This is a genomic window from Bacillus cereus group sp. MYBK195-1 (assembly GCF_051916605.1).
GTDB classification, from domain to species: Bacteria; Bacillota; Bacilli; order Bacillales; family Bacillaceae_G; genus Bacillus_A; species Bacillus_A cereus.
Window position 1 is genome coordinate 687,338 of sequence record NZ_JBQAGZ010000001.1, and the last position, 113,471, is coordinate 800,808.

A 113,471-nucleotide genomic window follows, 5' to 3' on the forward strand; every position below is an offset into this window, starting at 1 on the left:
AGGATAAAAATACGAAATAATGATTATTTAGAAAAACTGTTATATAAGTCAGATGACATACAAGTGATACAAATAGCAGAAATGGACTTTTATTCAGAACTTTTAAAATTCAACAAAAGTAAGCGTTTTATAAAAAACAAGCTATAATGAGGGCAGATTATAATTTATGATAAGTCACATGTATTTTAGTCATTATCGTAACAAGTGAAGTTGACTAAATCATGAGAGAGTAACACGAGAATTATAATAGGAAAGATATTACTATTATTTGTCATAAGTCTTTTTCACTTTTTAGCTAAACGATATGATTAGCGAGTGTATCTATTGCAAGTTCCTTAGTAGAAGCTTTTTATTAATAAGGTGGTGGAGATTTAATTGGTACACCACTCTTTAAAAGAGTTCAGAACATCAGCAGGTAGTCTAGGCGGAATAGCGGGTGCAAATTTAGTTGCATTAGCAATGGTTATATCACTTGTTTATGCTATGCTTGTAATGGCTTCTGTGTTAAACTTTGGATTGCTACCAGACTTTATTGTGGATTATCTTGTATCATTTTTAAATGAAAATAATGCTAAGATTCTTATGTATTATGATAACTGGTATTATTTCAGGTTATATTGGATTACTTTTATTCAAAAACTATCCAATTCGTATAGCAGAACAAATTTGTGGTACAACTGGAAAAGCGACAGATGTAGCAGCTTAATAGAATAGTAGAATAAATTTTTTTCATAGAGGTTTAGGGGGAGTTATGATGAAGTATCGCTCAGTATTTGATATTATCGGTCCAGTTATGATTGGACCATCAAGTTCACATACAGCAGGCGCAGCAAGAATGGGGCAAGTTGCTCGCCAGCTGTTTCGTCATGAACCAGAAAGAGTAAGCATTTCGTTATATGGATCATTTGCAAAGACGTATCGTGGGCATGGTACGGATGTAGCGCTAATAGGTGGGATATTAGGATTTGAAACAGATGACTTACGTATTCCAGAGGCGCTAGAAATAGCAAAAGAGCGCGAAATTGAAGTGGAATTCATTGAAGAAGATGCCAATGCACCTCACCCAAATACAGCGAGAATTCGTTTGTATAAAGGTGAAGATGAAATTGAAGTTGTTGCTTGCTCAATTGGTGGCGGTAAAATTGAAGTTGTAGAATTAAACGGATTCGATCTTCAATTATCAGGCACGAGCCCAGCACTACTTATTGTAAATAACGATCGCTTCGGTGCTATTGCAGCGGTAGCTTCAATCCTTGCGAAACATGAGATTAACATTAGTACAATGAGTGTATCTCGTAAAGAAAAAGGAAGAAGAGCGCTTATGGTCATTGAAACAGATGAATTATTAGCAGATGAAGTAATTGAAGAAATAAAAGCGCAACAAAATATTTGTCAAGTAACTATTATGGAATAATTGCAGGGGGGACACACCATGTTTCGGAACGCAGCGGAACTAGTGGCGCAAGCTAAAGAACAAAATGTAAAAATCGCAGAAATTATGATTCAATGTGAAATGAAAACAAGAAGTATTTCACGTGAAGAAGTAATTGCTGGTATGGAAAAGAACTTGGTCGTGATGGAGCAAGCAGTAGAACGTGGTATTCGCGGCGTGAAATCACCAACTGGTTTAACTGGTGGAGATGCTGTAAAAGTTCAAGCGTATATGAAGAGTGGAAAAGGCTTATCTGGGGATACGATTTTGGATGCAGTAAGCAAAGCTGTTGCAACAAATGAAGTAAACGCAGCGATGGGAATTATTTGTGCAACACCAACAGCAGGGTCTGCTGGAACAGTGCCAGGTGTACTATTTGCACTAAGAGAAAAATTGCAGCCTACACGTGAAGAAATGATTGAATTCTTATTTACAGCAGGAGCTTTCGGTATGGTTGTTGCGAATAACGCTTGTATTTCTGGTGCGGCAGGAGGATGCCAAGCTGAAGTTGGTTCAGCAAGTGGAATGGCGGCTGCAGCTGCAGTTGAGATGGCTGGTGGAACACAAGATCAAGCAGCTACAGCGATGGCAATTTCATTAAAGAACATGCTTGGTTTAGTGTGTGATCCTGTTGCAGGACTTGTAGAAGTACCTTGTGTAAAACGTAATGCAGCAGGAGCTGCAAATGCGATGATCTCAGCAGATTTAGCATTAGCTGGTGTAACGAGTACAATTCCATGTGATGAAGTAATTGAGGCAATGTTTAGAATCGGACAAACGATGCCAGTAGCACTTCGTGAAACAGCAGAAGGTGGACTTGCAGCAACGCCGACTGGTCGTCGCCTGCAAGAAGAGATTTTTGGGAAGAACAATAACTAAGTGTAATTATAAAAAAAGGAGCTCAAATAAACTTGAGCTCCTTTTTCTATTTTTCTTTTGTTAGTTGTTCTAATGTTTTTCCAAGATTATGTGATCGTTTCGTTGCCTGTGTAATACAAGAAATAAGTGCTTGTTGAAATTTATGTTCTTGTAATACTTCAATACCTGCTTCGGTAGTTCCACCAGGAGAAGTAATTTCCTTTCGCAAAATAGAAGGGTGTTTGTCACTTGCTTTTAGCATTTCAGCAGCACCAATCATCGTTTGAAGAATAAGTGATTTTGCAACATCTTCTTTTAAACCAATTTTTGTTGCAGCTTCTTCCATAGCTTCCACTACGTAATAAATATAAGCAGGTCCACTTCCGGATAATGCAGTGACAGCATGCATATCTTCTTCCTCTACAACAGAGACGAGACCAATCGTTTCAAATAAAGATGTTGCAGTGCGAATATGTTCCGCTGTTGCATGTTTTGAAGGGGAGATAGCGGTAGCTGATTTTAAAATGGCTGCGGATGTATTTGGCATTGCACGAATAATTGGAACGTCTTTTTGAAGTAGTTTTCTAATTGAGTGAGTAGAAACACCTGCTAGTAATGAAATAATAAGCACGTTATTATTTATGTATTCTTTAAAAGGGGTAAGTGCCTCTGCAACATCCTTTGGTTTCATTGCTAGAAAAAGAATATTTGCATCAGTAAGTAATTCTTTTTTATTATGAGTACCTTTGACACCGTATTTTTTATGTAGCTCTTGTAATCTTGTCTCGTTAGAACGATTACTTACAGTAATTTGTTCACCTTTAACAACATTTGCATGTAACAAGCCACCAATAATAGCTTCGGCAATGGAGCCTGCACCGAGAAAGGAAATGTTTTGAATAGACATGATGTTCCTCCTTTAATTTTGGTTAGAAATTCTTATAAATGTACATACATTCGTTTTTTTATAGGAAACACCTCTTTTTATCTGAAAATAATGACAAATATATATAGAAGTTGTAAACTGAAGAAGTATTCATTTTTGAACCGGAAAGAGACAGGGGGGCTAAGCATGACGGCGATTCACCGAATGGAGATTCCTGTACCATTTGCAGTGGAAACTGTGAATGTGTTTTTAGTTGAGGGGGAGACATTAACATTAATTGATACAGGGACGAATACAGAAGAGGCAAGGAATGCGTTAGAAAGTCAATTAGGTGCATTAGGACATACGCTAGAAGATATTGAAACAGTAGTCATTACGCATCATCATGCAGATCATTGTGGACTTTTAAATATATTTTCTGAGAAGACGAATATTATTGGACATCCTTGGAATGAGCCTTGGATTACACAAAATCCAGAATTTTTAAAGCGGTATCATGAATTTTTTAGAGAGACGGCCTTACAGTTTGGTGTGCCAGCAGCATTTTTGAAAGACGAGTCGTTATTGACGACGAGGACACTTAAATATTCTTGTAATAGATCGTTAACGCATACTGTGAGAGAAGGAGATCGTATTGATTCTTTGCCTGGATTTATAGTACTTGAAACACCAGGTCATGCTTCTACTCATATTTCTTTATATAGAGAATCTGATGGAATATTAATTGGTGGAGATGCTCTCATCAGTCATATTTCTTCGAATCCAATACTAGAACCACCATATGAAGGGCAAACAGAACGGGCACGCCCATTACTACAATATAATCAAACATTACAGCGTTTAAGCGAAATGAATATTTCACGCATTTTATCAGGGCATGGGGAAGATGTTCTAAATGTGAAACAACTTATTGAAACGAGATTACAAAAGCAAGAAACACGTGCTTTTAAAGTGCTTGAGTTATTAAAGGAAAAACCAATGACAGCATTTGAAGTATGTGTAAAACTATTTCCGGTATTATATAAAGAACAATTACCACTTACTATTTCAGAAACGGTTGGACAATTGGACTATTTAGCATATAATCAACAAGTGATGATTGATGAGTCATCGCAACAATTGATTTATTATGCAAAGTAGGTGACAGCAATGACAGGACGTTTACAAAATAAAGTAATCGTCATTACAGGTGCTTCTAGTGGGATTGGTGAGCAAGTTGCAATGCAAGTTGCAGCACAGGGAGCGACTCCAGTATTAATGGCTCGAACAGAAGAGAAACTACAAGCGTTAGTAGACAAAATTAAAGAAACTTATAATACGCCTTGCTATTATTATGTATTAGATGTAAGTGAAGAGATGGAAGTACAGTCTGTTTTTTCAAAGGTATTACAAGAAGTGGGACGTATTGATATATTAGTAAACAATGCGGGATTTGGTATTTTTAAAACGTTTGAAGATGCGTCAATGGATGAAGTGAAAGATATGTTCCAAGTAAATGTATTTGGATTAGTAGCATGTACGAAAGCGGTACTACCTTATATGGTAAACAAGAACGAAGGACATATTATTAATATTGCTTCCCTTGCCGGAAAAATTGCAACTCCGAAATCAAGTGCGTATGCAGCAACGAAACATGCTGTATTAGGATTTACGAATAGTTTACGCATGGAATTAGCGAATACAGATATTTATGTTACAGCAATTAATCCAGGTCCGATAGATACAAACTTTTTTGAAATAGCGGATCAATCTGGTACATATGTAAAGAATATGGGACGTTACATGTTAAAACCAACATACGTAGCAGAACAAATCGTAAAGTCGATGCACACGAAAAAACGTGAAGTAAACTTACCGAAGTGGATGGGAATTGGCCCGAAACTTTATGCTTTATTCCCAGGTTTATTTGAACGTGTAGCAGGTAAATCATTAAGTAAAAAATAGGAGATTTCCACATGGAAATCTCCTATTTTTTATTGTTTTCCAGTCACATAATCATAAACAATATCCTCAATCTCCTCGTATAAATCAATTTCAATATTTGAATGAATCACCGTTTGAATATGTTTCACTAGCATTTCCTGATCTTCTTTTGATATTGGACTGCATTGATATTGCTGAAAACTTTTTATAATCATTTTCTCAATTAATTTTTCGTTCATATTTTTTCCCGCCTGTATGTACGTATGTATTGTTTTATTGTACTTGAAGTGAAATGAAAAAACTACCACGCACTACTTTTGTATAAAAATTCGGTTTTGTATATTGTTTTTCTAGTAAAATTAAGTTTTTTAAGTTTGTAAAATTTATAAATATTTAATTGACTCTATAAATATACAATATTATAATCATACTTAATTTAAAGAATCGATTTGAGGAGGAACTTATGAAAGTCGCAATTATTGGAGCCACTGGATATGGGGGCATTGAGTTAATTCGTTTATTAGAACAACATCCATATTTTTCTATAGCATCTCTTCATTCTTTTTCACAAGTTGGTGAGTGTATAACAAATGTATATCCGCATCTTCGAAATGTCCTCGTTCATACGTTACAAGAAATTGATGTGGAGACAATAGGGAAAGAAGCAGAAATCGTATTTCTAGCAACACCAGCAGGAGTATCGGCGGAGTTAACTCCCAAGTTATTAGCTGAAGGTTTAAAAGTAATTGACCTATCTGGAGACTTTCGTATGATAGATCCTTCGTCATATGAACTGTGGTATAAAAGGCCAGCAGCGAAAGAAGAAATTCTTAGAAAAGCAGTGTATGGGTTAAGTGAATGGAAAAGGACTGAGATTCAAAAGGCAAATTTAATTGCAAACCCAGGATGTTTTGCTACAGCCACATTGCTAGCGATAGCGCCGTTAGTACGTAGTAGCATGATTGAAGAAGATTCAATTATTATTGATGCGAAATCAGGGGTATCAGGAGCAGGTAAAACACCAACAACAATGACTCATTTTCCTGAGCTATACGATAACTTACACATCTATAAAGTAAACCAGCATCAGCACGTTCCAGAGATTGAGCAAATGCTTACAGAATGGAATAGTGAATTACAGCCAATTACATTTAGCACACATTTAATACCGATATCACGAGGAATCATGATTACACTTTATGCAAAAGTAAAACAAAAGATGGAAATAAAGCAACTTCAAAAATTGTATGAAGAAACGTATGAACAATCGCCTTTCATCCGAACTTGTACGCAAGGGAAATTTCCAAGTCCAAAAGAAGTGAGAGGCTCAAATTATTGTGATATTGGCATAGCTTACGATGAAAGAACAGAAAGAGTTACGGTCGTTTCTGTTATAGACAATATGATGAAAGGCGCGGCTGGGCAAGCGATTCAAAATGCAAACATAATAGCGGGACTAGAAGAGACAACAGGTTTACAACATATGCCGCTTTATCTATAAGGGGGACATGATGATTAAAGTAGCGTCTATTACAAAATTAGAAAATGGTTCAATTGTAACGCCGAAAGGCTTTTCGGCAATTGGTACTGCAAATGGTTTAAAAAAGGAGAAAAAGGATTTAGGGGCAATCGTTTGTGACGTACCAGCATCATGTGCCGCTGTGTATACAACGAATCAAATACAAGCAGCCCCTTTACAAGTAACGAAGGATAGTATAACGGCAGAAGGGAAGTTACAAGCAATTATCGTTAATAGTGGAAATGCAAATGCTTGTACTGGAATGCAAGGATTACAAGACGCATACGAGATGCGCGCATTAGGGGCGGAACATTTTGGGATGAAAGAAAATTACGTTGCAGTAGCTTCAACAGGTGTAATTGGTGTTCCACTGCCGATGGATATAATCCGAAAGGGAGTTGCAACTCTTATACCGACGAAGGAAGAAAGTGAAGCATATTCTTTTTCTGAAGCAATTTTAACGACGGATCTCATAACGAAAGAAACTTGCTATGAAATGATTATTGATGGGAAGAAAGTGGCGATTGCGGGTGTTGCAAAAGGTTCAGGGATGATTCATCCGAATATGGCAACGATGCTTAGTTTTATTACGACAGATGCTCATATAGAGCATGACGTATTGCAAACAGCATTATCACAAATAACGAATCATACATTTAATCAAATTACGGTGGATGGAGATACTTCTACGAATGATATGGTCATCGTTATGGCAAGTGGATTATCAGAAACAAGGCCGATAAATATGGAACATACAGATTGGGAAATTTTCGTATGTGCTTTACAGAAGGTATGTGAAGATTTAGCAAAGAAAATTGCGCAAGATGGTGAAGGCGCTACAAAGTTAATAGAAGTAAATGTGCTAGGAGCTCAAACGAATGAAGAGGCAAAAAAAATTGCAAAGCAAATAGTCGGTTCGAGTCTTGTGAAAACAGCAATACATGGTGAAGATCCAAACTGGGGGCGAATTATTAGCAGTATTGGACAAAGTGAAGTAGCTATTAATCCGAATACAATTGACATTACTCTTCAATCTATATTGGTATTAAAAAATAGTGAGCCTCAAACATTTTCTGAAGAAGAAATGAAAGAGAGATTACAAGAAGATGAAATAGTCATTAATGTGTACTTACACTTAGGAGAAGAGACAGGATCAGCTTGGGGCTGTGACTTAAGCTATGAATATGTGAAAATAAACGCTTGTTATCGTACATAAGGAGAGAGAAGATGAGCGAATATATTGTAGTGAAATGCGGCGGTAGTATGTTGAATCAATTAAAAGCTGTGTTTTTTGAATGTATAAAGAAATTGCAACAGAAGTATAAAGTAGTGATTGTTCATGGTGGTGGGCCAGAAATTGATGCCAAATTAAAAGATTGTAACATCAACGTAGAAAAAAGAGATGGATTACGCGTAACACCAAAAGAAGTTATGGATGTTGTTCAAATGGTGCTATGCGGAAGTACGAATAAAAAACTCGTAATGAATTTACAAAAGCATAATTTACTTGCGGTAGGTTGTTCAGGATGTGACGGCAATTTACTTCAAGTTCAACCTGTCAGTGAAGAGATAGGATATGTGGGGGAAGTAAGTTATGTAGAAACAGCCTTATTAAAAGGATTAATAAATATGGAGTATATTCCTGTTATTGCTCCAATCGGGGTAAATGGTAATGAAGTTTATAACATAAATGCGGACAATGCTGCAGCTGGGATTGCGGCTGCGTTAGGGGCAAAAGAGCTTATTTTTATTACGGATGTAGATGGAATATTACATGAAGGGAATTTGGTAAAGGAAACGGATGAATCTGAAATTGCTACTTTTATAGAAACAGGTGTTATTACAGGTGGGATGATTCCGAAAGTACAGGCGGCACTAGCATCATTAAAAATGGGAGTGCAAAAGATAAGTATTGTGAATGGTACAAAAGATTTTACTGAGGTTACGGGAGAGTGTATTGGAACGACGGTAACGAAAGGTGTGAGTATTGCATGACGAGTCATCTTTTTCAAACGTATGGCAGAAGAACTATTGAGTTTGTAAAGGGAACTGGAACGAAAGTTATTGATAATAACGGTAAGGAATATTTAGATTTCACATCAGGAATTGGCGTATGTAATTTAGGACATTGTCACCCTACTGTTCTCAAAGGTGTACAAGAGCAACTTGATGATATATGGCATATATCTAACCTGTTTACAAACAGCTTGCAAGAAGAAGTTGCGTCATTATTAACAGAAAATAGAGCATTAGATTATGTGTTTTTCTGTAATAGTGGGGCAGAGGCAAATGAAGCGGCTTTAAAGTTAGCACGTAAGCATACTGGAAAATCTCTCGTCGTAACATGCCAGCAGTCTTTTCACGGTAGAACATTTGGAACGATGAGTGCAACGGGCCAAGATAAGGTAAAAGAAGGATTTGGTCCATTACTTCCATCTTTTTTACATATCCCTTTTAACGATATTAAAGCATTAGAGGAAGTAATGAATGAAGAAGTTGCGGCGGTAATGGTAGAAGTTGTTCAAGGAGAGGGAGGAGTAATACCTGCTGATCTATCTTTTTTGAAAGAGATTGAAACATTATGTAATAAGTTCGGTTCCTTATTTATTATAGACGAAGTACAAACGGGGATAGGAAGAACTGGAACACTATTCGCTTATGAACAAGTGGGAATAGAGCCTGATATCGTTACCGTTGCAAAGGCGCTTGGGAATGGGATTCCTGTCGGAGCGATGATTGGCCGGAAAGAGCTCGGAGCGTCGTTTACTGCAGGATCACACGGTTCAACTTTTGGCGGGAATTACATCGCGATGGCTGCAGCGAAAGAAGTATTGCAAGTAAGTAAAAAACCATCGTTTTTAAAAGAAGTACAAGAAAAAGGCGAGTACGTATTAGAGAAGTTGCAAGAGGAATTACAGCATGTCGAATGTATTCAAAATATACGTGGTAAGGGGCTTATGATTGGGATTGAGTGTAAGCATGAAGTTGCAAGTTTTATAGAACAACTAGAAAACGAAGGACTTCTCGTATTACAAGCAGGTCCTAATGTGATAAGACTATTACCGCCACTCATTGTCACGAATGAAGAGTTAGAACAGGCAGTATATATAATAAAAAAAGTAGTTTGTACAAAAAACGTATCAATCATATAAGGGGGAAGTTTCATGTCAACTGTACAAGTACCGAAATTAAATACGAAAGATCTTTTAACACTAGAAGAATTAACGAAAGAAGAAATTATTTCTTTAATTGAGTTCGCTATATATTTAAAAAAGAATAAGCAAGAGCCTTTATTACAAGGCAAAATATTAGGGCTTATTTTTGATAAGCATTCAACTCGTACTCGTGTATCTTTTGAAGCGGGAATGGTACAACTCGGGGGACATGGTATGTTTTTAAGTGGGAAAGAGATGCAAATGGGAAGAGGAGAAAGCGTTTCAGATACTGCGAAAGTATTATCGCAGTATATTGACGGGATTATGATACGTACATTCTCACACGCGGATGTAGAAGAGCTTGCAAAAGAATCGAGTATTCCTGTTATTAACGGTTTAACGGATGATCATCATCCTTGTCAAGCATTGGCAGACCTTATGACGATATACGAAGAAACAAATACATTTAAAGGAATAAAATTGGCTTACGTAGGTGACGGCAATAATGTGTGTCATTCATTGTTGCTAGCGAGTGCAAAAGTTGGAATGCATATGACTGTTGCAACGCCTGTAGGATATGAACCGAATGAAGAGATTGTAAAAAAAGCGTTAGCAATTGCCAAGGAAACAGGAGCTGAAATTGAAGTTTTGCATAATCCTGAATTAGCGGTGAATGAAGCAGATTTCATTTATACTGACGTTTGGATGAGCATGGGGCAAGAGGGCGAAGAAGAGAAATATTCTTTATTTCAACCTTACCAAATCAATAACGAACTTGTTAAGCATGCGAAGCAAACATATCGTTTCTTACACTGTTTACCTGCCCATCGTGAAGAAGAAGTAACAGGAGAAATTATAGATGGACCGCAGTCTATCGTCTTTGAGCAAGCTGGTAATCGATTGCATGCTCAAAAAGCGTTATTAGTGAGTTTATTTAAAAATGTAGAAGAGCCTTCCTAAAAGGGAGGTTTTTTTATATTAAAATGTCATATGTATATTTAGTTAACCATTTCGATATCATTTATAATAAAAGAGAAAACTAAATTTGTTTTTCAGAGTGTGTAAGGACATACTACATATAAAAATATAGTTAAAGAGATGATGAGGGTGAAAACAACTAAGAAAACATATTCGTTTTTCCAGCGGATGTGGAGAATATTAAAGTTTCAATATTATAAGTTGCTTCGATCGCCAGAAGGCGCAAAGAAAGTATCGTTAGGGTTTGCTATAGGATTCGGCTTAGAAATGTTAGTCATTTATACGGCATCGCTCGTATATGTAATATTTTATCCAATCGTCAGGTTAGCAAAGGGATCTTTTCCTGCGGCAGTTATTGGCAATATTATTGGGAAAATATCGTTTCTCCCAGTATTTTTATTTCCGCTTGCGTATGCGCTAGGAAAAATGATTTATCCATTTCATGTACAGAAAATTCATCATGAACCATTTACGATATCGGACTTGTTTTCAAGTCACATTTTTACGATATTAAAGAGCTTATTACAAAGTGAAGTGTATGTATTAATTGGAATGACGATTTTAGGAGTTGTGTTTGGTCTCATTTCATATTTCGTTGTGCATTATTTATACGAAAAGAACCGTAAGTTACGTTTGAAGAAAAGGAAGAAACGAGTGAGAGAACCACTTGTACAATTATAAACAATGTCACATTCATTTTCTCCTTTGAATATGTTTAAGAAAAAGGAGGAGAGGATAATGTATTATTATTACGTACCTCAAGTATATCCATATGTAAATTATTATCCGGTTTATGATACGAGTAGACAATACGAATTATATCGGCAACAACAATTACAGCAATTATCACAAATACCACAATTACCAACACAACAGCCTACACAGGAAAAAAAACCATATTTAACAACATGGCCATATTCCAATGTATACTATGGTAATTATTACGAATCATAAAGCTGCTTCTATTTAGAAGCAGCTTTATACGTTTGTTTTCAAAATTAAATTTTGAATGGTTTGAAGAGAATGAATGAGCTTTTCGCGCTCTTCCTCAGATAATGTTTGGAAATTTTCTTTTAGTTTGTCTAAAATGAATTGCTGATACTGATTTACTAATAATTTCCCTTCAGCTGTTAGGGAAATTAAAATGACCCGTCGATCTTTTTCGCTATAATGACGCTCTATTAGTTCTTCTTGAATAAGTTTGTTTAATAGAGGTGTCATGTTAGGCCGTGAAATCGCTAGCCGCTTGCCGATTTCGGAAACTGCTAATGTGCCGTTTTCATGCAAAAGCAGTAATACTTGTGTATGTGATGGCGGCATATGTCTTTGAGAAGAAAATTCTCCAGGAAGCATAAATTTGCGATAAAAAAGAGGCACTAGCGAAAGAAGATGATCAACAATACGTTCCCACTCGCGTGATTCCATATAAAGGCCCCCTTCCACTATCATTGTAACAAAAAAGACATGTTATAAAAATAGAATTGTTTCATGGTCGCTTTAATATTTGTAGGATAACACTTGCTTTGTAAATGTATTGGCAATAATTGCATAGCCGTTATCATTTGGGTGTACTTGGTCAAATAATAACTCTTTTTTATCATTCGATATTAATTTGCGAATTGGTAAAACGATAGATGGTTGATTTGCTTTGGAAATGGAATAAACAGATTCATTCCAGCCATCTAAAAACATATCTGCATAACTTGCGATGGAGTCATCGAGTTGTAACGGGTTATAGAGTTCTGAGAGAATGAGTAAAGCGTCCGGATTTTGATCTCGAACTGTCTTTACAATACTTTTTATATCCGCTTCAAAATGGGCTTTTTCTTTATTTAACATTTTTATACCATCTATAACACCAACATCACGATTTAAACGAAATAAATTATTTCCTCCAATATTAATTGTAATTATATTTGCTGCTCTAATTTTTTCCTTTACATCTTCTGATTGAACTTTTTTAGCGAGACGATCTGTTGTAAGACCGTTTACCCCAAGGTTTTCTACTGTAATTGGTTTATGAATTTGTGCTTCTATTTGCTTAGAAGCTAATTCAGCAAATCCACCTTGTGTCGATCCATATCCTTTAGCGAGTGAATCACCTAATACAAGATGATAAAAAGATTCGTTTGTTTGCTTATCAATCCAATTTGGGGCAGATGTTTTTTCTGTTTTTTCTTCAGATTCATTTTGTTTTGTCTCGTCGTTCTTTTCAAAATAAGAATAAGAAATGATCAGAAGGAGGAGACAAATAATTGTTAAGATGACTTTTTTCATAAATTCATCCTCCTTGTAATTGGTAATTGTATCATATTCAGCAGTATTAGCAATGTAAGGGCATATTATATGTTTATGAAAAGTTTATAATAACTTTACAGAAAATTTGTTGAAGTTTGTCAAAAAATATTGACGATAGGAAAGAACTTTATATATGATAATGTCAGATAAGGTGAAACTTTAATGAGTGGGAGCTTTATTTCCTATTAATTAATAGTCTTCATCAATCGGGCGTTTAAGGGGACTACTCGTTAGCGCAGGGTGAAATGAAAATTGTGTCTCTAATAGAAGAAAAAAGGTATGTGGTTAGAGACAGATAGGGATTCATTTCATTATTTCTGGTAATTGTATAAGGGGGATTTTTTGTGAAAAAGTCAAAAAAAATGCTAGCTGGAGCAACTCTTGCGATTGGTGTTATAGCACCGCAAGTAATGCCAACAACAGCTCATGCAGATGAGAACACTGGGGAGAGTACAGTTAACTTACGAATTCTAGAAACATCAGATATTCACGTTAACTTAATGAATTACGATTATTATCAAACGAAAACAGATAATAAAGTAGGTCTCGTGCAAACTGCAACACTCGTTAATAAAGCACGTGAAGAAGCGAAAAACTCTGTCCTATTTGATGATGGGGATGCATTACAAGGGACACCGCTTGGAGATTATGTAGCAAATAAAATAAAAGATCCGAAGAATCCTGTGGATCCTAGTTATACACATCCATTATATCGTGTAATGAATTTAATGAAGTATGACGTCATCTCTCTTGGGAATCATGAATTTAACTACGGCTTAGACTATTTAAACAAAGTAATTAGTAAAACGGAATTCCCGGTTATTAACTCGAATGTTTATAAAGACGACCATGATAATAATGAAGCGAACGATGAAAATTATTTTAAACCATATCATATTTTAGAGAAAGAAGTAGTGGATGAAGCAGGCCAAAAACAAATAGTAAAAATTGGTGTAATAGGATTTGTCCCACCTCAAGTTATGAACTGGGATAAGGCAAATTTAGAAGGAAAAGTAAAAGCGAAAGATATTGTCAAAACAGCGAATAAATTAGTACCGAAACTGAAAAATGAGGAACATGCAGATATTGTCGTTGCACTAGCGCATTCAGGTGTTGATAAGAGTGGATACAACGAAGGAATGGAAAATGCATCATATCATTTAGCAACACAAGTTCCTGGCGTAGATGCAGTATTAATGGGACATTCACATACTGAAGTGAAGGATGTATTTAATGGTGTTCCAGTTGTAATGCCTGGTGTTTTTGGTAGTAACTTAGGTATTATTGATATGCAATTGAAAAAGGTAAACGGAAAATGGGAAGTACAAAAAGATCAATCTAAGCCACAACTTCGCCCGATTGCTAATAGTAAAGGTACCCCATTAGTAGAATCTGATCAAAAATTAGTTAATGAAATTAAAGATGAGCATCAAGCGACAATCGACTATGTAAATACACCTGTAGGTGAAACGAAAGCACCAATTAATAGTTATTTTTCATTAGTACAAGATGATCCTTCCGTACAAATTGTGACAAATGCGCAAAAATGGTATGTAGAACAAGAACTTAAAAAACCAGAGTACGAAAAGATTAAAGATATTCCGGTTTTATCTGCAGGCGCACCATTTAAAGCAGGTGGCCGAAACGGTGCTACATATTATACGGATATTCCAGCTGGAACGTTAGCAATTAAAAACGTTGCAGATTTATACGTGTATCCAAATACGTTATATGCTGTAAAAGTAAATGGGGCACAAGTGAAAGAATGGCTTGAAATGTCTGCAGGTCAGTTTAATACAATTGATCCAAAGAAAACAGAAGAACAGCCATTAGTAAATATAGGCTATCCTACATATAACTTCGATATTTTAGATGGCTTAAAATACGAAATTGATGTAACACAACCGGCGAAATACGATAAAGATGGAAAAGTTGTAAATGCAAATACGAATCGTATTGTAAATATGACATATGAAGGTAAGCCAGTAGCTGATGATCAAGAGTTCATCGTCGCTACAAATAACTATCGTGGAAGTAGTCAAACGTTCCCAGGTGTAAGTAAAGGGGAGGTTGTATACCAATCACAAGATGAAACACGTCAAATCATTGTGAAGTATATGCAAAAAATAAAAAATATTGATCCAGCAGCTGATCAAAATTGGACGTTTAAACCGATTGTTGCAGATAAATTACATACAACATTTGATTCTTCACCAAATGCACAAAAGTATATAAAGAAAGATGGGAACATATCATATGTTGGACCATCTGAAAATGAATTTGCTAAATATGCAATTGATATAACGAAGAAAAATGATGATAAAGAAACTGGTGAAGGAAATCCAACGACACCGCCAACAGGTGGGGGAGAAAATCCAACAACACCGCCAACAGGTAATGGAGAAAACCCAACACCACCAACAGAAGAAGGTAATAATGGTAATGAACCAAAACAAGATGGAAACAATACTGGATCTGGACAAACTACAACAGATGATCAAAATACAAAAGAAACAACAACAACTGTAAGTGAAAATAAAGAAGCTGAAAAAGATGAACGTGATTTACCGAAAACAGGTGCAAGTATTGCTTCTACAATTGGAGCGGGTCTTGCGTTTGTTGGAGCGGGATTACTTATGTTATTTAGAAGAAAGAAAGCGAATAGATAGTCGAGAAATATAAAAAGGATTACCGATTTGGTAATCCTTTTTGTTATATTATGAAACTGGTACTGCTTTTTCTTTTTTCCATGAAAGACCGAATCCAGTAAAGCCGACGATAATGGTTACGACTGGACATGCTAAACAGAAGATTGCGTATGGCAGGTAATCGAATGTTGGAACGCTAAGAACGTTTGTTAAGAATACGCCACTTACACCCCATGGTACGAGTGGATTAATTACTGTACCAGCATCTTCTAATACTCGTGATAAATTACGACGTTCTAAACCGACTTCATCGTATTTATTAGCAAATGCTTGTCCTGTTAAAACGATGGATAAGTACTGCTCACCGAGTAAGAAGTTTACACCAATTGCAGTTGAAGCAGTAGAAATAATTAAGCGTGTACTAGTTTTTACGAAGCTAGAGATAATATTCATCAGCTGCGCTATAATACCCATTCCTTGTAATAATCCTCCCATACAAAGAGCTAGAAAAATAAGAGCAATTGACATCATCATACTTTGCAGGCCACCGCGAGATAATAAGCTATCAATATCTTTGATACCAGTTTTAGAAACGTAACCGTCTTGCATAATTTTTATTAAATCAGCTAAAGAAGTGCTAGGTTTAAAAATAAAGAGAATAATAATCCCTACCACAATTCCTGCAAGTAATGTTGGAACTGCAGGTACCTTTTTAAATGCGAATAGGAACAGTAATAAAATAGGAATAAGTGTAACGATAGAAATCGTTGCATTTTTTTCTAATGTGTTAATAAATGCTGAGAAATCAACGTTTCCATCAGATCCGCTTCCTAAAATGAAAAATGCGATAAAAGCAATAATGAAAGCTGGCACTGTTGTCCAAAGCATGTTACGAATATGTTCAAATAAATCTACACCCGTTACAGCAGGCGCTAAGTTTGTTGTATCAGATAAAGGAGACATTTTATCTCCGAAGAATGCACCAGAAATAATTGCACCAGCAATAAGAGCTGGATCGTATCCAAGGGCAGTACCCATTCCCATAAAGGCAAGTCCTACAGTTGCAGCAGTTGTAAAAGCACTACCGATACTCGTTCCAACAATTGCACAAACAACAAAAACAGTTGGAACGAAAATTTTTGGAGATACAAGTTGGAAGCCGTATACCATTAAAGTCGGAATAGTTCCAGCTGCGATCCAAACGCTAATTAATACGCCTACAAGTAAGAAAATAAATATAGATGGAATACCAGCTGAAATACTACTAATCATCCCTTTCTCCATAGTAGACCAAGAGATTCTCTTCAAGAATCCAAATGCTAATAAAAGAACGATACCAAATAAAATTGGGATGTGTGGTGAAACTTCTAATTGAATAACACTAAAACCAATACAGAAAAAGATAAAAATTGTTAAAAGAACAGACTCAATTTTTGAAACCATTGTTTTCCCCTCCTAAGTAATATGAAATAGCTCTTTTTTATATAAAATTCGCCAATATTGTATATTTCCTTCTAAATTTTAGAATTTTGTGACAAATTACCGGTAATTGTTTGTTCTTCTATATGATACGGAAATAATTGGATAAAAAAACGTCCCTGCATATAATTATGCAGGGACGAAGAAATCGCGGTACCACCCTAGCTTGTGAAATGAATGTATCACAAAATAAAGGGTCATATGATATGCGTTTATAAAATAAAAAACGTCCCTGCAATATATGCAGGGACGAAAAATTCGCGGTACCACCCTAAATTGTGAAACAGTGTCGTTTCACCACTCTTTAGACATAACGGTCTATAACCGTCTTTCACTACTCCTCACGTTTCGTAAAAGAAGCTCCAGGGGGTAATTCATAATTCGCTCTGTACTGGTTCGCACCGACCACCAGCTCTCTGAAATCAGAAATCGAAATACTACTAAATCCTATCAACGCCGATTCATATGATGTTAGTTAAATTTTTATCATATTTTCATCTTACATGTCAATAAAAATATTAAATGTTTTTTTAGGGAAATAAAGGATAATTGTTTTTAATGCTGTAAAAATGTACGTTATAATGAATTTGAAAGGGGGAGGAAAGAGTGAAGAAAAAAATAATTCTTTTTACCACTTTATTAGTTATTGGAGGAAGTGCTGGAATTTACACAGCTTTTGCGGCTGAATCAGAGCAGCTGAAACAAAAGCAAATACAACAATCAGAAGTGAAGAAAGTAAAAGAAATAGAAGAGAAGAAATCAATGGAAAAAACAGCAGAGAAACTAGGAGTTTCTACAGAGGGAAAAACAAAAGAAGAGGTTACGAAAGAAGTAAATACCGCTAGGTTTGAGAAGCGTCATGATTTATTAATTGAGCACGCTAAGCAACTTGGAATTGATACAGAGTGGAAAAAAGATGAAGAAATTATTTTAGAAATTGGAAAGATACAGCATGGAAAGTAGAACAACTTATCGTATGATAAGTTGTTCTTTTTTAAGAACTATTTGATTTTAAAATAATTGACAGTCATTCAGATTTAATGTTAACTGTATTTATAAACAAGTTAACATTAGGGGTGACAATTGTGACAATAAATAGTAAAACGATTGAAAAATCATCTTATACATATGAAGAATTAGCAGAGAAAAATAAAGCTTACGTATGGCACCCATTTACACAAATGAAAGATTATTTAGAAGAAGATCCTGTCATTATTGAACGTGGAGAGGGAAGAAAGCTATACGATGTAAATGGTAATGAATATTGGGATGGTGTTTCATCTATATGGTTAAATGTTCACGGACATCAAGTACCGGAATTAGATGAAGCAATTCGTGAGCAATTAAATAAAATTGCTCATTCTACTATGTTAGGACTTGCTAACGTTCCATCTATTTTATTAGCAGAAAAAATTATTGAGGTTGTACCAGATGGATTGAAGAAGGTATTCTATTCTGATTCAGGTTCTACCGCTGTTGAAATTGCAATTAAGATGGCTTTCCAATATTGGCAGCATAAAGGGAAACGAAAGAAACAAAGATTCGTTACATTAAAAGAAGCATATCACGGTGATACAATTGGAGCTGTTTCGGTAGGAGCAATAGACTTGTTTCACCAAGTGTATAGTTCGCTCTTATTTGATGCGATTAAAATGCCGTATCCATATACATATCGTTCTCCTTACGGAAATAATAGGGAGGAAATTGTAAAAAGCCATTTAGAAGAAATGGAAGAATTGTTGAAAGAAAAGCATGAAGAAGTAGCTGCCATCATTGTGGAGCCATTAATGCAAGGTGCTGGCGGGATGATTACAATGCCAAAAGGATATTTAAAAGGACTGCGCGATTTATGTACTAAGTACAATGTATTATTTATTACAGATGAGGTAGCGACTGGATTTGGGCGTACAGGGAAAATGTTTGCGTGTGAACATGAAAATGTGACGCCAGACATTTTAACTGCTGGGAAAGGTTTAACAGGTGGATATTTACCAATTGCAGTTACGGTAACGACGGATGAAATATATAATGCCTTCTTAGGAGAATATGAAGAACAAAAAACATTTTTCCATGGACATAGCTACACAGGCAATCCGTTAGGGTGTGCCGTAGCAATCGCGAATTTAGAGCTATACGAAAAAACAAATTTAATAGAAGAAGTGGCACATAAAACGGATTATGTGGCAGCGCAATTAGAAAAGCTCTTTGCGTATAAACATGTAGGTGATATTCGTCAGTGCGGATTAATGGTTGGTATTGAGCTTGTGAAGAATAAGGAAACGAAAGAAGCGTTTGACTGGACAGAAAGAGTCGGTGTTCAAGTATGTAAACGCGCAAGAGAGCTGGGTATGATCTTGCGACCGCTCGGTAATACGATTGTATTTATGCCACCTCTTGCTTCTACAATTGAGGAGATTGATGATATGTTACGTATTTTGTATAAAGCAATCTCGGATGTTACGGAGGGAGAATAATGCGCGGTTTTTTTATAACAGCAACAGATACTGAAGTGGGGAAAACTGTCGTTGCCGGTGCATTAGCCGGTGTATTTAGAGAATTGGGATATAACATCGGAGTATATAAACCGTTGCAAAGTGGGCATGTTGCATCAAACCCTGAGGGAGATGCGGCAAGGTTAAAAGCATTATCAGGTGTGCCGACACAAGAAAATGAAATTTGCCCTTATTCTATTGAAGCACCACTTGCTCCGAGACTTGCCATGAAAAGAGCTGGAAGAGTAGTAAAGTTAAAAGAAATTACTGATTACTATAATGAACTATTAAAAGAGTTTAATAGCTTATTTGTAGAAGGGGCAGGTGGGCTTGCTGTCCCATATACAGAAGATGCTTTAGTAATTGATTTTGCAAAAGAATTACAGTTGCCTCTTATTGTAGTAGCTCGTCCTACATTAGGAACAGTAAATCATACAGTGTTAACGATTGCTTATGCAAAGGCGCATGGCTTAACCGTAGCGGGTGTCATTTTATCAGGTTGCAAAGAATGTGAAATGGAAAGAGTGCAAGAAAATAAAGAGATGATTGAAGAGCTGAGCGGGGTACCAGTTTTAGGATTATTACCATTCTTTGAAGGTGAGTTTACGAAAGAAGAAGTATTAGAATCTGCAAAAGAACATATTATGATTTCAAAATTAGAGGAGTTTATCCAAAATGAATCAAACGTGGCGGGCGCACCTTCAATGTAAATTACAACAATTACATGAGCAAGGGCAGTATCGTGATTTGCATGTAACAGAGAAGGCAGAAGAGACTTGGCTTATTCGAGATAAAAAAAGGATGTTAAATTTAGCGTCAAATAATTATTTAGGGTTAGCTGGAGATGAAAGGTTAAAAGAAGCTGCTATTGCCTGTACAAAAAGATATGGAACTGGAGCGACTGCCTCTCGTCTCGTTGTAGGAAATCATCCATTATATGAAGAGGTTGAGAGAAGCATATGTGACTGGAAAGGTACTGAAAGAGCTTTAATTGTAAATAGTGGGTATACGGCAAATATAGGTGCCATATCTTCTTTGGCCTCTCGGCACGATATTGTTTTTAGTGACAAGTTAAATCACGCAAGTATTGTTGATGGAATCATATTAAGCGGGGCAGAGCATAAAAGGTATCGTCATAATGATTTGGATCATTTAGAGAAGCTGTTGAAAATGGCTTCGCCTGAAAGCAGAAAATTAATCGTAACAGATACCGTTTTTAGTATGGATGGTGATACTGCGTATTTGAGAGATTTAGTACAGCTGAAAGAGAAATACGGGGCAATCATTATAGTCGATGAAGCACATGCGAGTGGAATATATGGAATCGGCGGAGCTGGGTTATCTCATATAGAAAAAAATCTTGCTCAAAAAATTGATATACATATGGGGACGTTTAGCAAGGCTTTAGGGTGTTATGGTGCGTATTTGACAGGTGATGAAATTTATATAGAGTATTTACAAAATATGATGAGAAGCTTTATTTTTACTACAGCTTTACCACCAAGTACGTTAGGAGCAGTGCAAAAAGCAATTGAAATTGTAAAAGAAGATAACGAAAGAAGAGAGAACCTTATAGCAAACGGAGAATACTTCAGAACTAAATTAAGGGATGCTGGTTTTGATATTGGGAATAGTTCAACTCATATTGTACCGATTGTAGTCGGTTCAAATGAACATGCTTTACGATTTAGTAAAAGGTTGCAAGAGGTAGGGATTGCGGCCATTGCAATTCGTCCGCCAACTGTGCCGGTTCATAGTTCTCGAATTCGCTTTGCAGTTACATCGCAACATACAATAGCTGATTTAAAATGGGCTATTGACCGAATTATTCACATTGCGAAAGAAGAGGAGATTTTCGTATGAACGAGCTAAAGATTATTTTTATCCCCGGATGGGGAATGGAAGAGAATATTTGGGATTTAGTACTTCCGTATTTTAAAGGATATCCTGTTGAATGCGTAGATTGGCGTAATGTGAAAGAACGAAGTGAATTTGCGGAACGAATTATAGATGTAGCGCATAACGACAACGTAATTTTAGTTGGATGGTCACTAGGAGCGTTAGCAGCAGTTGAAGCTTATAAAAAGATTCAGGCAAAAGGCATCGTATTAATTGGTGGGACTGCTAAATTTACAAATACGAGCGACTATAGTAATGGATGGAATGCTTTGCATGTAGAACGGCTGAAAAGGAATTTGGCGAGAAGGAGAGAGGATACGCTCAAGCGTTTTTATGAAAATATGTTTACGAAAGATGAGCTAAAAGGGAATAAAAACTTTGAAGACATTGTAGACCGTTTTAAAGGTGATTCTATTCAGTCTTTACAACTAGGTTTGGATTATTTAATAGAAACAGATATGAGAGAAGAACTAAAAGAAATTAAAGTACCTATACTACTTATTCACGGAGAACAGGATGTAATATGCCCATTGTCTGCGGCACGTAGTATGACGGAGAATAGCAGCAGCGAGCTGAAAGTAGTAAGTGAAGCAGGGCATGCATTATGTGTAACGAATTTTGAATATTGTGCAAATGAGATGATTCAATTTGTAGAGGGGATACGACATGATCAACAAAACGTTACTACAAAAACGGTTTAATGGGGCAGCCGTATCTTACGATCGATATGCAAATGTACAAAAAAAGATGGCACATTCATTACTTTCAATCTTAAAGGAACGATATAGTGAAACGGCATCAATACGTATTTTAGAACTGGGATGCGGGACGGGGTATGTAACAGAACAATTATCAAAGTTATTTCCGAAAGCACATATTACAGCAGTTGATTTTGCTGAAAGTATGATTGCGATTGCGCAAACTAAACAAAATGTAAAAAATGTAACGTTTCACTGTGAAGATATTGAGCAATTACGATTAGAAGAATCATATGATGTCATTATTTCAAATGCTACATTTCAATGGTTAAATAATTTACAACAAGTGTTAAGAAATTTATTTCAACATTTGTCTATAGATGGGATATTACTCTTTTCAACGTTTGGACATGAAACATTTCAAGAATTGCATGCTTCGTTCCAACGTGCGAAAGAAGAAAGAAATATAAAAAATGAAACATCGATTGGTCAACGTTTTTATTCAAAAGATCAGTTGCTTCATATATGTAAGATAGAAACAGGGGATGTGCATGTTTCTGAAACATGTTACATAGAGAGTTTTACAGAAGTTAAGGAGTTTCTGCATTCTATTCGAAAAGTAGGAGCAACTAATAGCAATGAAGGATCATATTGTCAAAGTCCCTCACTCTTTCGTGCGATGCTACGCATATACGAAAGAGACTTCACGGGAAATGAAGGGATAATGGCAACGTATCATGCTTTATTTATACACATAACAAAAGAGGGGAAGAGATGAAATGAAACAAGTACAAACAAAAAGGGATTGGAAAAAACTTGCATACGACGTAGTGGAAGAGAAAATGATTACGAAAGAAGATGCAATAGCGATATTAGAAGCTGATGATACAGAAGTTTTAGAAATTATGAATGCAGCTTACATTATTCGCCATCATCACTTTGGTAAGAAAGTAAAATTGAATATGATTATTAATACGAAATCTGGATTATGTCCTGAAGATTGTGGATATTGCTCACAGTCTATTATTTCAGAAGCACCGATTGATAAATATGCATGGTTAACGCAGGAGAAGATTGTAGAAGGGGCACATGAAGCAATACGCCGTAAAGCAGGTACATATTGTATTGTAGCGTCTGGTCGTCGTCCGACGGATAAAGAGGTAAATCACGTAATTGGAGCAGTTAAGGAAATTCGTGAAACGACAGACTTGAAGATTTGTTGTTGTTTAGGTTTCTTAAATGAAGATCAAGCAGGACGTTTAGCGGAAGCAGGCGTGCACCGTTATAATCACAACTTAAATACACATGCAAATAATTACGATAGTATTTGTTCAACTCATACGTATGATGATCGTGTTGATACAGTTCAAAAAGCAAAACAAGCTGGTATTTCACCATGCTCTGGAGCAATTTTTGGCATGGGAGAAACAATTGAAGAGCGTGCTGAAATTGCATTTGAATTACAACGTATAGATGCAGATTCTATCCCTTGTAATTTCCTTGTTGCTGTAAAGGGGACACCTCTTGAAGGGCAAAAAGAGTTAACGCCAGTAGAATGTTTAAAAGTACTTGCAATGATGCGTTTTGTAAACCCAACAAAAGAAATTCGTATTTCAGGAGGACGTGAAATCAATTTACGTTCTGTACAGCCAATCGGTTTATTTGCAGCAAATTCTATTTTTGTCGGGGACTACTTAACGACAGCTGGACAAGAGCCGACTGCGGACTGGGGTATGATTGCAGATTTAGGATTTGAGATTGAAGAATGTGCATTATAAGATAGATGAAAAAGCAAACTTGTAAAAGGGTTTGCTTTTTTTGTAAATAAAATGTAATAAATAGTTGTGAACGCTTGATATTATTGGTTTTTGAGCGAAAAAAAGAATTTTTGTGGACGAATTTTCCAAGCCCTAGTTGTACATAGTAAATATGTAATTTATATTGGGTTGGAGGATTTTACATGTACAAATACATATTAGCGATTATGACTTGTTTAATTTTAATAAAAGCAATAAGTTCTGATCCAGTTAAGGCTGCTGAAAATCCTGAACAAAAAGAGATGCAACAAAGAATCGAACAACACTTTCGAACGAAAGCTGAACATTTTGGATTGAAAACGGAAGGAAAAGATTTAAAGGAAGTTAGAAAAGAAATTACTATTATAGAAGAAGCGAAAAAAAGAGAGAATGTATGGAGAACAGCACAAGCTCTTCATATAAAAACAGAAGGAAAAACGATGAATGAATTAATAAAAGATGTACAAAAAAAGGTGAAAAAATAAAAAGAGGCCGCAGCCTCTTTTTTTTATGCCCATTGTTTTGATAAGTGAGCCATTTCAATTGCAGCAACAGCTGATTCATATCCTTTATTACCAGCTTTCGTACCTGCGCGTTCAATCGCTTGTTCAATTGTTTCTGTCGTTAATACGCCGAAAATAACTGGGATGTCCATTTGTAGTGATAAAGACGCAACACCTTTTGCTACCTCATTACAAACGTAATCGTAGTGTGTTGTAGCACCTCGGATTACAGTACCTAATGTAATAACAGCATCATACTTTCCGCTACTAGCCATCTTTTTAGCGATTAAAGGAATTTCAAATGCACCAGGAACCCAAGCAACATCAATATCACTTTCTTCTACACCGTGACGCTTTAATCCGTCTAAAGCTCCGCCAAGTAACTTACTTGTAATAAATTCGTTAAAACGTCCAACAACAACTCCAACTTTTAATCCTGTACCAACTAAATGACCTTCGAATACCATAATAAATCTCTCCTTTAATTATAAGTTTAGTAAGTGTCCTAATTTATTTACTTTCGTTTGTAAATACGATTTATTTTCTTCTTTTGCCGGCATTTGCAACGGTACACGCTCGACTACTTCTAAATCGTAACCTTGTAAGCCAGCAATTTTTCTTGGGTTATTCGTTAATAATCGTAAGCTTTGTAAACCTAAATCTTTTAATATTTGAGCACCGATACCGTAATCACGAAGATCAGCAGGGAAGCCGAGTTTTTCATTTGCTTCTACAGTATCGAATCCTTCTTCTTGTAATTTATAAGCGCGAAGCTTATTAAGAAGCCCAATGCCTCTTCCTTCTTGTCTCATATAAAGAAGAACACCTTTTCCTTCACGCTCAATTTGAGCAAGTGCTGCATGGAGTTGTGGTCCGCAATCGCAGCGATGTGAACCGAATACATCTCCTGTTAAGCATTCAGAATGAACACGTACAAGTACCGGTTCACCTGTTGAAATATCACCTTTTACAAGTGCGATATGTTCTTTCGTATCTAATGAGTTAGAATAGCCAATTGCGTGGAAAGTACCGAAATCTGTAGGTAATGTAATTTCCACTTCTCTCGTCACAAGTGTTTCATGATGGCGGCGATAAGCAATTAAATCTTCTATTGTAATCATTTTTATATCAAATTGTTTTGCACATTCTATTAAATCAGGTACACGTGCCATCGTGCCGTCCTCATTTATAATTTCGCAAATAACTCCAGCTGGTTCGGCACCGCATAGCTTTGCTAAATCAACAGCAGCTTCTGTATGACCTGCACGACGCAGGACACCGCCTTCTTTCGCAATTAATGGAAAGATATGTCCAGGTCGATTGAAATCAGCGCCTTTTGATGCGGGGTTTAACAATTCTTGTATCGTAGTTGCACGTTCGTGAGCGCTAATCCCTGTTGTTGTAGAAACATGGTCAATGCTCACTGTAAACGCAGTATGATGTGAATCTGTATTATGAGATACCATTGGTTCTAATTGTAGACGTTCTGCGTACCCTGCTGTAATCGGTACACAAACGAGACCACGGCCATGTGTAATCATAAAATTAATTGTTTCTGGTGTAATGTACTCTGCTAAAGCAATAAAATCGCCTTCATTTTCTCGGTTTTCATCATCACATACGATAACGACTTTACCTTGTTTTAAATCTTCTAGAGCTTCTTCAATACGATGAAACATTGTGCTTCCCCCTTATAGAAATCCGTTTTCTTGTAAAAAGCTTTCAGTCATTGAACCTACTCGTTTTGTAGGTTTAGTAATAAAGCGTTCGATATATTTACCAATCATGTCACACTCAATGTTTACGATATCTCCGGCATTTTTTTCTCCAATGACAGACTCGCTTACTGTGTGCGGGATGAGTGAAATCGTTATGGAAGATTCGTCTATATCAAATATCGTTAAACTCGTTCCATCAACAGCAATGGACCCTTTCTGCAAACAATAGCGCAGCAGTTCATCAGAAATTGCTATTTTGTAATAGACGGCATTGTAATGTTGTTTTTTATTTAAAATCGTTCCGATGCCATCAATATGTCCTGAAACGAAATGTCCACCGAATCGTCCATTTGCAGCCATTGCTCGCTCTAAATTTACTTTAGAGTGCGGTTTAAGCATGCGAAGTGATGTCGACTGCATCGTTTCAGGCATTGCATCAACTGTAAATGAAGTAGTTGTAAAGCTTGTTACAGTTAAGCAAATGCCGTTAACAGCGATACTATCACCTAAGTGAACATCTGATAAAATTTTGTTTGCATGAATCGTTAATTTCATCGCTTCTCCGCTTTGTTGCATGTTTGCTATCGTTCCTAATTCTTCTACAATTCCTGTAAACATTTCGTCACCTCGTTTCGGGCATTCGCAACGATTTTTATATCATCACCAATTTGTTTCATCTCTTGAATTTTCAAGGAAAGCGCATCTTGTAATTTTGAAAAACCATTTCCTCCAAATAAAGTAGGAGCATCTTTCCCACCAATTAATTTCGGACTTATATAGGTTACAATTTCATTAAAATTGTTTGTTTTTAAGAAACTTGCATGAATCGATTGGCCACCTTCAACGAATAGAGAAAGAATTTGTTTCTCTCCAAGAAAGGAAAGAAGGTCTTCGATTTCTATATACTTCGTTTCCATTTGGAATATAGCTATATTTTTAGATTCATAAGAAGATATCTTCTCTTTCTTTACATCCTTACCGACAATAATCCACGTCGGTGCTAAACCATCTGTTATGACATGAGAAGATGGTGGCGTTCGTAAATGGGTATCTAAAATAACGCGAATAGGATGTTTCCCACCATTTGGAATTCTTGTTGTTAAATGAGGATTATCAGCTATAACTGTATTCACTCCAACAAGAATTGCATCATGTGTATGGCGATATTGGTGAACATCAGCACGTGCTTGTTCACCTGTAATCCACTTACTTTCACCAGTTACAGTTGCTGTTTTTCCATCTAAGCTCATCGCTGTTTTGATTGTTACAAAAGGGCGTTTCGTTTTCATGTAGTGAAAAAAGTAGCGATTTAATAAAACTGCTTCTGCTTCAAGAACACCGGTAGTTACTTCAATTCTAGCTTCCTCTAATCTTCTTTTTCCGTTACCAGAAACGAGCGGATTACAATCGAGAGTAGCAATTACAACACGCTTAACTCCTCTTTCGATGAGCAATTCACAGCAAGGTGGTGTTTTTCCAAAGTGGCTACACGGTTCCAGTGTTACATAAACGGTAGCGTCTTTGGCGTTCTGACCAGCCATTTGAAGGGCATGAACTTCTGCGTGTTCTTCACCAGCTCGTAAATGAGCCCCTATACCAACGATGTTTCCATCTTTTACAACAACAGCACCAACCATAGGATTTGGACTTGTTTGTCCTGATGTTCCTTCTGCTAACTGCAGGGCAATCCTCATATATTCTTGATCTGTCATTTTCTTCACCTCTCCAAAAAAAATCAAAAAACCCCAAGGATTTAATATCCTTGGGGTTTGGGAGACGTGATTTCTAGAAATATAGTTTGAATACGAAAGCATAGGAAAGAAACCTAACGATAATTGATATTTCTGCATAAGGAAAAAACCTAGCAAAATATCGAATTTTTAAACGCTAGTTGTCTCTTTTTATTTCAGTATAAAAAATAAGTATAGAAAATTAAACATATATAAAGAATCAAAATGAATCTTTAAAAATATGCATACTGAAATAAAAGTGTATTCACTATATAAAAAACTAGAAACATATCCTTCTCCCATCCAGACTATACTGTCGGCCCTAGAGTTTCACTAGATCCACCGTTTTCGAGTTGAAAACGGGTCACGGACTTAGAAGTTTTCACTTCATCACCGCCGGTTGGGAATTTCACCCGACCCCGAAGGATGCTGTTTGCTCAAATTATAGCACAAAAAAAATAAAAGGCTAGTAAAAAATATTCGAATGTGAAGAATTGTGTGAAAATATATGCAGGCTGGAATGGAAATAAAAGTATTAGAAATGTTGTAAAGAGAAGGGATATAACGGAGTTCCTAAAAAGAAAAAACATGCACAAAAAAATGTGCATGTCACATGTAAAATTATTCTGCCTCTGGTGCTCTAACAACAGACTCGAATTTACCTTTATGCGAAGCGTCGCAATAAGGCATATTTTTTGATAAACCACAACGGCATAAAGAAAATGCCGGTTTTGCTGGGAATGCATTCCCTTGTGAGTCGACTAATTCCACGTCCCCTGTAACGCGAAAAGAGCCATTATCATTTACTTTAATTTGTACTTTTGCCAACGTTATCCCTCCTTCCCAAACGCTTAATTTCATCATATAATCAAGGGAAGTGCTTGGCAATATAAAGTGAAACTTTAATTAGTGGGGGAGGCATCCCCCACTAATTATTAGTTGACCAATCGGGCTTTTAGGGGCAGTTAATCTCCCACCTAACTTCTTTGTTTCAGCCGAATTTTGAGGTGGGAGTTTTACTACCCGCAAATAGCGGGGAAAAAAGAGCACTTTGTTTGAGAAAGAAGAGAGTGTTATAATAGTTTTCATAACTGACTAGAGTAAGGTGACGAGAGATGGATAAACAATTACATACATTACGAAACATTGCAAATGAGCGCACGTGGGCATCATTTTTGAATGATAATCATCCATATAGTTTGTTACATTGGTCCATTGCAGGTGTAGGGCAAGAGGCAAAGGATGTTTGGTTACTGCAAGATGAAGTAACATTTCAAACGACAGAATTCCCAACGTTAGATGATGCAATGCAATGGATTTCTGAAAATATGGAACAAGTTACAGACGTTTTAGCGCAATAAAAAACAGGCTTATGCAAGCCTGTTTTTTGTTTCTTTCACATATGTGTTTAAAAATTGATCGACGGCTGCTTCGTACTCTTCTTTATTTTCGTTATAAGAGCAAGCGTGTGCACCGTGTTCTGCAATATAAAGTTGCTTATTATTTTCTTTCGCTTCATATAATGCTTTTGTCATATCAGCTAAAATATAGTCGTCATCTTTACTATGAATAAAGAGAACGGGATTGTTAATGTTTTTTATACAATCGATTGGTGAAACTTCACGAATTGTATAACCGTCACGAACTTTCAAAAATGCGTTTGCTAAAGGTAATAAAGGCCATTTTGGTAAATGGAATTCAACCTTTAAACGGTGCTGTAATTGTCCGTGAAAATCAGAGAAAGGACAATCTGCAATATAGAAATCAGCACCATCTTCTACAAATCCTGCGTATTGAAGAAGTGTTGCAGCTCCCATAGATTCACCATGAATACCAAGTGTAATATTGGTGCCAAAACGGTTTTTTAGCCAGTCAACTACGGATTTTAAATCATGTTTTTCATAGTATCCATAGCTTGTTGTTTTTCCGCCAGTTTTACCATGACGACGATGATCGTAAATGAGGACGTTATATCCCCTTTTTAAGAATAAGTTTGCATATTTTACAGAGTTTATTTTATTTACAGTTACACCGTGGCAAAAAACCATAAACTTATTGGTGGAATGACCAGCAGGAATGTAATATCCGTGAAGGTCGTATCCAAATTGTGAAGGGATATGAATTTCTTCTTTATGAAGAGCATCAAAATCCTCTATACGAAAATGTTTTTTCGTTTCTCTTTCGAGTACTTCTTCCTCTGTTTTTTTCTTTAAGTACATCACTTTATTTGTAAAGAAAATCCCAAGCGCAGTTATTGCACCTAGTATAGTAAACAATGCTGCAAAAAAACGTTTCATACTTTACCTCATCCTCCAAATACCGTTACATGTGATACACTTATATTGTATCACAATGATATAAAAGGGGAGAAATAGGAAATGCTGCATATACAAAAAATTACGCCAGCGATGAAAGAAACAATCCGAATGTTCATGTGTGAGAATTGGGGAAGTTCATTGATGGTTTCACGTGGTAAGGGACATCAGTTAGAAGAGTTGCCAGGATTTGTTGCGCTCTCAGATGACAGAATAATCGGAATTATAACGTATGAAGTGACCGGAAATATGTGCGAAATTGTATCGCTAGATAGCTTTGAAGAAAGAAAAGGAATAGGGACGAAACTTGTGGATTGTGTATTACAAGTTGCAGAAGAAGAACGGTGCAGACAGGTTTGGCTTATTACAACTAATGATAATATGAATGCGTTACGATTTTACCAAAAACGTAATTTTGTAATGACTAATTTATATTTGAATGCGGTAGAGGAGGCACGAAAAATAAAGAAAGAAATTCCACGTATTGGATATGATAATATCCCAATTTTACATGAAATTCAGTTGGAGTATCGTTTAGTGAAGTGATGTAACAATTTTCAGAAATGTGAGTTATTAATCTTGACGGATAGTGTAATTTAGGTTACCGTAAAATTGTAATCTATTACCATATTAAGGGGTGACGATGTGGCAACTATACGTGATGTTGCAAAATTGGCAGGTGTTTCAGTCGCAACCGTTTCACGAGTTATTAATGAAAAAGGATACGTTCATGAGGACACAGTAAAACAAGTAAAGGAAGCAATTGAAGAATTACGTTATAGGCCAAACAGTGCAGCGAAGCCACTATTTAAAGAGAATTCAACGATAATTGCATTACTTGTAGATAATTTATGTAACCAATCAAACATCACTTTGCTACATTGTATTGAGGAAATAGCATATAAAGAAGGTTATCAAATCATTATTTGTAATATAGAGAATAAAGATAGATACATACATATGCTGAAGCAAAATAACATTGCAGGTGTTATTTTGACAAGAGCAGTTTTTAAAAGTGTAGGAGAAATTCCATTTCCGTTTGTTGTGATTGATGAGCAACAATTACATGGAAATTATTATGAAAGTGGACAGAGAGCTGTTTCTTTATTAAAAGAGAAAGGGTGTCACTTTCTTGCATATTTCGGTGAGGGAGAAGAAAGTGAAGAAATGGAAGATCATATAGCAGGGTTTTTAGACGCTGTTTGGGATGAAGGAATCTCTTATCGAGAAGAATGTGTACAAGGGTATACAAATAAACAATTTATTACATTATTGCAAAACAATCCATATATAGATGGAATTGTAGCCTCAAGTGATCAGATTGCTATTGAGTTAATTCGGTCAGCGAGATTTCTAAATATACATATACCAGATAAATTAAAAATTGTTGGACCGAATGGGAGCATAGAGTGTGAATGGATAGGTTCATCACTACCGACAATTGAAAGCTGTGTCAAAGATAACGGAAAAGTAGCTTTTCAACAATTAAAAGGAAAAATGAAAAAGTAAAAGGTGCGTTTTATACGCACCTTTTTATAATGTAATTGCGGCAATAAAGCCAAATATAAGTAACGGTATATTGTAATGTAGAAAAGTGGGTACACATGTATCCCATATATGATGGTGCTGACCATCAGCATTTAAACCGGATGTTGGTCCAAGGGTACTATCCGATGCTGGAGATCCTGCGTCACCTAGCGCTCCGGCTGTACCGATAATAGCAATTGTGGCCATTGGACTAAATCCAAGCTGAATGCAAAGAGGTACAAAAATGGTTGTTAAGATAGGGATGGTTGAAAAGGATGAACCAATTCCCATCGTAACGAGAAGTCCAATAACGAGCATAAGAAATGCAGCGAGTGGTTTGTTATTTCCAATTATATGTGCACTCGTTTGCACTAGAGATTCAACATGTCCTGTTTTTCGAAGAACAGCGCCGAATCCGGCGGCAGCAATCATAACAAAGCCAATAAAGGACATCATACGCATTCCGCTTGTTAATATCGCATCTGCTTCTTTAAGTGGTAGACTGCCACTAACTGATAAGACGATAATACCTGCTAAAGCACCGAAAATCATTGATTCTGTTGTTAATTGAACAGTTAATGTAGCAATGATAGATAATAACCCGAAAGTAATACTACGTTTTGTATAGGGAACGATTTCATTTTCGGTAGTATGAATTTGTTCTGTTTCATACGTACGAGGTTTTCGGTACGTAATGAATACTGCTACACATAATCCAATAATCATACCGATTGCTGGAATAGTCATTGCTTTTGGAATAAGTGTGACATCAAATGTAAGGCCGCTTTGCGCAGCGTTGGTTTGCAATACGTCATGATAAATTTTTCCGAACCCTGCAGGGATCCACATATAAGGAGTAATCAATCCAAATGTAATAATACATGTGACAAGTCTGCGATCCACTTTCAGCTCATTTAATACTTTTAAAAGTGCTGGAATTAAGATGGGGATGAAAGCAATGTGAACAGGAATCACATTTTGCGAGAAACAAGCCATCGTTAAGATAATGAATAAAATAAGTATTTTAGAATAAACTTGTTTTTTCGTGTCTTGTTCATTGCCAATCCATTTTAATGCAGTTTGAATCATAGCATCTGGAAGTCCTGTTTTGGAAAGGGAAATAGCGAAACCACCAAGCATTGCATAACTTAAAGCGATTGGAGCACTGTTTCCAAGACCAGTTGTAAAAGTGTTAATCGTTTCTGAAATACCGAGTCCGCCGATAATTCCGCCTGTTAAAGCTCCAACAATGATGGCGACAATGACCTGGACACGTAACAAACTAAGCAATAGCATAATTGCTACTGCGACGAGTACAGCGTTCATAATAAATGTAATCTCCCTAAATTTTTATTCTGTTAAGACAAGTAAATATGAAACATTTTGCTATGTTTATACATACTTGCGACATATTATTATAAAATGTTTTCTATGAAATGTAAAAGAGCCTTTTGTTACTAATGCTGAAAAGCTAGCTCTTGTTTAATTGATTGCAAAGAATTAGCGAATAATTCTGGTTCTTCTAAATCAGGAGAATGTGCTGAATTTGGGAACCAAATCATCTTTTTTATAGGCGCTTCAATAATATCGCAATATTCCTGAACGAGTGCATAAGGAGTTTGATAATCATAGCGACCAGAACAAAAATAAACTGGAATAGATAAACTTGAGATAGAAGAAAAGAAATCGATTGTCAGCATTTCTTCCCATAAAACGCCAGATTTTAAATTTCCTGCGAGAAACTTGAACCAATCTAATAGCGTATACTCAGGAGAAAAGAAACCTTTTCGTATGAAAGAAAAGGAAGATCCGTTTTGGATTGCGCCTCCAAATGTGCCAAGCCACTTTCTTTGAATAATGAGACGTCTCGTATCTAAAAATGGTGGTTTGCCTAATTTTAAAAGGGAAGCTAATGCCTTTTTATGATCATGTTTTTTTGCAGAATGAATTAAATGTTGATATAGCAATTCTTCATTTTGTTTCATATGTACAATTTGCCCAATACCGATGTAAGCCTCGATATACTTTGGATATTGATGTGCTATGTTAAGCCCAATAATACTTCCCCAAGAATGACCAGCGAGAAATAGTTTTTGTTTGTTGAACCTTTTAAGTACATATTGAATCACTTCTTTTGCATCGGAAACGAATTGTTCGATTGTGAAATTTGCTCCGAAATCTTTCATTGAAAAGGATTTACCAGCCCCGCGCTGATCCCAATTAATAACAATAAATTGCTTCTCTAATTCTTTTTGAAAATGGCGAATAAATCCGATTTGTGCCATCCCAGGTCCGCCGTGACAGCATAATAAAATAGGTTGCTCTACGTTTTGTCCACGCATAAGGAGAGTTTGTTTTCGATTATTAATCATAACGCTTTCTATCGTAGCGATACTATTAGGAATGAGTTGTTTGTTTTCATTATAGAACTGAGGGGTGTAGCTACGAAAAAGCATATTGAAAACCTCCTTTTGTGAAATCGTATGAATCGCACAGGCTATTCATTTTGCATATACTGTTAGAAAATCATTGTAACATACCATACTAGTGTCATTTCAACACGGGAGGAGGGAAATTGTGACGATTGGAGAAATTATAGATGGTTTAAATAGACGTGAATCCATCGCTATTATAGCAAAACGTCTTGAAATAAGCCCGTATACATTATCGAAGAAATTAAGATTGATTGGATACGAATATGATGGAGAGCAGAAGAAACGTATTTTTGTAGGAGATGGAGAAGAACCACGTCACTTACAACTCCAAGAAGCGACCGCCCTTCAATATGAGAAAACAGATTATCAATTATTAATTTATGAGCAACTACAAAGTATTTATGAGTTATTAAGAAAAAGAGAAGAAGTAATTGCACCAATTGTGAGTAAAAGTACAGAGAAAAAGAGACGAACTTTTTCTATTAATACAGAAATATTAGCAAGATTGGACCTTATATCAGAATCGAAAGGAATTCAAAAATCTAAACTTGTAGAAGAAGCGTTGCAACAATTTTTACAGCAATATGAAGTTGACAAAACATCACATTTTGATAACTAAAGAAAAGGATACTATGTTCATTGGAAGAACGAGTATCCTTTTTATGATGTATATTACGTATAAAATAGAGGATCAGTACAAATCCTTTATGGTGTGAAAAATGAAATTTATTATTAGAGAAACACTTAATTTACTTTTTGAATTCTTCCATCAATAACTGGCTGAATTGGTTCTTTTAATTGTTTTACGTAATCGACTAACGCTTCAAAGTCGTTTGGACCAGTTTCTGCATTTGTACCATTTTTAAATGATACAAATCCGTCACCGCCAGAAGTTAAGAAGGCATTTGCAACTACGCTATACGTTGTAGATGGAGATAATTCTTCTCCGTTTGTTAAACGTATATTTGTAATTTTTTCACCGTTTGGTTTATTTGCATCCCACGTATATTGAATACCTGAAATTTGAAGCATTCTTGTTGTTCCTTTTTGCCATTGCTGATTTAAAATATCGCGAATGTCTTGACCTGTTAAATCTACTTTAATCAATTGATTTCCAAAAGGTTGAATGCCGTATAACTCACCCCACGTAATATCACCAGCATCTAAGTCATTACGAATGCCACCAGGATTCATGAGGGCAATTTGAGTTTGCATCGTTTGACGCTGAGCATCGGCAACTAAATTTCCAAGAGTGGACTCACCAGCATCATTTTGTTTACGGTCGATAGGTGCTGTAGATTTTCCGACCACTTCATTTACAAGTGGTGCGATTTTTTCTTTATATTGATCTAGTTTTTTCTTTACTTGTTTATCAGGTTCTACACCTTCATGATACGTTGTAACAACTTCAGCTTTTTTCTTTACAATATCCTTTGTTTTACGATCAATTGTTACATCCACGTCTGAGAAAGCCGTTCCGTATGAATTTGCTTGGACAATTAGTTTATTATTTACTGTACCATTTACATACGTATGACTATGTCCACCGAAAATAACATCAACTTCTGGGTCTGTTTCATTTGCAATTCGAGTAAGATCGCCATTTGTTACCCCAGACTCATCGGTTGTTCCACCGACATGAGCAAGAACGACGATAGATTTAACGCCGAGGCGTTTTAATTGTTGTGTTGATTTATTAATTGCTTCTACTTCATCAGTAATTTGTACATTTTTAAGCATCGTAGGCATAACGACATTTGGTGTATCAGTTGTAACAACCCCAATGAATCCTACAGGAACACCATCTACCATTTTTACAGTAAACGGTGGTAAAAATAAGCGGCCAGTTGATTTATTGTAGAAGTTAGCAGCTACATAGGGGAAGTTAGCTCCTTTGAAATTTCCTGTTTTTTCATGATATCCACCGTAAATGAGGCGTTGCATTTCATCAATACCTTCATCAAATTCATGGTTTCCGATTGTACCAACATCAAATTTTAAGTCATTTAAAAATTCAATTGTCGGTTCATCTTGTAATAATGCTGAAACTGGTGGACTAGCTCCGACGATATCACCAGCATGTACGAGAAGTGTATTAGGGTTTTGTTTTTTACGTTCTTTTAAATAAGTAGCTAAGTAATCAGCGCCACCAGCTTCTTTATTATTGATTTTTTTAACAGTATCTAGTTGTCCATGGAAATCATTAATACCAAGCATTTGTACGTCTATGTAGTGGTTTTGTTCAGCTGGATTCTGAGATGGGGGAGCGGCAAATACGCTTGAAAAAGTAATGGTGCTTAAAACAGCAACGGCAGGAATAATTTTTTTCCACATAATATAATTCTCCTTTTTTTATAATCTGACATCATACGACATAATTTTAATAGATTCATAGGATTATAGCTACACAAAAATTTAGTCTTTTCGAAAAATTAACATATTTACAAAAAGTGAATAATAGAGTAAAGACCCTTTTTTATTGTCGATTTCATCGTGTATCTACTATAATGGAGAAAAAAGTAAAAGGTGAGTAGCATGAAGAAAAAGAAACAAAGACAAATACAAAGACAAAGACAATCACAAGTGAATCAACCAAAGAAAGAAACACTTACATTAGGCGATCAATTAAATGATTCACTCATGCAACAATTAAAGAGTAAGAAGAAAGAGTTGCAAGTGAGGGAAGAGGAAAAAGAGGCAGCTGAACTGGAAAGAAAGCGCCAAGAACAAAAAGAACGTGAAAAGAATAAATCATTTGAAGAACTGCTAAGTGAAAGTAACCTTACTTGGAAAGACTTTAAATAATAAAAAATGATCAGTGAAATACCACTGATCATTTTTTGACGAGCTTGTAAGAAAAGGGGAGTTAGAATGAGAAAAATTGTCGTTGTTCCACATGAAAACCATTGGAGTGAAAAATTTCAAATGGAGGCTAAAAGATTAAAATCAGCGATGCCAGAAACGGTAAAAATTCATCATATTGGAAGTACGTCAGTTCCTGGACTGGCAGCTAAACCTATTATTGATATGATCATGGAAGTAGAAAATATCGAAAGAGTAGATGGGTGGAATGAACGATTTATAGAGCTTGGTTACATCGTAAAAGGGGAAAATGGTATTTCAAGACGCCGATATTATATTCATGGAACTGAAGAAAAACGTTCGTATCATTTACACGTGTTTGAAAAAGGAAATCCAGAGATAGTAAGGCATTTAGCATTTCGTGATTATATGATGGCTCATTGTGAAGAAGCAGAGGCATATGCAACCTTAAAGAAAGAATTAGCCGAAAAGTATACATATGATGGCGCGTTATATACGGAAGGAAAAAATGAGTTTGTGCGCAATGTGGATGAAAAAGCGAAAGAATGGAGAAAAAATAACGTGAATGAATGAATTCACGTTATTTTTTAGCTATATAAAAGTGTTATGTAAACTGTACGTATGTTTTGACTTTTGGGATGAATCTTGTTGAAATAAAGTTGTGGCTTATAAAAATGTAACAATGAAAGGGAGACGACTGTGCATATTCCAACAACTACACTTCATAATGGCGTGAAAATGCCGATGATTGGTCTAGGCGTATATAAAGCGAAAGAAGGAGACGAAGTAAAACAAGCAGTAAAAACAGCGTTAGAAGTTGGATACCGTTCGATTGATACAGCAACTGTATATGAAAATGAAAGCGGTGTCGGAGAGGCGATACGTGAATCAGGAATTTCAAGAGAAGATCTATTTATTACAACAAAAGTATGGAACGACGATCAAGGATATGAGGAGACACTCGAGGCATTTGAAAAGAGTTTGAAAAAATTACAAATGGACTATGTAGATTTATATTTAATACATTGGCCGGTAAGAGGGAAGTATGTTGATACGTACCGAGCTTTGGAGAAATTGTATGAAGAAGGTAAAGTGCGCGCGATTGGTGTTTCTAATTTTCATAAACATCATTTAGAACTATTATTACCAAATTGCAAAGTGAAGCCGATGGTAAACCAAGTGGAACTTCATCCGATGTTGACGCAATTTGAGTTGCGCAATTATTGTCAAGATGAGCAAATTCAAATGGAAGCATGGAGTCCGTTAATGAGGGGCGGAGAAGTATTCCAGCATCCAATCATTCAGGCTATTGCTAACAAATATGAAAAAACACCTGCACAAGTTATATTAAGGTGGGATATTCAAAGCGGGATTGTTACAATTCCTAAATCTGTTACACCATCTCGTATTAAAGAAAACTTTACTATTTTTGATTTTGCACTAACTGAAGAAGAGATACGTCAAATTAACACGTTGAATCGTGATTTACATGTAGGAACGAATCCTGATAAATATGATACGTTATAAAAAAGACTGTCTCCTAATACTGGAGACAATCTTCTATTTATCGGTAATTCGATATTTTTAACGATGCAAAGCATATGTGTCATATTTAACAATCTTTTGAAGTTGTATATATTCTTCTTTCGTTAAAGGTAACTGTTGGCTAGCTCGTATATTTTCCTGTAATTGTTGAAGCGAGCTTGCACCAGGTATAACAGCTGCAACAGTCTTATTATGTAAGCAATATTGAATAGCTGTTCCTGTTAAAGAGCGTTCTCCAATCGTTTCTTTTACACTCGCTAGAGTTGTATGTAATTCATCGTAAGAATAAGAGAGATAATCCTTTTCCTTTACTCTTTCTATTTTTCTTGCATTGTTGTCAGTTAAAATTCCTTTTGCAAGTGGCCCGCGGGCAATGACGCTAATTTGGTGTTCATTCAGAAGGGGGAACCATTCTTCTGGACGACGATTTAAAAGGCTATATTCCATTAGTACACTAACGATGTTTGAGCGTTTTGCATACTCACGAACGACATTTGGGCGTATAGAAGAAATACCGTAATGGCGAATAATACCTTCCTTTTTCAATTCTTCAAAAGCTTCAATTGTTTCATCTATTGGATCTTCAATCGTTCCGCCATGAAGTTGGTAAAGGTCAATATAATCAGTTTGAAGTCTACGTAAACTTTCCTTTACTTCAGTCTTTATGTAAGCTTTAGAAGGATCCCAAGACCAGCCATTTTTTTCTTCTGTCCAACGATTTCCAACCTTCGTTGTAAGTACAATTTGGTCTCTTCTTCCCTTCAAGGCTTTTCCAACAAATTCTTCATTTAATCCGTAATCATATAAATCTGCTGTATCAAAAAAATTAATTCCTAAATCGATCGCTTCATCGATAATATGCATAGCTTCTGTTTCAGATGTACCGAGAGACATACAGCCAAGGCCCATTTCTGTAACAAACAAATCTGAGTTTCCTAATTGACGTTTTTTCATAGGTCAACCTCCTTACCTTTATTGTACGAGAGGGAAAAGAGGTTGACAAACGTTTACTTTTCGCTGCGCATTAACTGCCCGTAAAAGCATGATTAATGTTTCACTTTATTTGCTGTAATCCACTCTTGTACAGTTGTATACTCTTTGCTATATTGCTTTAGCTTATGGCGAATTTGCCATGCTTTTCCGACTAAAGTGACGCGATTTGGTAAAATATAAACTTTCATTTCTATCACGCTCCTTTCAATGTGGTAAAATGTATGAGGAAAGAATAGGAAATAGAACAGGGAGATGAAGTAGTGTGAGTAATCTTGCAGAGAGAACAGTAAAAACTGAGCCGATTTTTGATGGTAGAGTTATAAAAGTTCGTGTTGATGATGTAGTATTACCAAATGGAGCAATGAGTAAACGTGAAATTGTAAATCACCCTGGTGCAGTTGCTATTATTGCTATTACTGATGAGGGGAAAATTGTGCTTGTTGAGCAGTATCGTAAAGCACTTGAAAAGGCGATTATAGAAATTCCGGCTGGCAAGTTAGAACCTGGTGAAAAACCTGAGGTAACAGCAGTTCGTGAATTAGAAGAGGAAACAGGATATGTATGTGAAAATATGGAGCTCATTACTTCTTTCTATACATCTCCAGGATTCGCAGATGAAATTTTATATGTATATAAAGCGACAGGTTTGACAAAAAAAGAAAATAAAGCTGAGTTAGATGAAGATGAGTTTGTGGAATTAATGGAAGTATCGTTAGAAGAAGCGATTACTCTTATGAAAGATCTTCGTATTCATGATGCGAAGACGATGTTTGCAGTACAATATTTACAACTAGAAAAATAAACACTCGCCAAAGGCGAGTGTTTTTTAATTGATTTTTGCATATACACGTGCATCACGTAAGCTACCATCTGGTGCTAGGAAATCATTTTCCATTGTACCTTCTAGAATGAATTCTAGACGTTCTGCTAAGCTACATGCATTTATATTTGTTGCATCAGTACGAATTTCAATTCTTCTAGCGCCTAGTTTATCAAAGGCGAACTGAATTGCACCTTTAACAGCTTCGGTCATATAGCCTTGTTTTGTATAGGCACTATGTAGCCAGAAGTGAAGTGAAAACTTTGGAATATCCCAGTTTTCAGGCTTTAGTGTAATTGCTCCGATGAATGTACCAGATACTTTATCGTATAAGTGAAAATCAAGTGTTTCACGAAGTAAAAACTGTCCGTGAGCTTCGCGAACAATTTCTTCAGCACTCTCTTCTGTTTCAGCGTTAATTGGTATCCACGGTACTAAGTCTTCTAGAGAAGCTTGGATTGCTTCATATACTTCTGCACCATCACCTGGAAATGGTTTACGAACTTGCAAGCGTTCAGTTTGAAATAATGTTGGAAAATCTAATAATAATGGTTTCAAGAGAAATCCCTCCTATTCTCTACTTTTTAGTTTAGCAAAGTAGAGCGGAATTTCAATGTTAATTCGTCATACTTTTTTCTTTCTTTCATACATTTTTAATAAGAGTGTGAACGGAGGGAAGAAAAATGTGGCGAAAAAATTGGCAAGACCGTGTAATGTCTCACATACAGGAAAACTCTTCATTATATATATTTAACGCCGTTTTATTATTGATGGGAGTAATATTCGGAGCCATTCTGGTGAATAGTTTACAAATCAATCAAAAACAAGATTTATCATTTTATTTACAACGTTTTTTTGGACAAGTCTCTAAAGGAGAATTTGCTATTGCGGGCGAAATGTTTCGAGAAAGTTACTTTTCGCAATTAAAATACATCGGGTTTATTTGGATTTTAGGGATTTCAATTATTGGATTACCACTTATTTTTATTTTATTATTTGTAAAAGGAGTTGTCGTTGGATTTACAGTTGGTTTTTTAGTAAGTCAGCATGGATGGAATGGACTATTATTAGCATTTGTATCTGTTTTGCCACAAAATTTAATTATCATTCCAGTCTTTCTCGTTATGACAACTATTGCTGCAAGTTTTTCTTTACGGATGATTAGGCATCAATTTATTAGAAAAATAACCGAGCCACTATTACCATTATTAATCCGTTATACATGCTTCTTTCTTGTAATTGGAGTAGTGTTAGCACTTGCTTCTAGTGTGGAGGCTTACGCATCACCAGTTTTAATGAAAGAAGTCGTTGAGGCTATTAATAAAAAATAAATACTTTTTGAGAATAATTATCAATTTGTTTTTATTGTTTTTTCTTTTGACAGAAGCCCTTCTTCTGATATAATGGTGTAAGAGTGGCGAGGAGGGAGTAGTACCGAATGGAAGAAAGAATTGAACGAATTAAGAAGCAATTACATGCAGCGAGCTACAAATTAACACCGCAACGTGAAGCAACAGTTCGTGTGCTGCTAGAAAATGAAGAAGATCATTTAAGCGCAGAAGATGTTTACCTCCTTGTAAAAGAAAAGTCGCCAGAGATCGGATTAGCAACCGTCTATCGAACTTTAGAACTATTATCTGAGTTAAAAGTTGTCGATAAGATTAACTTCGGAGACGGTGTTTCACGCTATGACTTACGCCAAGAAGGTGCGCAGCGTTTCCACCATCATTTGATTTGTACACAATGTGGTGCTGTACAAGAAATACAAGAAGATTTACTTGGTGAAGTGGAAAGGAAAGTAGAACGAGACTGGAGCTTTAAGGTGAAAGATCATCGTTTAACATTCCATGGGATTTGTAAAAATTGTCAAGAAAATGAAACGGATGAAAAATAACCTTTTCCTATTTATCTAGGAAGAGGTTTTTTATTTGAATAAGGTATAAATTGGTGAAAGCTTGGCATATGTTGTAATAACTTATATTTTGGAGGAATTTACAATGCGCCGAGCTTTAAAATTAACTTTTGATGGAATAAAAGTATTTTTATTATTTACAAGTTGTACGATTTTGTTTTATTTCGCTATACTATGGATAAATGAAGAATATGAAAGCTATCATCGTTATGAAAAACCTAAAGAAGAGACTGTAGAAAAAGTATCAGGGAATGAAGAACCGGCAAAGGATGCTTTCGTAAATAGAATGATGTTTTTCTATGAAAATGGGGAGTAGTGTAGAGTGGAAGATCAATTAAAAGATTTTATTCATTATATGGTTGTCGAAAAAGGATTAGCAAAGAATACAGTAGTATCTTATGAACGGGATTTAAAAAGCTACGTAAAGTATTTGCAAAATGTGGAACAGACGAAAACTTTTCATGAAGTGACCCGTTTACACATTGTTAACTTTTTGCAGTATTTAAAAGAGAACGGAAAATCTTCGAAAACATTGGCGCGTCATATCGCATCAATTCGTTCGTTCCACCAATTTTTACTTCGTGAACGAGCGGTAGAACACGACCCATCCGTACATATTGAAACGCCACAAGGGGAACGGAAATTACCAAAAGTATTATCAGTTGATGAAGTAGAGGCGTTACTTCAAACACCAAAAATGACAAGTGCTTTTGGGATTCGTGATAAGGCGATGCTAGAGTTACTGTATGCGACAGGACTTCGTGTTTCAGAATTGATTGCACTCAATTTAGAAGATGTACATTTAACAATGGGATTTGTTCGTTGCATAGGGAAAGGGAATAAAGAAAGAATTATTCCACTAGGAAGTTTAGCAACGGAAGCGATTCAAAAGTATATTGAAAAAGGAAGAAGAGAATTAATGGGGAAAAAAGTAGTAGATGCACTCTTTTTAAACCATCATGGTAATCGATTATCAAGACAAGGATTTTGGAAAATATTAAAACGATTAGCGAAAGAAGCAAATATTGAAAAAGAGCTTACACCTCATACGTTGCGTCATTCGTTTGCTACGCACTTATTAGAAAATGGAGCAGATTTACGTGCTGTACAAGAAATGCTTGGACATGCAGATATTTCAACGACGCAAATCTATACGCACGTTTCAAAAACTAGATTAAAAGATGTATATAAACAGTTTCATCCGAGAGCATAGTTACTATGCTCTTTTTTTCATAGATTAAGAGGGGAAGAGCGTTTCACAGAAACTTCACAAACATTTCGTATATTGTTTTCAGCAGAAGACTGGAATATTACAATGTATTTCCTCTATACTAAATAAAGTATAAAGGAGGAAATGATGATGAAAAAACTGATTATAACTTTATTTATCGCGATGCTAGCGTTGGCTGGCTGTAATACAAACAAAGAAGAACCGAAAAAAGAACAGAAACTTGAAGCTGTAAAAGTAGCAGTACAAACAAATCCGAAAGAAATTAAACCAGGTGAAAAAACAGAAGTACAAGCACTTGTTACACAAGGGAAAGAAAAAGTAACGGATGCCGATGATGTAAAGTTTGAAATTTGGAAAGATGGCGACGAAAAACACGAGATGTTAGATGGTAAGCATAAAGGAAAAGGTGTTTATGCAGTAGAGAAAACATTCGAAACGGATGGAGTATACCATATTATCGCTCACACAAATGCACGTGAAATGCACGTTATGCCAGAAGTAAAAGTTGCTGTAGGAAATGCGAAAGTAGAAGATGCAAAAAAAGAAAATAGTGATCACAGTGCAGGACATGGAGATCATAAAAGTGACACAATGATCCATCTTATGGCTGGAGACATAAAGGCAAATGCTGAATCTACAATGAAAGTTCATTTAAAACAAAAAGAAGAAGCCCTAACTGGTGCTGAAGTACAACTAGAGATTTGGAAAGATGGTGTTGAAAAACACGAATTTATTCCAGCAAAAGAAGGGAATAAAGGAGAGTATGAAACAAAACATACTTTCAAAGAGAACGGTGCTTACAAAGTGAAAGTACATGTAAGAAAAGGCGAATTGCATGAACATAAAGAAGAAACAATAGAAGTAAAATAAAAAGTAGCTCTTTAGAGCTACTTTTTATTTTTAATATGAAGAAATAAATCATAAAAAAATTAGCACTTCGTTGCAGAATGGATTACAATAGAAGTGTGAAGAAAATGAGAAATTCTACGAAAATGTATTAAAAAGAAAGCGTAAACATGTTATGATATCAGTATCAGATGTCTGACATCTGACTTAGAAAAAACTAGAAATGTTTTTGAATCGTTTCAAGTAAACGAAATAGGTTAGAAAATGATTTAAAGAAGTACTGTTTGACAATGAGAATTCTTTTGGATAACAGTTTCACTTTATAGCGTTTTGAACATACTACAAGAAGTAGAACTGAACTTATAGGAGGTCGCAGTTATGAATAAATATAAACGTATATTCCTAGTCGTAATGGACTCTGTGGGAATCGGTGAAGCACCAGATGCTGAGCAATTTGGTGATTTAGGATCTGACACAATTGGTCACATTGCTGAACATATGAATGGGTTACAAATGCCTAACATGGTGAAATTAGGTCTTGGTAACATTCGAGAAATGAAAGGTATCTCTAAAGTAGAGAAACCACTTGGATATTACACAAAAATGCAAGAGAAATCTACTGGTAAAGATACAATGACAGGTCACTGGGAAATCATGGGCCTTTACATTGATACACCATTCCAAGTGTTCCCGGAAGGATTCCCGAAAGAATTACTTGATGAATTAGAAGAAAAAACAGGCCGTAAAATTATCGGTAATAAGCCAGCTTCAGGAACTGAGATTCTTGATGAACTTGGTCAAGAGCAAATGGAAACAGGCTCTTTAATCGTTTATACTTCTGCTGATAGCGTATTACAAATTGCAGCACACGAAGAAGTAGTGCCACTTGATGAGTTATATAAAATCTGTAAAATTGCACGTGAATTAACATTAGATGAGAAATACATGGTAGGTCGTGTTATTGCTCGTCCATTCGTTGGTGAACCTGGAAACTTTACACGTACACCAAACCGTCATGACTATGCACTAAAACCATTCGGCCGTACAGTAATGAATGAATTAAAAGATAGTGACTACGATGTAATTGCTATTGGTAAAATCTCTGATATTTATGATGGCGAAGGGGTAACGGAATCACTTCGTACGAAGTCTAACATGGATGGAATGGATAAGCTTGTAGATACATTAAATATGGACTTTACAGGTCTTAGCTTCTTAAACTTAGTTGACTTTGATGCATTATTCGGCCACCGCCGTGATCCACAAGGATACGGAGAAGCTCTGCAAGAATATGATGCACGTCTTCCAGAAGTATTCGCAAAACTAAAAGAAGATGATTTATTACTAATTACAGCAGACCACGGTAATGATCCAATTCATCCTGGTACTGACCATACACGTGAATATGTACCATTATTAGCATATAGCCCAAGCATGAAAGAAGGCGGACAAGAGTTACCACTTCGTCAAACATTTGCTGATATTGGTGCAACAGTAGCAGAAAACTTCGGTGTGAAAATGCCAGAATACGGAACAAGCTTCTTAAACGAGCTAAAGAAATAGGGGGATAAACAAATGAATCGTGAACTTATTACAAAATCAGCTTCATACTTAAAAGAGAAATTTCAAGAGACACCACAAGTAGGACTAATCCTTGGATCAGGACTAGGTGTATTAGCAGACGAAATTGAGAACGCAGTAACAGTACCTTACAGTGAAATCCCTGAGTTCCCAGTATCAACTGTAGAAGGCCATGCAGGTCAACTAGTATTCGGTACACTTCAAGGTGTAACAGTAGTAGCAATGCAAGGACGTTTCCACTTCTATGAAGGATACGACATGCAAAAAGTAACATTCCCAGTTCGTGTTATGAAAGAACTAGGTGTAGAAACAGTTGTTGTAACAAACGCAGCTGGTGGTGTAAATACATCATTTGAGCCAGGCGATCTTATGTTAATCTCAGACCACATTAACTTCATGGGTACGAATCCATTAATCGGACCAAATGATTCTGAAATGGGCGTACGTTTCCCTGATATGTCTACGTCATATACGGTAGAACTTCGCGAAATGGCGAAACAAGTTGCAGCAGACTTAAATATTAAAGTACAAGAAGGTGTATACGTAGGAATGACAGGTCCTGTATATGAAACACCTGCTGAAATTCGTATGCTTCGTACACTTGGCGGAGATGCAGTTGGTATGTCAACAGTACCTGAAGTAATTGTAGCGCGTCATGCTGGTATGAAAGTATTAGGTATTTCTTGTATTTCAAATATGGCAGCTGGTATTTTAGATCAGCCACTTCACCACGATGAAGTAATTGAAACGACAGAACGTGTTAAAGCGAACTTCTTAGCATTAGTAAAAGCAATCGTAAAACAAATGAAGGGGTGACCTCACAATGAGAATGGTGGACCTAATTGCAAAAAAACGTGACGGACATGCATTAACGACAGAAGAAATTAACTTTATTGTTGAAGGATATACAAATGGTGATATTCCTGATTATCAAGTAAGTTCACTTGCAATGGCAATTTTCTTCCAAGATATGAACGATCAAGAGCGTGCTGATTTAACGATGGCAATGGTAAATAGCGGTGATACAATCGACTTATCAGCTATTGAAGGTGTAAAAGTAGATAAGCATTCAACAGGTGGTGTTGGTGATACAACGACACTTGTATTAGGTCCATTAGTAGCTGCTTTAGATGTACCAGTAGCGAAAATGTCTGGACGCGGTTTAGGACATACTGGTGGTACAATTGATAAATTAGAAGCAGTCCCAGGATTCCATGTGGAAATTGAAAACGATGAATTCATGCGTCTTGTAAATGAAAACAAAATCGCAGTTATCGGCCAAAGTGGTAACTTAACACCTGCTGATAAAAAGTTATATGCACTTCGTGATGTAACAGCAACAGTAAACTCAATTCCGCTTATTGCAAGTTCGATTATGAGTAAAAAAATTGCTGCTGGTGCAGATGCAATTGTTCTTGATGTAAAAACTGGAGCAGGTGCATTTATGAAAACGGATGAAGATGCAAAACGTTTAGCAGAAGCAATGGTACGTATCGGTAATAACGTTGGTCGTAACACGATGGCAGTTATTTCGGATATGAGTCAACCACTTGGTGAAGCTATTGGTAACGCACTAGAAGTACAAGAAGCAATTGATACATTACAAGGTAAAGGGCCGAAAGATTTAGAAGAGTTATGTTTAACACTTGGAAGTCAAATGGTGTACCTTGCTGGACAAGCTTCATCTTTAGAAGATGCACGTGAAAAGCTAATTGAAGTAATGAACAACGGAAAAGCGCTAGAATCATTTAAAACGTTCTTATCAGCTCAAGGCGGCGACGCATCTGTTGTTGATGATCCTTCTAAATTGCCACAAGCACAATTTAAAATTGAAGTGGAAGCGAAAGAAGACGGATATGTATCAGAAATCGTTGCAGACGAAATCGGAACAGCAGCAATGCTTTTAGGAGCAGGACGTGCAACGAAAGAGTCTGAAATTGATTTAGCAGTTGGTCTAATGCTGCGCAAAAAAGTAGGCGATAGCGTGAAGCAAGGTGAATCCCTTGTTACAATTTACGCAAACCGCGAAAATGTTGAAGATGTAAAAGCGAAAATTTATGAGAACATGAAGATTTCTAAAGAACATGTAGATGCACCAACTTTAGTACACAGTATCGTAACGAAGTAATAAAAAAAGCTGAGGAGATTTCTCCTTGGCTTTTTTTACTATTTTTTGTTTATAATAATAATGGGTGAAATTATGATTAGAATTTGTGCAGTAACAAAAACAGATGAAGTATTATATGATGTTTCGCTAGAAGAAACAAAGAAAGACCATATTGTATGGTATTGGCTAGATTTATATAAGCCAACGAAAGAAGAGTATACATATATTCTGCAAGACCATTTTAAGTTCCATCCCCTTGCAATTGAAGACTGTATAGAATATGTACAGAGGCCAAAAGTTGATTTTTATGATGGATATAACTTTTTAGTTCTTCATGCATTTGGGGAAGATGGACTAGAACCGCACGAAATCGATTTATTTATTAGTGATCGTTATATTGTTTCTTTCCACTTTTCTCATAACAATGCAATCGAAAGAGTATGGAAAACACTTGGAGAAAAGAAGCGTATTAAAAATAGTCCTTTACACGTAGCTCATACAATTATCGACCAAATTGTAGATGACTATTTTGCGCCTGTATATTACATTGAGGATCATTTAAATGCAATTGATGATAATTTAACGGGGGAGACAGCAGGAAGTGTATTAGAAGAGGTATTTGATATACGTGCAGATTTATCAAAGCTAAGGCGTACAATTATTCCGATGCGTGATTTATTATATCGTATTTTAAATTCGACTCGTTTTTACGGTATAAGCGATCATGAAATTTACTTTAAAGATATACATGATCATTTGCTTAAACTAACAGAAATGATTGAGGCAAGCCGAGAGTTAACAGCAGATATTCGGGATAGTTATTTTTCATTAAACTCACATCATATGAATAACATTATGAAAACATTAACTGTATTCTCGACTATTTTCATGCCATTAACATTTATTGCGGGAGTATATGGAATGAACTTTACGCATATGCCAGAGCTTGGTGGACAATATAGTTATTTTATTTGTCTACTTATTATGGCACTAATTGGCGGCGGAATGATGGCCTGGTTTTATAAAAAAGGATGGTTTAAGTAAAAAAACACCGAGGATTTCCTCGGTGTTTTTTTAACCAATAGCATGTAATACAAACATAGCTAAGAATAAGCATGTAATGATATACATAGATGGTGCGACTTCTTTACGCTTTCCAAGAGCAACTTTTAAGATAGGGTAAGCAATAAATCCGAACGCAATGCCATCAGCGATACTATATGTGAGCGGGATCATAACGATAATTAAGAATGCTGGAAATCCTTCTGAAAAATCATTCAGAGGAATTTGTTGAATGCTTGTAATCATCAGACCGCCAATAATAATTAAGATGGGTGCAATGGCACTATCAGGAATTAATTTGACAAATGGAAGAGCAAACAGTGATGCAAAAAATAGCAACCCAGTAACGATAGACGTCAGACCTGTCTTACCACCTGCAGTAATACCTGCGGCACTTTCTACTGTTGAAACGGTAGGACTTGTGCCAAATAGACCACATGTCATTGCTGAAATTGCATTGGCTTGGTAAGCACGTGGGAATTTACGATCATCTTCTAATAAACCGTGCAGAAGTCCCATGTTCTCAAAAATAAGCACCATGCTTAAAGAGAATGTTGCAATCCAAAATGGTAAGGAAGAAAGTTTCCCAAATGACATAGCTCCAAACACATCACCGTAATTGGCGAATGAGAATGAACTACTTCCCACTTGACTCGTATCCACAAGACCAAATAGCCAGGCGATACCAGTTCCTATTGCAATCGTCCATAAAAAGTTTCCACGTACGTTACGAATAAATAATACAAGTGCAATGATAAGAGTAAGTAATGTCGCAAGAACGACAGGATTACTTAATTTCCCCATTGCCACAGCAGTATTTGGGTTCGAAACGACTAAACCACCTTTTTGCAATCCGATAAACGCTAAAAATAATCCGATGCCGACAGTAATCGCTTCCTTTAATGACTTTGGAATTGATACTGATAGCACGCGAGCGATTGGTGTAAAAGCGGCAATTGCAAAAATAATACCAGAGATAAAGACAGCAGCCAATGCTTCTTGCCAAGTTAGTCCAAGCGTATGCACAGCTGTGTACGTGAAGAATGCATTTACACCCATACCCGGGACAAGAATAGCAGGTGCATTTGCCCAAAATGCCATGAGTAGACATCCGACAAATGAACTAAAAACAGTTGCTAAAATTCCAGCTTCAAGAGGAATGCCAGCATCTGATAAGATTGACGCATTTACAATCATAATATATACGATTGTGAAAAATGACGTAACTCCAGCTAAAACTTCTTGTTTTGGTGATGTTTCGTGTAAACCTAATTTAAATGTTCTTTCAAGTATTCCTTTCATGTTAAACCTTCTTTTTCATATCCCTCTCCCACCCGTGATATCTCTTTTGTAAGAGCTCACCGTTCTTTATTATATCAGAACATCATGTTTTTACAACAAGTAAAATGATAACGTTTACTTGTAAAGAGAATTCGTTATAAATACGTAAAAATAGCCCGTATGGATGAAATGATTTCTAATTCACCCGATTGAATGGGCGGGGCTGCTTGCGCATGTAAAGTAGCATAAGACGTAACCTCCCGTGGTAATTGGGCAGATTCTTCAACGAATGAGAGGGGAACAGGATTAATATTTAAATTATATGTACTCGCAATAGCACGAGCTTTTTCTACTGCTTGGTGCAGAGCTTGAATGAGAGCTTGCTCATAATATTTATTTGGATGAGATACTCGGAAACGTAAACCTTTTGCTACATTTGCGCCATTTGAAACGGCTATATCATATACTTCCCCAGCTTTTTGTACATTTAAAACGGTAATTTCATACAAATGCTCCACACGGTATCCTTGTAGCAATGCTTTATCATTTACATATTCGTATTGAGGAGTAATCGTATAAGAAATCGTTTCTATATCTTTATCGGCAATACCAAGCTGTTTAAGTGCATCCAGCAATTGTTTGGATTGCACTGCATTTTCTTCTTGAGCCTGTTTTACATTTTTATCATCTGTTCGAATGCCAAGCGTTAATATAACAACATTCGGTTTTGCTTTGACAACGCCTTCGCCTTGTACAGTAATAGTAGCTTCTTTACCAGTATTAGCTGTGCGTACGTTGTGTAAATAAGGATTCATTCCACCCTGCATTTTCCATCACCATCCTTTTTATATGTATATGTGTGAACAAAAAAGAAATTTATATGAAAAAAGTTACATAAATGAGAATGTTGAGGAAAGAAAGCATGTACAACATAGGTATTTATAGATTATAATATGTGTAAATATGATAAAAAAGGGACGAGGCTATTGAACGAAAAAAGAGAAACACTGATTTTAGATTTATCTGCATCATTTCGAAAAATGATACGTTTATTACAAAATGATATTAATACACGTTTTGCAGAACATATGCCATATAATGAATTTTCTGTATTACGTGCGTTATTTTTAAAGAGTCCACAGATGGCTTCGCAAATTGCGAGTGAAGTAAACGTAACCTCCAGTCATATTACAGCTGTTACAGATCGTCTCGTACGAAAAGGATTAGTAGAAAGAAAACGTTCTAATTCAGATCGTCGAATCGTGTACTTAGAAATTACAGAGCACGGAAGAGAAGTAACTGAAAAACTTGAAGCTGTGCGTAAAGAATATTATAAAGAGAGATTTAAAGGTTGGAGCGACCAAGAAATAGAAATGGTCTTAGAACTATTTGGCCGCGTATTATAATAAATGAGGATAGGAAGCGAAAGCATTCCTATCCTTTTTCTTTTGAATAAAAATATTTTGAAACTCCGATACTTTAATTAAAAGATCGGAGGAAAGATTATGAAATATATTGCTGCACTTACCATTTTATTTAGTGGTTTTTTCTATTTTCAAACATTTACGTACGCAGATACGCCTATCCAAGTGGTACGAAAAGAAGTGAAGTACATTGAAACCGATAATACAGTCTTATATTCGAAATTATGGGTTCGTTCTATGCAAAACGCAGTATTATTCCACCATAGCGATAATATTCGTAATCAGGACACATTACGTAATGTAACAAGTTCATCGCTTGTTAAAGCGAAACAACTACCTTTTCAGAAAGCGGCCCTCTATATACCGAGATTATCGCAATACGTATCAAAAGCAGGAAAAGAAAACATTCAAGTATACTACATTGCGATTCACTATAATGTGAAAAAAGAAAATGCATATCAACTAGATGGCATGAACTATTTTCTACAAGTATTTGTGAAAGAGCGTGGGGAATGGAAAATTGCTGAAAGTGTAGTTGCACCGACAGAGCAAATTGTGCAAAATGGTGATGGATTTGGGATGAAAGAAGAGATGGTGTATGGGGATAGGAGAGAGAATGTGAAATAACCTCTTTATTTAGATAGGGACATATATAATAAAAAGCATTGCTCTTGTGCAATGCCTTTTTATTTAGTTCATATAAGAGTTAAATAATTCATAACATCTTTCTTTTGTCAGCTTCTATTAATGCCATTGTTCCGTGTTTATAGTTTCACATCTATAATGCTTTTGGAAACATGTATCCACCATCTTAATGCATATTTATTTCCCTACAAAAGCAAACTTCAATTTTAATAGACGTGTAAAAATGAAGTAACTTATGGTAGCGAATAGGAAAAATCCAACATAATAAGACAGAAGTGCATCTCGTCCGCCTAATATTCTACCACCAAGTAGTCCGAAGCATAGAACAGTGCAAATTATGAACCATTTTTGCAAGTTAGGAAACAATAGTATTTTTCCACTTTGTTCGTTCGGTGTACGTGTGTATAGAAAGGTTGCTATTGATAAAAAGGTAATGATGTAAGCAAATGGTGTTAATAGTGTCCAAGGAGAAGGTACAGAAATACGCTCCGTAGGATTGTCCTGTGATACACTGGGAAGTTTATTGCCATAGTCATCAAATGTTTCTATCGGGTGGTAATCATAAGTAATAGAAAAATATTCTAATGGTGAAATGATACCTATATGTTGTAAGTACTCATGAGTATGGTGCTCTATTTCTCCCATTGCATCTACAGACCATTGTGTGTGTGAATAAATGAATCCGGAAATTAACAATCCAAAACCGTATGGTAAAAATAATAGAATGATAGTTAAAATACTTTGAGAAAATATATGTCCAGTAAGAGTCCCGATAAATAAGGCGAATGTATAAATAGCGATAAGTACAACGGTAGCATATAGAAAGTAACTATAGAACGGAGCAAAGGTTTGATACTCATTGTGAAACGACATGTTCTTTATTCCGTACATGCTAATCCAGCAAACAATTTGTACTGTAATAATATTCAAAACACCAAGCCACCATTTTGTTAAAAAAATATCCTTTCGTTTAAAAGGCATCGAGAATAGAAAATCAGTTGATTGATTATTACGTTCCCATCCAATTAAAAGACAAGCGAGTGCAATTAGAGTAGCTCCTTGAAAGAAGACGGCACCATCAGATGTCTGAAAATAGTAGGAGTAGTAATATGCATAGTCACCAAACTTCATTTTTGATAGTTTTAGTTGCATTTGCGCTTCTTGATAATATTTATAAGGTAGTTGATATAAACTAGTTAACCAAAATAATAGAATTATATATTTTCCTTGCTTCCATTGCCTCATCCATAAAGCTTTATGAAACATGTGAATCCTCCTCAAATGTAGTGATAAAAATATCTTCAAGTGACATTGTTAATTCTTCAATGAGCAGTGGCTGTTCTTTATGAAACTTTTCTAATGTAGCTGCCACATTTCCTTCAATTAAGATTGTATATACTTTTCCTGTTTGATTTAATATTTTAATATTGCTTAAGTTTTCTAGCTTTTGAGGTAATGAACGTTCGTAAGCTACTTGTATTTTTGCAAATCGTGATTTTGCATCGTCTAGTGATGTAATAGACGAGATAGTATGGCCTTTTAATATAATAATTGTATCTGCAATTTGTTCTACTTCATCTAAATGATGAGTGGAGATGAAAATGGTAATCTCTTTTTCTGCAACTTCTCCAACGAGAAACTGTAAAATTTTCCTTTTCACGATAGGATCAAGTCCATTTGTCGGTTCATCTAAAATGACATATTCTGCCTTTGTAGAAACGGCTAAAATGATGGCGAGCAGTGCTTTCATGCCTTTTGAATAGCTACGAATTCGTTTGTTTGGTAAGTTAAAACGTTCTAACAGTTCATAGAAATGTGTTTCATCAAATGCGGTATAAACTTCTTTATAAAACTTTACGATTTCTTTTATCGTATAGCCGTTCAGTATATTAGTAGAATCAGGAACATATACGATTTTTTGTTTCGTTTCAGGATTTTTATGGATGTCGATATCCTCATATGTAACAGTTCCCTCGTCTGGGTCCAAAATGCCGACCATCGTTCGCAATAAAGTTGTTTTCCCCGCACCGTTTCTTCCGAGTAATCCGATGATACTCCCTCTTTGCAATGTGAAAGAAACATCGTCTAAAATTGTTTGATTATCAATTGTTTTCTTCAAGTTTGTCACTTTCAACATCTGTATTCCCTCCAATCTCTTTATAGTATGAATCTATCCAATCATGAATTTTATCTTTCGTAATACCAAGATAAGAGGCTTCTAATAGTAATTGATGAAATTGCTTTTCAACCATAGCGATTTTCCTTTCGTCTAATGTTGGGGTAATCGATTGGGATACAAATGTTCCTTTTCCTCGTAACGTTTCAATAATTCCTTGTCGCTCTAACTCTTGATACGCTTTACTCACTGTATTTGGATTTATAACGAGTAAAGAAGCGAGTTCGCGTACAGAAGGAAGTTTATCACTTGGAGCCAATATGTTTTTCAATACGAGTTCTTTTATATTTTGAACAATTTGTTCCCATATCGGAGTGTTGCTTCTTGGATCAAGTTGAATATGCAAGAGCAATGTCTCCTTCCTCATATGTATTAAGTGTACTACTTCGTGTAATACACTTAATACAATATAGGGGATGAATGTGTTTGTCAACTGAAAATGTTAGAAAAATTTGGTATTAAAAAAGGATAAATTGGAAAAAATAGGTCTGATATAGAATGGAGGGTTAGTCATGAAGCGAGTTTTTGGAATACTTGTTTGTTTCATGTTATTGCTTTCTGGAACTTCAGTGAGTTTCGCACAATCTGAGAAAACGAAGCAGGAGAAAACAGAAGAAACAACGCCGAAGTTAGCGGAACAAGCGTCGTCAGCAATCGTAATTGAGCAAGATACAGGTAAAGTTTTATTTGATAAAAACCCAAATGAAAAATTACCACCTGCTAGTATGACAAAGATTATGACAATGCTTTTAATTATGGAACAAGTTGAAAAAGGAAAACTAAAACTGACCGATAAAGTTAGAGCGAGCGAACATGCAGCTTCAATGGGTGGATCGCAAATCTTTTTAGAACCTGGGGAAGAGATGACTGTAAATGAGATGTTAAAGGGTATTGCAATTGCATCTGGAAATGACGCATCTGTTGCAGTAGCCGAGCATATCGCAGGTTCAGAAGAAGGATTTGTAAATATGATGAACAAAAAGGCGAAAGATCTAGGGCTGAAAAATACACATTTTCAAAACCCAACAGGTCTTCCGGCCAAAGACCATTATTCGACAGCAAATGATATGGCTATAATGGCGAGAGAATTGATGAAGTATCCACTTATTCGTAAATACACAGGTAAGTACGAAGATTATTTACGTGAAGATACGGATAAAAAGTTTTGGCTCGTTAATACGAATAAGCTAGTACGTTTTTATCCTGGCGTAGATGGAGTAAAAACAGGTTTTACGACAGAAGCGAAATATTGTTTAACAGCATCGGCTGAAAAAAATGGCATGCGTATCATTTCAGTTGTCATGGGAGCACCAACATCAAAAGAACGGAACAACCAAGTGACGAAGCTTCTTGACTATGCATTTGGACAATATATGACAAAGAAATTGTATACGCGCGGCGAAAAAATTAAGACAGTTCAAGTAGGGAAAGGGAAAAAAGAAAAAGTAGATTTAGTTGCATCAGATAATGTTTCTCTTCTTATGAAGAAGGGCGAGAATATGGACAAGGTAAAACAAGAAGTAATTGCTGAAAAGAAAGTAAAAGCACCGATTAAAAAGGGTGACGCGCTTGGTACACTTGTTATTAAAAAAGATAAGGATGTTTTATTAAAACAAACAATTGTAGCAAAAGAAGATGTTGCTGCAGCGAGCTGGTGGGAGTTATTTAAAAGAAGCTTTGGGATGTTTTCAACATCAAAATAGCGGCAAATATTTTGCCGCTTTTCTATTCGTATGTAAGTGAATAATGCTGAAAGGTTTCACTTTATGACGAAATAGTTCTTCTTTTGTCAGCAGGAAGGATTCTTATTTTGTATCACGAAAATCTTTATGTATGTGAATAAGTAAAGTTTGAGCATAAGGAGGAAATCGTGTGAGTCTTTCCATGCAATTAGAAGTAAAACGTGACGTCCTATGTGTGAGACTAGAGGGTGAATTAGATCATCATACGGCTGAAGAGTTGCGAACGAAAGTAACAGATATGATTGAGACACATGGTGTTCATCATATTGTTTTGAGCCTAGAGAACTTATCTTTTATGGATAGTTCTGGTCTAGGTGTTATATTAGGCCGATATAAACACGTAAAGGGATTAGGTGGAGAAATGGTTGTTTGTGCAATTTCACCGCCTGTTAAGCGTTTATTTGAAATGTCGGGCTTATTCAAAATTGTTCGCTTAGAAGAAAGTGAAGCGCACGCGCTCGCGACGTTGGGGGTGGCATAGATGAGAAATGAAATGAACCTTCAATTTTCAGCATTAAGTCAAAATGAATCGTTCGCTCGCGTTACTGTGGCGGCTTTCATTGCACAACTAGATCCAACGATGGAAGAATTAACGGAGATTAAAACAGTTGTGTCAGAAGCGGTTACAAATGCAATTATTCATGGATACGAAGGAAATGCAGAAGGTATTGTTTATATTTCTGTAATTTTGGAAGAAGCAATGGTGAAACTCACGATTCGAGATGAAGGGATTGGAATCTTTAACTTAGATGAAGCGAGACAACCCCTTTTTACAACTAAACCTGAATTAGAGCGTTCCGGAATGGGATTTACTATCATGGAAAATTTTATGGATGAAGTAGAAGTTATTTCAAACGAATCTTTCGGGACAACAATCCATTTGACAAAATACTTATCAAATAGTAACGCTCTATGCAATTAAGGAGAATAGCCTATGGACATAGAGGTCAAAAATGAGAAGAAGAAACCTCAGTTAAAGGACCACGAGCTAAAAGCGTTAATTCAAAAAAGTCAAGATGGAGATCAACAAGCGAGAGATACAATCGTTCAAAGTAATATGCGCCTCGTTTGGTCGGTTGTACAGCGGTTTCTTAATCGAGGATACGAACCAGACGACCTATTTCAAATTGGATGTATTGGGCTCTTGAAATCGGTAGATAAATTTGATTTATCTTTCGACGTGAAATTTTCAACATATGCAGTTCCAATGATTATTGGCGAAATACAACGTTTCTTACGTGATGATGGATCAGTGAAAGTTAGTAGGTCTTTAAAAGAAACAGGAAACAAAATTCGAAAGATGAGAGATGAGCTTTCGAAAGAATTCGGAAGGGCTCCAACGATTAATGAAGTGGCAGAGGCACTAGAACTAACGCCAGAGGAAGTTGTTCTAGCACAAGAAGCGAGCCGGGCCCCTTCATCTATACATGAAACTGTATATGAAAACGATGGAGATCCAATCACTATTTTAGATCAAATTGCAGATCAATCTGAAACAAAATGGTTCGATAAAATTGCTTTAAAAGAAGCGATTAGAGAACTAGATGAACGAGAGCGCTTAATTGTATACTTGCGTTACTATAAAGATCAAACACAGTCAGAAGTAGCAGAGCGCATAGGCATTTCGCAAGTACAAGTTTCAAGACTTGAAAAGAAAATATTAAAACAGATGAAAGATCGAATAGACGAATAATTGTCTATTCGATTTTTTTATGCCGTTAATAGGAGAGAGATGTTAATTTTCGCAAAAATTAACAGAATTTATTGATAATTTAGTTAATTTGAAATATAATCCAAGTATGAGCTTGTCATAAAGGGGGAAGGAAACATGGAAACGAGGCAACAATGGGGAACGAGAGCTGGATTTATTTTCGCAGCGGTCGGATCTGCCGTTGGATTAGGAAACATATGGCGTTTTCCTTATACAGCGTATGAAAATGGAGGAGGAGCATTCTTTTTACCGTACTTATTTGCATTATTAACGACTGGTATTTCATTGTTAGCGTTTGAATTTGCCCTTGGTCATCGTCATCGTGGTTCAGCACCACTTACATTTTTCCGTATTAGCCCGCGTGCCGAATTTATTGGATGGTGGCAAATGTGCGTAACATTTATCGTTTCAACATATTATGCAGTGATTATTGCTTGGTCTATATCGTATACATACTTTGCAATTACTGGAGCATGGGGAAAAGACACGCAATCATTTTTATTTAAAGAGTACTTACATGTTGCAGATAAGCCAGGACAATTTGGAGGACTTGTACCGGAAGTATTAATTCCGTTAGCTCTCGTTTGGATTATTGTGCTTGGCGTTGCATTTAAAGGAGTTAAAAAAGGAATCGAAGTTGTTAACCGTATATTTATTCCTTTATTAGTTGTTATGTTCCTTATTATCGTCGTTCGTGCAGTGACGATGGAAGGTGCTATGCAAGGACTAGATGCATTCTTTAAACCAGATTGGAGTCGTATTTTTGATGGGAAAGTATGGCTTGCTGCTTATGGTCAAATATTCTTTAGTTTATCTTTAGCATTTGGAATTATGATTACGTATTCTAGTTATTTACCGAAAAACTCGGATACAACAAATAATGCCTTTATTACTGGATTTGCAAACTCAGGATTTGAATTATTAGCAGGTATTGGGGTCTTTGCAGCTCTTGGATTTATGGCAAATAATATGGGAGTACCGGTTGATAAAGTAGCAAGTGCTGGCGTTGGGCTTGCGTTCGTAGTATTTCCGCAAATTATTAATGAATTGCCGATGTCACCGTTGTTTGGTGTATTATTTTTCTTATCGTTAACGGTTGCTGGAATCACATCACTTATTTCACTCGCGGAAGTATGTTTTGCCGCTGTATCTGAAAAATTCAGTTTAAGTCGGGAAAAAACCATTGGAATTATGGGAACCCTTCTCGTGTTAGTTTCTCTTGTATTTGCAACACGTGGTGGGCTTATGTTCTTAGATGTTGTCGACTATTTCGCTAATAATTTCGGATTAATTACAATTGCACTTGCGGAAGTAGTGACGATAGGGCTCATTTTACGTCGTTTACCAGTTTATCAAAATCATGCAAACTTTGTATCTGATATTAAATTAGGAACGTTTTGGAGAGTGAGTTTACTCGTTATTACTCCGCTTATGTTAGGGTATATGCTAATTGATGGTACAATCCAAAATATTAAAAAGAATTATGGAGATTATCCGACTGAGTTTGTTGTAACGTATGGTTGGTCGATAGCAGCAGCATTCCTCATAGTTGCAATAATCATTGGCCTGAAAAAATGGGATGCACAAATTCATTCGGATTCTGCCAAGCTTGAAAAAGAATGGAAAGATCGAGGTGTTTCATAATGAGTGGATCAGCGATTATGATGATGGTTATTGGAATAGTAGTCATTTGGGGAGGGCTTGCATTAAGTATTGCAAACTTATTTAAGAAAAAGGCATAAGTAAAAAACATCTGTACCGAAATGGTGCAGATGTTTTTTTATGAAAAAATTGTATTAGAAAAAAATTCAATAACCATACTACAACTACGAGGAAGAGTGAAGGAGTGAATGAAAGTTGGAACAAACGATTTATATTAAAATGCGCAATCGTTTAAAGGTTTCTCCTACTTATGAAGTAAAGCTGGGCGATGTTGCTCAACTTGCCGGAGATTCTTCCGTAGTTGAGTTGTTACAAAATGAGATAGTTTACAAAATAACAGCGCATGATAAGACGCATGTTGTAATTGATGTTATGAAAGTAATTGAGATTATTCAACAGAAAGCATCTCATGTACAAATTAATTTACTCGGTTCTGGACAAACTCTTGTTGAAATTATATACGAAAAAAAGAAGGCGCACCCAATTTTTTTCGGGCTTGTATGGCTGTTACTTTTCATTGGAGCGGCCCTTGCGATCATTTATTTCCATGAAGATGTAAGTATGCAACAAGTACATCAACGGTTATATTACATGATTACTGGAGAATTTAATGCGCAACCACTTTTATTTCAAATTCCTTATTCTTTAGGTCTTGGCTTAGGGATGGTTTTATTCTTTAATCATGTATTTCAAAAGCGAATTAATGAAGAGCCAAGTCCGCTAGAAGTTGAGATGTTTCAATACCAACAGTCACTTGATCAGTATGTAATCGTTAATGAAAACAAGGATAATATGAAACAACTTACCGATGATTGAGTCTGGATTTGTTATTTTAATTGGTTTAGCTGGAGGGATTGCGGTAGGTAGCGGATATGTCGCATTTTTAGCTGTACTTGGTATAATCCCCCGTTTAGCCCAATTAACGAGAAGTGGAAAGCATATTCAATATTTTGAGTGGGCAGTCATTGCAGGTACTTTAACAGGGGCTTGGTGCAGTTTGAAAAACATTACATTTCAAACGTCGCAATATTGGCTCGTTATATTAGGGATATTTTGTGGCACGTTCATTGGAATGCTTGCTGCAGCATTAACAGAGGTGTTAAATGTTCTACCTATTTTAGCGAAACGAGTAGGGGTAGAGGGGAAGATTATTGTTTTACTCGTCGCTCTTGTACTTGGGAAAGTAATAGGATCGTTGTTTCACTGGATTTATTTCGTAAAGTAGGAGGCAGTATATAAATGACAAGTCAGAAATTGAAGGATGATTACATAAATAAAGTGAAGGAGTATCATCCAAAGCCAAACTATTTACTAAATTGTATCAAAGCATTTCTTGTAGGTGGACTCATTTGCACAGTTGGAGAAGTATTGATGAAATTTTATATACATTATTTTCACTTCAGTGAACAAGAGGCAGGAAACCCAACTGTTGCAACCCTTGTTTTATTATCCGCGATTTTAACAGGGTGTGGTGTATATGATAAAATCGGTCAATTTGCTGGAGCAGGATCAGCGGTACCGGTAACAGGATTTGCAAATTCTATGGCGAGCGCTGCCTTAGAACATAAGAGCGAAGGGGTTGTTCTAGGGATTGCTACAAATATGTTTAAACTGGCAGGAAGTGTGATTGTATTTGGGGTTGTTGGTGCATATATCATTGGGTTAATAAGGTATACCTTTAAAATTTTTATGTCTTAAAGGAGGGGCTAGTATGAGGTTGACCGGAAAACAAACGTGGGTATTTCAAAATGATATATATGTGAATGCAACGGGTACTGCTGTCGGTCCGAAAGAAGCTGAGGGCCCTCTTGGGAAAAAATTTGATATTTCATATGATGACTTGCATTGTGGAGAAGAAAATTGGGAGCTCGCCGAACGAAGATTAATGTCAGACTCAATTCAACAAGCAGTGCAAAAAGGGAATATAAAAACATCGCAAATTGATTTCTTTTTAGCGGGAGATTTATTGAATCAAACAGTGACAGCAAATTATGTTGCGCGTAAGTGGGGCATTCCTTTTTTAGGAATGTTTAGTGCTTGTGCGACGTCTATGGAGACTTTAGCAGTTGGCTCAGCTTTTATAGACGGTGGATTTGCAAATCGTGTCTTAGCTACAGTAAGCAGTCATAATGCAACGGCTGAAAGACAATTTCGCTATCCAACAGAGTACGGTGGGCAAAAACCAGGGACAGCAAATTCAACTGTGACTGGTGCAGGATCTATATTAATTAGCAATGAAAAAAGTGCAATTAAAATTACGTCAGCTACAATCGGAAAAGTGCAAGATTTAGGAATTACAAATCCTTTGGATATGGGGGCAGCGATGGCTCCAGCAGCGGCTCATACAATTCAACAACATTTTGAAGATTTAAGAAGAAGTGCCGATGATTATGATTTGATTGTTACGGGTGATTTATCAGCTGTTGGGACGCCGATTGCGAAACAACTTTTACTTGAGGAAGGTTATGATCTTGGGCATATATACAATGATTGTGGATTGATGATTTATGAATCAAGTCAAGAAGAAGTGTTTGCAGGTGGTAGTGGTTGCGCTTGTTCAGCAGTTGTTACGTATGGCCATTTATTACACGAGATGCAAAAAGGGAATTTACAACGAATTTTTGTCGTTGCGACTGGTGCATTATTAAGCCCGATGATGATGCAACAGAAGGAAACGATTCCAACAATTGCACATGGTGTCGTATTTGAGAGAGTTAAAGGAGAGTGAATTGTGGATTTTATATATGCATTTCTTGTAGGTGGAGCTATTTGTTTAATTGGGCAACTATTGTTAGATTTCGTAAAGTTAACACCAGCTCATTTAATGGCAACTTTTGTAGTCATCGGAGCAATTTTAGATGGATTTGGATTGTACGATAAACTAATAAAGTTTGCAGGTGCTGGAGCGACAGTCCCTATTACAAGTTTTGGACATTCACTATTGCACGGAGCAATGCATGCAGCAGAAAAACATGGATATTTAGGAATTGGTATTGGCATGTTTAGTTTAACGTCTGCGGGCATTTCCGCAGCGATATTGTTTTCATTTTTTATAGCACTTATATGTAAACCGAAAGGATAAATCAAATGAGACGAAGGGTTGTTTTGGTCACAGATGGAGATGAATATGCAAAGCGGACAATTGAGCTTTTAACGAAGGAATTTGGGGGAAGGTGTATTTCAGCATCACAAAGTAATCCAACCAAATTGACAGGGAAAAAAGTTGTTGAGCTTATTATGCAAACGCCATATGACCCTGTATTTGTCATGTTTGATGACAGTGGATTTATTGGAGAAGGGTCTGGTGAAAAGGCATTAAAATATGTGGCTACCCATAAACAAATTGATGTGCTCGGTATTTTAGCAGTAGCGTCTAATACGCATCATTGGGAATGGGCACGTGTAGATGTAAGTGTAGATCGGAACGGGAATTTAACCGAATATGGTGTTGATAAATTTGGACTTCCAGATGGTGAAATTGGCAGGATTAGTGGAGATACAATATATTGTTTAGACGATTTAAATGTTCCTGTCATTGTTGGAGTTGGTGATATTGGTAAAATGTGCGGAAATGATGAATGGGAGAGAGGGTCACCTATTACAAAGAAAGCAATTCAATTAATTTTAGAAAGGAGTGGGTTTTATGACGAAGCCTAAAAAAGTGGATATCCCTATATCAACTTTCATAAGTGACAATGAAAATTATTTAAAACAGACAGTTGGACTAGGCGTTACATACGATGTCGGCATTCGTAAATTTCAAATTTTGAATAAAGAAATTGGTGTGCTATTTGTAAACGGACTTTGTGATACAAATTATATTATCCCTATTTTAGAAGAAGCGGTGGATACAAATGAGATAAGGGATGTAGAAGAAGATACAGTGAAGCTTTTAGAGAATCGCTTAATCCATCAACAAGTAAGTAAAGTGAAAACGATGGATGAGGTAATGCTCCAAGTATTATCAGGACTCATCGTGATATTTGTGGAAGGTGAAACGGAAGCGTTCGCGATCGATGTTCGTAGTTATCCAGGGCGAACACCGACAGAACCAGATACCGAAAAGGTAGTACGAGGTGCGAGGGATGGATTTGTTGAAAATATCGTTGTAAATACAGCGTTAATTCGTAGGAGAATTCGAGATCCACGTCTTCGAAATGAAATGGTTCGAGTAGGAGATAGATCGCAAACGGATATTTGTATTACATACGTTCAAGATGTTGCAAATCCAGATTTAGTAAAGATTATAAAACAAGAATTAAATAACATCGATGTAGATGGAATTACGATGGCAGATAAAACAGTAGAAGAATTTGTTGTAAAGCAAAGCTATAACCCATTCCCACTTATTCGATATACAGAAAGGCCAGATGTAGCAGCAAATCATCTACTAGAAGGACATGTGTTAGTACTCGTTGACACATCGCCAAGTGCTATGATTACACCGACAACATATTTTCATCATTTACAGCACGCGGAAGAGTTTAGACAAAATCCAGCTGTCGGTACATTTTTACGCTGGGTGCGCTTTTTAGGTGTTATATTCTCGTTATTTTTATTACCATTTTGGTTAGTGTTTGTATTTGATCCAACTCTTTTGCCAGCAAATCTTGCTTTTATTGGACCGACTAAGATGACGCATTTACCAATTTTATTACAGGTGTTAATGGCAGAGGTCGGACTTGAGTTTTTAAGGATGGCAGCCATTCATACTCCAACGCCGTTATCGTCTGCAGCAGGGTTGATTTCCGCTATATTAATTGGTCAAATTGCAATTGATGTAGGTTTGTTTGTGCCAGAAGTAATTTTGTATGTAGCAGTTTCGATGGTTGGTGCATATGCAACACCGAGTTATGAATTAGGATTAGGGAATAAGGTTGGGAAATTGTTTGTTATTATTTTAACAGGTCTCTTCCATGAGATGGGATTTGTAATTGGTATGACGATATTAATTTTATTTTTAACGTCTATAAAAAGTTTACAAACACCTTATTTATGGCCGTTTTTACCATTTGATTGGGGCGCGTTAACAAAAATTTTACTCCGTCCAACGATGTCTAGTTTAAAAGTACGACCAAGTATTGTAAGACCTCAAAATGTAAAAAGACAAAAATAAACGGGATTATACACCCGTTTATTTTTTTTAGCAAAAATTTATTATTTTTTAACAAAAATCAAACATTTTTTGTGTACACTTAGAGTAGATATTGTGTATGGAAGGGGAAGAGGACATGATTAAATTATTTGTAAGTGATTTAGATGACACGCTCGTTTACGATGTGAATCATATGCAAAAAGAAGATGAACGTGCGCTGTGTTGGTTAGCTGAGAAAGGGACAAATATTTGTTTTGCCTCTGGCCGCTTTACACACAGAATTGATGAAGTTGTAAAAAGGTTTGCATTCCCATATTACACAACTGGCTTAAATGGAGCGACAATGTTACTTCCGGATGGAAATTTATTTCATGAATCGAGTTTTGAAAATGTGGTTGCCCAGGAAATATATCGATATATACATAAAAAAGGACTAGCGGATATTGTTTGTGCAAATGAGCAGCGATATACAAAAAGGAAGAATGAACATCACCATAATTTTGAAGCGTATATGGGCGTGCATATCGCTGAAATTGAAGCGTTAGAAGAAGAGTTTGGTAAGACTGTACACCCTGCAAAATTGTTTGTTTTTGGAGAAGAAGAGAAAATTGTGACGTTAGATCAAGAGCTACGAGATACGTTTCAAGGCGAAGCGGAAGTTTTTATATCAGGTAAACGCTATGTTGATATTATGCCAAGAGGCGTGAGTAAGGGGAGTGCTCTAAAGCGACTAATGGATCATTTGCAAATTGAAGCAAATGAAGTTGCTTGTATTGGAGATTCTTTCAATGATATTTCTATGTTTGAAGTAACCCCGCATTCATTTACTCTTCATCATGCCCATCCGTATGTAAAGGAGAAAGCAAATCATATAGTGCGTTCGGTTGAAGAGGCTGTTATGAAATTACCGTTACTTGTATAAAAAAGAAGCCCGTCATTGGCGGGCTTCTTTTTTACTTGAATAAAGATTTAACAAAATCAATGATACTTGAGAAGAAATCTTTCACTTTATCTAGAAAACTTTGCCCTTCTTCAGATCCTAAAAAGGCAGAAACATGTTCTTTTGCTTTGTTTAATTGACTACCAACTTGATTCCAATCGATATTAAGATTCTTCATTTTATCAAATAACGATACTAAGTTATCTAACTGTTCATCTGTTAATGTAATGCCGAGTTGATCAGCAATTTTTTTAATTAATGAACGTAAATCTTCTGTTGTTTTTGGCTGTTCTTTTGCAATTTCTTCTTTAATTTTTGCAACAAGTTGAACTGCTTTTTCTTCACCAATTTTATCACCAAGCTGGGCTGTTTGTACCATTTCTTCATTCGCTACTTTTTTAACTTCTTCAGGAATTTGTTTATTGGATGCAGTTTCGTATGCTTTCATTAATCCAGTTAAAGCTGCAGTTCCTGAAACTTTAAAAGGTGCAGTAATTTGAATTTCTGCATCTTTTACACCTGCTGTAATCAAAGCGTTAGTGTACATTGCATCTGTTACCCAGTTAATGTTCTTTGATCGTACAATAAGACCAGATCCTGGTTTTGTGTATGTAATCATAGAAGAAGAAATTGCTCTCGTACCAATTTGTGCTTTTGGAACAATGCCTTCTAGAAATTTATGTTCTTCCGCATTAGATACAGTGATAATTGTAGCATCTTTTGGTGCTTTCATTTCTTTTAACAGATCTTGTTTTTGTTGTTCGGATAAGTTCTCTCCTAATGTAACAATTGATTCTCCCTCGATGATGTCTGCAAATGAAGCTGTTGGCATCATAAATACCGTTACAGCTAATAGCAGAGCTAATAATTTCGTTTTCACGAAAAATCGCTCCCTTTCTCTTTCTAAAATTTTCGGGCAACAAAGTTATTATAGTATATATTTCTTATTTGTCACCTAGCTTTTTCCACATTTCAAAAAAGAAGTATCTAGATTGTCGGATTCTTTTTGTTTCTAGTCATGAATGTGGTAATATAGTGCTGAGATAATTGAAAGGAGACATATACGTATGAAAACTTTAGGATACATATTAATGGAAAACGGTGAAAAAATCGACTTGGAATTTTTCCCAGAAGAAGCACCGAAAACAGTAGAAAACTTTAAAAAATTAGCAGAGCAAGGATTTTATGATGGTGTGACATTCCACCGTGTTATTCCTGGCTTCGTAAGCCAAGGTGGAGACCCAACAGGTACAGGTGCAGGTGGCCCAGGTTACTCTATTCCATGTGAAACTGATGGAAACCCTCATAGACACCTTGTAGGCTCACTTTCTATGGCTCACGCTGGCCGTAACACAGGCGGTAGCCAATTCTTTATCGTTCATGAGCCACAGCCGCATTTAGATGGTGTTCATACTGTATTTGGTAAAGCAACAAGCGGTATTGAAACAGTATTAAAAATGCGTCAAGGCGATGTAATGAAAGAAGTTAAAGTTTGGGAAGAATAAGGTAAGGAAAAAGAGAGCTTTTGCTCTCTTTTTTATTTTTAATGAGATTGAGTACTTCTTCTACAGCTCATCATACAAGTAGTATTGTTGCTAAAATATATTGCTTGTAAGAACAAACCTTTAACCAATTACATAGAATACATTACATTATATGTTTCAATAAATATTTTTTGTTATATTAATTTTGCTAGAATTGTGCTGCTTTAGGGTAACTATGAATGAAGTGCTGTTGAATGATATGTTTCTTTCCATTGCATATAAAATTTTCTTTTTTTAACTCTATTTATTAAAGGAATAGTGCTGAAACATAGATTTGACTTTCTTCTTTTCGCTTTGTATGATTATCAAGTTGTTTTAGACTCTTCTCACTCTGTTGAAAATATTGTAAAATGAATGTGATATGAAAAGAGTGATTGAGGGGATTACTAGTTTGTAACTTTTGTAAGAAGGGATAAGGGTTATGTTAATTCGTTTTAAAAAAAGTTATGAAAAAATTGCAATGGGGCTTCTTTCGTTTATGCCAACTGAAAAAGATGTGAAAACATTACAATTGACAATGAAAGAATATGAAGCAAAAGATGATTGGCAATTGTATTTGTGGAAAGAAAATGAAGATTTTGTTGGAATAATGGGGATTGTAAAAAAAGAGAATCAAGTATTAGAAATTCAGCATTTGAGTGTGAACCCGTCTCACCGTCATGTGGGGATTGGGACGAAGATGGTTCAAGAGTTAAAGAGTAAATTTCTTGAGTTTACAATTTGCGGAAATGAGCAAACGGCAAGTTTTTGCGAAAAATGTAAAGGGCTAGAACAAAATATACATTCGTGAAAGCAGAGATAAGTAGTTTATTATCTCTGCTTTCTTTTTTGTAATTGTTCGTTTCGTTCAGTAATGACCTCTGTGCGATCACGCAAAGTGTGCTTGTTTATAATATATTCACCTGGGATAGCTTTCAAGTCTTTCCAAGAGAGGTTTTGTTTTTGACATAACTCTATGCACTGCTTCTCTAACAATGAATCTGATAAGGGTAAAAATAAAGGTACAAAACGTTCTTTTTTATGGATAGATTGCAATCTTTCATTGAGCAAGGAAAGAAGTTGTACTTGATTAATTCCTAAACGTTGTAAAGGCACACCGCTTTTTTCTAAAATTGTGATTGCGCTTTTCATCATTTTTGTAGAACCATTCCAATTAGCACGTCTTTGGTGGTATAAAGAAACTGCAATTTGAATGAGACCAACTAAGTAATGATCACGATTACCTCTTGGTTTTGTTTTCCAATACTCTTCTAGTATTTCGTGGCATTCAAAATAATCATAATCTCCATGGAAATGAATTAAAAATTGTATGTATTCGGTAGGATACATGTTTTCTCGCTCCTATCTAACGGTTATACATATAAGTGTATCATAGAAATATGAACAATAAACGACTAGGAGGTTTCCCCCTAGCCGTTATTGTTCATATTAGCAGAAGCAAGCTGCTCCTACAATAATTAGTAAAATAAACAGTACAACAAGTAATGCGAACCCACCGCTAAAACCACAATCAACGTGACCCATAGTTTTTTGACCTCCTACATTGTTCTTACTACACTGTTATCATATGAAGTGGTGGGCATGATGGCATAGGCATCGGTCTATTTTTAATTAAATTTCTTAAAAAGGTTGGATAGAACATGAGTATGCTCTATACTTATGTTGTTATAGAAAAAATGTGGTGGGATGCTTTGTGCAATATAATTTTAAAGTAGAGGCTTTTGAAGGGCCGTTAGATCTATTGTTACATTTAATACATCGTTATGAAATTGATATATATAATATTCCTGTAGCAGATATTACAGAGCAATATTTATCTTATGTGCATACGATGAAAGAACTTCAATTAGATGTTGCAAGTGAGTATTTAGTAATGGCTGCAACGTTATTACAAATTAAAAGTAAGATGTTGTTGCCGAAACATGAAGAAGATGTACTTGATAACGGTGATGATTTTATAGATGATCCTCGTCAAGAATTGATGGAGAGGTTAATTGAATATAAGAAATATAAGCAAGTTGCTACTGAGTTAAAAGAAAGAGAACAAGAAAGAGCACAGCTATATACACGTCCACCAATTGACTTTACATCGTTGCAACAAGAAGAGGAGACAAGCTTACCTCTTGATGTTACGTTATATGATATGCTAGCAGCATTTCAAAAATTAATGCGCCGTAAAAAGGCAAAAAAACCTGTAACAACACGTATTACTCGTCAAGAAATACCAATTGAACAGCGAATGACTGATATTTTAAAGCAGTTAAAAATAAAGGGTGGTCGCCAAAGTTTTTATGATTTGTTTGTTGATGATGAACGTGAAATAATGGTTGTAACATTTTTAGCAGTTCTGGAACTTATGAAAAATCAACAAATCATAATTGAGCAAGAACATAATTTTGATGAAATTTTCGTATCAAGCTCTAATAAATCTGCATAGAGCAAGTATGTGAAAATGGGATAGAAACATTTTATCTCATGCTATGTTTTAATGTATCGTTTGGAACAAGAGAAAAAATATTGAACCGAACGCATTAATTGTGATTCGGTTTTTTGATGTGTATTTTTATGGGAAAATAGAAGGAAGGAGCTCGTGAAATGGATAGGAAAGAACAAAAGTCAATTATTGAAGGCCTTTTATTTGTTTCTGGTGATGAAGGGATTTATCCAGAACAAATAGCAAAAGTTCTTGAAATTGAAATGAATGAAGTAATTAATATTTTAGAAGAAATGCAACAAGAATGTGAAGGTGCAAACCGTGGTTTGCAAATTGTACAGTATGCAAAAGTATATCGTTTTGCTACAAAGAAAGAGCATGCTTCATATTATCAAAAATTAATAGATACACCAACAGCTGCTTCACTCTCACAAGCTGCCCTCGAAACTTTAGCGATTGTTGCATATCGCCAACCAATCACAAGGACTGAAATGGAAGAGATTAGAGGAGTTAAAACTGATAAGGCGTTACAAACGTTGGTTTCACATTTACTTATAAAAGAAATGGGAAGAGCAGAAGGACCAGGGCGTCCTATTTTATACGGAACAACAAAAGAATTTTTGGACACATTTGGATTGAAAACATTAGATGATTTACCACTGCTTTCTGAAGAGAATGAACAAATGAATGAAGCAGATTTATTCTTCGGTTCCTTACAAGAGATATCGAAATAAAAGCTTAGCATTTTGCTAAGCTTTTTTTGTATATCAATTATTTACAGTGCCATACTAAATGAAAAAAGGAGACGAGTTATGAGAGGTATGCGGATTATTTTATTATTAGTTTCTGTTTTATTATGTTTTTCTTTAAATAGCGCATCAGCTAAAAGGTATATGATGTCCATTCATACTACGTCTCCTTTACATATGCATCGGCAACATCTTAGTAAAATGAAAGTGAGCTTTTTAAAAGTGGGGCAAGGTGACGCAACACTTATTATAATGCCAAATGGACAAACAATGTTAATTGATGGAGGACCTTATGAAGCAGGAGAGGTTATTATTCAGAAATTAATTGAGAAAGGGATTAATCATTTAGATGTAATTGTCAGTACGCATCCCGATATGGATCACATAGGGGGGTTAATTCCAATTGTAGAGCAAATGCCGGTATCGCTTATATTAGATAGCGGAAAAACATATAGTTCTCTTACTTATCATACGTATCGGAATAATATTAAAAAAAGAGGGATACCTTTCGTTTCAGTAAAGGAAGGACAATATATACCGCTGGATCCACATGTTTCTATACAAGTATTAAACAACGGGAAATCAAAAGATGAAAATAATGAATCCTCAATTGTTTTAAAGGTGCGATATGGAAAAGCGGATTTTTTATTAATGGGTGACGCGGATGTACGGACAGAACATGAAATATTAAAACAATTTGATGTCCATGCAGATGTGTTAAAAGTGGGGCATCACGGCTCATATACTTCAACAAGTGAAACGTTTATAAAAAAAGTGGAACCGCAGTTTGCTATTTTGTCGTACGGGAGTAGTAATCCGTATGGACATCCTCACCAAAGTGTAGTGAAACGCTTAAAAAGGCACGGTATAATGGTATATAGAACGAATAAACGTACAGTAGAAATGGAAACAGATGGTGAACATATTATGTTAGAGTCTAGCGGGTTAATGCCATTATTGAAGTGATTTCTAGATTAGGGGGCGATACTGTCCCTTTTTGGAAAAATGAATAATATATATTATAATTATAAGAGACGTAAGAAATTTCCTTTTCTGTTGAATAAAAAGGAAATTTCATTAGAATGTATAGACAACTACTCGTGCGTATATTAAGATGGAACTAGGCGAATAAGGTAATAATAACAAGTAGGTAATTCATGGGAAAGGATCGATGAAAATGAAAACGCAAATTGTCATCAATGCCAAAATTTACACAGGTCAAGAAATAGTGGAAAACGGATTTATTCGTTACGCAGAAACCATTAAAGAAATTGGTTTGATGGCTCAATATGTACCACAAGAAAATGAAACTGTTTTTGATGCTACAGGGAAGATTGTAATTCCAGGTATGATCGATGTTCATATTCATGGTGGATACGATATTGATGCGATGGATGCAAATAGCGATGGGTTAGTAACTCTAGGTAAAGAAATGTTAAAAGAAGGGGTTACAACTTACTTCCCAACAACAATGACACAAGCTCCAGAGGCAATTGAAGCAGCGTTAACTGCTGCAAAAGAAGCAAAAGAAAAAGGAGCGCATTTCGAATATATTCACTTAGAAGGACCTTATGTTTCAAAGAAACGTGCAGGTGCACAACCACTTGAACATATCGTTCCTGCAAATATTGAGCAATTTAAACAATGGCAAGAAGCAAGTGGGAATTTAATTAAATTAGTAACATATGCACCAGAAGAAGAGGGAGCGTTAGAGTTTGAACAATATCTTGCTGAAACTGGTGTAGTTGGCACAATGGGGCATACAGATGCAATTGATGCGCAACTAAAAAATAGAAAGATTACACATGCGACACATTTATACAATCAAATGCGTGGATTACATCACCGTGAACCAGGAGTTGTTGGTCATGTGTTATTAAATCCAGATGTAATGGTTGAAGTAATTACAGATGGCATTCATATTCACCCTGATATGGTGAAATTAGCATATAAGTTAAAAGGACCAAAAAAAGTAAGTGTTATCACTGACGCAATGCGTGCAAAGGGTCTTGAAGATGGATTATATGAGCTTGGCGGACAGCCAGTACATGTAAAAGATGGTAGTGCTCGATTAGAAGATGGAACGTTAGCTGGTAGTATTTTAAAAATGGATCAAGCTTTCCGAAATGTAATTGAATTTACAGGTTGTTCAATCGAAGATGCAGTACTGATGACATCAGTTAACCAAGCAGAAGAGTTTGGATTAAATAATAAAGGTGCATTAGCGGTAGGAAAAGATGCAGACTTTGTTGTGATGAATGAAGATTTACATGTATATGATACGGTTCGTTTAGGAATTCATATGAAGGAAGGGAAGTAATTAAATGAATATTCTTGTTGTAAAAACTCCAGAAGAACTAGCAGAAGCAGGTTATAAATTAATTGAAGAAGTTGTAAAAACAAAAGAAAATCCAACGTTAGGAATGGCTACAGGAAGCTCTCCATTAGGTATTTATGCAGAAATGCGAAAAAATAAACTTGATACAAGCCGTGTAACCACTGTAAACTTAGATGAGTACGTAAATTTACCACATGAAGATAAAAACAGCTATCATTATTTCATGCAAGAACAGTTGTTTGATCATCTTCCATTTAAACAAACTTATGTACCAAACGGGATGGCAAGTGATTTAGAGGAAGAGTGCAAACGTTACGAGAGCATTCTAGCTGCTAACCCAGTTGACCTACAGATTCTTGGAATCGGTGAAAACGGTCACATCGGATTTAATGAGCCAGGAACACCGTTTAATTCTCCAACAAACATTGTTGAATTAACAGAATCTACACGCCAAGCAAACCTTCGCTTCTTCGAAAAAGAAGAAGATGTGCCAACTCATGCGATTACAATGGGAATTGGAAGCATTATGAAAGCGAAACAAGTTCTACTAGTTGCTATGGGTTCTAAAAAGGCAGAAGCTGTTAAAGAATTATTGCAAGGTGAATATAGTGAAGAGTGTCCGGCTACAGTTTTACAACGTCATCCGAATGTAACCGTAATCGCTGATCAAGAAGCTCTATCTTTATGCAGTGAGGCGATTGCTGATGAACATCGACAAGTATTCACCATTTCCGATCTATTATCAGATTCAAGAGTGGGTGAAACAGCTAATTGAGGACGGCGAATGGAAGCCGGGAGATAAAATCCCATCTGAGAATGAACTTTGTGATAAGTTCGAAGTGAGTCGAATGACAATCAGACAGGCGATTAATAATTTAGTGGAACAAGGCTATTTATATCGGAAGCGTGGAATTGGAACATTTGTCCAACTTCCGAAAGTGGAACAAAAATTGCAAGGAATGACAGGATTCACAGAAGACATGATTTCTCGTGGGATGAACCCAAGTAGTCAATTACTTAGTTTCCGCCTAGTTCCAGCTACTGCGAAAATAGCAGACCGGTTGAGAATACAGGAGGGGGAATCGGTTTATGAAGTGAGGCGTATTCGCTTAGCTGATGATGAACCGATTGCTTTTGAGACGACATATTTGTCGCCAGCTCTTGTAAAAGATATTAACGAAGAGATATTGCAACAATCTTTATATGAACATTTAGAGAAAAAACTGGGCTTTAAACTTGTTAGCGCTACTCAGTCAATTGAAGCTTCCGTTGCGACGGAAAATGAAGCTGAACATCTGCATATTCCTAAAAAGGCGCCTGTACTTGTAATGCGTCAATGGTCATATTCAGAAGGTGAGGTACCGCTAGAGTACGTGAAATGTATTTATCGTGGAGATCGTTATAAATTTATTACGAATATCGCACGTAACAAATAGTATATTTCAGTTTGTGAAGTACAGTGGAATTGAAAATGGTTAACATGTAAAGAAATAAAAATACGACTCATCCTTATAAGGAATGAGTCGTATTTTTATTATGAGCAATTACGTGGTTAACAGCATCTTTGACGTGATTTACTACATAGTGAGCGTGATTTTTTACTGCATCATCTGCTTGTGACATAGCAAAACTGTGAGGAGTTAAAGAAAACATAGGAATATCATTGTAAGAATCCCCTATACAAGCAATTTCCTCAGGTTTTATTTGAAACTCATTTAATAAAACAGAAATGGCAGAGCCTTTACTAACATTCGGTGGCATTACATCTAAACATTGTTCTGCTGAGATGAAAGTACTAACTTTCCCGTGGAATTTTTCATCAATTTTTTTCTGAAGGAGTTGTAAGTTCTCCTTTGTTCCACCGACAGAAATTTTATTTGGGAAAATTGTATCATCAATCTTCTGTAGTAAGTTTGGTTCTTCAACAGAAGTCATAGTTACTTGTTGTTCAAGTTCTTGAATAAAAGGTGTTTTCTCTTCAATGTAATAATTATGCTCATCACTTACATAACGGAAATAAGGATCTTCATTCGTCATAGCTAACAAATCGGGAAGTATGCTGGAATCAAAAGTTGCAGATAATAGTTGTTTATTTTCATGTGTATATACAAAAACACCATTTACACTAATGCGATGAAAATTTGTATTTACAGCTTTCATTAAGTCTGCAATTTCATTATCAAGTCTTCCGGAAGCGAAGCAAAGAATAACATTTTGTTCGGCAAGGCTGCGTAGTGCCGCAACATCTTGTTCATCAATAAGACCTCCGTGTTGCATCATTGTACCATCGATATCACTTACAAACATTTTAATCATGCTGTTATCTCCTTTCTATGTACAGTTGCTCTTACATTATACGCATCATATATAAACATGTCTAAAAAATGAATTTTTATTAAATGGCAGATGTTTTACATTGACGACAAAGAAGAATATTCTGTAACATGAAAGTAGGCTATTTAAGTACGAGGGTGGTGTTATATGAATAATTATCTAGAAATTAAAAAAGTTTTAAATAATAATGTCATCATTGCTAGCCATCCTGAACATGAGGAAGTAGTAGTGATTGGAAAAGGAATTGGATTTGGGAAAAAAGCGAAAGATGTATTGGAGCAAGAACAAATCGAAAAAATGTTTGTCTTAAAAAATGAACGTGATCGTGAACAATATAAATTATTAGTGCCGCATATTAGTGAAAAATTGATTGAATTGATGAACGATATTATGCTGTACATTCAAGGAAAAGCGAAATCTCCACTAAATGAACATATTCATATTGCGTTAACGGATCATATTTCATTTGCGATTAAAAGGTTAAAACAAGGACTTACAATTGATAACCCTTTTTTAGTTGAAACAAAAATGCTCTATCCAGAGGAATATGAAATTGCGGAAGGTGTTGTACAACTTTTAAATTCTCGTTTGCAAATTACATTGCCAGAAGGAGAAATTGGTTTTATTGCACTTCACATTTACAGTTCGCTTACAAATTCTGATTTATCTTCAGTTAATCAAAACTCCCGTCTCATTGCACAACTTGTATCTTTAATTGAGACAAACTTACAAATTACATTAGACCAAGAGAGCATTCATTATTTACGCCTTATTCGTCATCTTCAATATGCTATTGAGAGGGTGAAAAAAGGAGAAAAAGTAGAAGAATCGCAAAGTTTTGCTGATTTATTAAAGGCGGAGTATCCAGTTTGCTATAACTTGGCTTGGAAGCTAGTTAAGGTCATGCAAAAAGAGTTGCAACTACCTGTATATGAAGCTGAAAGTATTTATTTAACGATGCACTTGCAACGCTTAGTGAAGGCAGAGCATGTGTAAAAAGTCATATATTTTTGTCTAAAATGAAAACGTTAAAAAAAATGATTGAATCGCTTACAATAGTTATGTATAATAACTATTGCAAAGTTATACAAATTTCGACAAACACATTAAGGTGAGTAACGAAAACGTTTGCCTTAATTATAGTGAACTTATACGTAAACCTATTTTTGACACGTGTTACTGATTCGATCAGGCATGAGTGGAGAAAAGTAAGGAATGTAAGCTAGAGAAAGGGATATACTACCCTTTGTATAGCTATCGTTCTATCTTTTTTTCCTCATGTCTTTTTGGCGTTTGTCGGAAGGTATCAATATAGATAAGAGAGGAAGGGTTTCCATGTTTAAGAAGATCTTTGGTGTTCTTCAAAAAGTCGGAAAAGCGTTAATGCTTCCAGTAGCGATTTTACCGGCGGCAGGTATTTTACTTGGATTTGGTAATGCATTTCAAAATCCACAGTTAACAAATGTTATTCCTGCTTTAAAAGCAGATTGGTTCGTAATGGTTGCAAAAATTATGGAACAATCTGGTGATATTATTTTCGCTAACCTTGCATTATTATTCGCAGTTGGGGTAGCAATTGGTTTAGCTGGTGGAGACGGAGTAGCTGGTTTAGCAGCATTCGTCGGCTACTTAATTATGAACAAAACGATGAGTGTGTTCTTAGAAGTAGATAAGCTAGTGAAAGTAACAAGTTCTGGAGCAGACCCAGTAAAAATTGGATTTGCAGATCCAGCGTATGCAAACGTATTAGGTATTCCAACGCTACAAACAGGAGTATTTGGTGGTATTATCGTCGGTATAGTAGCGGCATATTGCTATAATAAATACTTCAATATTGAATTACCATCATACTTAGGTTTCTTTGCAGGTAAGCGCTTCGTACCGATCGCAACTGCAACATTTTCTTTAATAGTAGGTATTATCATGTGCTTCATTTGGCCATACATTCAAGGTGGCTTAAACACGTTCTCACATCAAATGATTGATGCAAATAGAACAATCGCAGCATTTATATTCGGTTTAATTGAACGTTCATTAATTCCATTTGGATTACATCACATTTTCTATTCACCGTTCTGGTTCGAATTCGGTCAGTATACAAATGCAGCTGGCGAATTAATCCGTGGTGACCAAAAAATCTTTATGGCACAGTTAAAAGACGGTGTAGAATTAACAGCAGGTACATTTACAACTGGTAAGTATCCGTTCATGATGTTTGGTCTTCCAGCAGCAGCTTTAGCAATGTACCATGAAGCACGTCCAGAAAATAAAAAATTAGCAGCAGGTATTTTAGGTTCTGCAGCATTAACATCTTTCTTAACAGGTATTACAGAGCCACTTGAATTTTCATTCTTATTCGTAGCGCCAGTATTATTCGGAATTCACGCTGTATTTGCTGGTCTATCATTTATGACAATGCAAATTTTAGGTGTTAAAATTGGTATGACATTCTCTGGTGGTTTAATTGACTTCCTATTATTCGGTGTATTACCAGGCCGTACAGCATGGTGGTGGGTAATTATTGTTGGTCTTGTACTAGCAGTTATTTACTACTTCGGATTCCGCTTTGCAATTCGCAAATGGAATCTAAAAACACCTGGTCGTGAAGTGGCAAATGCAAATGACGGCGCAGGAAAAGCAGAAGCAGGCGAACTTCCTCGTGAAGTATTAGTAGCACTTGGTGGTAAAGAAAACATTGCTTCTTTAGATGCTTGTATTACTCGTTTACGTGTTCAAGTTAACGAACAAAAGAATGTAAACAAAGACCGCTTAAAAGAACTTGGAGCAGCTGGTGTACTTGAAGTTGGAAATAACATTCAAGCTATTTTCGGGCCGAAGTCTGACACATTAAAATCACAAATTCATGATATTATGTCAGGTCGTACACCTCATGTTGAAAAAGAAGAACCTGTAAAAGTGGAAGAAACTCCTCAAAAAGTTGATGAAAATGAAACAATTGTATCACCAATCGAAGGGAAAATCTTACCAATTACAGAAGTACCTGACCAAGTATTCTCAGGAAAAATGATGGGAGACGGATTTGCAATTGAACCAACTGAAGGAACAGTAGTTTCTCCAGTGAACGGTGAGATTGTCAATGTATTCCCTACAAAACATGCGATTGGCATTCAATCTGAAGGCGGAAAAGAAATTTTAATCCACTTCGGTATTGATACTGTAAAATTAAATGGTGAAGGTTTTGAAGCGCTTGTAGCACAAGGCGACAAGGTGAAACAAGGCCAACCATTATTAAAAGTAGATCTTGCATTTGTAAAAGAAAATGCACCATCTATCATTACACCAATTGTCTTTACAAACTTACAACAAGGGCAACAAGTCGAATTGAAAAAAGATGGAAATGTTAAGAAGGGCGAAACCGCTATTATTGACATTCAGTAGGAATTTGACGCAAAATGTTTATAATTATAATAGGCGATGTGGTTGACCGAACATCGCCTATTATATACAATAGATGGTGTAGTACTCACGTCTATACAACTAAAAAATACTGTAATTTAAAGGAGATAAATTATCATGGAAAAAATCTTTAAAGTAACTAGCGACTCAGGAATTCATGCTCGTCCAGCAACTCTACTTGTAAACACTGCAAGCAAATTCGGTTCTGACATTAACTTAGAGTATAACGGAAAGAACGTTAACTTAAAATCAATCATGGGCGTTATGTCTTTAGGCATTCAACAAAACGCAGAAATTAAAATCACTGCAAATGGTGATGATGCAGCTCAAGCACTAGCAGCTATCGAAGAAACTATGAAAAACGAAGGATTAGGAGAATAATGACTCTTAACATTCAAGGGATCGCTGCATCAAGTGGGATTGCTATTGCAAAGGCTTTCAGACTTGAAAATCCTGAATTTAACATCGAAAAGAAATCAATTACAAACGAAGCTGCAGAAATTGCACGCTTAGACGCTGCGCTTGAGAAAGCAAAAACTGAATTAGAAGCTATTAAGGACCACGCATTTGCTGAACTAGGTGCTGACAAAGCTGCGATCTTTGAAGCACATTTATTAGTGTTAAATGATCCAGAACTAGTAAACCCAGTAAAAGATAAAGTAAATAGCGAAAAAGTAAATGCTGAATTTGCAATGAATGAAGTTGCATCAATGTTTATTTCTATGTTTGAAAACATGGATAACGAATATATGAAAGAACGTGCTGCGGACATTCGTGACGTAACAAAACGCGTTCTTGCACATTTACTAGGAATTAACTTCTCAAATCCTGGTACAATTTCTGAAGAGGTAATCATCATTGCTGAAGATTTAACACCATCTGATACAGCTCAGTTAAACCGTAAGTATGCAAAAGGTTTCACTACTGATATCGGTGGACGTACATCTCACTCTGCAATTATGGCTCGTTCTATGGAAATTCCAGCTGTTGTTGGTACGAAAGTTGTTATGGAGAAAATCCAAAACGGCGATATCGTTATCATTGACGGTTTAGATGGAGAAGTAATTGTAAATCCATCAGAAGAAACTCTTCGTTCGTTTGAAGAAAAGAAAGCGAAATTTGAAGAGCAAAAAGCTGAATGGGCTAAATTAAAAGACCAAGCTACTGTAACAAGTGACGGACATCACGTTGAGCTTGTTGCAAATATCGGAACACCAAATGATGTACAAGGTATTATCGATAATGGCGGAGAAGGCGTTGGCTTATACCGTACAGAATTCTTATACATGGGCCGTGACAATCTTCCAACAGAAGAAGAGCAGTTCGAAGCGTATAAAGCAGTTCTTGAAGGTGTAAAAGAAGGTCAACCAGTCGTTGTTCGTACACTTGACATCGGTGGAGATAAAGAGCTTCCATACTTACATTTACCAAAAGAAATGAACCCATTCTTAGGATACCGTGCAATTCGCTTATGTCTTGATGAGCAAGATGTGTTCCGTACACAACTTCGTGCATTACTTCGTGCTAGCGTATACGGTAACTTAAAAATTATGTTCCCAATGATTGCAACTCTTGATGAGTTCCGTCAAGCAAAAGCGATTTTATTAGAAGAGAAAGCGAAACTTGTAGAAGCGGGTACAACTGTTTCTGATTCTATTGAAGTTGGTATGATGGTTGAAATCCCAGCTTCAGCAGTATTAGCAGATCAATTCGCGAAAGAAGTTGACTTCTTCTCTATCGGAACAAATGATTTAATCCAATACACAATGGCTGCAGACCGTATGAACGAACAAGTATCTTACTTATACCAACCATATAACCCATCTATTTTACGTCTTGTAAAAATGGTTATCGATGCTGCTCATAAAGAAGGCAAATGGGCTGGTATGTGTGGTGAGATGGCGGGCGATTCACTTGCTATCCCATTATTATTAGGATTAGGTTTAGATGAGTTCAGTATGAGTGCAACATCTATTCTTCCTGCAAGAACACAGCTAAGCAAGTTGTCAAAAGCAGAAATGGAAACATTAGCAGAAAAAGCATTAATGATGTCAACTGCTGAAGAAGTTGTTGAACTAGTTAAAAGCATATAAACAATAAAAAAACCTGAGCCGATTTGAAATCGGTCTCAGGTTTTTTCTATGAGAAAAGTAAATCTTATTTGCTTACTATCGAGGATAAGAGACAGAATTAGATAGCGATTGCAACGATATCAGTTGGGCATACACGTAAAATACCAGTAAAAGTATTTCGATTTTGATTGTTCTTATCGTCTTTATTGTTATCTTTGTTATCTTTGTTATTACGAGCTAAAGCAGAGAAAAGAGCAACACCGTTAGCGAAACCTTCAAAAATTACATTATTGAAAGTGCCATTACCTCTAATGCTTAAAAGAGAAAGCTCTGTTCCAACTGAAATGCTAGCAAGTACGTTACATACAGCTGGTTGTTGTGGTCTAACTACTTCTCTCTCTTTCTCGCGATGTTCGCGATGTTCGCGATGGTCACACTCTCTTTCACGATGATGACAGTCTCTAAAGTTATCACAGCATCCAAATGATCCAAACATAATCCTCATCACCCCCTTCACACTTATAATCTATGTAAGTTCGGTAGTTAGTGACTGGACAGAGAGTGGAATTTTTTCTAGGGGATTTTCTCATTTTAAATGACTAGCTGGGTGTTTAGTATGGAATGATGTTTAAAATAGGGGGAATATAACAAAAAAATGTAAAAACCACCGAAATAAATGAAATGGGTAGCCTTTACACTTTTTTACTTTTATATAAAACGATGATATATACAGGAAGAGCTAGGAGTAGTGGCACAATGGATCGTGCAGTATGTTTTTCTGATTCTAATTGGAATGCTTCTTCTTTTGGAAATTGTAAAATGGAGATGTTTGCGGCATCACCAATAAAATATAGAAGCAGTACAGTTACTATGTAACATAAAAGTGCGATAAAGCTTCCGTATGAACTCAATGAAAATCCCTCTCTTGTTATCTATTTGTTATCATTGTATCACAATTGTAACAAAAATACACGGGTATATTTCAACACCTTAACAAAATTCGACACGAAACGTCACGTTTATTTATGAGGAGGGAATAGAATATACTTTTCCATAAGTATAAATGTCGAATGATTTGTAGTAATATTACAAAAGTATGACAGGAAATAAAAAACGAAGGCAACGTAGTTACCTTCGTTTTTTATTATTTTGCCCACTCACTCACTTGCTCTACGCTCATGCGAGGTGCAGGGTGGCCTTTTAAAGTTGATTCACCAATTGTAATAAGCATAATTGGAACGTAACGAGATGAAACGTTAAATTCGTCTGTCAGTGCTTGTGGATTGAAGCCACCAATAGCACAAGTATCCCAACCAGTTGCTTTAGCTGCAAGCATAAGTTGCATTGCTGCTAAAGATGCATTTGAAAAGGCAGCATCTCTTGGGAATTGTTCACGAGCATATGCAGATTCAATATTTTTAGCTAAGCGTTCTTTTGCTTCTTCTTTCATAAATCCTTGTTCTACAATTGGACCATATACCGGCTCAACATTTTTATAAGCTTCTAAATCGCCTAAAATAGCGACTACTGCAGAAGCATCAAGAATTTGTTGTTGGTTATAAGCTATTGGGTGTAATCGTTTTTGTACATCTTCACCTTGAAAAACAAGGAATTTCCAGTGTTGTAAGTTCCAAGCGGAAGGTGCTTGTGCTGCGGCTTTTAAAATCTCATGTAATTCTGTAGATGAGATTTCTTTATTTGGGTTGAATGCACGTGTAGATGTGCGTTCATATAGAACATCAAAAAAGTTGTCGTTTGTCATTGTATATCCTCCAAATTGTATATCGAATTATTTTCAAAAAAATAATATACACTACTTACATTTTGTAAGTTATCGAATTTAAGAATATAATATCTTTATTTTAATTGTCAAGTTTTAAAAATTAGCTAGGGCATTCATACAAACGATACAATTCCTACAATCATACACTAAAAAAGGAATTTATAGAGTGAAAAGCGAAGATAACATTCTCAATTAGCTTGTTAATATGTGTCTCTCACAAATTAAAGTTTATTGGAGACCAGTCTTTTAAAAAAATTTGTGAGGAATTCAGTAGAACAAGATATATGAAGTGAGTGAAGACTAGTGATGAACATACTACATTTTTTATTAGAGAATACGGTTTTCCAAAATGTGTTACAAGATCTGCAGTTAAATGTCCTTTATATAGAAAATGGATGTAAGCATCAACAAACGGTAGAAAATATCCATCCAAAATGTATGTTTATAGCAAATAGTTTTGAAGAGGGCGAACTATTATTTCAAAGAACGAAACCACACATTATCATTACGTATGTAACAGATTATTCTCAAATAAAATATATAAAGAATATGTATACTCCGCACAGTACATTCATTGTCATTTGGGATCAACAAATAACAAAAGAATTCACAGATGTACTTGCATTAGGAATACGTAATATTGTAATAGCTCCTGTAACTCCGCAAGCAGTGTTAGAGGAAGTGAATAAGAGTTTGTATCAACTTTCTTTAGTAAGGCAAGTTAGTTTGCAGCAGGAATTGCTTCAAACGATGTTTGATTTTCAAAATGATCTATTATTTATAGTAGAAGATGATGAAATAGTTGATTGTAATACAAATTTTTTAGCTTTTTTCGGATATGAAAATTTGTTTGCCTATCGTGAGCAACATTTAGTATTTGCTGAACATTTTATTAGAGAAAATGGATACTACTCGACGACGCATGATATAACATGGCTAGACGATACTTTATCTAGTGGTAGAAGAATTAAGATGTTAAATTATGAAGGGGCAGTATCTACTTTTCTATTACGTGCGACACCATTGCCAGAAGATTTATCAAGATTTATTGTAAAGTGCACGGAAATTACAGAATTAGATGAAACCTATCAAGAACAAGAAAGACTTGCTATGATAGATTCATTGACAGAGATTTATAATCGTTTAAAGTTTCAACAAATACTAGAGGTAGAATGGGAAAAGGTAATACGTAGTGATGAGAAAATAGCAATCATTTTATTTGATATAGATAATTTTAAAACAGTTAATGACACATATGGTCATGATTTTGGCGATTTAGCATTAATACAACTTGCAGAGCTTATGAAATCTAAAGTGGAGCAGCAACATGTATTTGCAAGATGGGGAGGAGAAGAATTCATTATATTAGTGACAAATACAGTAGAAAAGGAAGCATTTCAAGTTGCGGAGTCATTACGATTCTTCATTGAAACAAAGCAATTTACTGGAATTTCGAAGTTAACAGCTAGCTTTGGAGTTGCGTTATATGAACAAGGAACTACAAGAGAAGAATTAATGCAACGAGCGGACATTGCATTATATGAAGCGAAAAAAAATGGAAAGAATCAAGTATGTGTGTATAGAAAAGAAAAAATGTAATTTTTCGCAACAAATTGTTGCGATTTTTTTTTATTGTTTGATAATAGAATAGGGGGGACAATTTTTAGCGAAGGAATTATGGAGGATCGATATGATAAAAAAAGTAATGGTGATGGCTTCACTGTCTGCTATAGTTGGCGGCGGAGTATACTATTTTCTTGTTAGCCCCAATATAAAGGAAAACACTGTATTAACAACTAAAGTGAATCCTACTATTGAATCAGAAGTACAAGGGAATATAGAAGAAAAAGAAGAGCAACAAATTGATTATGCTAGCATATCTCAAAAATTAGATCAATATTTAGTCGGAAAGCAATTTAATGGAACAGTTTTGGTAACAGATAAAGAGCGTGTTATATTGAATAAAGGATATGGGTATGCTGATGTTCAAAATAAAATAGAAAATACGCCTCAAACAAAATATCGTATCGGTTCTATTACGAAAACAGTTGTTGCCACATCTATTTTACAGTTGCAAGAACAAGGTAAATTGAATATTCAAGATAATGTAAATAAATATATTCCTTCATTTCCGGAGAATAAAAATATTACGCTATATCATTTATTAACGCATACCTCTGGTTTACCTGAACATGCAAAAGGAAATGTGAATGCTGCTTCCCGTTTACAGTTAATTAATTGGATTGGACGTCAAAATTTAGAATTTCCTGCAGGAACAGGTTGGAGATATACAGATTATAATTATATGGTTCTTGCTTATATAATAGAACATATCTCCAAAAAACCTTTAGGAGATTACATAAAAGAAAACATATTTTTAAAAGTAGATATGCATGAATCCGGTATGGGAAATATGGTACCTGGAGATAAAAATTTTGCAAAGGGTTATGTGAAAAAAAATCAAGAGCTTGTACCAGCGCAAAAGTTAGGCATGGATTGGCTATATGGTTGTGGTGAGATGTATACGACAGTTGGAGATATGAAGAAGTTAGACGAAGCAATTATAAATGGAAAACTTCTTTCTGAACAAAGTATACAAGCAATGTTTTCGCCTTCAGCAGAACGGAAATATGCATTTAGTTTTTATATATATCCAGATTATTTTCATAATCATGGTGTATTATCTGGTTGGAACACTTTCAATAATTTTAATAAAGAAAAAGGAATTTTTGTTATGTTATTTTCAAATGTGAAAAATAGTATGGATGATGACTTTAATAAAGAGTTCCGAAAGATGGTAAATGATTTATTAGAACAAAGGGGATGAGAAAATGGAACATAAAACTGTATCAATAGGTTTCATTGGTATTGGCGTAATGGGAAAAAGTATGGTTTATCACTTAATGCAAGATGGTCATAAAGTATATGTATATAATAGAACGAAAGCAAAAACAGATTCTTTAGTGCAAGCTGGTGCACATTGGTGTGATACGCTAAAAGAGTTAGTGAAGCAAGTTGATATTGTAATGACAATGGTTGGATATCCACATGATGTAGAAGAAGTGTATTTTGGTATAGAAGGAATTATAGAACATGCAAAAGAAGGTACGATAGCAATTGACTTTACGACATCTACACCTACTTTAGCAAAACGTATTAATGAAGTTGCAAAAAGCAAAAAAATATATACGTTAGATGCACCTGTCTCAGGAGGAGATGTTGGCGCGAAAGAAGCAAAACTCGCAATTATGGTAGGTGGAGAGAAAGAAATATATGATAGATGCTTACCTTTACTTGAAAAGTTAGGAACAAACATTCAATTACAAGGACCAGCTGGGAGTGGACAACATACAAAAATGTGCAATCAAATTGCCATTGCTTCCAATATGATTGGAGTATGTGAAGCTGTTGCTTACGCGAAGAAGGCTGGACTGAATCCAGATAAAGTGTTAGAGAGTATTTCAACAGGGGCAGCAGGTAGCTGGTCATTAAGTAATTTAGCTCCTCGAATGTTAAAAGGAGACTTTGAGCCAGGATTTTATGTAAAGCATTTTATGAAAGATATGAAAATTGCTTTAGAGGAAGCAGAAAAATTACAATTACCAGTCCCAGGCTTAAGTTTGGCGAAAGAATTGTATGAAGAGTTAATTAAGGATGGCGAAGAAAATAGTGGAACACAAGTATTATATAAAAAATATATAAGGGGGTAAACGAGGTGGACCTTCAAAAGTTTGATGAGATGATTGATACTGTACAGCGAGCTACTTGTATGCAAATTAATGAAAGACAAAAAGAAGCTTTTAAACAAAAATATGATTTTGAACCAGAATTTGAATATGGTAGAGATGAGAAGGGGCATTATGTAATTCGAACCTCAAAAAAGATGTTAGAAGAAATGGAGTTTTATTTAGCATTGAAATATGATCGTGATGGAGTGGATCTTTATATGCAAGCTGAGATTGACGGCATATTTCATGTATCTGTTAGCTATGGTGAAGATGCCCTACATCTACAAGAATTGTTTCAATTTCTAGAAGAAAGTAAATAAAAGTCCTCAAATGAGGACTTTTATTTATTTAGTTATCTTTAATTTTTATAATTATAAGTTAGACGCGCGGCGGCATCGTTCAACCGGGAACGGGATAATTTGTGCGACGTGATTAGGACCAAATTGTTTTGTACGAGCATGGCGTATTATATAAAAAGCACACAGAATTGAAACAGGAATAGCGCCGAATAAACCAAATAATAAAGCGCTTACACAAGATGCGACAAATCCTAAAACACCAATTTCTAACTCTTCCATAATAGCTCCTAAAATAACAGGAAATGCTCCACATGTAACTCCAAGTATAAGTGCGATAAGTAAGCTCATGATTATCCCCCTCTGTTTGCGATATTATTTTCCTTCTTAGTTAATTGTAGTATATCACATATAAAACAGAATTTTCAGAAAAAAATTAAATAAATGTTCAAAAAATGTTCGGAAAATGCACTTGAAAAATCAAGGTGTTAAATTTGTGATGAAATAGTACTTTCAAGTAAATAAAAAATCAGGCTTATTTCAAAATGAAATAAGCCTGTTCCATAGGAGGATGTATATATGTAGAGTGAATAAAAGTTTGGAAAAGGGGGTCCAAGTCCTTTTATTCAACTAACTACCTTAATAGATTGGAACCCAGCCTTCAGTTGTCACAAAAATACGAATAGCTACAACTTGGCGATCATCTTGCAAGGTAAAATAATGTCTTGCATTTTCAGGAACAGATATTAAATCGCCTGGCTCAAGTTCAACATCAAAGAATTTCCCATCTTTACCTTCAATAGCGAAAATGCCATGACCACTGACGATAAAGCGAACTTCGTCATCTGTATGATGGTGTTCCTTTTGGAAATTAATTAATAATTCGTCAAGGTTAGGGGTGCTATTTGAAAGTGAAATTACATCATGTGCTTTATAACCACGGCGTGCTGAAACATCAGCGATTTCTTTTGAAAAAATAGCTAATATTTCAGCTTTGTTTTCATCTGTTAACGAATAATTTTCATTTAAATGAGTAGGAAGTTTAGAAATATTCCATTTCTCATATAAAACGCCTTCCTCTTGTAGAAATTTAGATACTTCCACTTCATTTTCAATACGAGTATTTACTTCATGAATACGAATTTGCGCCATTAGAAACGCCTCCTTGAATTGATAATAGTTTTATATGAAATTGGAATAAAAACTCATAAGCTTCTAATCTCTTCTTTGCATCAAAGCTATCTCGGCCCCATACGGTAATACCGTGGTTACGGATTAATACTGCACCCGAATCTCCTTGTATATGCTTTCGGAAGTTTTCTCCAAGTGTTGGGATATGGGCATGGTTTTCGATAATAGGAATGTGAATGGTTGCATCTTCTTCCCAAATATCTAGAGCTTTAATAATTTCTTGATTTTGAAGGATGACTGCATCACTATATAAATTTGTGATGACATTATTATCGGTTGTATGAACATGAAGTACGCAACCGGCATTCGTATTGTTATAAATGTGTGTATGCAATATTGTTTCTGCTGAAGGGCGTAATTCAGTCTCTAAAACGGGAACTCCTACATGATCTACTAATAGAAAATCATCTGGAGTGGTTTTTGTTTTATCTTTACCGCTTGCTGTAATAAGAAAAGTAAGTGGTTCATGACTAACCTTTATAGAAATATTACCACTTGTTGCTGGGAACCAATTTCGTGTTGTTAACTCTTTTTTTATCTCGCTTAAGTCATACCATTGACGAAAAAGTTGTTTCATGCCTTCACCTCCAACAAAAGTTTTAATTCAGCTTGCACATCTTGAAATGTTTCAAACGGTGTATAAGCAATATGATTTTCTTCACACTTTGTAATAAGAAAATCGCGAGCGAATACTTTATCAGCTTGTTTCGCGGCTTGTAAATCAGTAATAGAATCTCCAATTACAATATGAAAGTCATTTGTATCACTTAATTTACGGATTAATGATGATTTACATAATCCGCAATGATTTTGACAATGATCATCACAAGAATGAGGCCATTTAACTGTAATAAACTCTGCTGAAAAGACTGTTTCATTACAATAAATTTGCTCTTTTGGAATGATTCCTTGTAAGAGTGGATAGACGAAGAAATCCATTCCACCTGATATCACGTAAAAAGAAATGTTATTTTCCTTTACGAATTGTATAAACTCATGAAAACCACTACGGATTTCAGCAGTTTCTATTAAAAATTGAATAATATCATCGTGCAGATTAGTAGGTATTAATTGAAATAATTGAGAAACACCTTCTTGAATGGATAGTTCTTGTGATAAAATTTTATTCTTTACTTCTTCGGCTTCTGGTGGTGCGAATTTTTCCATAATGGACATAATGTTATCATTATTTGTAATCGTGCCATCGAAATCACAAAATACTTGAATACTCATAATTTCACCTCATAAGAGGGATTTCCCCATATTTGTAGTGCACTATGCAAATTTATGTCGTCTACTTCATGGAGTGGTTTATTTTGTAAAGTAGCATCAATTGCAGTACGGAAAGCTTTACCGCCGCCTTGCGCTCCATTTGGATGTCCGTGTATTCCGCCGCCAGCATTAATAACAACATCTTTACCGAAATCTCGTACAATAAAGGGAACGAAACCAGGATGAATACCAGCAGACGGAACAGAAAAGCTCTTCTTGAAAAATGCATCGTCTTCAGTTAAATATTTTGAGATAGCAAGAGCCTCTTCTTTTTCTAGCGCAACACTTCCGTATGGAGATGGGAATAATGAAAAGTCAGCCCCAGCATAATGTAGTAGCTTTCCAAGTAATAATGGAGATGAAACTCCATATAACTTGGATGCTGAATAAGCACCGCTTACAGCAGGATGTGCCATAATAGGAACTGGGATTTCATCATCTTCTGCAAGTGATTGTAGTACATCTAGTCCGTAAGCAAATACGTTGAATAATAGAATATCAGCTCCAGCTTGCACTGCACGTTTAGCATTTTCTTTTAAATCAAAAGTTCGTCCTGTTAAATTTACGGCATATAACGTTTTATGACCGTATGTTTCGTAGACAGATTGTAAAACTTCTTTTCCAGATACAATGCGTTTCGTAAGTGGTGTTAATGCATTTTCAAATAATATTTCATCATCTTTTACTATATCTACACCACCAATTGCTTGATCGCGTAATTGCGTTTTTAAATACCCAATGTTTCGTCCAATCATTCCTTTAAAAATACTCATTAAAAGGGGACGATCATGCACTTGTAAAAGATTTCGAATACCATCTATCCCGAATTTTGGACCAGGAAAATGTTTTTTTAACTCGTCTGAAAAAGTTAAGTCAATTAGTTTTACTTCGCCATCAAGTGATAGCTTTCCAAATGTAGTCGTTAAAATCGCTGGTAAATCTGGACTGAAGTTTAATAGCGGATATTCGATTTTAATAATTCCGCGTTTTACTTTTTTACGTAAATACGAATTGGTATGTTCATGTTCAGCTAATTCCTCAACATGAATGACGTTGCCTTTATGCTGCTTTAATTGTTCTTGCAATAAGTGTGGCAAATGAGTCCAAGAGCCAATTGTTAAACCGAGTGCAATTTGCTCAGCTTTTTTTTCTAAGTTATGTGAATCATCATGGATTAAATACGTCGCTATAATTCCGCTCATTGTTATAACCTCCTAGTTAAATAAAAAAACCTCTCAGCTAAGGAGAGGTTTTTTTACAACCAGCTCCTTATCTGTCAGCGTAATGCTGCGAGAATTAGCACCGTGTCTACAATTGTAGATCGGTTGCCGGGTTTCGTCGGGCTCGTCCCTCCACCTGCTCTTGATAAGAAGTATTTAGAAATGTTTAAAATTTTAAGATAACTGAATTTTGTCAGATATTTTTCGTGTTGTCAATTACTTTTTGAAAAAATTTAATTTACCAATTCGATTAATGGCTTCTCGTAATCTATCTTCTGCATGCAAGAGACCAACACGGACATACCCTTCCCCATGCTCACCAAATCCAACACCAGGAGCAACTGCGACATGTGCTTTTTCTAGTAAAATATCAGAAAATTGCTCAGAGGTATATCCTTTTGGAACGGGAAGCCATGCAAAGAATGATCCTGTTGGAATGTCTACATTCCAACCAATTGAGTGACAGGCTGAAATAAGAGCGTTTCTTCGAGATTCGTAACTATTTACAAGGTCTATTACGCAAGACTGTGAACTTAATAGCGCTTCTCGAGCAGCATCTTGAACTGCACCGAATATACTAACATACATATGATCTTGTAATAGGTTAATTGTTTCAATCACACTTTCATTCCCTACAGCAAAAGCGATGCGCCAGCCAGCCATATTGAAAGTTTTTGATAATGTGTAAATTTCAATTCCTATATCTTTCGCACCATCTGCTTGCAAGAAACTAACAGGTTTTTGACCATCAAATCCGATAGCGCCATAAGCAAAATCGTGAACAACTAATATATTATGTTTATTAGCAAAGTGAATGGTTTCATCAAAAAAATCTTTTGATGCAGTAGCACCGGTAGGATTATTTGGATAGTTTAAAAACATTAATTTTGCACGCTCTGCAATAGAGTCATCAATGTTCGTATAATCTGGTAAAAAGTTATTTTCTGCAATAAGCGGCATTGTTTCAAAGTGTGCTTTTGCTAAAGCAACCCCGGATAAATAATCTGGATAACCTGGATCCGGAACGAGAATCGTATCACCAGGATTTGTAAAACAAATCGGTAATTCTACTAGTCCAGCCTTCCCGCCAAACAAAATAGCAACTTCAGTTTTTGGGTTTAATTCGACGCCGTATTCACGTTTATAGAATGTAGCCACGGCTTCCTTTAAGCTTTCATGTCCGCGAAATGGCGGATATTTATGATGAATGGTCTTTTCGGCAGCATCTTGTAAAGCTTTTACGATATGCTGCGGTGTTGGTTGATCTGGATTACCTTGACCTAGATTAATAACATCGTGACCAGCTGCAACGACTTTGTTAACTTTTGCAACAAGTGAAGCGAAAAATTGTGTTGGCAATGATGTTACTATCTCAGAAGGTTGAAATAATTTCATACTTTCCACCTCTTTTGAAAGTTGTTACAATTCTAGTGACAAATGATATAATCTTTCCAGTATTTTGTAAAGAGAAAAATAAGAATGGGGCTGAAAAAATGAAAGTCGCATGTATTCAAATGGATATTGTTTTTGGAGATGTAGAAAAAAATATTGAGAATGCTAAAAATAAAATAAGCGAAGCTATGAAGGAAAGACCAGATGTTATCGTCTTACCAGAACTATGGACAACAGGATATGATTTAACGAGACTTTCTGAAATTGCAGATAGGGATGGAGTGGAAACGAAAGAAAAGTTAATAGAATGGGCGAAGCAATATGATGTACATATTGTTGGTGGGTCCATAGCGAAGCAAACGGATCAAGGCGTTACAAATACGATGTATGTTGTAAATAATGAAGGACAGCTAGTCAACGAATATAGTAAAGTACATTTATTTCAGCTTATGGATGAACATAAATATTTAATAGCTGGTAATGGTACGGGCGAATTTAAGCTAGATGATGTTGAATGCGCTGGAACAATTTGTTATGACATTCGTTTTCCAGAGTGGATGCGTGTCCATACTGCTAAAGGGGCAAAATTATTATTTGTTGTAGCTGAATGGCCATTAGTTCGTTTAGCACATTGGCGTTTGCTATTGCAAGCAAGAGCAGTTGAAAATCAATGTTATGTTGTTGCGTGTAATAGAGCAGGAAAGGATTCGAATAATGTATTTGCAGGTCATTCTTTAATTGTGGATCCTTGGGGTGAAGTTGTAGTAGAGGCGAATGAAGAGGAATCAATTTTATTTGGAGAGCTTGTATTCGAGAAAATTAAAGAAGTACGTAAAGGAATTCCAGTTTTTGCGGATCGCCGTCCAGAATTATACAAATAAAATGTTGACAAGTGATTTTTATTCTTGGTATAGTCTTCAACATAAAGTTAAAAATTCAAAAAATTATATAACTCTTATCAAGAGCAGGTGGAGGGATTTGGCCCGATGAAGCCCAGCAACCGACCGTAATACCATTGTGAAATGGGGCGTTTATTACGCCAAAAGGCACGGTGCTAATTCCAGCAGAAAGTAAAACTTTCTGGCAGATAAGAGGGGAGAAGATAAACTTCAAACCTCTTTCTTAGTGGAAAGAGGTTTTTCTATGTTAGAAAAACCTCTGAATTTAAAAAGGGGGAGAAGACGATGGGATATTATTCATTAACAGAAATAACAGCTGTACAATATGCGAAAGATCATGGCTATTTTGAAGAGAAGGCAAATGTCATTTGTCATGAAATTGGAGATGGAAACTTAAATTACGTGTTCAAATTAGATGATGGAGAGAAATCCATTATAATAAAACAAGCACTGCCTTATGCTAAAGTAGTTGGTGAAAGCTGGCCATTGTCTATAAAAAGAGCAACGATTGAAAGCAAGGCACTGCAAATTTTTGCGCAGTATGTACCGGATTATGTTCCAGTAGTGTACAGTCATGATGAAGAGTTAGCGATAACGGTAATAGAAGACTTATCAAGACTAACAATTACAAGAAAAGGATTAATAGACGGAGAAGAATATCCGCTTTTATCCCAGCATATTGGTCGTTTTCTAGCACATGTTTTATTTTACACTTCAGATTTTGGTTTACAGTCAGAAGAGAAGAGGGTACTAGAAGGTGCCTTTGTAAATCCGGACCTTTGTAAAATTACAGAGGATTTAGTGTTTACAGATCCATTTGGACATTATGATACAAATGATTATGAGCCAGATTTACAGCTCGTGGTTGATGAACTTTGGAGTGATAAAACTTTAAAACTAAAAGTAGCACAATATAAATATAAGTTCTTAACAAGAAAAGAAACTCTTATTCATGGTGATTTACATACTGGTAGTATTTTTTCGTCACCTTCTGAAACGAAAGTGATTGATCCAGAATTTGCGACATATGGCCCATTTGGATTTGACATAGGTCAATTTATTGCAAATCTATTATTAAATGCTTTATCTAGAGAAGAAGAAAAGAGAAGTGTACTATTTTTTCATATAGAAAAGACGTGGAGTTATTTTGTAGAGACTTTTACAAAGTTATGGATTGGGGAAGGTGTAGAAGCATATACGAAAGAAAAACAATGGTTACCAATTATTTTGCAAAATATCTTTACTGATGCTGTTGGATTTGCCGGATGTGAACTAATTCGTAGAACAATTGGTTTAGCTCATGTAGCAGATTTAGATGAAATAGAAAATAAAGAAACAAGAATTCAAGCTAAGAAACAAGCGCTATCCTTAGGAAAAGAACTAATAAAATATGAATCTAAAAGTGCTGATATTCAACTGTTTCGAACATTATTTCAACAGACAGTTTCAAGGGGTGTAAAAGCATGAGTACAATCGTTACTGTTCCGAGATCTGTAAGTTGGAAAGGTGATGCAATTGCGGTATTAAATCAAACGAAATTGCCACATAGCACAGAATACAAAACATTAACGACTATTGAAGAGGTTTGGAAAAGTATCATAATGTTAGAAGTACGCGGAGCGCCTGCAATTGGAATTGTAGCTGCATTTGGCTTGGCGCTTGCAGCGAAAAAATATAATACTTTACATATCGAAGAATTTCAAAAGAAGTTTAATAGAGACTGTAACTATTTAGGGACATCACGCCCAACGGCAGTAAATTTATTTTGGGCAATTGATCGTATGAGAGAATCTATTCGAGAGATTACTACAATAAAAGAAGCACAAAAAATATTAGAAGAAGAAGCGCTTCGTATTCAACAGGAAGATGAAGAGGTGTGTCGAAATATTGGGGAATATGCGTTAACATGTTTTAAAGATGGCGATAATATTTTAACAATCTGTAACGCTGGAAGTATTGCAACTGCCAGATATGGAACTGCATTAGCTCCCTTTTATATTGGAAAAGAGAAAGGTGTGCGTTTACATGCATATGCGTGTGAAACGAGGCCAGTTTTACAAGGTGGTCGCTTAACGACGTGGGAATTGAAGCAAGCAAATATTGATGTGACCCTTATTACAGATAATACTGCAGCTCATGCTATTCAAACGAAAGAAATAAACGCGATTATTGTGGGAGCGGATCGAATTGTCGCAAATGGAGATACAGCCAATAAAATAGGGACAATGAATTTAGCTATTTTAGCAAAGCACTTTAATATCCCATTTTACGTTGCTGCTCCACTGTCAACATTTGATGTTACGAAAGAAACTGGAGCCGAAATTATTATTGAAGAAAGAGATGAAACAGAAGTTACAAAAATCTTTGGAAAACAAGTAGCACCAATTGGAACGGATGTTTATAATCCAGCATTTGACATAACGCCGAATGAATTAATTACAGGAATTATTACTGAGAAAGGGATTTTACGTGGAGATTATAAAAAAGAAATTCTGACATTATTTGAAAGACAAGCTGAAATTTAATAGCTTGTTTTTTTATGCCTAAATGCAGTGTTTTCTCTTACTTATATAATGAAAGGAGGGAAAGAGGATGGAAGAGTGGATTAAGATGATAGGTAATGTAGGGTTTCCGATTGTTGTAACATTATATTTACTCCACCGTATTGAAAGTAAATTAGAGGGGGTAATTGTTGCAATTGAGAAGCTCCCGCGGCAATTACTAAAGTACGAAGATCCTCGGGATAAAAAATAAAGTTTGCTCTTCTTGAGCAAACTTTATTTTTATTGAGCGGTATAACCCCCATCTATAACAACAGCTTGTCCCGTTATACCTTTAGCTTTTTCACTCGCTAAAAACATCGCATAATCAGCGATTTCTTGTACTTGTAATAAGCGCTTTTGTGGGACGAGTGGATAAATAACATCTTCTAAAACATTTTCAAGTGGTACATTTCGTGTAGTAGCTAAGTCTTGTAGTTGATTACGTACAAGAGGGGTATCGACATAACCAGGGCAAAGGGCATTAACAGTAATACCATGCGTAGCACCTTCTAAAGCAGCAACTTTTGTTAATCCAATTACGCCATGTTTTGCACTATTGTAGGCAGCTTTTCCAGCAAATCCGACAAGGCCGTTAATAGAAGCGACATTAATAATACGACCATATTTTTGTTGTTTCATAATCGGAAAGGCATGCTTAATTGCGATAAACGGAGCAATTTGCATAATTTGAATTAGTAGCTCGAACTTTTCAGTTGGAAAGTCTTCAATGGGTGAAACGTGTTGCATTCCTGCGTTGTTAATTAATATATGTAATGAACCGAAATGATCAACTGTTTGAGAAATTGCTGCTGTAATTTCCTCTTCAGATGTAACGTCACATTTTAAACCGATAGCTTGAAAACCTTCATTTTGTAATTGTTCAGCAGCTTCTTTTGCACGTTCTTCAAGCCGATCGGTAATCACAACTTTTGCACCTTCTTTTGCAAAAGCCTTTCCCATTTCATAACCAATGCCACTTGCAGCACCTGTTAAAAAGACAACTCGATTTGTAACCATGATGAAAAACATCCCTTCATAATAAAGTTTTCATAGTGCTCTATTTAGAGAAGCTATAATGAAATTCCTGCAAACATTTGGAAAAAATATCGTTAGCTATCTTGTTTTGCAAAATAGTCTTTGCTATACTATTTTGTAAAGCAAGATACTTACGCTTATCTATCTTGTAAAGCAAGATAGTAGGAGGATTTGAATTATGTCGACAAGTCAAATGCTGAAAGGGATTTTAGAAGGATGCTTACTTGCTATTATTTCTGAAGGCGAAATATACGGTTATGAAATGAGTGAAAAGCTAGCGAAGTATGGTTTTACAATGGCGAGTGAGGGGAGTATTTATCCGTTATTAATACGAATGCAAAAAGAAGGACTAATAACAAGCGTAATGAAGGAATCTCCATCTGGTCCAAAGCGAAAATATTATACATTAACAGAAAAAGGCGAGGAAGCACTTGATGAATTTATGGATCGCTGGGAAGCGATGCAAAGTAGTGTAGAGCGTCTACTGGTAGGGAAGGGGAGAAAAAAATAATGCTATCAAGAGAAGCACGAAAGTTTTTGTTAGATATGAGATTATTTTTGACGGCAAAGAGTGTAAAAGAAAGTGATATTGAAAACTTTTTAGAAGATGCAGAGTTGCATTTAATAGAAGGTGAGAGTGAGGGGAAGAGTGTAGAAGATATTTTCGGAAGCTCCCCGAAAGAATATGCGCATGAACTTGTAAAGGTAATGGAAAAGGATAGACGGGAAACGTGGAAGCAAATTGGTTTTACAGTAATGAATATCGTATCGTTTTGGATTATTGCTTCTATCTTAATAGTGAATAATGGAATGTTACAGATTTCACTTATTCAGTGTATCGGTTATAGTTTTTCATTTATTTTAGTTGTTATAGGTCCTAATTTTCTACTTCGCAAAATGACCTTCGTAACAAGCTTTACAAAAACATGGTTTTCTATGTGGTCTTTAGTTATGATTGCTCCAATGTTTTTATTAGGAGTTGTTACGATATTAGATGTGATATATCCGACAAAAATGCTCACATTCACCGAAGTGCAAAGTTATATAGTGTCTGGTGGGATTTTTATCATCACAGTAACTATAAATATATATTTTGAAGGATGGTTTAAAAATTTATATTTAATCATTCCACTTTCAATTATGTTAGTGTTTAAAACATTTACAACGGAAGATCTTATGCCAATGCTATTTCAAATTATATGTTTATACGGAAGTTTATTTATTTTAATTTTTGTTGAAATTATGATGAAGACGAATAGAAGAGAAATGGTTAAATAAGGGAGGAGTTATAATGAAGATTTCTAAAGAAGGTGAAAAGTTTTTAATTGATACGAAAGTATATTTAATAACAAAAGGGATTAAAGAAGAAGATGTGGACGCTTTTCTAGAAGATGCAGAGCTTCATTTAATAGAAGGTGAAAAAAAGGGAAAGACAGTAAGTGACATATTTGGTGACTCACCAAAAGAGTATGCGGAAGAATTAGCGAAAGAGATGGAGAAGGATAAAAGCGGGAGCATAAAAAGTATTTTAGGGATGATTATTGGTATTGGTGGATATTGGTTACTGACAAATATTTTATTTGGAAGCCCCGATCAACAATTTACGTTAACAAATGTACAGTTAATTGGTTATCCTATCGTTTTAATCATTACGATTATTGGAACGATTGTTGCATTTAGAATGTCTTCTTTTAAAAGTAAATTAGTAGAATTTGGAATGATTTATGTAATAGTAATGGTTCCTATTTTATTATTGGTGTTATTGATGTTTATGAATAAATGGTATGGGACACCTGTATTGCAATTGGCGACAATGCAAACATATATATTAGCAGCAATTATCTTTTTATTACTTCTTATTGGTGAAGTATATGTTCTTGGCTGGATGGGTGTTTTTGTACTAATTGTTCCTCTTATGATTATGTTCTTATTTAAGGACTTAGAAGAAAGTAATGTATTTTGGGGAATTGCAAAGGTCTTACTTATGTATGGAAGTATATATGGATTAATGAAATGGTCTTTAAAAATTGAAGAAAGAAAAAGTATGAACTAGAAATTCAATAAAAAGCGGCTGCTCTGGATATACCAAAAATTATTTCCAAAGAAATATTATATAGGGATTTTTAGAGGGATTACATTTACATTTAGTTGTCTATTTTTATTTCTAGCAGCCGGGATTTGTTTTGTTGATTGGAATAAGTTGTTTTAAACAGTAACATGAGGGTTACTGTTTTTTTCTTTGTAATAAAGAGCTTTGTAAAGAGAGCGCTTTTTGTTCTGCTGTTAATAAGGAATGAATATGAACGTTTTCTGGACGAGGGACTATCGGATACATAAGATTTGTTGGAGAAGGGTGGTGCTCCGAGCCGGTTGGAGAATGAGGATCTGCATGAGTAAGTTTTCCGTGAACACGTCTTGTAAATAAAATATGACCGATTTCGTGAGCGAGCGTATATATATTTTTCATAGGAGCAGCCGAATTTGTTAAAACGATATAGCCAGTAAGTTGCTGTTGTTTTGCTAAAGAATAAGCGCAGGCAATTACTGCTGTTTCTTTGAAATAATCACTGCCAATATAACAAATATAAAGGTCGCATTCAGGAGCTTCATTTACACATGTTTGGAAAAAGGATGCCAGCTTTTCTTGACTTTGAATGGAATTTTTATAACTGATTTCACGGTCAAAAAAACGGAAAAGTTCATTTAATACAATTACTTCTTGAATTTGAAATGTAATGGGGTGCCAAATTGATTCTGCAATAGCTAAATCTTTTGCGATGCGGTCATCAGAAATATCGGCGCCGGGAGTAATACAAATACATATATTGACGTATGGATCCATAAGGAACACCTCAAATGAAAAAAAGTTCTTCCTATAATATATGTGGGAAAAAGATGTCATGTATGGATAAACGCCTTCTTTATTGAATATATAGATGACAAGTCGAAAAAATTTCATAGTTCTATAACATGGTGTGATCATCTTTTTGATATAGTAAAGAAAAGGGGGAGAATATATGTATACATTAAAAATCGTTTCAGACAGAGAAGCTCTTTATCAATTTGCAAGTTATGTAAGAGTTGTGCAAGGGGTTGAAGATGTATATGTAGAGGTGGGAGAACCTTTATATGAACATCCGTTGATGAAGTTTTATGTACATATTAAGCTGGAAGAAACATATGAGCAGCATAAAGCGTTACAAGAAATAGCAAGATTAGTAGAATTAGGGCGATTTACATACGTCCATTATCGTAATGATGAAATTGAAGAAGCTTTTGAAGCTGTAAAATATGAAAGTTTTAAGAAATAGAAATGGGAAAAAAGGAAGCGGAAACTTCCTTTTTTTTCTTGGAAATTACATCAACAAAAGGAGAAAAATTTTGTTATGATAAGGGAGGGTGAGGAAAGGAGAGTTTACATATTGGGGTATATTGAAGAGTTACGCAAAGTCGTTGGGACAAGGCCACTTATTCTCGTTGGGTCAGCAATCATTATATTAAATGATAATCAAGAAGTATTGCTTCAATATCGTTCAGATACATATGATTGGGGTGTACCTGGCGGCGCGATGGAATTAGGAGAAACGACAGAAGAAACTGCTCGCCGAGAATTATTCGAAGAGACGGGGTTACAAGCAAAAATTATGCAATTTCTTGGTGTCCTTTCAGGAAAGGAAGTATATTTCCGTTATCCTAATGGAGATGAAATTTTTAATGTCATTCATCTGTATCAAGGGCATCATGTGGGCGGAGAATTAAGGCTTGATCATGAAGGATTGAAGCTTCAATATTTTCCGGTAGATAAGTTACCCAAATTGAATGAAACGACAGAGAAAATTTTACAAAAATTTTTATATGCATTGACAGAATAGAAGGTTAATTCCTTCTATTTTTATTATATTAAATATTTTGATTTTTTAGTATGTTTATAGTATGATAGTTATAGATATACATCTTATGGAATTTCACCTAAAAACTGACTAGGGTACATAAGAGAGGGGCAAGTGCAAAATGCATAATGTTGTTATTACAGCTGCAGTTCGTTCGCCAATTGGAACTTTTGGGGGAGCGCTAAAAAATGTAACGCCAGTAGAATTAGCTGTTCCTGTACTTCAGGAAGCTGTAAAACGAGGCGGGGTAGAACCACACGAAGTTGATGAAGTGATTTTAGGTCATTGTATTCAAAGAACTGATGAAGCAAATACGGCAAGAACAGCTGCATTAGCGGCAGGATTTCCTGACACAGTTACAGGGTATACAATCCAACGCCAATGTTCTTCAGGTATGCAAGCAATTATGTCAGCTGCAATGCAAATTCAATTAGGTGTAAGTGATGTTGTTATTGCAGGTGGAGTAGAAGCAATGAGTTCAAGCCCTTATGCATTGAAACAACACCGCTGGGGACAACGTCTACAGCACGGAGAAATTCGTGATACGGTGTGGGAAGTGTTAGAAGATCCGATTCATCATATTATGATGGGGGAAACAGCGGAAAATTTAGTTGAACAATATGAAATTACAAGAGAGGAACAAGATGAAGTTGCTCTTCGAAGTCATACATTGGCACTGAAGGCAATCGAGTCTGGATACTTTGACGATCAAATTGTTCCTATTAAAATAAAAGAACGTAGAAAAGAAGTAGTATTTTCAAAGGATGAACATCCACGTGCTGATATTACAGCAGAAAAATTAGCTGGATTAAAACCAGCTTTCCGTAAAGATGGTTCAGTAACTGCAGGTAATGCATCTGGCCTGAATGACGGAAGCGCGGTTCTAGTATTAATGAGCGAAGAAAAAGCGAAAGAAAAAGGCTTACAACCGTTAGCTAGAATTGTTGGATATTCAGTAGCTGGAGTAGATCCAAAAGTTATGGGTATTGGACCAGCACCAGCAATTCGTAAAGGTTTAGAAAAAGTAGATTGGTCATTGGAAGATGCAGATTTACTTGAAATTAATGAAGCTTTCGCGGCTCAATATTTGGCTGTAGAGAAAGAGTTAGGCTTAGACCGTGAAAAAGTGAACGTAAACGGTAGTGGCGTAGGACTTGGGCATCCAATTGGTTGTACAGGGGCTCGTATTACAGTAAGTTTAATTCACGAATTAAAAAGACGTGGGTTAGAAAAAGGAATTGCCTCTTTATGCGTCGGTGGCGGTATCGGGGTTGCCTTATTTATAGAAGCACTATAAAAAAGAAGCAGCTATTGCTGCTTCTTTTTTTACGACTCAAATAGATGATGAAATAATCGATCACGATTTTCAAAGAAAAGTTTCGTCGTTTGGTAATGCTCAGTTTCTTCTAATGTGGATTCGTGAATCCCTTCTTGTGTTAAAGAATATATAGTGGATTCAGGGTAGGCCATTAAAATAGGAGAATGCGTCGCAATAACAAATTGTGAACCTTGTTCCGCTAGTTCATGCATTCGAATGAGCATGGAAAGTTGTCTCATTGGTGATAAAGCTGCCTCAGGCTCATCTAAAATGTATAAACCTTGTCCTGAAAAACGGTTCATAAATAAGGAAAAGAATGATTCGCCGTGAGATTGTTCGTGTAGTGAAACGCCGCCGTAAGATTTTATAGCATCTATTTCATCAATATAAGAAGCAACGTTATAAAATGATTCAGCGCGAAGAAAGAAACCGTCGTTTGGTGTATTGAAACTTTTGGAAATTCGAAGGTATTCATGTAAAGATGAATGTGAATCGTTAGTGCTAAAGCGGAAATTCTTCGTTCCACCTTCTGCATTAAAGCCTAACGCAATTGCAATTCCTTCAAGTAATGTTGATTTACCTGTTCCGTTTTCTCCAATAATGAATGTTACATTTGGATGGAAAGCTAGTGATTGTAATGTTCGAATAGCGGGTAAGCAGTAAGGATATGCGGAAAAACTAGGGATATTTTCTTTTTTTAATGTGACATTTTGTAAAAAAGGTACGTCAATCAATATATAAACCTCAATTCATAAAGGATTTTGATTCTAAAAAGGCGGCAAATACAAGTGTTAATGACACCTGAATCCCTTCCTTATTTTCTGAATATTTTATGTGGATTATATCATTTAAACTATCATATTCCAATGTGAAAATAAATATTGCATGAAGATCCATTCTCTCGTTATGATATATGGTATTCTATTGAAAATGTGAGAAGGAGTTAAAGTATGCCGTTTACATTTGCACATCCAGCAGCAGTTCTTCCTTTTGCGAAAAAACATTCTAAACATATTTCAGTAACGGCTCTTATATTAGGTAGTATGGCGCCTGACTTTGAATATTTTTTACACTTTAGACCGTATGGTGTAATTGGGCATACGTGGCTTGGATTCTTATATTTGAATTTACCACTTGTCTTCTTGTTAGCATACATATATCATTACATTTTAAAAAAGCCTTTTATAACGCATTTACCTAAACCGTTTGCTGGGTATTATACATATGTAGTAGACAAGCGGTGGGGGCTTCATACATGGAAGAATCTTTTTGTATTTTGTTATTCAGCATTATTCGGTATGTTAACGCATGTTGTTTGGGATGCATTCACTCATAAGACAGGCTATTTTGTTATGAAAATACCATTATTACAAAGAGAATGGTACGGTATCTCTGTTTATAAATATATGCAACATGGAAGTACATGTATTGGTGTTCTATTATTAGTATACGTTTTATGGAAGTATAGAAATGAAATGGGTAAAGATCTTATTTTAGCTTCGGAAAAAAGAAAGTATTGGGTTTCAGTAATTGTTGTAGCAACTATTATATTTATCATGCACGCGTTCCTAGATCCCTATTTTCATATTTTCCAAATTGGAGGTATAATAGTATCTGGACTGACAAGTTCATTTTGTGGACTTGTCATTGTTTCTATAGTTTACAAAGCCAGGGACTAATTTTATATTCATGAATGATAGCGTTAGGAGAAATGAAATGATGAAAGCATGGAAAAGTATTTTTGTTTTATGTAGTTTTCTTCTTATGTTAAGTGGTTGCTTCCATCAAGAAGAAAAGAAAGCTGAACCAAAGAAGAAAGAATCTATTCCTGAAACAAAAGAATATGGTGGGCGTGAGCTGAAAAAAGTAGGACAAAAAGTGAAAGAAACAGGATGGGGTACTTTCAAGTTAGAGCAGATGCATTCTGTGAATCAAACATTTGAAGTAGCGCCAATGAAAATTCACGTACAAGATGTGAAAGTAATTTCTTTATCACAGATGAGTGAAAAGGCAAAAAAAACATTGAAAGTATACACGGCACTAACTCCTGAAGAAGTAAAACGGAGATTAGGGGATAAAGTAAGCCAAGAAGATGCAGAATTATATGCATCGCTAAGTGGAACAGAGATTAGTAATACAATTCGTTACGTTGAGATTACATATAAAGTGGAGAATAGCGGAAATAAAAATATGCAATTTTTCTCTATGAATGATGTTATGATTAATGGTAAGCAACATTTTAAAGTAGCCACTCAAAACTTTTTATATGACGAAGATACGTTAGTTGGTACAAAAAATGTATCAAGAGAAGACTATAAGCCTGGTGAAACAAGAGATGGTATTATTGGTTTAATACTTGACGATGGAAAAGACAAGGTAAAGGATATTCAGTTTACAACTGATGATTTACTTGCAGGGGATTCAGAAACACAAGATGTTGTAAAAGAGCCACAAACGTTTAACATCTCACTAAAATAATGTAAGACAAAACAGTCAGCATTCAAATATTATGCTGACTGTTTTTTTATTTCTTTTATGTATGAATCTACATTTTGAAAAGGCACCTTAATTTTAAACGCATCTTTTTGTTCATTAAATTGCTTTTCATTGTAGGGACCGAAACGTTTATTGTGCTTTACGTCAATAATCCAATAATGTTCACTTTTTTTATTTGCAATTGCTGCGTCAGGGTTATTCGGATCTGATTTTTCCTCGGTTTGTTTTGCAATAATGTATTTATCATCCCAAGCAATGTCTGTAATTTTTGCAGGGATGTATTGTGTGGCATATACAGCATCTGGCGAGGGGAAAAGTTCAAATGCATTTCCAGAAGTACGTATGAGTTCGTATTCATCGTTAACCGTATAAGTTAAGTGACCTGTGTTTCCTGCACAACCAGTTAATAGGAAGGCGACGAATAGGATTATCCATTTTTTCAATATGGGAACCTCCTTTATAATGCTATTGTAACAAATTGTACAAGAAAAGTAAGAGAAACGCTAGTTTACAATGTTTTTTAGAAGTGGTACGATGAGACGGGTAAAGAAGGATATGAAGGAGTCGACATAAAATGAAGTTAAAGATGCATCGTCCAGCGCTTGTAATGAATCGCATAGGTGCTTCCCTAATTGACATGTTTTTAATCTCGGTTATGTATGGTGCAGTAGTAGCTGTTATGACCGGAAACTATAGTGCTATGTTTAAGCGCTTTAATATAAGCTTAGGTGATTTTAGATATGATTTCGCAGTAGTTTTTATATTAATGGCGATATATTTTATTGTGTTACCCTTTATTTGGAACGGTGTTACACTTGGAAAAAAGGTAACGAGAATAAAATTAATTTCATTGAAGAGTGAAAAGCTAACGTTGCAAACATTAATTATAAGATTTTTTGTAGTGTTATTACCGAACGTATTGCTATTAGGAATTCCATTAATATGTAATATATATATGATGTTGTTCCGCAAAGATAATTGTGGTTTTCAGGATTTAATTACAAAAACGAAAGTAATAAGTCTTGTATAATGAAAAAAAGACCTTTTTATACATAAAATAAGAAGGTCTTTTTTTGTTATACAAATACCATTTATGTAATAATATCATTTTTATTTTTAATAGATTGAAAATTTAGAAAATGTTATAATGATTAAAATAATATCTTTATATAATAAGGGGGAGATTAAAATGACTGGAGGTAGTGTAATCTTTTGGGGGATTTTAATTTTCATCGGTTTAGTTTTCGATCAGCGTAATAGTAAGAAAAAAGAAGGATAAAAAGTAAACGTTTACAAATGAAATAGCAATTTTTCTTGCTTGCAGATTAATCTTATAAAGGAGTATACTGAATGACGGTAAGACTTATAGAAGGGGTAATGAAAATGAAGCTTGCAGGAAAAGTTGCTATCGTAACTGGCGGTGGCATCGGTATTGGACGTAATACAGCTCTTTTGTTGGCTAAACAAGGCGCAAAAGTTATTGTGACGGACATTGATCAAGAGAGTGGACAAGCAACAGTGGAGGAAATTATGAATCTAGGCGGAGAGGCACTTTTTGTATCCTATGATATGGGAAAGCAAGGAGATTGGCAACGCGTTATTAGCATTACTTTGAATGCATTCAGTCGCATTGATATGCTTTTTCAAAATGCAGGTTTATATAAAATAGATTCTATTTTTTCTCGCCAACAAGAGAACGATTCCAATGTACTTTGTATTAATGACGTTTGGATAGAGATAAAACAATTAACGTCATCTTTTATGAAACAGCAAGAAGAAGTGGTGCTTAGTGATTTACCGATTTTCGGTATTATTAGCACGAAAGGACAATCATTTCATACAGTAGAAGCCCTAGTATAATAATGAAAACCGCCCTCAATATATGTGGACGGTTTTTTGTATGTGTATAGTAAAGATAAATTTTTTAGCGAATACGTTGTTCAGTTTGGTTATCAAAGAAATGCGCTTTATTCATATCAAATGCTAATTTAATTTGGTCACCAGGTGAAAACGTATGTCTTGCATCTACACGTGCCGCAAAATCTTGATTCCCAAGTTTCATATATAAAATGGATTCAGCACCTAATAACTCAGCGACTTCAATTTTTGTTGTGAAGGCAGTAGATTGTGAAGCTTCTAAAAATAGTAGTTCATCATGAATGTCCTCTGGACGAATACCTAAAACAATTTCCTTATTTACATAGCCTTGTTCACGTAGCATCTTCATTTTTCCTTCAGATACTTTAATTTTTATAGTATTGTCTATAACGAAATCGGTTTCAGTCAATTTACCACGGAAGAAGTTCATAGCTGGTGAGCCGATAAATCCACCCACGAAAATGTTTTCTGGTGTTTCATATACTTCTTTTGGAGTTCCAATTTGTTGAATTTTTCCATCCTTCATAACGACAAGACGCGAAGCCATAGTCATTGCTTCTGTTTGATCATGTGTTACATAAATTGTTGTTGTTCCAAGACGATGATGTAGCTTAGAAATTTCTGAGCGCATTGCAACACGGAGTTTAGCATCTAAGTTTGATAATGGTTCATCCATTAAGAAAACTTTTGCATCTCGAACGATTGCTCTACCTAAAGCAACACGTTGGCGCTGTCCACCTGATAATGCTTTCGGTTTTCTATCTAAATATTGTTCAAGTCCTAAAATTTTTGCTGCATCTTTCACACGACGATCGATTTCATCTTTTGGTATTTTTCGAAGTTTTAATCCAAATGCCATATTATCATATACACTCATATGTGGATAAAGAGCGTAGTTTTGGAATACCATAGCGATATCTCGATCTTTTGGAGGAACATCATTCATTAGTTTACCATCAATTGAAAACTCGCCTTTTGAAATATCTTCAAGTCCAGCTACCATTCGTAATGTTGTAGATTTTCCGCATCCAGAAGGACCGACAAATACAATAAATTCTTTATCTTGAATGTGTAAATTAAAATCAGTTACAGCTGTTACGTTATTATCATATATTTTATAAATGTTTTCTAATTTAAGTTCTGCCATGGTATTTCCCCCTAGAAATAATTATGCAAACGTTTTCTTTGAGTTCATTATAAACGAATAGATTCAAAAAATAAATAAAAAAATAAAACGTTTTCATTTATTGGAGATTTATTAGTGGTTTTCATATGTTTTCTTAGAAAAAGAACAATAAAAATTGTAAGCGCTATTTTAAATTGAGATAGAATCTGTTATCATTCATTAATGAAAACGTTTGCGCCTTAAAAAAGAGAAAAATGAATGATGAATGAAATGGGGTAGCATAATGGAAAAACAATGGTGGAAAGAAAGTGTAGTATATCAAATTTATCCTCGTAGCTTTATGGATAGTAATGGTGATGGTATAGGAGATCTTCAAGGGATTATTTCAAAGCTAGATTACTTAAAAGAGTTAGGGATTGATGTGATTTGGTTATCACCAGTCTATGAATCTCCAAATGATGATAATGGTTATGATATAAGCGATTATTGTAAAATTATGAACGAGTTCGGAACAATGGAAGATTGGGATGAGCTATTACATGAAATGCATGAACGTAATATGAAACTTATGATGGACTTAGTTGTTAATCATACTTCGGATGAACATAATTGGTTTATTGAATCACGTAAATCAAAAGATAATAAATATAGAGATTACTATATATGGCGCCCTGGAAAAGAAGGAAAAGAGCCGAATAACTGGGGAGCAGCGTTTAGTGGATCAGCATGGCAGTATGATGAAATGACAGATGAATATTATTTACATCTGTTTTCTAAAAAACAGCCAGATTTAAATTGGGATAATGAAAAGGTAAGACAAGATGTTTATGAAATGATGAAGTTTTGGTTAGAAAAAGGAATTGATGGCTTCCGTATGGATGTTATTAATTTTATTTCTAAAGAAGAGGGATTACCAGCTGTTGAAACAGAAGAAGAGGGGTATGTTTCAGGTCATAAGCATTTTATGAACGGTCCAAACATTCATAAATATTTACATGAAATGAATGAGGAAGTATTATCGCATTATGATATTATGACGGTTGGTGAAATGCCTGGTGTAACGACAGAAGAAGCGAAATTGTATACTGGAGAAGAACGAAAAGAGTTGCAAATGGTATTCCAATTTGAACATATGGATTTAGATTCAGGAGAAGGTGGAAAGTGGGATGTAAAACCATGCTCACTTCTTACTTTAAAAGAGAATTTAACAAAGTGGCAAAAAGCATTAGAGCATACCGGATGGAATAGCCTTTATTGGAATAATCATGATCAGCCTCGCGTTGTATCTCGTTTTGGTAATGATGGAATGTATCGCATTGAATCAGCAAAAATGTTAGCGACAGTTCTTCATATGATGAAAGGAACGCCATATATTTATCAAGGAGAGGAAATTGGAATGACGAACGTTCGATTCCAATCAATTGATGAATATCGAGATATTGAAACGTTAAATATGTATAAAGAAAAAGTGATAGACCATGGTGAAGATATAGAAAAAGTAATGGAATCTATTTATATAAAGGGTCGTGATAATGCTAGAACTCCGATGCAGTGGAATGATCAGAATCACGCTGGATTTACAAAAGGTGAACCTTGGATTACTGTAAATCCTAACTATAAAGAGATTAATGTGAAACAAGCAATCCAAGATGAAGGTTCAATTTTTTATTACTATAAGAAATTAATTGAACTACGCAAAAATAATGAAATAGTTGTGTATGGATCATATGATTTAATATTAGATAATGACCCTTCTATTTTTGCTTATGTAAGAACATATGGAGATGAAAAACTACTTGTCATTGCAAACTTTACTGCGGATGAAAGTGTATTTGAAATGCCTAAGGATATTAGTTATAGTGAATCAGAGTTATTTATACACAATTACGATGTAGAAATCGGATCAATAGATAACATTCCATTACGTCCGTATGAAGCGATAGTGTTCAAATTGAAATAAGAAAAAGCCTTATGCCATTTCAAACTTGGCATAAGGCTTTTTAGGATTACCATTTTAATATGGAGAATCCATATGGAGGAAGTGTAACTTGTAATACACTTGCTTCCGCTGAAAATTCTTCGTTTGTATAAATGTTAATTATTTTCTTACCAGTAACATGAAGAGGGAGTGAAACTGTAACTTCACTATTAGTAGGGTTTAAAACGAAAAAGATAGTTTCATCCTCATATGTTTTCGTATAAGAAATATAATTATGTTCATCATTTGCTTCGATGAATTGAAAAGTACCATGTCCTCCAAATGCTTTATGTTGTTTACGTAATAAAATCAATGTTTGTATATGGGTAAATAATGCATGATCTTGTTCCTTAGTATCCCAAATCATACATTTACGGCAATCAGGGTCCATGCCGCCATCCATACCAATTTCATCCCCGTAATAAATACAAGGAGAGCCGATGAAAGAAAGATGGAATACATAGAGCAATTTCAACTTATTTTTATCTCCGTTGCATGTTGTTAAAATTCTTGGAGTATCATGGCTGTCTAATAAATGAAATGCTGCTTCATTTACATTCATAGAGTAGGAATGTAGAGATTCTGTAATTTGCTTCATGAATTCACTTGCTTTAATGGAATCGTTAGCAAAGTAAGAAAGTAGAGCATTTGTAACAGGATAGCTCATGACAGCATCAAATTGATCGCCTTGTAGCCACGGAAGGGCATCGTGCCAAATTTCTCCCAAAATATATACTTCAGGATTTAGTGTCTTTATTTCAGTTCGGAATTCTCTCCAAAAGTTGTGATCGACTTCATTGGCGACATCAAGGCGCCAGCCATCTATATTGAATTCTCGTACCCAATAACGTCCTACTTCAAGTAAGTATTCTTTTACATCTGGATGAGCTGTATTTAATTTAGGCATATACGGTGTAAAGGCGAAAGTATCATAATTTGGAAGTGGTTCGGTTATAATCGGAAATTCATGAATGTGGAACCACTCTTTATATGCGGACTTCTCACCATTCTCTAGTACGTCTTGAAATTTCTCGAAAAAGTATCCACTATGATTAAACACAGCATCGAGCATTACTTTTATACCGTGCTTATGACATTCTTCAACGAGCTCTTTAAAAGTTTCTTTCGTCCCAAATTGTGGGTCAATTTCCATATAGTCAATTGTGTCATATTTATGGTTTGAATGAGCTTTGAAAATAGGTGTGAAATATATTCCGGAAATGCCAAGCTTAACAAGGTAATCAAGGTTTTGAATAACACCAGAAAAATCTCCGCCGAAAAAATTAGTTGGAGTTGGATTCGCACTTCCCCAAGGAAGGGTGTTTTCTGGATTCAGCGTACTATCGCCATTAGCGAATCGCTCAGGGAAAATCTGATACCAAATGGTGTCTTTAATCCAAGGTGGTGCTTTGAATACATCATCTGCATGAATAAATGGAAAACAGAAAAAGTTACCAACATCATCATTTGGAATGCTAGAAAAGAATCCTCGCTCTGCATAAATAAGAGTGTCTGTTTCAGATTTTAATTCAAACCCATAACGTAAGCGCTTAAATTTTGGTTCGATTGCAATGGACCAATAATCAAATAATGCAGTAGAACCCGTTTTTTTCATGGGTGTACTTGCTGATATCCATTTCCCGTCTTTCCATTCGTAAGGATCACCGTAAATAAGATCGGTGCTTTGAATATCATCTCTCTTAGTACGTACTCGGATGTGAATTGTTTGTTCATCATAAGCGTATGCATAATTATCTTTCGGCCTATGATAAATGGCTTCTTTAAACATATAGAAAATCCCCCTTCAATATCTCTATACATAGTATTCCCTTAAGTGTAATAATAAAGCCTGTATTGCAAACGATTGCCTTTCTCGTAGCTTTAATATTGCTTATAAGAGTAGTATTCATTTTATATAAAGTCAATGTATAATGACATAATTTTTAAATTAATATTTGCAAAATGAATAAAAGAATGTATAATGATAGACAAATAGCGCAAACGTTTTCATAGATTGAGATATTGTTTGCGCTTCAATTAAACTATTAAATGCAAACGTTTTCAGTTACTGAGGTACATAGACAATTTAGGGAGGTTTTTGGGATGAAGAAAGCATTATCATTATTAACGGTTTCAGCATTATCTATTGGTATGTTATCTGCATGTGGACCGAAAGATTCAGGGAAAAAAGAGGAAAGTAAAGCGAAAAAAGACTATGATCTTCTTGTTTGGGAAGATGATAAAAAAGGTGTTGGGTTAGAACCAGCAGTGAAAAGCTTTGAGGAAAAATATAAAGTAAAAGTAAAAGTTGTTGAAATGCAAATGACAGATCAAGTGAAGAAGTTACGCCTTGATGGGCCAGCGGGGACTGGACCAGATGTTGTAACATTGCCACACGATCAAATCGGAAATGCAGTAACAGAAGGTTTACTTTCTGAAGTGAAAGCAGATGATGCTGTAAAGAGTAAATTTACTAATTCATCAATAGAAGCACAGACATATAACGGAAAATTATATGGTTTACCAAAAGCAATTGAGACACCAGTCTTTATTTACAATAAAAAACTAATGCCAAAAGCGCCAGAAACGATGGACGAGCTGTTTAACTTCTCAAAAGAATTTACGAAAGATGGCAAGTACGGATTTTTAGCATTAGGAGATAACTTCTACTTTGCTAATGCATTCATGGCAGGTATGGGCGGTTATGTATTTGGTGAAAAAGATGGAAAGCCAAATGCAAGTGATGTTGGATTAAATAATAGCGGAGCAGTACAAGGTGCTGAATATCTTCAAAAATGGTACAAGGAAAAATTATTCCCAAAAGGTATTATCGGTGAATCAGGTGGGCCTGCTGCTGATGGACTATTCAATGAAGGAAAAGCAGCTTCTATCATGAATGGCCCATGGGCGTTCCAAGCAATGGAAAAGAACGGGATTGATTATGGCGTTGCTCCAATGCCGAAATTACCAAATGGTCAACCAATGAAAACGTTTGTTGGGGTTAAAGGATGGCATGTAACAAGTTTCTCTAAACAAAATGATTTAGCTACAAAATTCACTGAGTGGGTAACAAATGAAGAAAACGCAAAAATTCGATTTGAGAAAACAAAAGAAATTCCTCCAGTAAAATCAGTAATGGAAGATCCAATTATTAAAGATAACGAAGCTGCAAAAGCAGTTGCAACGCAATCTGAAAATGGAATTCCAATGCCAAACATTCCAGAAATGCAAGAAGTTTGGAAACCAGCTGGAGATGCGCTTCAATTAGTTGTTACAGATAAAGAGGCACCAAAAGCGGCGCTTGATAGTGCAGTGAAACAAATTAAAGGTAATATTGAGGCAAATCATAACAAGAAAAAATAAGGTGAAATTCGTGCCTCTAATATGAGAGGCACGAATTCTCTCCCTTCCATGTAGGAAGAAAAGAGGGGGAAGGAACATGCAAACATCTATGGAACCAGCAAATGGGTTAAACCATTCAAAGCATAGGAAAATGGCAACCATGTTATCAATCATTCCAGGCGTGGGCCAAATGTATAATAAACAATTTGTAAAAGGTCTTATTTTTCTAGTATTAACAGGTTCATTTATTGTAGCCTTTGCTGATTTATTAAATATGGGATTATGGGGTATTGTAACGCTTGGTACAGAAGTTCCACGTGACCATTCTGTCTTTCTATTAGTAGAAGGAATCTTGGCTCTTATCGTTATCGCTTTTGGGCTCGGCATATATGCATTTAACTTATATGATGCATACCAAAATGGAAAGAAACGTGATATTGGAACACCGTTAAATTCTGTAAAAGAGCAATACCGTAATTTGTTAGATCAAGGTTTTCCTTATTTAATGGTTTCACCAGGTTTTCTACTACTTATCTTTGTGGTCGTATTTCCAATCATCTTCGTAATTTTAATTGGATTTACAAACTATGATTTATATCATTCTCCTCCAGCTAAATTAGTAGATTGGGTGGGCTTTAAAAACTTTATTGATATTTTCACTTTACCGATGTGGAGAGAGACATTTGTAAGTGTATTCTCTTGGACTGTTATTTGGACATTCGTTGCAACAACATTACAAGTTGCACTTGGTATTTTCTTAGCGATTATCGTAAATCAGCCCGGTATTAAAGGAAAGGCGATTATTCGAACAATCTTCATTTTACCGTGGGCGGTTCCAGCATTCGTATCTATTCTTGTTTTCTCTGGTATGTTTAATGAAACATTCGGAGCGATTAACAATCAAGTATTAGCTTTATTCGGAATTGAAAAGATTGCTTGGATGACAGATCCATTTTGGGCGAAGATTGCTTTAATTATGATTCAAACGTGGCTTGGGTTCCCGTTTATCTTTGCGATGACAACAGGTATACTGCAATCGATTCCGGGAGAATTATATGAAGCGGCTACAGTAGATGGAGCGACAGCTTGGCAACAGTTTCGTAAAATTACATTGCCACTAGTGTTATACGCAACAGCGCCAATATTAATTACGCAATATACGTTTAACTTTAATAACTTTAGTATCATCTATCTATTCAACGGTGGAGGTCCTGCTGTAGCTGGACAAGACGCAGGTGGAACGGATATTTTAATTTCATGGATTTATAAGTTAACGATGACTTCAGCGCAGTACGGAAAAGCAGCAGCTCT

Annotated in this window: 129 protein-coding genes, 1 pseudogene, 3 riboswitches and 1 other annotated feature (1 of these 134 cut by a window edge); of the genes and pseudogenes, 89 read left to right on the forward strand and 41 right to left on the reverse strand. The window is 35.6% G+C overall.

The features are described from left to right. The first annotated feature begins 459 nt into the window (after positions 1-459). The 3 genes from ACTFRY_RS03770 to sdaAA are packed head-to-tail and all read left to right on the forward strand — an operon-like array spanning position 460 to position 2,311. Positions 460-714 carry a hypothetical protein gene (locus ACTFRY_RS03770; protein ID WP_229172745.1) on the forward strand — a complete coding sequence of 85 codons (255 nt, stop codon included), beginning with the start codon at positions 460-462 and terminating at the stop codon, positions 712-714. 40 nt (positions 715-754) lie between these two features. Next, positions 755-1,414, forward strand: coding sequence for an L-serine ammonia-lyase, iron-sulfur-dependent subunit beta (gene sdaAB / locus ACTFRY_RS03775; RefSeq protein WP_000877445.1), 660 nt, complete (start codon positions 755-757; stop codon positions 1,412-1,414). Between the two features lie 18 nt (positions 1,415-1,432). Next, positions 1,433-2,311, forward strand: a complete 879-nt coding sequence (gene sdaAA / locus ACTFRY_RS03780; RefSeq protein WP_044795932.1) for an L-serine ammonia-lyase, iron-sulfur-dependent, subunit alpha — start codon at positions 1,433-1,435, stop codon at positions 2,309-2,311. A 46-nt stretch (positions 2,312-2,357) separates the two neighbouring features. Here the strand turns inward: sdaAA and proI are convergent, their stop codons facing one another. Then, entirely contained in the window at positions 2,358-3,197 is an 840-nt protein-coding gene (proI, locus tag ACTFRY_RS03785) for a pyrroline-5-carboxylate reductase ProI (RefSeq protein WP_016118606.1), read from the reverse strand. A 165-nt stretch (positions 3,198-3,362) separates the two neighbouring features. Between proI and ACTFRY_RS03790 the strand changes: the two genes are divergently transcribed. Continuing rightward, positions 3,363-4,316, forward strand: coding sequence for an MBL fold metallo-hydrolase (locus tag ACTFRY_RS03790; protein WP_000125122.1), 954 nt, complete (start codon positions 3,363-3,365; stop codon positions 4,314-4,316). Between the two features lie 9 nt (positions 4,317-4,325). Continuing rightward, the gene (locus ACTFRY_RS03795; protein WP_000147791.1) at positions 4,326-5,120 is read left to right on the forward strand and encodes an SDR family NAD(P)-dependent oxidoreductase; all 795 of its coding nucleotides are present in this window, start codon (positions 4,326-4,328) and stop codon (positions 5,118-5,120) included. Positions 5,121-5,149: 29 nt separating this feature from the next. Here ACTFRY_RS03795 and ACTFRY_RS03800 read toward each other — a convergent pair whose 3' ends face one another. After that, positions 5,150-5,338: a YqzH family protein gene (locus tag ACTFRY_RS03800; protein WP_098616197.1), complete on the reverse strand. Its 189-nt coding sequence runs from the start codon at positions 5,336-5,338 to the stop codon at positions 5,150-5,152. Positions 5,339-5,562: 224 nt separating this feature from the next. Here ACTFRY_RS03800 and argC point away from each other — a divergent pair, with 224 nt between their 5' ends. The 7 genes from argC (at position 5,563) to ACTFRY_RS03835 (ending at position 11,705) form a co-directional block, all read left to right on the forward strand. After that, positions 5,563-6,600 carry an N-acetyl-gamma-glutamyl-phosphate reductase gene (argC, locus tag ACTFRY_RS03805; protein WP_086391623.1) on the forward strand — a complete coding sequence of 346 codons (1,038 nt, stop codon included), beginning with the start codon at positions 5,563-5,565 and terminating at the stop codon, positions 6,598-6,600. A 10-nt stretch (positions 6,601-6,610) separates the two neighbouring features. Then, entirely contained in the window at positions 6,611-7,834 is a 1,224-nt protein-coding gene (argJ, locus tag ACTFRY_RS03810; RefSeq protein WP_136986382.1) for a bifunctional glutamate N-acetyltransferase/amino-acid acetyltransferase ArgJ, read from the forward strand. A gap of 11 nt (positions 7,835-7,845) precedes the next feature. After that, entirely contained in the window at positions 7,846-8,613 is a 768-nt protein-coding gene (gene argB / locus ACTFRY_RS03815) for an acetylglutamate kinase (protein ID WP_016118601.1), read from the forward strand. Then, the gene (locus ACTFRY_RS03820) at positions 8,610-9,770 is read left to right on the forward strand and encodes an acetylornithine transaminase (RefSeq protein WP_061663466.1); all 1,161 of its coding nucleotides are present in this window, start codon (positions 8,610-8,612) and stop codon (positions 9,768-9,770) included. Before argB ends, ACTFRY_RS03820 begins: the two co-directional genes overlap by 4 nt. Positions 9,771-9,782: 12 nt before the next feature. Then, positions 9,783-10,733, forward strand: coding sequence for an ornithine carbamoyltransferase (gene argF / locus ACTFRY_RS03825; protein WP_016118599.1), 951 nt, complete (start codon positions 9,783-9,785; stop codon positions 10,731-10,733). A 138-nt stretch (positions 10,734-10,871) separates the two neighbouring features. Further along, entirely contained in the window at positions 10,872-11,432 is a 561-nt protein-coding gene (locus ACTFRY_RS03830; RefSeq protein WP_002005691.1) for a DUF2062 domain-containing protein, read from the forward strand. Positions 11,433-11,489: 57 nt separating this feature from the next. Beyond that, on the forward strand, positions 11,490-11,705 hold the full coding sequence (locus tag ACTFRY_RS03835; protein ID WP_000291957.1) for a hypothetical protein: 216 nt from the start codon (positions 11,490-11,492) through the stop codon (positions 11,703-11,705). A 24-nt stretch (positions 11,706-11,729) separates the two neighbouring features. Here the strand turns inward: ACTFRY_RS03835 and ACTFRY_RS03840 are convergent, their stop codons facing one another. Together ACTFRY_RS03840 and ACTFRY_RS03845 are read right to left on the reverse strand one after the other, a co-directional pair. Beyond that, on the reverse strand, positions 11,730-12,176 hold the full coding sequence (locus ACTFRY_RS03840) for a MarR family winged helix-turn-helix transcriptional regulator (RefSeq protein WP_000445819.1): 447 nt from the start codon (positions 12,174-12,176) through the stop codon (positions 11,730-11,732). A 72-nt stretch (positions 12,177-12,248) separates the two neighbouring features. Further along, positions 12,249-13,028, reverse strand: coding sequence for a GDSL-type esterase/lipase family protein (locus ACTFRY_RS03845; protein ID WP_086391625.1), 780 nt, complete (start codon positions 13,026-13,028; stop codon positions 12,249-12,251). 365 nt (positions 13,029-13,393) lie between these two features. On the opposite strand from ACTFRY_RS03845, the gene cpdB reads away from it, so the two are divergent. Next, positions 13,394-15,718 carry a bifunctional 2',3'-cyclic-nucleotide 2'-phosphodiesterase/3'-nucleotidase gene (gene cpdB, locus ACTFRY_RS03850; protein WP_000748656.1) on the forward strand — a complete coding sequence of 775 codons (2,325 nt, stop codon included), beginning with the start codon at positions 13,394-13,396 and terminating at the stop codon, positions 15,716-15,718. 48 nt (positions 15,719-15,766) lie between these two features. Here cpdB and nhaC read toward each other — a convergent pair whose 3' ends face one another. After that, positions 15,767-17,140, reverse strand: coding sequence for a Na+/H+ antiporter NhaC (nhaC, locus tag ACTFRY_RS03855; RefSeq protein ID WP_016118595.1), 1,374 nt, complete (start codon positions 17,138-17,140; stop codon positions 15,767-15,769). A gap of 278 nt (positions 17,141-17,418) precedes the next feature. After that, positions 17,419-17,639: a binding site (T-box leader), on the reverse strand. A gap of 143 nt (positions 17,640-17,782) precedes the next feature. Here nhaC and ACTFRY_RS03860 point away from each other — a divergent pair. From ACTFRY_RS03860 to ACTFRY_RS03895, 8 genes are all read left to right on the forward strand, one after another. Beyond that, a complete protein-coding gene (locus tag ACTFRY_RS03860; protein WP_016118594.1) occupies positions 17,783-18,139 on the forward strand; it encodes a hypothetical protein in 357 nt (118 codons plus the stop codon). A gap of 77 nt (positions 18,140-18,216) precedes the next feature. After that, positions 18,217-19,650, forward strand: coding sequence for an adenosylmethionine--8-amino-7-oxononanoate transaminase (gene bioA, locus ACTFRY_RS03865; protein ID WP_016118593.1), 1,434 nt, complete (start codon positions 18,217-18,219; stop codon positions 19,648-19,650). Continuing rightward, positions 19,650-20,378: a dethiobiotin synthase gene (bioD, locus tag ACTFRY_RS03870; protein WP_001213931.1), complete on the forward strand. Its 729-nt coding sequence runs from the start codon at positions 19,650-19,652 to the stop codon at positions 20,376-20,378. The genes bioA and bioD overlap by 1 nt, the downstream gene beginning before the upstream one ends. Continuing rightward, on the forward strand, positions 20,344-21,531 hold the full coding sequence (gene bioF, locus ACTFRY_RS03875) for an 8-amino-7-oxononanoate synthase (RefSeq protein WP_016118592.1): 1,188 nt from the start codon (positions 20,344-20,346) through the stop codon (positions 21,529-21,531). The genes bioD and bioF overlap by 35 nt, the downstream gene beginning before the upstream one ends. Continuing rightward, positions 21,528-22,268, forward strand: coding sequence for an alpha/beta fold hydrolase (locus ACTFRY_RS03880; RefSeq protein WP_098616198.1), 741 nt, complete (start codon positions 21,528-21,530; stop codon positions 22,266-22,268). The genes bioF and ACTFRY_RS03880 overlap by 4 nt, the downstream gene beginning before the upstream one ends. Next, the gene (gene bioC / locus ACTFRY_RS03885) at positions 22,234-23,043 is read left to right on the forward strand and encodes a malonyl-ACP O-methyltransferase BioC (RefSeq protein ID WP_000608903.1); all 810 of its coding nucleotides are present in this window, start codon (positions 22,234-22,236) and stop codon (positions 23,041-23,043) included. The genes ACTFRY_RS03880 and bioC overlap by 35 nt, the downstream gene beginning before the upstream one ends. A 1-nt stretch (position 23,044) precedes the next feature. Continuing rightward, on the forward strand, positions 23,045-24,043 hold the full coding sequence (gene bioB, locus ACTFRY_RS03890; protein WP_000815856.1) for a biotin synthase: 999 nt from the start codon (positions 23,045-23,047) through the stop codon (positions 24,041-24,043). Positions 24,044-24,225: 182 nt separating this feature from the next. After that, positions 24,226-24,546 carry a hypothetical protein gene (locus ACTFRY_RS03895; protein ID WP_000280032.1) on the forward strand — a complete coding sequence of 107 codons (321 nt, stop codon included), beginning with the start codon at positions 24,226-24,228 and terminating at the stop codon, positions 24,544-24,546. A 23-nt stretch (positions 24,547-24,569) separates the two neighbouring features. Here the strand turns inward: ACTFRY_RS03895 and ribH are convergent, their stop codons facing one another. From ribH to ACTFRY_RS03920, 5 genes are all read right to left on the reverse strand, one after another. After that, the gene (gene ribH, locus ACTFRY_RS03900; protein WP_000230899.1) at positions 24,570-25,031 is read right to left on the reverse strand and encodes a 6,7-dimethyl-8-ribityllumazine synthase; all 462 of its coding nucleotides are present in this window, start codon (positions 25,029-25,031) and stop codon (positions 24,570-24,572) included. An 18-nt stretch (positions 25,032-25,049) separates the two neighbouring features. After that, positions 25,050-26,243, reverse strand: a complete 1,194-nt coding sequence (gene ribBA / locus ACTFRY_RS03905) for a bifunctional 3,4-dihydroxy-2-butanone 4-phosphate synthase/GTP cyclohydrolase II (RefSeq protein ID WP_000468983.1) — start codon at positions 26,241-26,243, stop codon at positions 25,050-25,052. A gap of 12 nt (positions 26,244-26,255) precedes the next feature. Then, complete coding sequence (ribE, locus tag ACTFRY_RS03910) at positions 26,256-26,900, reverse strand: riboflavin synthase subunit alpha (RefSeq protein WP_000493915.1); 645 nt, start codon at positions 26,898-26,900, stop codon at positions 26,256-26,258. Further along, complete coding sequence (ribD, locus tag ACTFRY_RS03915; protein ID WP_086391627.1) at positions 26,882-27,994, reverse strand: bifunctional diaminohydroxyphosphoribosylaminopyrimidine deaminase/5-amino-6-(5-phosphoribosylamino)uracil reductase RibD; 1,113 nt, start codon at positions 27,992-27,994, stop codon at positions 26,882-26,884. Before ribD ends, ribE begins: the two co-directional genes overlap by 19 nt. Before the next feature lie 305 nt (positions 27,995-28,299). After that, positions 28,300-28,443: riboswitch (FMN riboswitch) on the reverse strand. 190 nt (positions 28,444-28,633) lie between these two features. Further along, on the reverse strand, positions 28,634-28,840 hold the full coding sequence (locus ACTFRY_RS03920; RefSeq protein ID WP_001151579.1) for a CDGSH iron-sulfur domain-containing protein: 207 nt from the start codon (positions 28,838-28,840) through the stop codon (positions 28,634-28,636). Positions 28,841-29,127: 287 nt separating this feature from the next. Between ACTFRY_RS03920 and ACTFRY_RS03925 the strand changes: the two genes are divergently transcribed. Further along, on the forward strand, positions 29,128-29,373 hold the full coding sequence (locus ACTFRY_RS03925; protein ID WP_000360793.1) for a DUF2552 family protein: 246 nt from the start codon (positions 29,128-29,130) through the stop codon (positions 29,371-29,373). 9 nt (positions 29,374-29,382) lie between these two features. Here ACTFRY_RS03925 and ACTFRY_RS03930 read toward each other — a convergent pair whose 3' ends face one another. After that, complete coding sequence (locus tag ACTFRY_RS03930) at positions 29,383-30,309, reverse strand: alpha/beta hydrolase (RefSeq protein ID WP_016118590.1); 927 nt, start codon at positions 30,307-30,309, stop codon at positions 29,383-29,385. A gap of 81 nt (positions 30,310-30,390) precedes the next feature. Between ACTFRY_RS03930 and ACTFRY_RS03935 the strand changes: the two genes are divergently transcribed. Together ACTFRY_RS03935 and ACTFRY_RS03940 are read left to right on the forward strand one after the other, a co-directional pair. Next, a complete protein-coding gene (locus ACTFRY_RS03935; protein ID WP_000902436.1) occupies positions 30,391-30,873 on the forward strand; it encodes a GNAT family N-acetyltransferase in 483 nt (160 codons plus the stop codon). A 99-nt stretch (positions 30,874-30,972) separates the two neighbouring features. Further along, positions 30,973-31,836, forward strand: coding sequence for a LacI family DNA-binding transcriptional regulator (locus ACTFRY_RS03940; protein ID WP_000201344.1), 864 nt, complete (start codon positions 30,973-30,975; stop codon positions 31,834-31,836). Positions 31,837-31,860: 24 nt separating this feature from the next. Here the strand turns inward: ACTFRY_RS03940 and ACTFRY_RS03945 are convergent, their stop codons facing one another. Together ACTFRY_RS03945 and ACTFRY_RS03950 are read right to left on the reverse strand one after the other, a co-directional pair. Then, the gene (locus ACTFRY_RS03945; RefSeq protein ID WP_000994810.1) at positions 31,861-33,180 is read right to left on the reverse strand and encodes a Na+/H+ antiporter family protein; all 1,320 of its coding nucleotides are present in this window, start codon (positions 33,178-33,180) and stop codon (positions 31,861-31,863) included. Positions 33,181-33,311: 131 nt separating this feature from the next. Continuing rightward, positions 33,312-34,310, reverse strand: coding sequence for an alpha/beta fold hydrolase (locus ACTFRY_RS03950; protein WP_000898973.1), 999 nt, complete (start codon positions 34,308-34,310; stop codon positions 33,312-33,314). A gap of 121 nt (positions 34,311-34,431) precedes the next feature. Between ACTFRY_RS03950 and ACTFRY_RS03955 the strand changes: the two genes are divergently transcribed. After that, the gene (locus ACTFRY_RS03955; RefSeq protein WP_000151931.1) at positions 34,432-34,908 is read left to right on the forward strand and encodes a ribbon-helix-helix domain-containing protein; all 477 of its coding nucleotides are present in this window, start codon (positions 34,432-34,434) and stop codon (positions 34,906-34,908) included. A gap of 125 nt (positions 34,909-35,033) precedes the next feature. On the opposite strand, the gene ACTFRY_RS03960 is transcribed toward ACTFRY_RS03955, so the two are convergent. Next, positions 35,034-36,623 carry a bifunctional metallophosphatase/5'-nucleotidase gene (locus ACTFRY_RS03960; protein WP_061663473.1) on the reverse strand — a complete coding sequence of 530 codons (1,590 nt, stop codon included), beginning with the start codon at positions 36,621-36,623 and terminating at the stop codon, positions 35,034-35,036. Positions 36,624-36,824: 201 nt separating this feature from the next. Here ACTFRY_RS03960 and ACTFRY_RS03965 point away from each other — a divergent pair, with 201 nt between their 5' ends. The 3 genes from ACTFRY_RS03965 (at position 36,825) to ACTFRY_RS03975 (ending at position 38,639) form a co-directional block, all read left to right on the forward strand. Further along, entirely contained in the window at positions 36,825-37,094 is a 270-nt protein-coding gene (locus ACTFRY_RS03965; protein ID WP_016118586.1) for a YqkE family protein, read from the forward strand. Between the two features lie 66 nt (positions 37,095-37,160). Continuing rightward, positions 37,161-37,685 carry a GrpB family protein gene (locus tag ACTFRY_RS03970; RefSeq protein WP_016118585.1) on the forward strand — a complete coding sequence of 175 codons (525 nt, stop codon included), beginning with the start codon at positions 37,161-37,163 and terminating at the stop codon, positions 37,683-37,685. Between the two features lie 126 nt (positions 37,686-37,811). Continuing rightward, positions 37,812-38,639 carry an aldo/keto reductase gene (locus ACTFRY_RS03975; protein WP_061663474.1) on the forward strand — a complete coding sequence of 276 codons (828 nt, stop codon included), beginning with the start codon at positions 37,812-37,814 and terminating at the stop codon, positions 38,637-38,639. Between the two features lie 57 nt (positions 38,640-38,696). Here ACTFRY_RS03975 and ACTFRY_RS03980 read toward each other — a convergent pair whose 3' ends face one another. Both ACTFRY_RS03980 and mciZ read right to left on the reverse strand, forming a co-directional pair. Continuing rightward, positions 38,697-39,611 (reverse strand): aldo/keto reductase, encoded by a 915-nt coding sequence (locus ACTFRY_RS03980; protein WP_000747213.1) that lies wholly within the window; start codon positions 39,609-39,611, stop codon positions 38,697-38,699. A 92-nt stretch (positions 39,612-39,703) separates the two neighbouring features. After that, entirely contained in the window at positions 39,704-39,838 is a 135-nt protein-coding gene (gene mciZ, locus ACTFRY_RS03985) for a Z-ring formation inhibitor MciZ (protein WP_000870302.1), read from the reverse strand. Positions 39,839-39,912: 74 nt separating this feature from the next. On the opposite strand from mciZ, the gene ACTFRY_RS03990 reads away from it, so the two are divergent. Next, positions 39,913-40,452, forward strand: coding sequence for an NUDIX domain-containing protein (locus ACTFRY_RS03990; protein WP_098616200.1), 540 nt, complete (start codon positions 39,913-39,915; stop codon positions 40,450-40,452). Positions 40,453-40,476: 24 nt separating this feature from the next. Here the strand turns inward: ACTFRY_RS03990 and ACTFRY_RS03995 are convergent, their stop codons facing one another. Continuing rightward, positions 40,477-41,028 carry a GNAT family N-acetyltransferase gene (locus tag ACTFRY_RS03995; protein ID WP_000803479.1) on the reverse strand — a complete coding sequence of 184 codons (552 nt, stop codon included), beginning with the start codon at positions 41,026-41,028 and terminating at the stop codon, positions 40,477-40,479. A 155-nt stretch (positions 41,029-41,183) separates the two neighbouring features. Between ACTFRY_RS03995 and spoIIM the strand changes: the two genes are divergently transcribed. The 9 genes from spoIIM to corA all read left to right on the forward strand — a co-directional run bounded on the left by spoIIM (position 41,184) and on the right by corA (position 49,191). Continuing rightward, a complete protein-coding gene (gene spoIIM / locus ACTFRY_RS04000) occupies positions 41,184-41,801 on the forward strand; it encodes a stage II sporulation protein M (RefSeq protein WP_013142149.1) in 618 nt (205 codons plus the stop codon). Between the two features lie 107 nt (positions 41,802-41,908). Next, a complete protein-coding gene (gene fur / locus ACTFRY_RS04005; protein WP_000392657.1) occupies positions 41,909-42,364 on the forward strand; it encodes a ferric iron uptake transcriptional regulator in 456 nt (151 codons plus the stop codon). Between the two features lie 103 nt (positions 42,365-42,467). Continuing rightward, entirely contained in the window at positions 42,468-42,698 is a 231-nt protein-coding gene (locus ACTFRY_RS04010; protein WP_001250432.1) for a YqzK family protein, read from the forward strand. Between the two features lie 6 nt (positions 42,699-42,704). Further along, the gene (xerD, locus tag ACTFRY_RS04015; RefSeq protein ID WP_000390088.1) at positions 42,705-43,595 is read left to right on the forward strand and encodes a site-specific tyrosine recombinase XerD; all 891 of its coding nucleotides are present in this window, start codon (positions 42,705-42,707) and stop codon (positions 43,593-43,595) included. A 147-nt stretch (positions 43,596-43,742) separates the two neighbouring features. Beyond that, complete coding sequence (locus ACTFRY_RS04020; protein WP_000733456.1) at positions 43,743-44,483, forward strand: FixH family protein; 741 nt, start codon at positions 43,743-43,745, stop codon at positions 44,481-44,483. Between the two features lie 354 nt (positions 44,484-44,837). Continuing rightward, entirely contained in the window at positions 44,838-46,022 is a 1,185-nt protein-coding gene (deoB, locus tag ACTFRY_RS04025) for a phosphopentomutase (protein ID WP_001046079.1), read from the forward strand. A 12-nt stretch (positions 46,023-46,034) separates the two neighbouring features. Next, positions 46,035-46,856, forward strand: coding sequence for a purine-nucleoside phosphorylase (locus ACTFRY_RS04030; protein WP_001078446.1), 822 nt, complete (start codon positions 46,035-46,037; stop codon positions 46,854-46,856). Between the two features lie 7 nt (positions 46,857-46,863). Next, positions 46,864-48,168, forward strand: coding sequence for a pyrimidine-nucleoside phosphorylase (locus ACTFRY_RS04035; protein WP_001243071.1), 1,305 nt, complete (start codon positions 46,864-46,866; stop codon positions 48,166-48,168). Between the two features lie 60 nt (positions 48,169-48,228). Continuing rightward, the gene (gene corA / locus ACTFRY_RS04040) at positions 48,229-49,191 is read left to right on the forward strand and encodes a magnesium/cobalt transporter CorA (protein ID WP_002000765.1); all 963 of its coding nucleotides are present in this window, start codon (positions 48,229-48,231) and stop codon (positions 49,189-49,191) included. 30 nt (positions 49,192-49,221) lie between these two features. Here the strand turns inward: corA and ACTFRY_RS04045 are convergent, their stop codons facing one another. Together ACTFRY_RS04045 and ACTFRY_RS04050 are read right to left on the reverse strand one after the other, a co-directional pair. Next, on the reverse strand, positions 49,222-50,511 hold the full coding sequence (locus ACTFRY_RS04045) for an NCS2 family permease (protein ID WP_000676242.1): 1,290 nt from the start codon (positions 50,509-50,511) through the stop codon (positions 49,222-49,224). 134 nt (positions 50,512-50,645) lie between these two features. Next, positions 50,646-51,317, reverse strand: a complete 672-nt coding sequence (locus ACTFRY_RS04050; RefSeq protein ID WP_001161448.1) for an SIMPL domain-containing protein — start codon at positions 51,315-51,317, stop codon at positions 50,646-50,648. Between the two features lie 159 nt (positions 51,318-51,476). On the opposite strand from ACTFRY_RS04050, the gene ACTFRY_RS04055 reads away from it, so the two are divergent. Both ACTFRY_RS04055 and ACTFRY_RS04060 read left to right on the forward strand, forming a co-directional pair. Next, positions 51,477-51,896 (forward strand): MarR family winged helix-turn-helix transcriptional regulator, encoded by a 420-nt coding sequence (locus tag ACTFRY_RS04055; RefSeq protein WP_001003305.1) that lies wholly within the window; start codon positions 51,477-51,479, stop codon positions 51,894-51,896. Positions 51,897-51,995: 99 nt separating this feature from the next. Next, the gene (locus ACTFRY_RS04060; RefSeq protein ID WP_086391629.1) at positions 51,996-52,541 is read left to right on the forward strand and encodes a hypothetical protein; all 546 of its coding nucleotides are present in this window, start codon (positions 51,996-51,998) and stop codon (positions 52,539-52,541) included. Positions 52,542-52,736: 195 nt separating this feature from the next. Here the strand turns inward: ACTFRY_RS04060 and ACTFRY_RS04065 are convergent, their stop codons facing one another. From ACTFRY_RS04065 to ACTFRY_RS04075, 3 genes are read right to left on the reverse strand one after another with little or no spacing between them, the layout of a single operon-like run. Next, positions 52,737-53,825: an ABC-2 transporter permease gene (locus tag ACTFRY_RS04065; RefSeq protein ID WP_016118584.1), complete on the reverse strand. Its 1,089-nt coding sequence runs from the start codon at positions 53,823-53,825 to the stop codon at positions 52,737-52,739. Beyond that, positions 53,815-54,696, reverse strand: coding sequence for an ABC transporter ATP-binding protein (locus ACTFRY_RS04070; RefSeq protein WP_016118583.1), 882 nt, complete (start codon positions 54,694-54,696; stop codon positions 53,815-53,817). Before ACTFRY_RS04070 ends, ACTFRY_RS04065 begins: the two co-directional genes overlap by 11 nt. After that, on the reverse strand, positions 54,662-55,081 hold the full coding sequence (locus ACTFRY_RS04075) for a GntR family transcriptional regulator (RefSeq protein ID WP_000548022.1): 420 nt from the start codon (positions 55,079-55,081) through the stop codon (positions 54,662-54,664). Before ACTFRY_RS04075 ends, ACTFRY_RS04070 begins: the two co-directional genes overlap by 35 nt. A gap of 166 nt (positions 55,082-55,247) precedes the next feature. Here ACTFRY_RS04075 and dacF point away from each other — a divergent pair, with 166 nt between their 5' ends. The 14 genes from dacF (at position 55,248) to ACTFRY_RS04145 (ending at position 65,867) form a co-directional block, all read left to right on the forward strand. Then, a complete protein-coding gene (gene dacF / locus ACTFRY_RS04080; RefSeq protein ID WP_000831995.1) occupies positions 55,248-56,438 on the forward strand; it encodes a serine-type D-Ala-D-Ala carboxypeptidase DacF in 1,191 nt (396 codons plus the stop codon). Between the two features lie 169 nt (positions 56,439-56,607). Beyond that, a complete protein-coding gene (spoIIAA, locus tag ACTFRY_RS04085; RefSeq protein ID WP_000059135.1) occupies positions 56,608-56,958 on the forward strand; it encodes an anti-sigma F factor antagonist in 351 nt (116 codons plus the stop codon). Then, the gene (spoIIAB, locus tag ACTFRY_RS04090) at positions 56,959-57,399 is read left to right on the forward strand and encodes an anti-sigma F factor (RefSeq protein ID WP_001243398.1); all 441 of its coding nucleotides are present in this window, start codon (positions 56,959-56,961) and stop codon (positions 57,397-57,399) included. Between the two features lie 12 nt (positions 57,400-57,411). Next, complete coding sequence (sigF, locus tag ACTFRY_RS04095) at positions 57,412-58,170, forward strand: RNA polymerase sporulation sigma factor SigF (RefSeq protein WP_000350729.1); 759 nt, start codon at positions 57,412-57,414, stop codon at positions 58,168-58,170. 135 nt (positions 58,171-58,305) lie between these two features. After that, entirely contained in the window at positions 58,306-59,832 is a 1,527-nt protein-coding gene (locus ACTFRY_RS04100) for a sodium-dependent transporter (RefSeq protein WP_000450088.1), read from the forward strand. Then, entirely contained in the window at positions 59,832-59,930 is a 99-nt protein-coding gene (locus tag ACTFRY_RS04105) for a methionine/alanine import family NSS transporter small subunit (RefSeq protein WP_000016826.1), read from the forward strand. Before ACTFRY_RS04100 ends, ACTFRY_RS04105 begins: the two co-directional genes overlap by 1 nt. A gap of 115 nt (positions 59,931-60,045) precedes the next feature. After that, positions 60,046-60,666, forward strand: a complete 621-nt coding sequence (locus tag ACTFRY_RS04110) for a stage V sporulation protein AA (protein ID WP_061663476.1) — start codon at positions 60,046-60,048, stop codon at positions 60,664-60,666. After that, positions 60,659-61,075: a stage V sporulation protein SpoVAB gene (gene spoVAB, locus ACTFRY_RS04115; protein ID WP_000572936.1), complete on the forward strand. Its 417-nt coding sequence runs from the start codon at positions 60,659-60,661 to the stop codon at positions 61,073-61,075. Before ACTFRY_RS04110 ends, spoVAB begins: the two co-directional genes overlap by 8 nt. 14 nt (positions 61,076-61,089) lie before the next feature. Beyond that, positions 61,090-61,548 (forward strand): stage V sporulation protein AC, encoded by a 459-nt coding sequence (spoVAC, locus tag ACTFRY_RS04120; RefSeq protein ID WP_000203810.1) that lies wholly within the window; start codon positions 61,090-61,092, stop codon positions 61,546-61,548. A 13-nt stretch (positions 61,549-61,561) separates the two neighbouring features. Continuing rightward, complete coding sequence (gene spoVAD, locus ACTFRY_RS04125) at positions 61,562-62,578, forward strand: stage V sporulation protein AD (RefSeq protein WP_001241163.1); 1,017 nt, start codon at positions 61,562-61,564, stop codon at positions 62,576-62,578. Positions 62,579-62,581: 3 nt separating this feature from the next. Next, complete coding sequence (gene spoVAE / locus ACTFRY_RS04130; protein WP_000345904.1) at positions 62,582-62,932, forward strand: stage V sporulation protein AE; 351 nt, start codon at positions 62,582-62,584, stop codon at positions 62,930-62,932. A 5-nt stretch (positions 62,933-62,937) separates the two neighbouring features. Beyond that, positions 62,938-63,507, forward strand: a complete 570-nt coding sequence (locus ACTFRY_RS04135; RefSeq protein WP_001254415.1) for a stage V sporulation protein AE — start codon at positions 62,938-62,940, stop codon at positions 63,505-63,507. Beyond that, the gene (gene spoVAF / locus ACTFRY_RS04140; RefSeq protein ID WP_000165596.1) at positions 63,494-64,966 is read left to right on the forward strand and encodes a spore germination protein SpoVAF; all 1,473 of its coding nucleotides are present in this window, start codon (positions 63,494-63,496) and stop codon (positions 64,964-64,966) included. Before ACTFRY_RS04135 ends, spoVAF begins: the two co-directional genes overlap by 14 nt. A gap of 97 nt (positions 64,967-65,063) precedes the next feature. Next, positions 65,064-65,867: a Cof-type HAD-IIB family hydrolase gene (locus tag ACTFRY_RS04145; protein ID WP_002000777.1), complete on the forward strand. Its 804-nt coding sequence runs from the start codon at positions 65,064-65,066 to the stop codon at positions 65,865-65,867. 31 nt (positions 65,868-65,898) lie between these two features. On the opposite strand, the gene ACTFRY_RS04150 is transcribed toward ACTFRY_RS04145, so the two are convergent. Then, the gene (locus tag ACTFRY_RS04150) at positions 65,899-66,765 is read right to left on the reverse strand and encodes a DUF1002 domain-containing protein (protein WP_000850515.1); all 867 of its coding nucleotides are present in this window, start codon (positions 66,763-66,765) and stop codon (positions 65,899-65,901) included. Between the two features lie 187 nt (positions 66,766-66,952). Here ACTFRY_RS04150 and ACTFRY_RS04155 point away from each other — a divergent pair, with 187 nt between their 5' ends. Beyond that, a complete protein-coding gene (locus ACTFRY_RS04155) occupies positions 66,953-67,390 on the forward strand; it encodes a peptidylprolyl isomerase (RefSeq protein WP_000853782.1) in 438 nt (145 codons plus the stop codon). A 460-nt stretch (positions 67,391-67,850) separates the two neighbouring features. Further along, entirely contained in the window at positions 67,851-68,219 is a 369-nt protein-coding gene (gene ribT, locus ACTFRY_RS04160) for a GNAT family N-acetyltransferase RibT (protein WP_000908401.1), read from the forward strand. 20 nt (positions 68,220-68,239) lie between these two features. Here ribT and ACTFRY_RS04165 read toward each other — a convergent pair whose 3' ends face one another. Both ACTFRY_RS04165 and ACTFRY_RS04170 read right to left on the reverse strand, forming a co-directional pair. After that, positions 68,240-68,758, reverse strand: a complete 519-nt coding sequence (locus tag ACTFRY_RS04165) for a DUF309 domain-containing protein (protein WP_098616201.1) — start codon at positions 68,756-68,758, stop codon at positions 68,240-68,242. Between the two features lie 99 nt (positions 68,759-68,857). After that, complete coding sequence (locus ACTFRY_RS04170) at positions 68,858-68,953, reverse strand: YjcZ family sporulation protein (RefSeq protein WP_000510194.1); 96 nt, start codon at positions 68,951-68,953, stop codon at positions 68,858-68,860. Positions 68,954-69,122: 169 nt separating this feature from the next. Between ACTFRY_RS04170 and scpA the strand changes: the two genes are divergently transcribed. From scpA to phnF, 6 genes are all read left to right on the forward strand, one after another. Next, the gene (scpA, locus tag ACTFRY_RS04175; RefSeq protein WP_001199753.1) at positions 69,123-69,866 is read left to right on the forward strand and encodes a segregation/condensation protein A; all 744 of its coding nucleotides are present in this window, start codon (positions 69,123-69,125) and stop codon (positions 69,864-69,866) included. 158 nt (positions 69,867-70,024) lie between these two features. Then, a complete protein-coding gene (scpB, locus tag ACTFRY_RS04180) occupies positions 70,025-70,597 on the forward strand; it encodes a segregation/condensation protein ScpB (protein WP_000375170.1) in 573 nt (190 codons plus the stop codon). A 78-nt stretch (positions 70,598-70,675) separates the two neighbouring features. Beyond that, positions 70,676-71,578: a ComEC/Rec2 family competence protein gene (locus ACTFRY_RS04185; protein ID WP_001214829.1), complete on the forward strand. Its 903-nt coding sequence runs from the start codon at positions 70,676-70,678 to the stop codon at positions 71,576-71,578. 211 nt (positions 71,579-71,789) lie between these two features. Continuing rightward, a complete protein-coding gene (gene nagA, locus ACTFRY_RS04190) occupies positions 71,790-72,932 on the forward strand; it encodes an N-acetylglucosamine-6-phosphate deacetylase (protein ID WP_001987227.1) in 1,143 nt (380 codons plus the stop codon). Between the two features lie 4 nt (positions 72,933-72,936). Continuing rightward, positions 72,937-73,725 carry a glucosamine-6-phosphate deaminase gene (gene nagB / locus ACTFRY_RS04195; RefSeq protein ID WP_001024210.1) on the forward strand — a complete coding sequence of 263 codons (789 nt, stop codon included), beginning with the start codon at positions 72,937-72,939 and terminating at the stop codon, positions 73,723-73,725. Then, a complete protein-coding gene (gene phnF, locus ACTFRY_RS04200; RefSeq protein ID WP_021727649.1) occupies positions 73,655-74,386 on the forward strand; it encodes a phosphonate metabolism transcriptional regulator PhnF in 732 nt (243 codons plus the stop codon). The genes nagB and phnF overlap by 71 nt, the downstream gene beginning before the upstream one ends. A 73-nt stretch (positions 74,387-74,459) precedes the next feature. On the opposite strand, the gene ACTFRY_RS04205 is transcribed toward phnF, so the two are convergent. Then, on the reverse strand, positions 74,460-75,266 hold the full coding sequence (locus ACTFRY_RS04205) for a Cof-type HAD-IIB family hydrolase (RefSeq protein WP_000594241.1): 807 nt from the start codon (positions 75,264-75,266) through the stop codon (positions 74,460-74,462). 165 nt (positions 75,267-75,431) lie between these two features. On the opposite strand from ACTFRY_RS04205, the gene glcT reads away from it, so the two are divergent. The 4 genes from glcT to ptsP all read left to right on the forward strand — a co-directional run bounded on the left by glcT (position 75,432) and on the right by ptsP (position 80,794). Further along, positions 75,432-76,280: a glucose PTS transporter transcription antiterminator GlcT gene (gene glcT, locus ACTFRY_RS04210; protein WP_061663479.1), complete on the forward strand. Its 849-nt coding sequence runs from the start codon at positions 75,432-75,434 to the stop codon at positions 76,278-76,280. Positions 76,281-76,619: 339 nt separating this feature from the next. Continuing rightward, the gene (ptsG, locus tag ACTFRY_RS04215; RefSeq protein WP_000473174.1) at positions 76,620-78,683 is read left to right on the forward strand and encodes a PTS glucose transporter subunit IIABC; all 2,064 of its coding nucleotides are present in this window, start codon (positions 76,620-76,622) and stop codon (positions 78,681-78,683) included. A 135-nt stretch (positions 78,684-78,818) separates the two neighbouring features. Then, positions 78,819-79,082 (forward strand): phosphocarrier protein HPr, encoded by a 264-nt coding sequence (gene ptsH, locus ACTFRY_RS04220; RefSeq protein WP_000411080.1) that lies wholly within the window; start codon positions 78,819-78,821, stop codon positions 79,080-79,082. Next, a complete protein-coding gene (gene ptsP / locus ACTFRY_RS04225) occupies positions 79,082-80,794 on the forward strand; it encodes a phosphoenolpyruvate--protein phosphotransferase (RefSeq protein WP_098616202.1) in 1,713 nt (570 codons plus the stop codon). The genes ptsH and ptsP overlap by 1 nt, the downstream gene beginning before the upstream one ends. 97 nt (positions 80,795-80,891) lie before the next feature. Here the strand turns inward: ptsP and ACTFRY_RS04230 are convergent, their stop codons facing one another. The 3 genes from ACTFRY_RS04230 to ACTFRY_RS04240 all read right to left on the reverse strand — a co-directional run bounded on the left by ACTFRY_RS04230 (position 80,892) and on the right by ACTFRY_RS04240 (position 82,535). After that, entirely contained in the window at positions 80,892-81,269 is a 378-nt protein-coding gene (locus tag ACTFRY_RS04230; protein ID WP_087948577.1) for a DUF3915 domain-containing protein, read from the reverse strand. Positions 81,270-81,465: 196 nt separating this feature from the next. After that, on the reverse strand, positions 81,466-81,684 hold the full coding sequence (locus ACTFRY_RS04235) for a hypothetical protein (RefSeq protein WP_000100485.1): 219 nt from the start codon (positions 81,682-81,684) through the stop codon (positions 81,466-81,468). 233 nt (positions 81,685-81,917) lie between these two features. Beyond that, entirely contained in the window at positions 81,918-82,535 is a 618-nt protein-coding gene (locus ACTFRY_RS04240; RefSeq protein WP_000180372.1) for a nitroreductase family protein, read from the reverse strand. A 327-nt stretch (positions 82,536-82,862) separates the two neighbouring features. Between ACTFRY_RS04240 and ACTFRY_RS04245 the strand changes: the two genes are divergently transcribed. The 4 genes from ACTFRY_RS04245 to ACTFRY_RS04260 all read left to right on the forward strand — a co-directional run bounded on the left by ACTFRY_RS04245 (position 82,863) and on the right by ACTFRY_RS04260 (position 86,604). Continuing rightward, positions 82,863-84,155 (forward strand): GGDEF domain-containing protein, encoded by a 1,293-nt coding sequence (locus tag ACTFRY_RS04245; protein ID WP_001023191.1) that lies wholly within the window; start codon positions 82,863-82,865, stop codon positions 84,153-84,155. A gap of 91 nt (positions 84,156-84,246) precedes the next feature. Next, positions 84,247-85,383, forward strand: a complete 1,137-nt coding sequence (locus ACTFRY_RS04250; protein ID WP_061663480.1) for a serine hydrolase — start codon at positions 84,247-84,249, stop codon at positions 85,381-85,383. Between the two features lie 4 nt (positions 85,384-85,387). After that, positions 85,388-86,266: an NAD(P)-dependent oxidoreductase gene (locus ACTFRY_RS04255; RefSeq protein ID WP_098616203.1), complete on the forward strand. Its 879-nt coding sequence runs from the start codon at positions 85,388-85,390 to the stop codon at positions 86,264-86,266. 5 nt (positions 86,267-86,271) lie between these two features. Then, positions 86,272-86,604, forward strand: a complete 333-nt coding sequence (locus tag ACTFRY_RS04260; RefSeq protein WP_000365623.1) for a DUF3909 family protein — start codon at positions 86,272-86,274, stop codon at positions 86,602-86,604. A gap of 51 nt (positions 86,605-86,655) precedes the next feature. Here the strand turns inward: ACTFRY_RS04260 and ACTFRY_RS04265 are convergent, their stop codons facing one another. The 6 genes from ACTFRY_RS04265 to ACTFRY_RS04290 form a co-directional block, all read right to left on the reverse strand. Next, on the reverse strand, positions 86,656-86,931 hold the full coding sequence (locus ACTFRY_RS04265; RefSeq protein WP_000054660.1) for a hypothetical protein: 276 nt from the start codon (positions 86,929-86,931) through the stop codon (positions 86,656-86,658). A gap of 288 nt (positions 86,932-87,219) precedes the next feature. Continuing rightward, positions 87,220-87,732 carry a 1,2-dihydroxy-3-keto-5-methylthiopentene dioxygenase gene (locus ACTFRY_RS04270; protein ID WP_000057313.1) on the reverse strand — a complete coding sequence of 171 codons (513 nt, stop codon included), beginning with the start codon at positions 87,730-87,732 and terminating at the stop codon, positions 87,220-87,222. After that, complete coding sequence (locus ACTFRY_RS04275; protein WP_000811338.1) at positions 87,710-88,348, reverse strand: methylthioribulose 1-phosphate dehydratase; 639 nt, start codon at positions 88,346-88,348, stop codon at positions 87,710-87,712. Before ACTFRY_RS04275 ends, ACTFRY_RS04270 begins: the two co-directional genes overlap by 23 nt. After that, positions 88,345-89,004, reverse strand: a complete 660-nt coding sequence (locus tag ACTFRY_RS04280; protein WP_098616204.1) for a 2-hydroxy-3-keto-5-methylthiopentenyl-1-phosphate phosphatase — start codon at positions 89,002-89,004, stop codon at positions 88,345-88,347. Before ACTFRY_RS04280 ends, ACTFRY_RS04275 begins: the two co-directional genes overlap by 4 nt. Beyond that, positions 89,001-90,245, reverse strand: a complete 1,245-nt coding sequence (gene mtnW / locus ACTFRY_RS04285; protein ID WP_044795959.1) for a 2,3-diketo-5-methylthiopentyl-1-phosphate enolase — start codon at positions 90,243-90,245, stop codon at positions 89,001-89,003. Before mtnW ends, ACTFRY_RS04280 begins: the two co-directional genes overlap by 4 nt. Before the next feature lie 64 nt (positions 90,246-90,309). Further along, a riboswitch (SAM riboswitch) is annotated at positions 90,310-90,415 on the reverse strand. Positions 90,416-90,479: 64 nt separating this feature from the next. Further along, on the reverse strand, positions 90,480-91,658 hold the full coding sequence (locus ACTFRY_RS04290; RefSeq protein WP_044795960.1) for a pyridoxal phosphate-dependent aminotransferase: 1,179 nt from the start codon (positions 91,656-91,658) through the stop codon (positions 90,480-90,482). 14 nt (positions 91,659-91,672) lie between these two features. Between ACTFRY_RS04290 and ACTFRY_RS04295 the strand changes: the two genes are divergently transcribed. The 4 genes from ACTFRY_RS04295 (at position 91,673) to ACTFRY_RS04310 (ending at position 95,308) form a co-directional block, all read left to right on the forward strand. Beyond that, complete coding sequence (locus ACTFRY_RS04295) at positions 91,673-92,536, forward strand: carbon-nitrogen family hydrolase (RefSeq protein ID WP_002098106.1); 864 nt, start codon at positions 91,673-91,675, stop codon at positions 92,534-92,536. Between the two features lie 71 nt (positions 92,537-92,607). Continuing rightward, positions 92,608-92,749, forward strand: a riboswitch (SAM riboswitch). 90 nt (positions 92,750-92,839) lie between these two features. Next, entirely contained in the window at positions 92,840-94,021 is a 1,182-nt protein-coding gene (gene mtnK, locus ACTFRY_RS04300) for an S-methyl-5-thioribose kinase (RefSeq protein ID WP_098616205.1), read from the forward strand. Next, entirely contained in the window at positions 94,018-95,079 is a 1,062-nt protein-coding gene (gene mtnA / locus ACTFRY_RS04305) for an S-methyl-5-thioribose-1-phosphate isomerase (RefSeq protein ID WP_000104602.1), read from the forward strand. Before mtnK ends, mtnA begins: the two co-directional genes overlap by 4 nt. A gap of 67 nt (positions 95,080-95,146) precedes the next feature. Continuing rightward, positions 95,147-95,308, forward strand: a complete 162-nt coding sequence (locus ACTFRY_RS04310; RefSeq protein ID WP_000393336.1) for a YvrJ family protein — start codon at positions 95,147-95,149, stop codon at positions 95,306-95,308. A gap of 29 nt (positions 95,309-95,337) precedes the next feature. On the opposite strand, the gene ACTFRY_RS04315 is transcribed toward ACTFRY_RS04310, so the two are convergent. Continuing rightward, positions 95,338-96,114 carry a 3-hydroxybutyrate dehydrogenase gene (locus tag ACTFRY_RS04315; protein WP_000258428.1) on the reverse strand — a complete coding sequence of 259 codons (777 nt, stop codon included), beginning with the start codon at positions 96,112-96,114 and terminating at the stop codon, positions 95,338-95,340. A 196-nt stretch (positions 96,115-96,310) separates the two neighbouring features. Here ACTFRY_RS04315 and ACTFRY_RS04320 point away from each other — a divergent pair, with 196 nt between their 5' ends. From ACTFRY_RS04320 to ACTFRY_RS04335, 4 genes and pseudogenes are all read left to right on the forward strand, one after another. Beyond that, the gene (locus ACTFRY_RS04320; RefSeq protein ID WP_000107978.1) at positions 96,311-96,643 is read left to right on the forward strand and encodes a PadR family transcriptional regulator; all 333 of its coding nucleotides are present in this window, start codon (positions 96,311-96,313) and stop codon (positions 96,641-96,643) included. Continuing rightward, entirely contained in the window at positions 96,643-97,410 is a 768-nt protein-coding gene (locus ACTFRY_RS04325) for a DUF1129 domain-containing protein (protein WP_098616206.1), read from the forward strand. Before ACTFRY_RS04320 ends, ACTFRY_RS04325 begins: the two co-directional genes overlap by 1 nt. A 13-nt stretch (positions 97,411-97,423) precedes the next feature. Further along, positions 97,424-98,185: a DUF1129 domain-containing protein gene (locus ACTFRY_RS04330; RefSeq protein ID WP_000703262.1), complete on the forward strand. Its 762-nt coding sequence runs from the start codon at positions 97,424-97,426 to the stop codon at positions 98,183-98,185. Between the two features lie 12 nt (positions 98,186-98,197). After that, positions 98,198-98,341 (forward strand): annotated as a pseudogene (locus tag ACTFRY_RS04335) (DNA-binding protein); the annotation flags it as partial. A 15-nt stretch (positions 98,342-98,356) separates the two neighbouring features. Here the strand turns inward: ACTFRY_RS04335 and ACTFRY_RS04340 are convergent. Continuing rightward, on the reverse strand, positions 98,357-98,974 hold the full coding sequence (locus ACTFRY_RS04340) for an ImmA/IrrE family metallo-endopeptidase (RefSeq protein WP_098616207.1): 618 nt from the start codon (positions 98,972-98,974) through the stop codon (positions 98,357-98,359). A gap of 175 nt (positions 98,975-99,149) precedes the next feature. Between ACTFRY_RS04340 and ACTFRY_RS04345 the strand changes: the two genes are divergently transcribed. The 3 genes from ACTFRY_RS04345 to ACTFRY_RS04355 all read left to right on the forward strand — a co-directional run bounded on the left by ACTFRY_RS04345 (position 99,150) and on the right by ACTFRY_RS04355 (position 101,319). After that, positions 99,150-99,443 carry a DUF3928 family protein gene (locus ACTFRY_RS04345; protein WP_000288327.1) on the forward strand — a complete coding sequence of 98 codons (294 nt, stop codon included), beginning with the start codon at positions 99,150-99,152 and terminating at the stop codon, positions 99,441-99,443. A gap of 111 nt (positions 99,444-99,554) precedes the next feature. Next, a complete protein-coding gene (locus tag ACTFRY_RS04350; protein ID WP_000540528.1) occupies positions 99,555-100,004 on the forward strand; it encodes an NUDIX hydrolase in 450 nt (149 codons plus the stop codon). Between the two features lie 139 nt (positions 100,005-100,143). Beyond that, positions 100,144-101,319, forward strand: a complete 1,176-nt coding sequence (locus ACTFRY_RS04355) for an acetyl-CoA C-acetyltransferase (protein ID WP_000552070.1) — start codon at positions 100,144-100,146, stop codon at positions 101,317-101,319. A gap of 29 nt (positions 101,320-101,348) precedes the next feature. Here the strand turns inward: ACTFRY_RS04355 and ACTFRY_RS04360 are convergent, their stop codons facing one another. After that, positions 101,349-102,074 carry an AAA family ATPase gene (locus tag ACTFRY_RS04360; RefSeq protein WP_000568001.1) on the reverse strand — a complete coding sequence of 242 codons (726 nt, stop codon included), beginning with the start codon at positions 102,072-102,074 and terminating at the stop codon, positions 101,349-101,351. A 216-nt stretch (positions 102,075-102,290) separates the two neighbouring features. On the opposite strand from ACTFRY_RS04360, the gene ACTFRY_RS04365 reads away from it, so the two are divergent. Continuing rightward, positions 102,291-103,019, forward strand: coding sequence for a DUF4184 family protein (locus tag ACTFRY_RS04365; RefSeq protein WP_044795968.1), 729 nt, complete (start codon positions 102,291-102,293; stop codon positions 103,017-103,019). Between the two features lie 37 nt (positions 103,020-103,056). Continuing rightward, a complete protein-coding gene (locus ACTFRY_RS04370; RefSeq protein WP_000973894.1) occupies positions 103,057-103,818 on the forward strand; it encodes a hypothetical protein in 762 nt (253 codons plus the stop codon). Positions 103,819-103,847: 29 nt separating this feature from the next. On the opposite strand, the gene ACTFRY_RS04375 is transcribed toward ACTFRY_RS04370, so the two are convergent. Then, positions 103,848-104,279, reverse strand: a complete 432-nt coding sequence (locus ACTFRY_RS04375) for a DUF3997 domain-containing protein (protein WP_044795969.1) — start codon at positions 104,277-104,279, stop codon at positions 103,848-103,850. Between the two features lie 131 nt (positions 104,280-104,410). Here ACTFRY_RS04375 and ACTFRY_RS04380 point away from each other — a divergent pair, with 131 nt between their 5' ends. From ACTFRY_RS04380 to ACTFRY_RS04390, 3 genes are all read left to right on the forward strand, one after another. After that, positions 104,411-104,866, forward strand: coding sequence for an RDD family protein (locus tag ACTFRY_RS04380; protein WP_000769095.1), 456 nt, complete (start codon positions 104,411-104,413; stop codon positions 104,864-104,866). Between the two features lie 159 nt (positions 104,867-105,025). After that, positions 105,026-105,115, forward strand: coding sequence for a hypothetical protein (locus ACTFRY_RS04385; protein ID WP_000145653.1), 90 nt, complete (start codon positions 105,026-105,028; stop codon positions 105,113-105,115). 71 nt (positions 105,116-105,186) lie between these two features. Beyond that, complete coding sequence (locus ACTFRY_RS04390) at positions 105,187-105,696, forward strand: SDR family NAD(P)-dependent oxidoreductase (protein WP_000218410.1); 510 nt, start codon at positions 105,187-105,189, stop codon at positions 105,694-105,696. A gap of 64 nt (positions 105,697-105,760) precedes the next feature. On the opposite strand, the gene ACTFRY_RS04395 is transcribed toward ACTFRY_RS04390, so the two are convergent. After that, a complete protein-coding gene (locus tag ACTFRY_RS04395) occupies positions 105,761-106,861 on the reverse strand; it encodes an ABC transporter ATP-binding protein (protein ID WP_000818931.1) in 1,101 nt (366 codons plus the stop codon). A gap of 262 nt (positions 106,862-107,123) precedes the next feature. Here ACTFRY_RS04395 and malL point away from each other — a divergent pair, with 262 nt between their 5' ends. Continuing rightward, the gene (malL, locus tag ACTFRY_RS04400) at positions 107,124-108,800 is read left to right on the forward strand and encodes an oligo-1,6-glucosidase (protein ID WP_000415178.1); all 1,677 of its coding nucleotides are present in this window, start codon (positions 107,124-107,126) and stop codon (positions 108,798-108,800) included. A gap of 46 nt (positions 108,801-108,846) precedes the next feature. On the opposite strand, the gene ACTFRY_RS04405 is transcribed toward malL, so the two are convergent. Beyond that, positions 108,847-110,607 (reverse strand): alpha-glycosidase, encoded by a 1,761-nt coding sequence (locus ACTFRY_RS04405; RefSeq protein ID WP_000471788.1) that lies wholly within the window; start codon positions 110,605-110,607, stop codon positions 108,847-108,849. A gap of 314 nt (positions 110,608-110,921) precedes the next feature. On the opposite strand from ACTFRY_RS04405, the gene ACTFRY_RS04410 reads away from it, so the two are divergent. Both ACTFRY_RS04410 and malC read left to right on the forward strand, forming a co-directional pair. Then, positions 110,922-112,181, forward strand: a complete 1,260-nt coding sequence (locus ACTFRY_RS04410) for an extracellular solute-binding protein (RefSeq protein ID WP_000709923.1) — start codon at positions 110,922-110,924, stop codon at positions 112,179-112,181. Between the two features lie 76 nt (positions 112,182-112,257). Then, positions 112,258-113,471, forward strand: the 5' portion of a protein-coding gene (gene malC / locus ACTFRY_RS04415) for a maltosaccharide ABC transporter permease MalC (protein WP_001194993.1). 88 nt of this gene lie beyond the right edge of the window; the window shows 1,214 of its 1,302 coding nt (coding positions 1-1,214); it begins with the start codon at positions 112,258-112,260; the stop codon falls past the right edge of the window.

Bases quoted from the DNA above. Each gene is read 5' to 3' on its own strand.
- ACTFRY_RS04010 (WP_001250432.1), top strand. From the start codon at position 42,468: ATGCGCCGAGCTTTAAAATTAACTTTTGATGGAATAAAAGTATTTTTA.
- dacF (WP_000831995.1), top strand. From the start codon at position 55,248: ATGAAGCGAGTTTTTGGAATACTTGTTTGTTTCATGTTATTGCTTTCT.
- sigF (WP_000350729.1), top strand. From the start codon at position 57,412: ATGGACATAGAGGTCAAAAATGAGAAGAAGAAACCTCAGTTAAAGGAC.
- ACTFRY_RS04290 (WP_044795960.1), bottom strand. From the start codon at position 91,658: ATGAAATTATTTCAACCTTCTGAGATAGTAACATCATTGCCAACACAA.
- ACTFRY_RS03970 (WP_016118585.1), top strand. From the start codon at position 37,161: ATGAGAAAAATTGTCGTTGTTCCACATGAAAACCATTGGAGTGAAAAA.
- ACTFRY_RS04280 (WP_098616204.1), bottom strand. From the start codon at position 89,004: ATGAGTATTCAAGTATTTTGTGATTTCGATGGCACGATTACAAATAAT.
- ptsP (WP_098616202.1), top strand. From the start codon at position 79,082: ATGACTCTTAACATTCAAGGGATCGCTGCATCAAGTGGGATTGCTATT.
- spoIIAB (WP_001243398.1), top strand. From the start codon at position 56,959: ATGAGAAATGAAATGAACCTTCAATTTTCAGCATTAAGTCAAAATGAA.
- ACTFRY_RS04020 (WP_000733456.1), top strand. From the start codon at position 43,743: ATGAAAAAACTGATTATAACTTTATTTATCGCGATGCTAGCGTTGGCT.
- ACTFRY_RS03795 (WP_000147791.1), top strand. From the start codon at position 4,326: ATGACAGGACGTTTACAAAATAAAGTAATCGTCATTACAGGTGCTTCT.
- ACTFRY_RS04265 (WP_000054660.1), bottom strand. From the start codon at position 86,931: ATGAGCTTACTTATCGCACTTATACTTGGAGTTACATGTGGAGCATTT.
- nagA (WP_001987227.1), top strand. From the start codon at position 71,790: ATGAAAACGCAAATTGTCATCAATGCCAAAATTTACACAGGTCAAGAA.
- ACTFRY_RS04255 (WP_098616203.1), top strand. From the start codon at position 85,388: ATGGAACATAAAACTGTATCAATAGGTTTCATTGGTATTGGCGTAATG.
- ACTFRY_RS03790 (WP_000125122.1), top strand. From the start codon at position 3,363: ATGACGGCGATTCACCGAATGGAGATTCCTGTACCATTTGCAGTGGAA.
- glcT (WP_061663479.1), top strand. From the start codon at position 75,432: ATGAATAATTATCTAGAAATTAAAAAAGTTTTAAATAATAATGTCATC.
- ACTFRY_RS04355 (WP_000552070.1), top strand. From the start codon at position 100,144: ATGCATAATGTTGTTATTACAGCTGCAGTTCGTTCGCCAATTGGAACT.
- ACTFRY_RS04410 (WP_000709923.1), top strand. From the start codon at position 110,922: ATGAAGAAAGCATTATCATTATTAACGGTTTCAGCATTATCTATTGGT.
- ACTFRY_RS04245 (WP_001023191.1), top strand. From the start codon at position 82,863: ATGAACATACTACATTTTTTATTAGAGAATACGGTTTTCCAAAATGTG.
- ptsH (WP_000411080.1), top strand. From the start codon at position 78,819: ATGGAAAAAATCTTTAAAGTAACTAGCGACTCAGGAATTCATGCTCGT.
- ACTFRY_RS03880 (WP_098616198.1), top strand. From the start codon at position 21,528: ATGAACGAGCTAAAGATTATTTTTATCCCCGGATGGGGAATGGAAGAG.
- ACTFRY_RS04380 (WP_000769095.1), top strand. From the start codon at position 104,411: ATGAAGTTAAAGATGCATCGTCCAGCGCTTGTAATGAATCGCATAGGT.
- ACTFRY_RS03980 (WP_000747213.1), bottom strand. From the start codon at position 39,611: ATGAAAAAACGTCAATTAGGAAACTCAGATTTGTTTGTTACAGAAATG.
- ACTFRY_RS04105 (WP_000016826.1), top strand. From the start codon at position 59,832: ATGAGTGGATCAGCGATTATGATGATGGTTATTGGAATAGTAGTCATT.
- ACTFRY_RS04135 (WP_001254415.1), top strand. From the start codon at position 62,938: ATGAGACGAAGGGTTGTTTTGGTCACAGATGGAGATGAATATGCAAAG.
- corA (WP_002000765.1), top strand. From the start codon at position 48,229: ATGGGTGAAATTATGATTAGAATTTGTGCAGTAACAAAAACAGATGAA.
- ACTFRY_RS04395 (WP_000818931.1), bottom strand. From the start codon at position 106,861: ATGGCAGAACTTAAATTAGAAAACATTTATAAAATATATGATAATAAC.
- spoVAB (WP_000572936.1), top strand. From the start codon at position 60,659: ATGATTGAGTCTGGATTTGTTATTTTAATTGGTTTAGCTGGAGGGATT.
- ACTFRY_RS04185 (WP_001214829.1), top strand. From the start codon at position 70,676: ATGAGAGGTATGCGGATTATTTTATTATTAGTTTCTGTTTTATTATGT.
- ACTFRY_RS04315 (WP_000258428.1), bottom strand. From the start codon at position 96,114: ATGGTTACAAATCGAGTTGTCTTTTTAACAGGTGCTGCAAGTGGCATT.
- ptsG (WP_000473174.1), top strand. From the start codon at position 76,620: ATGTTTAAGAAGATCTTTGGTGTTCTTCAAAAAGTCGGAAAAGCGTTA.
- phnF (WP_021727649.1), top strand. From the start codon at position 73,655: ATGAACATCGACAAGTATTCACCATTTCCGATCTATTATCAGATTCAA.
- deoB (WP_001046079.1), top strand. From the start codon at position 44,838: ATGAATAAATATAAACGTATATTCCTAGTCGTAATGGACTCTGTGGGA.
- ACTFRY_RS04050 (WP_001161448.1), bottom strand. From the start codon at position 51,317: ATGCAGGGTGGAATGAATCCTTATTTACACAACGTACGCACAGCTAAT.
- argJ (WP_136986382.1), top strand. From the start codon at position 6,611: ATGATTAAAGTAGCGTCTATTACAAAATTAGAAAATGGTTCAATTGTA.
- ACTFRY_RS04100 (WP_000450088.1), top strand. From the start codon at position 58,306: ATGGAAACGAGGCAACAATGGGGAACGAGAGCTGGATTTATTTTCGCA.
- sdaAA (WP_044795932.1), top strand. From the start codon at position 1,433: ATGTTTCGGAACGCAGCGGAACTAGTGGCGCAAGCTAAAGAACAAAAT.
- bioB (WP_000815856.1), top strand. From the start codon at position 23,045: ATGAAACAAGTACAAACAAAAAGGGATTGGAAAAAACTTGCATACGAC.
- ribBA (WP_000468983.1), bottom strand. From the start codon at position 26,243: ATGTTTCATCGTATTGAAGAAGCTCTAGAAGATTTAAAACAAGGTAAA.
- ACTFRY_RS04065 (WP_016118584.1), bottom strand. From the start codon at position 53,825: ATGTTTCATAAAGCTTTATGGATGAGGCAATGGAAGCAAGGAAAATAT.
- ACTFRY_RS04060 (WP_086391629.1), top strand. From the start codon at position 51,996: ATGAAATATATTGCTGCACTTACCATTTTATTTAGTGGTTTTTTCTAT.
- fur (WP_000392657.1), top strand. From the start codon at position 41,909: ATGGAAGAAAGAATTGAACGAATTAAGAAGCAATTACATGCAGCGAGC.
- argC (WP_086391623.1), top strand. From the start codon at position 5,563: ATGAAAGTCGCAATTATTGGAGCCACTGGATATGGGGGCATTGAGTTA.
- ACTFRY_RS04340 (WP_098616207.1), bottom strand. From the start codon at position 98,974: ATGGATCCATACGTCAATATATGTATTTGTATTACTCCCGGCGCCGAT.
- ACTFRY_RS04030 (WP_001078446.1), top strand. From the start codon at position 46,035: ATGAATCGTGAACTTATTACAAAATCAGCTTCATACTTAAAAGAGAAA.
- ACTFRY_RS04390 (WP_000218410.1), top strand. From the start codon at position 105,187: ATGACGGTAAGACTTATAGAAGGGGTAATGAAAATGAAGCTTGCAGGA.
- sdaAB (WP_000877445.1), top strand. From the start codon at position 755: ATGAAGTATCGCTCAGTATTTGATATTATCGGTCCAGTTATGATTGGA.
- nhaC (WP_016118595.1), bottom strand. From the start codon at position 17,140: ATGGTTTCAAAAATTGAGTCTGTTCTTTTAACAATTTTTATCTTTTTC.
- ACTFRY_RS04035 (WP_001243071.1), top strand. From the start codon at position 46,864: ATGAGAATGGTGGACCTAATTGCAAAAAAACGTGACGGACATGCATTA.
- ACTFRY_RS04385 (WP_000145653.1), top strand. From the start codon at position 105,026: ATGACTGGAGGTAGTGTAATCTTTTGGGGGATTTTAATTTTCATCGGT.
- ACTFRY_RS04205 (WP_000594241.1), bottom strand. From the start codon at position 75,266: ATGATTAAAATGTTTGTAAGTGATATCGATGGTACAATGATGCAACAC.
- ACTFRY_RS03945 (WP_000994810.1), bottom strand. From the start codon at position 33,180: ATGAACGCTGTACTCGTCGCAGTAGCAATTATGCTATTGCTTAGTTTG.
- ACTFRY_RS04165 (WP_098616201.1), bottom strand. From the start codon at position 68,758: ATGTATCCTACCGAATACATACAATTTTTAATTCATTTCCATGGAGAT.
- malL (WP_000415178.1), top strand. From the start codon at position 107,124: ATGGAAAAACAATGGTGGAAAGAAAGTGTAGTATATCAAATTTATCCT.
- ACTFRY_RS04345 (WP_000288327.1), top strand. From the start codon at position 99,150: ATGTATACATTAAAAATCGTTTCAGACAGAGAAGCTCTTTATCAATTT.
- ribE (WP_000493915.1), bottom strand. From the start codon at position 26,900: ATGTTTACAGGAATTGTAGAAGAATTAGGAACGATAGCAAACATGCAA.
- ACTFRY_RS04070 (WP_016118583.1), bottom strand. From the start codon at position 54,696: ATGTTGAAAGTGACAAACTTGAAGAAAACAATTGATAATCAAACAATT.
- bioC (WP_000608903.1), top strand. From the start codon at position 22,234: ATGATCAACAAAACGTTACTACAAAAACGGTTTAATGGGGCAGCCGTA.
- bioF (WP_016118592.1), top strand. From the start codon at position 20,344: ATGAATCAAACGTGGCGGGCGCACCTTCAATGTAAATTACAACAATTA.
- bioD (WP_001213931.1), top strand. From the start codon at position 19,650: ATGCGCGGTTTTTTTATAACAGCAACAGATACTGAAGTGGGGAAAACT.
- ACTFRY_RS03770 (WP_229172745.1), top strand. From the start codon at position 460: ATGGTTATATCACTTGTTTATGCTATGCTTGTAATGGCTTCTGTGTTA.
- spoVAF (WP_000165596.1), top strand. From the start codon at position 63,494: ATGACGAAGCCTAAAAAAGTGGATATCCCTATATCAACTTTCATAAGT.
- ribH (WP_000230899.1), bottom strand. From the start codon at position 25,031: ATGGTATTCGAAGGTCATTTAGTTGGTACAGGATTAAAAGTTGGAGTT.
- ACTFRY_RS04155 (WP_000853782.1), top strand. From the start codon at position 66,953: ATGAAAACTTTAGGATACATATTAATGGAAAACGGTGAAAAAATCGAC.
- ACTFRY_RS03950 (WP_000898973.1), bottom strand. From the start codon at position 34,310: ATGCTTTTTCGTAGCTACACCCCTCAGTTCTATAATGAAAACAAACAA.
- ACTFRY_RS03965 (WP_016118586.1), top strand. From the start codon at position 36,825: ATGAAGAAAAAGAAACAAAGACAAATACAAAGACAAAGACAATCACAA.
- mciZ (WP_000870302.1), bottom strand. From the start codon at position 39,838: ATGAAAGTTTATATTTTACCAAATCGCGTCACTTTAGTCGGAAAAGCA.
- ACTFRY_RS04275 (WP_000811338.1), bottom strand. From the start codon at position 88,348: ATGAAACAACTTTTTCGTCAATGGTATGACTTAAGCGAGATAAAAAAA.
- ACTFRY_RS04230 (WP_087948577.1), bottom strand. From the start codon at position 81,269: ATGTTTGGATCATTTGGATGCTGTGATAACTTTAGAGACTGTCATCAT.
- ACTFRY_RS03930 (WP_016118590.1), bottom strand. From the start codon at position 30,309: ATGAAACGTTTTTTTGCAGCATTGTTTACTATACTAGGTGCAATAACT.
- ACTFRY_RS04145 (WP_002000777.1), top strand. From the start codon at position 65,064: ATGGAAGGGGAAGAGGACATGATTAAATTATTTGTAAGTGATTTAGAT.
- ACTFRY_RS03925 (WP_000360793.1), top strand. From the start codon at position 29,128: ATGGATAAACAATTACATACATTACGAAACATTGCAAATGAGCGCACG.
- ACTFRY_RS04405 (WP_000471788.1), bottom strand. From the start codon at position 110,607: ATGTTTAAAGAAGCCATTTATCATAGGCCGAAAGATAATTATGCATAC.
- ACTFRY_RS04325 (WP_098616206.1), top strand. From the start codon at position 96,643: ATGCTATCAAGAGAAGCACGAAAGTTTTTGTTAGATATGAGATTATTT.
- ACTFRY_RS03820 (WP_061663466.1), top strand. From the start codon at position 8,610: ATGACGAGTCATCTTTTTCAAACGTATGGCAGAAGAACTATTGAGTTT.
- spoVAC (WP_000203810.1), top strand. From the start codon at position 61,090: ATGACAAGTCAGAAATTGAAGGATGATTACATAAATAAAGTGAAGGAG.
- ACTFRY_RS03935 (WP_000902436.1), top strand. From the start codon at position 30,391: ATGCTGCATATACAAAAAATTACGCCAGCGATGAAAGAAACAATCCGA.
- ribD (WP_086391627.1), bottom strand. From the start codon at position 27,994: ATGACAGATCAAGAATATATGAGGATTGCCCTGCAGTTAGCAGAAGGA.
- ACTFRY_RS03830 (WP_002005691.1), top strand. From the start codon at position 10,872: ATGATGAGGGTGAAAACAACTAAGAAAACATATTCGTTTTTCCAGCGG.
- ACTFRY_RS03895 (WP_000280032.1), top strand. From the start codon at position 24,226: ATGTACAAATACATATTAGCGATTATGACTTGTTTAATTTTAATAAAA.
- spoVAD (WP_001241163.1), top strand. From the start codon at position 61,562: ATGAGGTTGACCGGAAAACAAACGTGGGTATTTCAAAATGATATATAT.
- ACTFRY_RS04270 (WP_000057313.1), bottom strand. From the start codon at position 87,732: ATGGCGCAAATTCGTATTCATGAAGTAAATACTCGTATTGAAAATGAA.
- mtnA (WP_000104602.1), top strand. From the start codon at position 94,018: ATGAGTACAATCGTTACTGTTCCGAGATCTGTAAGTTGGAAAGGTGAT.
- ribT (WP_000908401.1), top strand. From the start codon at position 67,851: ATGTTAATTCGTTTTAAAAAAAGTTATGAAAAAATTGCAATGGGGCTT.
- ACTFRY_RS03835 (WP_000291957.1), top strand. From the start codon at position 11,490: ATGTATTATTATTACGTACCTCAAGTATATCCATATGTAAATTATTAT.
- ACTFRY_RS03845 (WP_086391625.1), bottom strand. From the start codon at position 13,028: ATGAAAAAAGTCATCTTAACAATTATTTGTCTCCTCCTTCTGATCATT.
- argF (WP_016118599.1), top strand. From the start codon at position 9,783: ATGTCAACTGTACAAGTACCGAAATTAAATACGAAAGATCTTTTAACA.
- ACTFRY_RS04370 (WP_000973894.1), top strand. From the start codon at position 103,057: ATGATGAAAGCATGGAAAAGTATTTTTGTTTTATGTAGTTTTCTTCTT.
- ACTFRY_RS04310 (WP_000393336.1), top strand. From the start codon at position 95,147: ATGGAAGAGTGGATTAAGATGATAGGTAATGTAGGGTTTCCGATTGTT.
- ACTFRY_RS04250 (WP_061663480.1), top strand. From the start codon at position 84,247: ATGATAAAAAAAGTAATGGTGATGGCTTCACTGTCTGCTATAGTTGGC.
- nagB (WP_001024210.1), top strand. From the start codon at position 72,937: ATGAATATTCTTGTTGTAAAAACTCCAGAAGAACTAGCAGAAGCAGGT.
- ACTFRY_RS04320 (WP_000107978.1), top strand. From the start codon at position 96,311: ATGTCGACAAGTCAAATGCTGAAAGGGATTTTAGAAGGATGCTTACTT.
- ACTFRY_RS04045 (WP_000676242.1), bottom strand. From the start codon at position 50,511: ATGAAAGGAATACTTGAAAGAACATTTAAATTAGGTTTACACGAAACA.
- mtnW (WP_044795959.1), bottom strand. From the start codon at position 90,245: ATGAGCGGAATTATAGCGACGTATTTAATCCATGATGATTCACATAAC.
- proI (WP_016118606.1), bottom strand. From the start codon at position 3,197: ATGTCTATTCAAAACATTTCCTTTCTCGGTGCAGGCTCCATTGCCGAA.
- ACTFRY_RS04240 (WP_000180372.1), bottom strand. From the start codon at position 82,535: ATGACAAACGACAACTTTTTTGATGTTCTATATGAACGCACATCTACA.
- spoIIM (WP_013142149.1), top strand. From the start codon at position 41,184: ATGTCTCACATACAGGAAAACTCTTCATTATATATATTTAACGCCGTT.
- scpB (WP_000375170.1), top strand. From the start codon at position 70,025: ATGGATAGGAAAGAACAAAAGTCAATTATTGAAGGCCTTTTATTTGTT.
- ACTFRY_RS04170 (WP_000510194.1), bottom strand. From the start codon at position 68,953: ATGGGTCACGTTGATTGTGGTTTTAGCGGTGGGTTCGCATTACTTGTT.
- argB (WP_016118601.1), top strand. From the start codon at position 7,846: ATGAGCGAATATATTGTAGTGAAATGCGGCGGTAGTATGTTGAATCAA.
- ACTFRY_RS03800 (WP_098616197.1), bottom strand. From the start codon at position 5,338: ATGAACGAAAAATTAATTGAGAAAATGATTATAAAAAGTTTTCAGCAA.
- ACTFRY_RS04330 (WP_000703262.1), top strand. From the start codon at position 97,424: ATGAAGATTTCTAAAGAAGGTGAAAAGTTTTTAATTGATACGAAAGTA.
- ACTFRY_RS03960 (WP_061663473.1), bottom strand. From the start codon at position 36,623: ATGTGGAAAAAAATTATTCCTGCCGTTGCTGTTTTAAGCACCATTACT.
- mtnK (WP_098616205.1), top strand. From the start codon at position 92,840: ATGGGATATTATTCATTAACAGAAATAACAGCTGTACAATATGCGAAA.
- ACTFRY_RS03840 (WP_000445819.1), bottom strand. From the start codon at position 12,176: ATGGAATCACGCGAGTGGGAACGTATTGTTGATCATCTTCTTTCGCTA.
- bioA (WP_016118593.1), top strand. From the start codon at position 18,217: ATGTTAACTGTATTTATAAACAAGTTAACATTAGGGGTGACAATTGTG.
- ACTFRY_RS04365 (WP_044795968.1), top strand. From the start codon at position 102,291: ATGCCGTTTACATTTGCACATCCAGCAGCAGTTCTTCCTTTTGCGAAA.